This is a genomic window from Arthrobacter sp. MA-N2 (genome assembly GCF_000517125.1).
GTDB classification, from domain to species: Bacteria; Actinomycetota; Actinomycetes; order Actinomycetales; family Micrococcaceae; genus Arthrobacter; species Arthrobacter methylotrophus.
Genome location: NZ_KI912155.1, coordinates 628,625 through 741,611, shown reverse-complemented (window position 1 = coordinate 741,611; position 112,987 = coordinate 628,625). Strand labels below are relative to the sequence as shown.

114 protein-coding genes, 4 tRNA genes and 1 pseudogene (2 of these 119 cut by a window edge) are annotated in these 112,987 nt (G+C 63.7%); 84 read left to right on the top strand and 35 right to left on the bottom strand.

Features of this window, described 5'->3' with window-relative positions; all coding sequences use genetic code 11:
* The 6 genes and pseudogenes from A3M3_RS23675 to A3M3_RS28695 all read left to right on the top strand — a co-directional run.
* On the top strand, positions 1–1,049 hold the final stretch of the coding sequence (locus tag A3M3_RS23675; RefSeq protein WP_051422916.1) for a PhoX family protein. The gene continues 1,102 nt to the left of window position 1, outside the view; 1,049 of the gene's 2,151 nt are visible here — the last part of the coding sequence; its start codon lies off the left edge, out of view; it ends in the stop codon at positions 1,047–1,049.
* Positions 1,050–1,157: 108 nt separating this feature from the next.
* Positions 1,158–1,562, top strand: a complete 405-nt coding sequence (locus A3M3_RS0103900; RefSeq protein ID WP_231497171.1) for a hypothetical protein — start codon at positions 1,158–1,160, stop codon at positions 1,560–1,562.
* Between the two features lie 32 nt (positions 1,563–1,594).
* Entirely contained in the window at positions 1,595–2,593 is a 999-nt protein-coding gene (locus A3M3_RS0103895; RefSeq protein WP_197023106.1) for a DDE-type integrase/transposase/recombinase, read from the top strand.
* Positions 2,594–2,686: 93 nt separating this feature from the next.
* On the top strand, positions 2,687–4,396 hold the full coding sequence (gene menD / locus A3M3_RS0103890; RefSeq protein ID WP_028265242.1) for a 2-succinyl-5-enolpyruvyl-6-hydroxy-3-cyclohexene-1-carboxylic-acid synthase: 1,710 nt from the start codon (positions 2,687–2,689) through the stop codon (positions 4,394–4,396).
* Positions 4,397–4,568: 172 nt separating this feature from the next.
* Positions 4,569–4,643 (top strand): annotated as a pseudogene (locus A3M3_RS29360) (hypothetical protein); the annotation flags it as partial.
* Positions 4,644–4,934: 291 nt separating this feature from the next.
* The gene (locus A3M3_RS28695; protein WP_231497173.1) at positions 4,935–5,570 is read left to right on the top strand and encodes a hypothetical protein; all 636 of its coding nucleotides are present in this window, start codon (positions 4,935–4,937) and stop codon (positions 5,568–5,570) included.
* 51 nt (positions 5,571–5,621) lie between these two features.
* Here the strand turns inward: A3M3_RS28695 and A3M3_RS0103880 are convergent, their stop codons facing one another.
* The 4 genes from A3M3_RS0103880 to A3M3_RS0103855 all read right to left on the bottom strand — a co-directional run bounded on the left by A3M3_RS0103880 (position 5,622) and on the right by A3M3_RS0103855 (position 9,943).
* Positions 5,622–6,398, bottom strand: a complete 777-nt coding sequence (locus A3M3_RS0103880) for an amino acid ABC transporter ATP-binding protein (protein WP_028267535.1) — start codon at positions 6,396–6,398, stop codon at positions 5,622–5,624.
* Complete coding sequence (locus tag A3M3_RS23670) at positions 6,395–7,369, bottom strand: amino acid ABC transporter permease (RefSeq protein ID WP_051422915.1); 975 nt, start codon at positions 7,367–7,369, stop codon at positions 6,395–6,397. The genes A3M3_RS0103880 and A3M3_RS23670 overlap by 4 nt, the downstream gene beginning before the upstream one ends.
* A 35-nt stretch (positions 7,370–7,404) precedes the next feature.
* On the bottom strand, positions 7,405–8,358 hold the full coding sequence (locus tag A3M3_RS0103860) for an ABC transporter substrate-binding protein (RefSeq protein WP_028265240.1): 954 nt from the start codon (positions 8,356–8,358) through the stop codon (positions 7,405–7,407).
* Positions 8,359–8,572: 214 nt separating this feature from the next.
* Positions 8,573–9,943, bottom strand: coding sequence for an isochorismate synthase (locus A3M3_RS0103855; RefSeq protein WP_028265239.1), 1,371 nt, complete (start codon positions 9,941–9,943; stop codon positions 8,573–8,575).
* 147 nt (positions 9,944–10,090) lie between these two features.
* On the opposite strand from A3M3_RS0103855, the gene A3M3_RS0103850 reads away from it, so the two are divergent.
* The 4 genes from A3M3_RS0103850 to A3M3_RS0103835 all read left to right on the top strand — a co-directional run bounded on the left by A3M3_RS0103850 (position 10,091) and on the right by A3M3_RS0103835 (position 14,682).
* A complete protein-coding gene (locus A3M3_RS0103850; protein WP_028265238.1) occupies positions 10,091–10,864 on the top strand; it encodes a demethylmenaquinone methyltransferase in 774 nt (257 codons plus the stop codon).
* A gap of 22 nt (positions 10,865–10,886) precedes the next feature.
* A complete protein-coding gene (locus A3M3_RS0103845) occupies positions 10,887–12,299 on the top strand; it encodes a geranylgeranyl reductase family protein (protein WP_028265237.1) in 1,413 nt (470 codons plus the stop codon).
* 9 nt (positions 12,300–12,308) lie between these two features.
* A complete protein-coding gene (locus A3M3_RS0103840; RefSeq protein ID WP_028265236.1) occupies positions 12,309–13,412 on the top strand; it encodes a polyprenyl synthetase family protein in 1,104 nt (367 codons plus the stop codon).
* A gap of 451 nt (positions 13,413–13,863) precedes the next feature.
* Entirely contained in the window at positions 13,864–14,682 is an 819-nt protein-coding gene (locus A3M3_RS0103835) for an endonuclease domain-containing protein (protein WP_028265235.1), read from the top strand.
* 113 nt (positions 14,683–14,795) lie between these two features.
* Here A3M3_RS0103835 and A3M3_RS0103830 read toward each other — a convergent pair whose 3' ends face one another.
* Both A3M3_RS0103830 and A3M3_RS0103825 read right to left on the bottom strand, forming a co-directional pair.
* The gene (locus tag A3M3_RS0103830) at positions 14,796–15,218 is read right to left on the bottom strand and encodes a hypothetical protein (protein ID WP_028265234.1); all 423 of its coding nucleotides are present in this window, start codon (positions 15,216–15,218) and stop codon (positions 14,796–14,798) included.
* A 13-nt stretch (positions 15,219–15,231) separates the two neighbouring features.
* The gene (locus A3M3_RS0103825; RefSeq protein ID WP_197023296.1) at positions 15,232–15,915 is read right to left on the bottom strand and encodes a trimeric intracellular cation channel family protein; all 684 of its coding nucleotides are present in this window, start codon (positions 15,913–15,915) and stop codon (positions 15,232–15,234) included.
* A 51-nt stretch (positions 15,916–15,966) separates the two neighbouring features.
* Here A3M3_RS0103825 and A3M3_RS0103820 point away from each other — a divergent pair, with 51 nt between their 5' ends.
* The 13 genes from A3M3_RS0103820 (at position 15,967) to A3M3_RS0103760 (ending at position 30,812) form a co-directional block, all read left to right on the top strand.
* Positions 15,967–16,677: a sirohydrochlorin chelatase gene (locus tag A3M3_RS0103820; RefSeq protein ID WP_028265232.1), complete on the top strand. Its 711-nt coding sequence runs from the start codon at positions 15,967–15,969 to the stop codon at positions 16,675–16,677.
* A 98-nt stretch (positions 16,678–16,775) separates the two neighbouring features.
* A complete protein-coding gene (locus A3M3_RS0103815) occupies positions 16,776–18,521 on the top strand; it encodes a nitrite/sulfite reductase (RefSeq protein WP_028265231.1) in 1,746 nt (581 codons plus the stop codon).
* A complete protein-coding gene (locus A3M3_RS0103810; RefSeq protein WP_028265230.1) occupies positions 18,518–19,234 on the top strand; it encodes a phosphoadenylyl-sulfate reductase in 717 nt (238 codons plus the stop codon). Before A3M3_RS0103815 ends, A3M3_RS0103810 begins: the two co-directional genes overlap by 4 nt.
* Positions 19,231–20,217 (top strand): sulfate adenylyltransferase subunit CysD, encoded by a 987-nt coding sequence (gene cysD / locus A3M3_RS0103805; RefSeq protein WP_028265229.1) that lies wholly within the window; start codon positions 19,231–19,233, stop codon positions 20,215–20,217. Before A3M3_RS0103810 ends, cysD begins: the two co-directional genes overlap by 4 nt.
* Entirely contained in the window at positions 20,217–21,683 is a 1,467-nt protein-coding gene (locus tag A3M3_RS0103800; protein ID WP_081736674.1) for a sulfate adenylyltransferase subunit 1, read from the top strand. Before cysD ends, A3M3_RS0103800 begins: the two co-directional genes overlap by 1 nt.
* A gap of 277 nt (positions 21,684–21,960) precedes the next feature.
* Entirely contained in the window at positions 21,961–23,115 is a 1,155-nt protein-coding gene (locus A3M3_RS0103795; RefSeq protein WP_028265227.1) for an ABC transporter substrate-binding protein, read from the top strand.
* A 116-nt stretch (positions 23,116–23,231) separates the two neighbouring features.
* The gene (locus A3M3_RS0103790) at positions 23,232–23,969 is read left to right on the top strand and encodes an ABC transporter ATP-binding protein (RefSeq protein ID WP_028265226.1); all 738 of its coding nucleotides are present in this window, start codon (positions 23,232–23,234) and stop codon (positions 23,967–23,969) included.
* Positions 23,959–24,909, top strand: coding sequence for an ABC transporter permease (locus A3M3_RS0103785; RefSeq protein WP_028265225.1), 951 nt, complete (start codon positions 23,959–23,961; stop codon positions 24,907–24,909). Before A3M3_RS0103790 ends, A3M3_RS0103785 begins: the two co-directional genes overlap by 11 nt.
* 35 nt (positions 24,910–24,944) lie before the next feature.
* Positions 24,945–25,985, top strand: a complete 1,041-nt coding sequence (locus A3M3_RS0103780; protein WP_028265224.1) for an LLM class flavin-dependent oxidoreductase — start codon at positions 24,945–24,947, stop codon at positions 25,983–25,985.
* A gap of 126 nt (positions 25,986–26,111) precedes the next feature.
* Positions 26,112–26,408: a putative quinol monooxygenase gene (locus tag A3M3_RS0103775; RefSeq protein ID WP_028265223.1), complete on the top strand. Its 297-nt coding sequence runs from the start codon at positions 26,112–26,114 to the stop codon at positions 26,406–26,408.
* 100 nt (positions 26,409–26,508) lie between these two features.
* The gene (cobA, locus tag A3M3_RS0103770; protein WP_028265222.1) at positions 26,509–27,765 is read left to right on the top strand and encodes a uroporphyrinogen-III C-methyltransferase; all 1,257 of its coding nucleotides are present in this window, start codon (positions 26,509–26,511) and stop codon (positions 27,763–27,765) included.
* A 99-nt stretch (positions 27,766–27,864) separates the two neighbouring features.
* Positions 27,865–29,331, top strand: a complete 1,467-nt coding sequence (locus A3M3_RS0103765) for an FAD-dependent oxidoreductase (RefSeq protein ID WP_028265221.1) — start codon at positions 27,865–27,867, stop codon at positions 29,329–29,331.
* A 104-nt stretch (positions 29,332–29,435) separates the two neighbouring features.
* Positions 29,436–30,812, top strand: a complete 1,377-nt coding sequence (locus tag A3M3_RS0103760; RefSeq protein ID WP_028265220.1) for an MBL fold metallo-hydrolase — start codon at positions 29,436–29,438, stop codon at positions 30,810–30,812.
* 121 nt (positions 30,813–30,933) lie between these two features.
* Here A3M3_RS0103760 and A3M3_RS0103755 read toward each other — a convergent pair whose 3' ends face one another.
* The 5 genes from A3M3_RS0103755 to A3M3_RS0103735 form a co-directional block, all read right to left on the bottom strand.
* Complete coding sequence (locus A3M3_RS0103755) at positions 30,934–31,932, bottom strand: DDE-type integrase/transposase/recombinase (RefSeq protein ID WP_197023106.1); 999 nt, start codon at positions 31,930–31,932, stop codon at positions 30,934–30,936.
* 32 nt (positions 31,933–31,964) lie between these two features.
* Complete coding sequence (locus A3M3_RS0103750; RefSeq protein ID WP_231497171.1) at positions 31,965–32,369, bottom strand: hypothetical protein; 405 nt, start codon at positions 32,367–32,369, stop codon at positions 31,965–31,967.
* Between the two features lie 126 nt (positions 32,370–32,495).
* Positions 32,496–33,176 (bottom strand): FadR/GntR family transcriptional regulator, encoded by a 681-nt coding sequence (locus tag A3M3_RS0103745; RefSeq protein ID WP_028265219.1) that lies wholly within the window; start codon positions 33,174–33,176, stop codon positions 32,496–32,498.
* On the bottom strand, positions 33,173–34,438 hold the full coding sequence (locus A3M3_RS0103740; RefSeq protein ID WP_028265218.1) for an MFS transporter: 1,266 nt from the start codon (positions 34,436–34,438) through the stop codon (positions 33,173–33,175). Before A3M3_RS0103740 ends, A3M3_RS0103745 begins: the two co-directional genes overlap by 4 nt.
* Positions 34,439–34,557: 119 nt before the next feature.
* Complete coding sequence (locus tag A3M3_RS0103735) at positions 34,558–36,000, bottom strand: PucR family transcriptional regulator (RefSeq protein WP_028265217.1); 1,443 nt, start codon at positions 35,998–36,000, stop codon at positions 34,558–34,560.
* Between the two features lie 143 nt (positions 36,001–36,143).
* Here A3M3_RS0103735 and A3M3_RS0103730 point away from each other — a divergent pair, with 143 nt between their 5' ends.
* Entirely contained in the window at positions 36,144–37,574 is a 1,431-nt protein-coding gene (locus A3M3_RS0103730; RefSeq protein ID WP_028265216.1) for a gamma-aminobutyraldehyde dehydrogenase, read from the top strand.
* A gap of 45 nt (positions 37,575–37,619) precedes the next feature.
* Positions 37,620–38,984: a 4-aminobutyrate--2-oxoglutarate transaminase gene (gene gabT / locus A3M3_RS0103725; RefSeq protein ID WP_028265215.1), complete on the top strand. Its 1,365-nt coding sequence runs from the start codon at positions 37,620–37,622 to the stop codon at positions 38,982–38,984.
* A 131-nt stretch (positions 38,985–39,115) separates the two neighbouring features.
* Here gabT and rarD read toward each other — a convergent pair whose 3' ends face one another.
* Positions 39,116–40,132 carry an EamA family transporter RarD gene (gene rarD / locus A3M3_RS23665; RefSeq protein WP_035741318.1) on the bottom strand — a complete coding sequence of 339 codons (1,017 nt, stop codon included), beginning with the start codon at positions 40,130–40,132 and terminating at the stop codon, positions 39,116–39,118.
* A gap of 186 nt (positions 40,133–40,318) precedes the next feature.
* On the opposite strand from rarD, the gene A3M3_RS0103715 reads away from it, so the two are divergent.
* From A3M3_RS0103715 to A3M3_RS0103685, 7 genes are all read left to right on the top strand, one after another.
* The gene (locus A3M3_RS0103715; RefSeq protein ID WP_028265214.1) at positions 40,319–41,752 is read left to right on the top strand and encodes an FAD-dependent oxidoreductase; all 1,434 of its coding nucleotides are present in this window, start codon (positions 40,319–40,321) and stop codon (positions 41,750–41,752) included.
* Between the two features lie 85 nt (positions 41,753–41,837).
* Positions 41,838–43,202, top strand: coding sequence for a GAF domain-containing protein (locus A3M3_RS0103710; protein WP_028265213.1), 1,365 nt, complete (start codon positions 41,838–41,840; stop codon positions 43,200–43,202).
* Positions 43,203–43,285: 83 nt separating this feature from the next.
* A complete protein-coding gene (locus A3M3_RS23660) occupies positions 43,286–43,894 on the top strand; it encodes a hypothetical protein (protein WP_231497172.1) in 609 nt (202 codons plus the stop codon).
* A gap of 98 nt (positions 43,895–43,992) precedes the next feature.
* The gene (gene exaC, locus A3M3_RS0103700) at positions 43,993–45,516 is read left to right on the top strand and encodes an acetaldehyde dehydrogenase ExaC (protein ID WP_028265212.1); all 1,524 of its coding nucleotides are present in this window, start codon (positions 43,993–43,995) and stop codon (positions 45,514–45,516) included.
* 120 nt (positions 45,517–45,636) lie between these two features.
* Positions 45,637–46,659 carry an alcohol dehydrogenase AdhP gene (gene adhP / locus A3M3_RS0103695; RefSeq protein ID WP_028265211.1) on the top strand — a complete coding sequence of 341 codons (1,023 nt, stop codon included), beginning with the start codon at positions 45,637–45,639 and terminating at the stop codon, positions 46,657–46,659.
* Positions 46,659–47,075 (top strand): DUF779 domain-containing protein, encoded by a 417-nt coding sequence (locus A3M3_RS0103690; RefSeq protein ID WP_028265210.1) that lies wholly within the window; start codon positions 46,659–46,661, stop codon positions 47,073–47,075. Before adhP ends, A3M3_RS0103690 begins: the two co-directional genes overlap by 1 nt.
* A gap of 112 nt (positions 47,076–47,187) precedes the next feature.
* The gene (locus A3M3_RS0103685; protein WP_028265209.1) at positions 47,188–48,786 is read left to right on the top strand and encodes an amino acid permease; all 1,599 of its coding nucleotides are present in this window, start codon (positions 47,188–47,190) and stop codon (positions 48,784–48,786) included.
* Positions 48,787–48,837: 51 nt separating this feature from the next.
* Here A3M3_RS0103685 and A3M3_RS0103680 read toward each other — a convergent pair whose 3' ends face one another.
* The 3 genes from A3M3_RS0103680 to A3M3_RS0103670 form a co-directional block, all read right to left on the bottom strand.
* Complete coding sequence (locus A3M3_RS0103680) at positions 48,838–49,473, bottom strand: DUF2461 domain-containing protein (protein WP_028265208.1); 636 nt, start codon at positions 49,471–49,473, stop codon at positions 48,838–48,840.
* A 125-nt stretch (positions 49,474–49,598) separates the two neighbouring features.
* Positions 49,599–51,095, bottom strand: a complete 1,497-nt coding sequence (locus tag A3M3_RS0103675; RefSeq protein ID WP_028265207.1) for a catalase — start codon at positions 51,093–51,095, stop codon at positions 49,599–49,601.
* Complete coding sequence (locus tag A3M3_RS0103670; RefSeq protein ID WP_028265206.1) at positions 51,092–51,583, bottom strand: Fur family transcriptional regulator; 492 nt, start codon at positions 51,581–51,583, stop codon at positions 51,092–51,094. Before A3M3_RS0103670 ends, A3M3_RS0103675 begins: the two co-directional genes overlap by 4 nt.
* Before the next feature lie 122 nt (positions 51,584–51,705).
* On the opposite strand from A3M3_RS0103670, the gene A3M3_RS0103665 reads away from it, so the two are divergent.
* Both A3M3_RS0103665 and htpX read left to right on the top strand, forming a co-directional pair.
* Positions 51,706–52,977 (top strand): MFS transporter, encoded by a 1,272-nt coding sequence (locus A3M3_RS0103665; protein WP_028265205.1) that lies wholly within the window; start codon positions 51,706–51,708, stop codon positions 52,975–52,977.
* A gap of 201 nt (positions 52,978–53,178) precedes the next feature.
* Positions 53,179–54,048, top strand: a complete 870-nt coding sequence (htpX, locus tag A3M3_RS0103660) for a zinc metalloprotease HtpX (protein WP_028265204.1) — start codon at positions 53,179–53,181, stop codon at positions 54,046–54,048.
* A gap of 60 nt (positions 54,049–54,108) precedes the next feature.
* Here htpX and efeB read toward each other — a convergent pair whose 3' ends face one another.
* The 4 genes from efeB to A3M3_RS0103640 form a co-directional block, all read right to left on the bottom strand.
* A complete protein-coding gene (efeB, locus tag A3M3_RS0103655) occupies positions 54,109–55,536 on the bottom strand; it encodes an iron uptake transporter deferrochelatase/peroxidase subunit (protein ID WP_028265203.1) in 1,428 nt (475 codons plus the stop codon).
* Positions 55,533–56,744: an iron uptake system protein EfeO gene (gene efeO / locus A3M3_RS0103650; RefSeq protein ID WP_197023111.1), complete on the bottom strand. Its 1,212-nt coding sequence runs from the start codon at positions 56,742–56,744 to the stop codon at positions 55,533–55,535. Before efeO ends, efeB begins: the two co-directional genes overlap by 4 nt.
* Positions 56,745–56,778: 34 nt before the next feature.
* Positions 56,779–57,645, bottom strand: a complete 867-nt coding sequence (gene efeU / locus A3M3_RS0103645) for an iron uptake transporter permease EfeU (protein ID WP_028265201.1) — start codon at positions 57,643–57,645, stop codon at positions 56,779–56,781.
* A gap of 312 nt (positions 57,646–57,957) precedes the next feature.
* Entirely contained in the window at positions 57,958–58,449 is a 492-nt protein-coding gene (locus A3M3_RS0103640) for a YajQ family cyclic di-GMP-binding protein (RefSeq protein ID WP_028265200.1), read from the bottom strand.
* 198 nt (positions 58,450–58,647) lie between these two features.
* Between A3M3_RS0103640 and A3M3_RS0103635 the strand changes: the two genes are divergently transcribed.
* Entirely contained in the window at positions 58,648–58,875 is a 228-nt protein-coding gene (locus tag A3M3_RS0103635; RefSeq protein ID WP_028265199.1) for a hypothetical protein, read from the top strand.
* A 134-nt stretch (positions 58,876–59,009) separates the two neighbouring features.
* Positions 59,010–59,091 (top strand) — tRNA-Tyr (locus A3M3_RS0103630).
* A 65-nt stretch (positions 59,092–59,156) separates the two neighbouring features.
* Here the strand turns inward: A3M3_RS0103630 and A3M3_RS0103625 are convergent.
* Positions 59,157–60,425, bottom strand: a complete 1,269-nt coding sequence (locus tag A3M3_RS0103625; protein WP_028265198.1) for a site-specific integrase — start codon at positions 60,423–60,425, stop codon at positions 59,157–59,159.
* An 11-nt stretch (positions 60,426–60,436) separates the two neighbouring features.
* On the bottom strand, positions 60,437–60,892 hold the full coding sequence (locus A3M3_RS0103620; RefSeq protein ID WP_155854272.1) for a helix-turn-helix domain-containing protein: 456 nt from the start codon (positions 60,890–60,892) through the stop codon (positions 60,437–60,439).
* Between the two features lie 138 nt (positions 60,893–61,030).
* On the opposite strand from A3M3_RS0103620, the gene A3M3_RS27825 reads away from it, so the two are divergent.
* From A3M3_RS27825 to A3M3_RS0103555, 13 genes are all read left to right on the top strand, one after another.
* Positions 61,031–61,246, top strand: a complete 216-nt coding sequence (locus A3M3_RS27825; RefSeq protein ID WP_035741314.1) for a helix-turn-helix domain-containing protein — start codon at positions 61,031–61,033, stop codon at positions 61,244–61,246.
* Between the two features lie 98 nt (positions 61,247–61,344).
* The gene (locus A3M3_RS28395; RefSeq protein WP_028265196.1) at positions 61,345–61,638 is read left to right on the top strand and encodes a hypothetical protein; all 294 of its coding nucleotides are present in this window, start codon (positions 61,345–61,347) and stop codon (positions 61,636–61,638) included.
* Complete coding sequence (locus A3M3_RS28390; protein WP_051422914.1) at positions 61,635–62,369, top strand: phage antirepressor; 735 nt, start codon at positions 61,635–61,637, stop codon at positions 62,367–62,369. Before A3M3_RS28395 ends, A3M3_RS28390 begins: the two co-directional genes overlap by 4 nt.
* A 28-nt stretch (positions 62,370–62,397) precedes the next feature.
* Positions 62,398–63,651 carry a hypothetical protein gene (locus A3M3_RS0103600; RefSeq protein WP_028265195.1) on the top strand — a complete coding sequence of 418 codons (1,254 nt, stop codon included), beginning with the start codon at positions 62,398–62,400 and terminating at the stop codon, positions 63,649–63,651.
* Positions 63,648–64,253 carry a hypothetical protein gene (locus A3M3_RS0103595; protein ID WP_028265194.1) on the top strand — a complete coding sequence of 202 codons (606 nt, stop codon included), beginning with the start codon at positions 63,648–63,650 and terminating at the stop codon, positions 64,251–64,253. Before A3M3_RS0103600 ends, A3M3_RS0103595 begins: the two co-directional genes overlap by 4 nt.
* Positions 64,250–64,393, top strand: a complete 144-nt coding sequence (locus A3M3_RS28385; RefSeq protein WP_197023110.1) for a hypothetical protein — start codon at positions 64,250–64,252, stop codon at positions 64,391–64,393. Before A3M3_RS0103595 ends, A3M3_RS28385 begins: the two co-directional genes overlap by 4 nt.
* A gap of 176 nt (positions 64,394–64,569) precedes the next feature.
* Complete coding sequence (locus tag A3M3_RS23645) at positions 64,570–65,163, top strand: helix-turn-helix domain-containing protein (RefSeq protein WP_197023109.1); 594 nt, start codon at positions 64,570–64,572, stop codon at positions 65,161–65,163.
* A gap of 106 nt (positions 65,164–65,269) precedes the next feature.
* On the top strand, positions 65,270–65,698 hold the full coding sequence (locus A3M3_RS0103580; RefSeq protein ID WP_028265193.1) for a hypothetical protein: 429 nt from the start codon (positions 65,270–65,272) through the stop codon (positions 65,696–65,698).
* A complete protein-coding gene (locus tag A3M3_RS0103575) occupies positions 65,695–66,474 on the top strand; it encodes a hypothetical protein (RefSeq protein ID WP_028265192.1) in 780 nt (259 codons plus the stop codon). Before A3M3_RS0103580 ends, A3M3_RS0103575 begins: the two co-directional genes overlap by 4 nt.
* Positions 66,471–66,707, top strand: a complete 237-nt coding sequence (locus A3M3_RS0103570) for a hypothetical protein (protein WP_028265191.1) — start codon at positions 66,471–66,473, stop codon at positions 66,705–66,707. Before A3M3_RS0103575 ends, A3M3_RS0103570 begins: the two co-directional genes overlap by 4 nt.
* A 3-nt stretch (positions 66,708–66,710) precedes the next feature.
* Positions 66,711–67,049 (top strand): HK97 gp10 family phage protein, encoded by a 339-nt coding sequence (locus A3M3_RS0103565; RefSeq protein ID WP_051422913.1) that lies wholly within the window; start codon positions 66,711–66,713, stop codon positions 67,047–67,049.
* Positions 67,046–69,901, top strand: a complete 2,856-nt coding sequence (locus A3M3_RS0103560; RefSeq protein ID WP_028265189.1) for a hypothetical protein — start codon at positions 67,046–67,048, stop codon at positions 69,899–69,901. Before A3M3_RS0103565 ends, A3M3_RS0103560 begins: the two co-directional genes overlap by 4 nt.
* A gap of 174 nt (positions 69,902–70,075) precedes the next feature.
* A tRNA-Val gene (locus A3M3_RS0103555) sits at positions 70,076–70,149 on the top strand.
* A 67-nt stretch (positions 70,150–70,216) separates the two neighbouring features.
* Here the strand turns inward: A3M3_RS0103555 and A3M3_RS27820 are convergent.
* Entirely contained in the window at positions 70,217–70,381 is a 165-nt protein-coding gene (locus tag A3M3_RS27820) for a hypothetical protein (protein WP_155854270.1), read from the bottom strand.
* 73 nt (positions 70,382–70,454) lie between these two features.
* Between A3M3_RS27820 and A3M3_RS0103545 the strand changes: the two genes are divergently transcribed.
* Positions 70,455–71,099, top strand: a complete 645-nt coding sequence (locus tag A3M3_RS0103545; protein WP_028265188.1) for a hypothetical protein — start codon at positions 70,455–70,457, stop codon at positions 71,097–71,099.
* On the opposite strand, the gene A3M3_RS0103540 is transcribed toward A3M3_RS0103545, so the two are convergent.
* Entirely contained in the window at positions 71,089–71,625 is a 537-nt protein-coding gene (locus tag A3M3_RS0103540; RefSeq protein WP_155854269.1) for a hypothetical protein, read from the bottom strand. The two genes, A3M3_RS0103545 and A3M3_RS0103540, sit on opposite strands and share 11 nt — an antisense overlap.
* Positions 71,626–71,797: 172 nt before the next feature.
* Here A3M3_RS0103540 and A3M3_RS0103535 point away from each other — a divergent pair, with 172 nt between their 5' ends.
* From A3M3_RS0103535 to A3M3_RS27810, 3 genes are all read left to right on the top strand, one after another.
* Positions 71,798–72,013 (top strand): helix-turn-helix transcriptional regulator, encoded by a 216-nt coding sequence (locus A3M3_RS0103535; protein ID WP_197023107.1) that lies wholly within the window; start codon positions 71,798–71,800, stop codon positions 72,011–72,013.
* A 74-nt stretch (positions 72,014–72,087) separates the two neighbouring features.
* Complete coding sequence (locus tag A3M3_RS27815; RefSeq protein WP_155854268.1) at positions 72,088–72,330, top strand: hypothetical protein; 243 nt, start codon at positions 72,088–72,090, stop codon at positions 72,328–72,330.
* Positions 72,331–72,377: 47 nt separating this feature from the next.
* On the top strand, positions 72,378–72,632 hold the full coding sequence (locus A3M3_RS27810; protein ID WP_155854267.1) for a hypothetical protein: 255 nt from the start codon (positions 72,378–72,380) through the stop codon (positions 72,630–72,632).
* Between the two features lie 331 nt (positions 72,633–72,963).
* Here the strand turns inward: A3M3_RS27810 and A3M3_RS0103525 are convergent, their stop codons facing one another.
* On the bottom strand, positions 72,964–73,188 hold the full coding sequence (locus tag A3M3_RS0103525; RefSeq protein WP_028265184.1) for a hypothetical protein: 225 nt from the start codon (positions 73,186–73,188) through the stop codon (positions 72,964–72,966).
* Between the two features lie 139 nt (positions 73,189–73,327).
* Between A3M3_RS0103525 and A3M3_RS0103520 the strand changes: the two genes are divergently transcribed.
* Positions 73,328–73,873: an acyl-CoA thioesterase gene (locus tag A3M3_RS0103520; RefSeq protein WP_028265183.1), complete on the top strand. Its 546-nt coding sequence runs from the start codon at positions 73,328–73,330 to the stop codon at positions 73,871–73,873.
* Between the two features lie 111 nt (positions 73,874–73,984).
* Positions 73,985–74,356, top strand: a complete 372-nt coding sequence (locus A3M3_RS0103515) for a thioredoxin family protein (RefSeq protein WP_028265182.1) — start codon at positions 73,985–73,987, stop codon at positions 74,354–74,356.
* Here A3M3_RS0103515 and A3M3_RS0103510 read toward each other — a convergent pair.
* Positions 74,353–74,631 (bottom strand): putative quinol monooxygenase, encoded by a 279-nt coding sequence (locus A3M3_RS0103510; RefSeq protein ID WP_028265181.1) that lies wholly within the window; start codon positions 74,629–74,631, stop codon positions 74,353–74,355. The genes A3M3_RS0103515 and A3M3_RS0103510 overlap by 4 nt on opposite strands.
* 102 nt (positions 74,632–74,733) lie before the next feature.
* Between A3M3_RS0103510 and A3M3_RS0103505 the strand changes: the two genes are divergently transcribed.
* Positions 74,734–76,407 carry an AMP-binding protein gene (locus tag A3M3_RS0103505; protein ID WP_028265180.1) on the top strand — a complete coding sequence of 558 codons (1,674 nt, stop codon included), beginning with the start codon at positions 74,734–74,736 and terminating at the stop codon, positions 76,405–76,407.
* 138 nt (positions 76,408–76,545) lie between these two features.
* Positions 76,546–77,466, top strand: coding sequence for a hypothetical protein (locus tag A3M3_RS0103500; RefSeq protein ID WP_035741307.1), 921 nt, complete (start codon positions 76,546–76,548; stop codon positions 77,464–77,466).
* Between the two features lie 79 nt (positions 77,467–77,545).
* Here the strand turns inward: A3M3_RS0103500 and A3M3_RS0103495 are convergent, their stop codons facing one another.
* The gene (locus A3M3_RS0103495) at positions 77,546–78,526 is read right to left on the bottom strand and encodes a DNA-3-methyladenine glycosylase family protein (protein ID WP_028265178.1); all 981 of its coding nucleotides are present in this window, start codon (positions 78,524–78,526) and stop codon (positions 77,546–77,548) included.
* A gap of 151 nt (positions 78,527–78,677) precedes the next feature.
* On the opposite strand from A3M3_RS0103495, the gene A3M3_RS0103490 reads away from it, so the two are divergent.
* Complete coding sequence (locus A3M3_RS0103490; RefSeq protein WP_028265177.1) at positions 78,678–79,082, top strand: VOC family protein; 405 nt, start codon at positions 78,678–78,680, stop codon at positions 79,080–79,082.
* Between the two features lie 16 nt (positions 79,083–79,098).
* Here the strand turns inward: A3M3_RS0103490 and A3M3_RS0103485 are convergent, their stop codons facing one another.
* Both A3M3_RS0103485 and A3M3_RS0103480 read right to left on the bottom strand, forming a co-directional pair.
* The gene (locus A3M3_RS0103485) at positions 79,099–80,232 is read right to left on the bottom strand and encodes an SLC13 family permease (RefSeq protein ID WP_035741304.1); all 1,134 of its coding nucleotides are present in this window, start codon (positions 80,230–80,232) and stop codon (positions 79,099–79,101) included.
* 77 nt (positions 80,233–80,309) lie between these two features.
* Positions 80,310–80,741, bottom strand: a complete 432-nt coding sequence (locus A3M3_RS0103480; RefSeq protein WP_028265175.1) for a VOC family protein — start codon at positions 80,739–80,741, stop codon at positions 80,310–80,312.
* 135 nt (positions 80,742–80,876) lie between these two features.
* Here A3M3_RS0103480 and A3M3_RS0103475 point away from each other — a divergent pair, with 135 nt between their 5' ends.
* From A3M3_RS0103475 to A3M3_RS0103460, 4 genes are all read left to right on the top strand, one after another.
* Positions 80,877–82,262, top strand: a complete 1,386-nt coding sequence (locus A3M3_RS0103475) for a cystathionine beta-synthase (protein WP_028265174.1) — start codon at positions 80,877–80,879, stop codon at positions 82,260–82,262.
* A 14-nt stretch (positions 82,263–82,276) separates the two neighbouring features.
* Complete coding sequence (locus A3M3_RS0103470) at positions 82,277–83,440, top strand: cystathionine gamma-synthase (protein ID WP_028265173.1); 1,164 nt, start codon at positions 82,277–82,279, stop codon at positions 83,438–83,440.
* Between the two features lie 159 nt (positions 83,441–83,599).
* Positions 83,600–84,127: a winged helix-turn-helix transcriptional regulator gene (locus tag A3M3_RS23640; RefSeq protein WP_051422912.1), complete on the top strand. Its 528-nt coding sequence runs from the start codon at positions 83,600–83,602 to the stop codon at positions 84,125–84,127.
* The gene (locus tag A3M3_RS0103460) at positions 84,124–85,473 is read left to right on the top strand and encodes an MFS transporter (RefSeq protein ID WP_028265172.1); all 1,350 of its coding nucleotides are present in this window, start codon (positions 84,124–84,126) and stop codon (positions 85,471–85,473) included. The genes A3M3_RS23640 and A3M3_RS0103460 overlap by 4 nt, the downstream gene beginning before the upstream one ends.
* 53 nt (positions 85,474–85,526) lie before the next feature.
* Here the strand turns inward: A3M3_RS0103460 and A3M3_RS0103455 are convergent, their stop codons facing one another.
* Positions 85,527–86,711, bottom strand: coding sequence for an acyl-CoA dehydrogenase family protein (locus A3M3_RS0103455; protein WP_028265171.1), 1,185 nt, complete (start codon positions 86,709–86,711; stop codon positions 85,527–85,529).
* Between the two features lie 105 nt (positions 86,712–86,816).
* Here A3M3_RS0103455 and A3M3_RS0103450 point away from each other — a divergent pair, with 105 nt between their 5' ends.
* The 10 genes from A3M3_RS0103450 to A3M3_RS0103405 all read left to right on the top strand — a co-directional run bounded on the left by A3M3_RS0103450 (position 86,817) and on the right by A3M3_RS0103405 (position 94,760).
* Entirely contained in the window at positions 86,817–88,301 is a 1,485-nt protein-coding gene (locus A3M3_RS0103450; RefSeq protein ID WP_028265170.1) for a sensor histidine kinase, read from the top strand.
* Entirely contained in the window at positions 88,298–88,972 is a 675-nt protein-coding gene (locus tag A3M3_RS0103445; RefSeq protein ID WP_028265169.1) for a response regulator, read from the top strand. Before A3M3_RS0103450 ends, A3M3_RS0103445 begins: the two co-directional genes overlap by 4 nt.
* Positions 88,973–88,993: 21 nt before the next feature.
* On the top strand, positions 88,994–89,656 hold the full coding sequence (locus tag A3M3_RS0103440) for an MOSC domain-containing protein (RefSeq protein ID WP_028265168.1): 663 nt from the start codon (positions 88,994–88,996) through the stop codon (positions 89,654–89,656).
* Between the two features lie 451 nt (positions 89,657–90,107).
* Positions 90,108–92,273 carry a DEAD/DEAH box helicase gene (locus A3M3_RS0103435; RefSeq protein WP_028265167.1) on the top strand — a complete coding sequence of 722 codons (2,166 nt, stop codon included), beginning with the start codon at positions 90,108–90,110 and terminating at the stop codon, positions 92,271–92,273.
* A 364-nt stretch (positions 92,274–92,637) separates the two neighbouring features.
* Positions 92,638–92,709, top strand: a tRNA-Thr gene (locus A3M3_RS0103430).
* A gap of 62 nt (positions 92,710–92,771) precedes the next feature.
* Positions 92,772–92,848 (top strand) — tRNA-Met (locus A3M3_RS0103425).
* 218 nt (positions 92,849–93,066) lie between these two features.
* Entirely contained in the window at positions 93,067–93,204 is a 138-nt protein-coding gene (locus tag A3M3_RS0103420) for a hypothetical protein (RefSeq protein WP_155854266.1), read from the top strand.
* Positions 93,205–93,367: 163 nt separating this feature from the next.
* Positions 93,368–93,946 carry a VanZ family protein gene (locus A3M3_RS0103415; protein WP_051422911.1) on the top strand — a complete coding sequence of 193 codons (579 nt, stop codon included), beginning with the start codon at positions 93,368–93,370 and terminating at the stop codon, positions 93,944–93,946.
* Positions 93,947–94,049: 103 nt separating this feature from the next.
* A complete protein-coding gene (locus A3M3_RS0103410) occupies positions 94,050–94,442 on the top strand; it encodes a VOC family protein (protein WP_028265164.1) in 393 nt (130 codons plus the stop codon).
* A gap of 126 nt (positions 94,443–94,568) precedes the next feature.
* Positions 94,569–94,760, top strand: coding sequence for a hypothetical protein (locus A3M3_RS0103405; protein WP_155854265.1), 192 nt, complete (start codon positions 94,569–94,571; stop codon positions 94,758–94,760).
* Here the strand turns inward: A3M3_RS0103405 and A3M3_RS0103400 are convergent.
* Positions 94,757–95,716 carry a LysM peptidoglycan-binding domain-containing protein gene (locus A3M3_RS0103400; protein ID WP_051422910.1) on the bottom strand — a complete coding sequence of 320 codons (960 nt, stop codon included), beginning with the start codon at positions 95,714–95,716 and terminating at the stop codon, positions 94,757–94,759. The genes A3M3_RS0103405 and A3M3_RS0103400 overlap by 4 nt on opposite strands.
* A gap of 514 nt (positions 95,717–96,230) precedes the next feature.
* Here A3M3_RS0103400 and A3M3_RS0103395 point away from each other — a divergent pair.
* Together A3M3_RS0103395 and A3M3_RS0103390 are read left to right on the top strand one after the other, a co-directional pair.
* Positions 96,231–96,887, top strand: coding sequence for an NAD(P)H-binding protein (locus A3M3_RS0103395; RefSeq protein WP_028265161.1), 657 nt, complete (start codon positions 96,231–96,233; stop codon positions 96,885–96,887).
* A gap of 120 nt (positions 96,888–97,007) precedes the next feature.
* Positions 97,008–98,576: a Na+/H+ antiporter gene (locus A3M3_RS0103390; RefSeq protein ID WP_028265160.1), complete on the top strand. Its 1,569-nt coding sequence runs from the start codon at positions 97,008–97,010 to the stop codon at positions 98,574–98,576.
* Here A3M3_RS0103390 and A3M3_RS0103385 read toward each other — a convergent pair.
* Positions 98,573–99,796 (bottom strand): ROK family protein, encoded by a 1,224-nt coding sequence (locus A3M3_RS0103385; protein WP_028265159.1) that lies wholly within the window; start codon positions 99,794–99,796, stop codon positions 98,573–98,575. The two genes, A3M3_RS0103390 and A3M3_RS0103385, sit on opposite strands and share 4 nt — an antisense overlap.
* Positions 99,797–99,915: 119 nt before the next feature.
* Here A3M3_RS0103385 and A3M3_RS0103380 point away from each other — a divergent pair, with 119 nt between their 5' ends.
* Both A3M3_RS0103380 and A3M3_RS0103375 read left to right on the top strand, forming a co-directional pair.
* Positions 99,916–101,625, top strand: coding sequence for a glycoside hydrolase family 13 protein (locus tag A3M3_RS0103380; RefSeq protein WP_028265158.1), 1,710 nt, complete (start codon positions 99,916–99,918; stop codon positions 101,623–101,625).
* 98 nt (positions 101,626–101,723) lie between these two features.
* A complete protein-coding gene (locus A3M3_RS0103375) occupies positions 101,724–102,689 on the top strand; it encodes an aldo/keto reductase (protein ID WP_028265157.1) in 966 nt (321 codons plus the stop codon).
* Positions 102,690–102,776: 87 nt separating this feature from the next.
* On the opposite strand, the gene A3M3_RS0103370 is transcribed toward A3M3_RS0103375, so the two are convergent.
* Genes A3M3_RS0103370 through A3M3_RS0103355 form a run of 4 tightly spaced genes read right to left on the bottom strand, consistent with a single transcriptional unit; the run spans position 102,777 to position 106,738 of the window.
* Positions 102,777–103,700 (bottom strand): TauD/TfdA dioxygenase family protein, encoded by a 924-nt coding sequence (locus tag A3M3_RS0103370; RefSeq protein WP_028265156.1) that lies wholly within the window; start codon positions 103,698–103,700, stop codon positions 102,777–102,779.
* Positions 103,701–103,752: 52 nt separating this feature from the next.
* Positions 103,753–104,661, bottom strand: coding sequence for an ABC transporter permease (locus tag A3M3_RS0103365; protein WP_028265155.1), 909 nt, complete (start codon positions 104,659–104,661; stop codon positions 103,753–103,755).
* On the bottom strand, positions 104,661–105,602 hold the full coding sequence (locus tag A3M3_RS0103360; protein WP_028265154.1) for an ABC transporter ATP-binding protein: 942 nt from the start codon (positions 105,600–105,602) through the stop codon (positions 104,661–104,663). Before A3M3_RS0103360 ends, A3M3_RS0103365 begins: the two co-directional genes overlap by 1 nt.
* A gap of 2 nt (positions 105,603–105,604) precedes the next feature.
* Positions 105,605–106,738 (bottom strand): ABC transporter substrate-binding protein, encoded by a 1,134-nt coding sequence (locus tag A3M3_RS0103355; RefSeq protein WP_331280354.1) that lies wholly within the window; start codon positions 106,736–106,738, stop codon positions 105,605–105,607.
* 312 nt (positions 106,739–107,050) lie between these two features.
* On the opposite strand from A3M3_RS0103355, the gene A3M3_RS0103350 reads away from it, so the two are divergent.
* From A3M3_RS0103350 to A3M3_RS0103315, 8 genes are all read left to right on the top strand, one after another.
* A complete protein-coding gene (locus tag A3M3_RS0103350) occupies positions 107,051–107,914 on the top strand; it encodes an HpcH/HpaI aldolase/citrate lyase family protein (RefSeq protein ID WP_028265152.1) in 864 nt (287 codons plus the stop codon).
* A gap of 192 nt (positions 107,915–108,106) precedes the next feature.
* Positions 108,107–108,511 carry a hypothetical protein gene (locus A3M3_RS0103345; protein ID WP_231497171.1) on the top strand — a complete coding sequence of 135 codons (405 nt, stop codon included), beginning with the start codon at positions 108,107–108,109 and terminating at the stop codon, positions 108,509–108,511.
* 32 nt (positions 108,512–108,543) lie between these two features.
* A complete protein-coding gene (locus A3M3_RS0103340; RefSeq protein WP_197023106.1) occupies positions 108,544–109,542 on the top strand; it encodes a DDE-type integrase/transposase/recombinase in 999 nt (332 codons plus the stop codon).
* Between the two features lie 210 nt (positions 109,543–109,752).
* On the top strand, positions 109,753–109,977 hold the full coding sequence (locus A3M3_RS0103335) for a DUF3188 domain-containing protein (RefSeq protein ID WP_028265149.1): 225 nt from the start codon (positions 109,753–109,755) through the stop codon (positions 109,975–109,977).
* A gap of 4 nt (positions 109,978–109,981) precedes the next feature.
* The gene (locus tag A3M3_RS0103330; RefSeq protein ID WP_028265148.1) at positions 109,982–111,493 is read left to right on the top strand and encodes an FAD-dependent monooxygenase; all 1,512 of its coding nucleotides are present in this window, start codon (positions 109,982–109,984) and stop codon (positions 111,491–111,493) included.
* A 64-nt stretch (positions 111,494–111,557) separates the two neighbouring features.
* Positions 111,558–112,019 carry an FAS1-like dehydratase domain-containing protein gene (locus tag A3M3_RS0103325; protein ID WP_028265147.1) on the top strand — a complete coding sequence of 154 codons (462 nt, stop codon included), beginning with the start codon at positions 111,558–111,560 and terminating at the stop codon, positions 112,017–112,019.
* Between the two features lie 2 nt (positions 112,020–112,021).
* Positions 112,022–112,459 (top strand): MaoC family dehydratase, encoded by a 438-nt coding sequence (locus A3M3_RS0103320; RefSeq protein WP_028265146.1) that lies wholly within the window; start codon positions 112,022–112,024, stop codon positions 112,457–112,459.
* Positions 112,456–112,987, top strand: the 5' portion of a protein-coding gene (locus A3M3_RS0103315) for an MFS transporter (protein ID WP_028265145.1). 791 nt of this gene lie beyond the right edge of the window; 532 of the gene's 1,323 nt are visible here — the first part of the coding sequence; its start codon is at positions 112,456–112,458; its stop codon lies beyond the right edge, outside the window. Before A3M3_RS0103320 ends, A3M3_RS0103315 begins: the two co-directional genes overlap by 4 nt.

The window sequence follows — 112,987 nt, the reverse complement described above, 5'->3', positions numbered from 1 at the left end:
GCGCCAACGTGATTGTCGCGAAGTCCGGCCGCGTGGTGGCCTACATGGGCGACGACGAGCGTTTCGACTACCTCTACAAGTTCGTTTCCAAGGGCAAGTACATGGCCGGCGACTCGGCCGCCGCCCGGCGGAACAACATGAACCTCCTCTCCGAGGGTGACCTCTACGTTGCCAAATTCACGGGAGACTCTCCCGCAGCTGAAATCGACGGCAGTGGCAAGCTTCCGTCCGACGGCGCGTTCGACGGTTCCGGCGAATGGCTTCCGCTGGTGGTCAACGGCGCCTCCGCTGTACCGGACATGTCCGTTCCTGAGGTCCTGATCTACACCCGCCTCGCAGCGGACAAAGTTGGCCCCACCAAGATGGACCGGTGCGAAGACGTCGAGCCGAACCTGGCGAGCGGCAAGGTGTACGTGGTGTGCACCAACAACTCGAACCGCGGCAAGCCGGGCAACGAAGGCGCCACAGAGGTCAACCCGCGCACGCAGAACCGCGACGGCCACATCGTCGAGATCACCGAAACCGGTGACCAGACGTCCACGCGCTTCAACTGGACGCTCCTGATGGTTTGCGGGGATCCCGCGAAGAACTCCTCCACGTACTTCTCCGGCTTCCCGGTCGACAAGGTTTCGCCGATCTCCTGCCCGGACAACGTGGCCTTCGACACGGCAGGCAACATGTGGATCGCAACGGATGGCGCGCCGTCGTCCATCGCTTATGCGGACGGCTTGTTCAAGGTCACCCTCGATGGCAGCGAACGCGGCAAAGTGGAGCAGTTCCTCGCCGTCCCGCGCGACGCCGAGACGTGTGGCCCGATCGTGCACGACGACGAGCGGACCGTTTTCGTCGCTGTGCAGCACCCGGGTGAGGAAGGTTCCTTCGACGCGCCGCACTCGTACTTCCCGGACTATGTAGGCGCCGGCGCCGCCCCGGCCGCCGGCCAGGTCCGCGCGCCGCGGCCGGCTGTGGTCCAGGTGTTCCGCAAGGACGCGCCCGACCCTTCCGGTTCCGTCCCGACCCTTGCCGTCCCGATCCTTCCTCACCTTTAAGCCCTTCTCGGGAAACGCTCGCTCACCTTTGTTTTCATTGGTGAGCGAGCCCCTCTTCGTCAAGCTGGTTGTGAGTCATTCATTAGCTGTTGATTGAAGGAGCCGGCGGTGCCCGTTGATAACAAGGGTTTTACGCGTGAAGAGATCCGTGAGTTCATGCATGAGTATTATTTGCAGCCGCACGGGACGAGGAAGGAGTGGCTTGCCTCGACGCCCATTTCCGACTGGACGTTCCGCAGGTGGCGCAAGATGTTGGTCCAGGGCGATATCGACCGTGGTCTGATTCCGCGGGAGCATGGAGGCATGGCCCCTACAAATCGTGAGCTCTCCGCGTTTGAAAAAGCACGCTCGAAGGAAATGGCTGCCCACCGTGCCGAAGTCGAAAAACTCCAGAAGCGGGTGCAGGAGCTGGAGGATACGAATTCCGCGCTGGGAAAAGCTATCGGGCTCTTGCACGAGTTGAGCGTGCCCGAGCCCGATACAACCCAGACGAGCGCTCAGAAGGATTCGTAGCGGCCGAGAACAGTCTTGTCCTGGCGCTGCATGTGATCACCGGCTCCCAGCGGACAGCGCTCGTGCTTGCGGGCGTGTCGCGCGGGACCTGGCATTACCGGTTCAATCCCCGTCCGGCGGTGCAGGACCCGATCCACCAGGTTGACCGGGCCTACGAATGCCGGATCAGCTCCGCGCATCAGGAGCGGATCCTGGGGTTCATCCTGGCCGGTTGGGGGAAGGGCAACTCTGTTGACCATTCCTTCGCCACAGCCTGGGACGACGGCGTGCTGCTCGCTTCCAACCGCACCTGGTGGCGGATCGCGGCAGGGTACGAGGATCAGCTGGCCCGCCCAACCTTCCCGCGCAAGCGTGGCGGCAAGCGGGGTTCCGCTCAGAAGCCGGTGCTCAAGGCGACCGGACCTTGCCAGGTCTGGTCCTGGGACATCTCCGACGTCTATTCCAAGTGGCAGGGGAAGGTTTTCAAGGTGTACTCCATCATGGACATCTTCTCCCGGGAGATCGTCGGCTGGCGGGTGGAGGAACGCGAGTCCGACCACCTCGCCGCGGACATGTTCGAGACAGCCATCGCCCGGCACGGCGCCCCGGACATCGTGCATGCCGATTCAGGCCCGGCCATGAAATCAAACCTGCTCCGTGAGACCCTCACCGCCCACGGTGTGGAACTGTCCCATAACCGCCCGTACGTCTCCAACGACAATCCCTTCTCGGAGTCAGGGTTTCGCACGATGAAATACCGGCCCGGCTACCCCCGCACCTTTGACGATCTCGAGGCCGCGAGGGAGTACCTCACCGGCTATGTGCACTGGTACAGCACCGATCACAAACACTCCGGCATCGCACTGTTCTCACCCTCACAAGTCCACAACGGCTCGTGGAAAGAACTCTGGGACAAACGAGACAAAGTCCACCAGGACTACTACGAACGACACCCAGAAAGATTCCGCCAACGACCCACCACACCGGCCCCCGCCCAACACGTCGGGATCAACCTGCCCGAGACCAAAACACCCCAAAAACTAGCCCAGTGACTCCACACAGCTTGACAATTTTCGGGCGTCCCGGAAATCGACCTGATAGGTGAGCGAGCGTCCGGGGGAGGCGGCCGCTAATAGACTGGTGCGGTGACTTCGCAAGGCTCCCTGAGCTCCCTCGCCGCTGCCCGGATCGCCGTCAAGGCATTGCTCGACGGCGGTGTGCGGCACGTGGTGGTCTCTCCCGGTTCGCGCTCGGCACCGATGGCGTATGCGTTGGCGGAGGCAGAAGCCGCCGGTAACGTCCGACTCCTGGTGCGGATCGATGAACGCTCTGCCGGGTTCACCGCCCTTGGCCTTGCCCTGTCCACCGGCGCCCCGGCCGCCGTCCTCACCACCTCGGGCACCGCCGTCGGGAATCTCTTGCCGGCTGTCATGGAGGCCAACCACGCGGCCGTTCCCCTCGTGGTCCTCTCGGCTGACCGCCCGGCCGAACTTCACGGCACGGGTGCCAACCAGACCACCATCCAGCTGGACCTTTTCGGCGAGCACGTTCGCTTCGCCGTCGACATCGCCGCTGGCAGCAATCCGAAACGGGCCGTCGAGACTGCCATCTATGCAGCCACCGGCGCTCTTGAGGACACCCCTCCCGGTCCCGTGCAGCTGAACCTTGCTTTCCGCGAGCCGTTGGTTCCCGAACCGGGCGAAAGCCTGCCCGTCACGCAGGGCCGTGGCGTTTTCCACTACGATTCCGGTCCGCAGCCACTGAGCATGTCCCCCGCTCCGGCCGAACTGGCTGAACGGCGGACGGTTGTTTTGGCAGGGCACGACGCCGGTCCGGTGGCCGAGGCGTTCGCTCGCGCCCACGGACTTCCTTTGCTGGCCGAGCCCTCCTCCAACGCGCGTTTCGGGCCGAACGCCGTCGGGCCGTACAGCCTCATGCTGGCGAATTTCGGGCCCGGTTCCGTGCTGCCGATCGAGCGGGTGGTGGTCTTCGGACGGCCGACCCTGTCCCGTCCCGTCGCCGCTTTGCTCGCCCGGGAAGACCTTCCCGCGGCCATGTACGAGCCCGTGCCGGTGGCCTGGTACGAACACGGCCGGCGTCGCGAGGAGCGCTTTGATTCACTGACCGAGTTGGCCGGATTCGCGGGTCGCGGCTCGGCTGAATGGCTCGACGCCTGGCTGCTGGCCGGGGCGGCGGCCCAACACGCTCTCGACGGCGTCCTCGAGGCGGAGCAGGCAGCCAACGGTCCCGCGGTGGGAGCCACAGTCTGGAAACACGCCCGAGGGCAGTTGGTGTTGGGTTCATCCAACGGCATCCGCGACGTCGACCTTGCAGGGCAGCCGGGTCCCGAGCCCCTCGCCACGGTGTTCGCGAACCGAGGGCTCGCCGGCATCGACGGGACCACCTCCACGGCAACGGGAATAGCCCTCGGGGCTGCTCGCGAGACCACCCTCTTGCTGGGTGACGTCACCTTCCTCCACGACGCAGGCGGCCTCCTCCTCGGGGACGGCGAGCCCGGTCCCGACCTGCGCATCGTGGTCCTCAACGACTCCGGCGGCGGGATCTTCGGGCTCCTCGAACACGGAAAGGTGGAGGACGACGGCGGCTACGGCACCGCCGTCGAGCGCCTCTTCGGCACCCCGCACAGCGTGGACATTTCCGCGCTGGCCGCGGCGTACGGCGTCGGGCACACTTCAGTGCGTACGACGGCGGAGCTCGCCACCGCGCTTTCCGCGCCTTTGAAGGGGCGCAGCATTGTGGAGGTGCGCACGGACCGCTCCAGTTTGCGTCCGTTGCACGCACGCATTAAGGCGTCCGTAGGCGCGGCGGTGTCCCAGGTGCTGCTCGGAGCGTAGGCGCCAGCGACACTCAAATGGATTGGCGACACCCATGCCGATCAGCGATACCCGAATACAAGTGTCGCCCGTCTGTTCCTGCGTCCTGGGTCGATATGAGCGTCGTCAGCTGTTGTCCACATACGGCAGAAAGGGCCTCGCCTGGCCCGAGATGGGCTGCGATCGTGGATGAATGAACCCACTTCCGCGGCTGATTTTGGCGAAGGACCTGTCCAGGATCGGTCTGACTACCCGAGCATTGTCCGCGCAGGCCCGTTCAGGGAAACTTGTCCGCATCCGGCATGGTGTGTATGTCGAGGCAGCTCGTTGGAATGACCTAAAGCCTTGGGAACAGTACAGGCTTGGAGTCGAGGCCGCGGCAGAAACGTTCACTTCGCCCACCACGTTTTCGCATCATTCAGCGGCGACAATTCGCGGGATACCGGTCATCCTTCGGAAACAGCCAGTCCACGCACTCACCGCATTTTCCGCCGGCGGTCGGTCGCGTGCAGGAGTCCGTCGGCACTACGTACCTGAACAAGCCCACAACAGTGAACAGTTGGAAGGTTTTCTCATCACGGGCAGGGTCCGCACCGTCCTCGATATCGCGGCGACGGTCCCCTTTGCGGAAGCTGTGGTGCCCATCGACCATGTGTTGAAGCCGGACGTAGTGCGGGGTGTGCCGGCGGTCTCGAAGGGGGAACTGCTGGCTGGCATCGACGGGACGTATTCACAGGCGGCGGCTCGGCGAATCGGGGCGGTGGTCGATTTCGCCGATCCGCAGTCCAGCTCGCCGGGGGAATCCTACAGCCGCGGGCTGATCCACGTTGCCGGGTTTGCCCCACCGGTGCTGCAATACAGGGTCAGGAACGGTGGTGTCACCATCGCCACCACGGATTTCTACTGGGAGGAGACCAGAGTTGTCGGCGAATTCGATGGCCGGGAGAAATACCTCAAACCGGAGTATCTGCGTGGCCGGACGCCGTCGGATGTGGTGTATGAGGAGAAAGTTCGCGAGGACCGGATCCGGGCCACGGGCAGAAACGTGGCTCGGTGGGCCTGGGATGAACTCAACAGTCCAGGCCGGCTGGAACGAATACTGCTCGACGCAGGGGTGCCGCTCCGCCGTCGGGCCTCTGCAGGACACCCAAATGGGTCCGTGACAAGCAAACGGGCCGGTGACACTCGGATATGAGTTTCACCGGCCCGTCTGCGCAGGGATTGTCCGTTCACGCGTCGATGGGGGTTAGAGTACGCGGCTGAGGAATTCCTTGGTGCGTGCGTGTTGGGGGTTGGTGATGATTTCGCGGGGGTCGCCGGTTTCCACGACGATGCCTCCGTCCATGAAGGTCAGGGTGTCGCCGACTTCGCGGGCGAAGCCGATTTCGTGGGTGACCACGATCATGGTCATGCCGGATTTGGCGAGGTCTTTCATGACGTTGAGTACGTCGCCGACGAGTTCGGGGTCCAGGGCTGAGGTGGGTTCGTCGAAGAGCATGAGTTCGGGTTCCATGGCCAAGGCTCGGGCGATCGCGACGCGTTGTTGTTGGCCGCCGGAGAGTTGTCCGGGGTAGTGGTTGGCACGGTCTGCCAGGCCTACCCGGTCCAGGAGTTCGAGGGCGTCTTTCTTGGCGGCGTTCTTGGCTTTGCCCTTGACTTGTATTGGTGCTTCCATGACGTTGTAGAGGGCGGTTTTGTGGGGGAAGAGGTTGAAGCGTTGGAAGACCATGCCGATTTCCCGGCGTTGGGCGGAGATTTCCTTGGTTTTCAGGTCGTGGAGGCGGCCGTTGATTTCGCGGTAGCCGATGAGTTGCTCGCCGACGGAGATGCGTCCTGCGCTGATGGTTTCCAAGAGGTTCACGCAGCGGAGCATGGTGGATTTGCCTGATCCCGAGGGGCCGATGACGACGGAGACTTCGCCTTGGTTGACGGTCAGGTCGATGCCGCGCAGGACGTGGTGGGGGCCGAAGTATTTGTGGAGGCCTTCGATGCGTACCAGTGGTTTCCGGGTGGTGGTTGTCATTTTGTGTCGTCCTCGGGGAAGTCCATCCGTAGGGACGGTTCTGCTTCGGCGCTGGGTGCCACGGCCGCGGCGGCTTTCGCGGCTGCGGGGTTGATGAGGGCCGGGGCGAGGTTGGTGTCCACGCCTTTGCCGTAGTAGGCCTCGATGTAGTGTTGGCCGATCATGAGCAGGCTGGTGATGACCAGGTACCAGATGGCTGCCACGATCAGCAGGGGTACGGGGAGGTAGATCCGGTTGGCCAGGGCGTTGGTGGCGAAGGTCAGGTCCAGGGTGAACGGGACGGCCAGGACCAGGGAGGTGGTTTTGAGCATGCCGATGGTTTCGTTGCCGGTGGGCGGGACGATGATGCGCATGGCTTGGGGCAGGATGATCCGCCACATGATTTTGCCTTTGCCCATGCCCAGGGCTTCGGCTGCTTCGGTTTGTCCTTTGTCCACGGATTTCAGGCCGGCGCGGAAGATTTCGGCCAGGTAGGCGGATTCGTTGAGGCCAAGTCCCAGAATGGCTGCTACCAGTGCGGTGATGACGGTGCTGGTGTCCATGCTGAATAGCTCGGGGCCGAACGGGATTCCTGCGCTGATTTTGGGGTAGAGGACGGCGATCAGGCCCCAGAAGACCAGCTGGGTGTATACCGGGGTGCCGCGGAAGAACCAGACCCAGGCCCAGCTCGTGTAGCGCAGTACCGGGTTGTCGGATTGCCGCATGACGGCCAACAGGATGGCCAGGACGATCGCCAGGACCATCGAGGCTACCGTGAGGAGCAGGGTCCAGCCGACGCCCTGGACGACTTTCACGTCCAGGATGTAGGTCCCCACCACGTCCCAACGGAAGTTGGGGTTGGTGATCACGCTTTGCACCATCAGGACAAGAATGCCAACGATGATGATCGCGCTGATCCACCGGCCGGGATGCCTGACCGGCACCGCATCATTCAATACCGGTGCTACATGGCCGTGCTGATGATGATCCATCTGTGCACCTGATTTATTGTCGATGTCCGGAATACTCAAGATTTAACCGCCGGGTTGACTTCGGATGTGGTGATCGCGCCTTCGGCGTTGCCCCAACCGCTGAGGATCTTCTTGTAGGAGCCGTCAGACATCAGCTTAGTGAGTGTCTTCTGGATGAGATCGGCGAGGGCGGTGTCCGACTTCGCGACGGCGATGCCCTGGGGAGCGGCGTCGTAAACGTCACCGAGCCTCTCGAGCTGGCCATTCGTCTGGGTCAGGGCGTATCCGATGATGGGGGAGTCCGCTGCCATCGCATCGATACTGCCATTGACCAGACGCGTGGTGACGTCGGTCTGGTTCTTCAAGGTGACAACGTTGATGGCTGGCTTACCGTCAGCCGCACACTTCTTGTTGCGGCCGGAGAGGTCCGGATCTTCCTGGACGGTTCCGGTCTGCACGCCGATGGACTTGCCACAGATGTCATCCAGCGAGAACTTCTTCGGGTTGCCCTTCTGCACGGCCCAAGCGGTTCCGGCGTTGAAGTAGCTGACCATGTTGACGGCGCCGAGTCGCTCCGGGTTGATGGTGAAGGAGGAAATGCCGAGATCGTATTTAGGGCCGAGGGCAGGGAGGATGCCCGTGAATTCGGCGGTCTGCACCTGGACTTTCAGGCCAAGGGTGGCTCCGATCGCTTTGGCGATGTCGACGTCGTAACCCACAGGGGTCTGGCCGTCGGTTCCGAGGAACTCCGCCGGCGCGTAGCTAGTGTCCGAGCCGACTGTCAGGGTGCCCTTGGACTTGATGGCCGCGGGAACCAATGCTGCCAGCGTGTCGTCCTTGGTAATGGTGGCGGGGTCGAAGCTCGCATTCGCACTGCCGGAAGGCGAAGCTGCACTCGAGGGTCCTGCCTCTGAGGCGTTGGTGCAGGCGGTGAGGGCCAGTGCGCCGATTGCGATGATGGTTGCAGCTTTGAGCGTCGAACTGACTGGAAGCGAGCGGGATTTCTGCATTTTCTTACCTTTTGTTGCAGTGGATGCGAAACTAATCGGTTCATAGTGTATCGCCGAAGATGAGATGTGCGTCACAGAAAACTAAGTTTTACTATTGGATAACCTAGCAAGTAAAAAATCAAGACCTCCGCTCTTGCTGTTGTCTCGCCCCTCAGACAGTCGGGAGCCAAGCCACGGAGCTGGAGGTGAGGATTGGAACTTCAGACCCGGCTGGCTAGCGGTTGATGCCGAGCGACTCAAGCATCGGCCGGAATTTGGCCCAGGTCTCCGCCAGCTCGGCCTCGGGAACAGAACCCTCAACGATCCCGCAGCCCGCATAGAGGCGCACGGTGGTTGGGCTCTCGATGATCGCGCCGCGCAGGGCGATGCCCCACTCGCCGTTGCCCGTGGCGTCGAGCCACCCGACCGGCCCGGCGTACGGTCCACGGTCCATGTGCTCAAGCTCCCGGATCAGCTCCCCGGCCACCAAAGTGGGCGTCCCACACACGGCGGCCGTGGGGTGGAGGGCGTTGATCAGGGCCAGACACGTAGGGACATGTCCCTCAATATCGGCGAGCTCGGCCTTCACATCCGAGGCCAGGTGCCACACATTGGGCAGTTCCAGGATGAACGGCTCGCTGTGGGCGTTCATGGCTTCGGAAAAGGGCGCCAGCTGCGTAGTCAACGATTGAATGGCGATCTCGTGCTCATGCCGTTGCTTCTCCGAGCCGGCCAGCACGCGTTCGGCGTATTCCATCGGGGAACCGGCCATTCCCTCCGCGTCGCGCCGATCCAACGTTCCGGCCAGGACCCGCGCCTGCGCCGTCCGGCCCTCCACCTGGATGAGCATTTCCGGCGTCGCGCCGACCAAGCCGTCGACGCCGTATGTCCAGCACTCGCGGTATCGGCTGGCCAGCTGGCGGAGCACCTGGGCGGCGTTGACGCCGTCGGGCAGCGTTGCCACGACATCCCGCGCCAGGACCAGCTTCTCCAGCTTTCCCGTCCGGATTTCCGCTACGCCGTCGGCGACGGCCTGCTTCCAGTCAGTCTCGCTCAGGGAACCGCTCTCGAGCGTGACCTTCCCATCACCCAACTGACTCGCAGTTGTTGTCGCTATGAGCCCGCTAAACGACAACAATTGCGAGTCAGTTGGGTGCGCGACGTCGGAGCCTCCTGACGGGCTCAGCCAGACTGCCAGCGCGGCGAGGGCGCCCGCCCCGGTGAGTTCGACGTCGTCGAGCGTCAACTGGGTAAGCCATGACCGCCCGTCCCGGATCCCGACCACAATTTCCGGAAGGATCAGGCGCGATTCAAAAGCCGACGTCTTGGAGAAGGCAAAGGAACCGAAGGCCAGTGGGCCGGTGCCGGGGAGCTCGAGGGGATCTGTGATGGCGGCCTCAAGGACAAGATGGCGCCACCAGATGTCGGCTTCAAGGAAGCGATCAGGACCGGAAGCCGTGAAGCGCGCAAGTTCGCCAAAGCCCACCAGTCCGTTCTCGCGGCGGGACCAGCACAGGACGTCGTCCCGGACCAGAAACGACGGCAGCCCCCCGGAGGATGAATCAACATCGAGGGGGACTGTCAAGGTGCGGAGCGTACTCGTCATGATGGAACAACATTACTCCCGCGGGCAACGCGAACCGCGTCGGCCAGAACGGAAACCCGGGTAGGCCCCGGCCGGAAACGTCCGGAACCGTGCGGCAGGAATGGAGCGCCCGAAGTTCTTCCCGAATTTGTCTGAGACAATTGCAGGGTGAACCGAGCATCCTTGGAAAAGCGTCCGGACGAAGTTGCGACGATGTTTGATGATGTCGCCCCCAAATACGACGTCGTCAACGATGTCCTGTCCATGGGGCAGACCAGGCGTTGGCGCCGAGTGGTCGTGGATGCGATGGATGTCCGGGTTGGCCAAAGGGTCCTGGACCTTGCCGCCGGTACCGGTACTTCCAGCGAACCCTACGCCGACGCCGGCGTAGACGTTGTGGCCTGCGATTTCTCCTTGGGGATGCTGAAGGTGGGCAAGCGCCGCCGCCCGGACATCAACTTCGTTGCCGGAGACGCCACCAAGCTCCCGTTCGCAGACAACTCCTTTGATGCGTGCACCATTTCCTTCGGCCTTCGCAACGTCAACGAACCGCACAAGGCCCTCGCCGAGATGCTCCGCGTCACCAAGCCCGGCGGACGCCTGGTCATCGCAGAATTCTCGGCCCCCGTGGTGCCCCTCTGGCGGACCATGTACACCGAATACCTCATGCGCGCCCTGCCCGCCATCGCCACCAAGGTCTCCTCCAACCCGGACGCGTACGTGTATCTTGCGGAGTCCATTCGCGCTTGGCCAGACCAGGACCACTTGGCCGCGTGGCTGCAGGAAGCCGGCTGGACGAACGTGAACTACCGCAACCTGAGCGGTGGCATCGTGGCGGTACACCGGGCCCAAAAGCCTTCCGAACACCGCGAAAGCGTCCCCGTGGCCAAGCTGCGCCGCCAGATCAAGCCGCGCCGCCAAGCCGGCGAACAGTCCCGTTGACCGGCTTATTAACAAGGACACTGTGAACGTACTGATAGTCGGCGCAGGGCCAGCCGGGTCCACCGCCGCTTACTACCTTGCCCAGGCTGGAATTTCAGTGACGGTGCTGGAAAAGACCAGCTTCCCGCGCGAAAAGGTGTGTGGCGACGGGCTCACGCCCCGTGCGGTCCGCGAAATCCAAAAACTCGGACTCCCGCATGCCGAGAACGAAGGCTGGCGCCGCAACAAAGGACTCCGACTGATCGCCGGCGGCCGGACCATTGAGTTGCCCTGGCCCGAAGTCGCCGACTTTCCCACCTACGGACTTATCCGCACGCGCCTGGGATTCGACGAGGAACTGGCCCGGCACGCCCAGGCGGCGGGCGCCGTCGTGCTCGAACGCCACAGCGTCACCGAAGCTCTGCGCGACGAATCCGGGCGCGTCATCGGCGCCCGGGCCGCGCTGCTCGACGAATCCGGGCGGAAGACGGGCGAAACGCGGGACTTTCACGCCGACGTCGTACTCGCCGCGGACGGTAACTCCACGCGCACTGCCGTTTCACTCGGCATGCACAAGCGCGATGACCGGCCGCTCGGCGTCGCAGTGCGCACCTACTTCACGTCTCCGCGCCACGAAGACGATTGGATGGAAGGCTGGCTCGAGCTCGATTCGCCGACTTCCCACGCCTCGCAAGCTCGGCGCGGGGCCCGCGCCGGCTCTCTTCGCAAGTCCGGCAAGCCGCTGCCCGGCTACGGTTGGGTGTTCGGCGTCGGCGACGGCACGTCCAACGTCGGCCTCGGAATCCTGAACTCGTCCAAGGAATTCGGCAAGCTCGATTACAAGCAGGTCCTGCGCGAATGGACCGCCGGGATGCCGTCCGAATGGGGCTTCACCCCCGAAAACCAGGTGGGCGAGATTCGCGGCGCCGCCCTGCCCATGGGCTTCAACCGGACCCCGCACTACTCGCCTGGGGTCATGCTCCTGGGCGACGCCGGCGGGATGGTGTCCCCCTTCAACGGCGAAGGCATTTCCTACGCCATGGAGTCCGCCCGCTTTGCGGCCGAGTTCATCATCGACGCGTCTTCGCGTTCGCGTTCCGCGGGATGGGGATCCGGCACAGAGACTTCCAGAGCCGCCGATGCGCACCTTTCGCGCTACGCGGACTACGTGCGGGACCAGTGGGGTTCACACTTCACCCTGGGCCGCGTCTTTGCTGCGCTCATCGGCAAGCCCGCCGTGATGAAACTCGCGCTGCGGACGGGCATGCCCATCCCTGTGCTGATGCGCTTTGTGGTGAGAATGCTCGCCAACCTCACGGATTCGTCCGCCAAGGGTTTCGAGGACCGCGTAATCCGCGTCCTTGAGATGCTGGTCCCCGCCACGTCCAACACGATGTCCCACGCCGCTTCCACCCGCGGCGGCACCGAATCAACGCTTTCCACTGCGAAAAGTTAGGGTTAACCCGTGACTCACTCTGCCGAACACAGTTGGACGCACGCAGGCCACGGCCTGCCGGACACTGTCGAACCTGCTCCCACCACCACCGCGATTGCCACTGGCCTGCAGCTTCCTGCAGGTTTTGCCGCTATCGCCAAGGATGTGGAGCTGGGTCCTGCCATCACCACCAACCTTGCCCGCGTGGAAAAGAAGCTCCGTGAAGCCATTGCCAATTCGGATCCCCTGGCTGATGCAACGTCGCGTCACCTGGTGGAAGCCGGTGGAAAGCGCATTCGCCCGCTTCTGACTCTCTTGTGCGCCCACCTCGGTGACGCATCCCGTCCGGAAGTGGTCCAGGCCGCCGTCGTGGTTGAACTAACGCACCTTGCAACTCTCTACCACGACGACGTGATGGACTCTGCCCCCTACCGCCGCGGCGCCCCCACAGCCCACGAAGTCTGGGGCAACTCGGTGGCCATCCTCACCGGCGATTTGATCTTTGCCCGGGCCTCGATCCTGGTGTCCGAGCTGGGCTCGCGTGCCTTGGGAATCCAGGCCCGCACTTTTGAACGCTTGTGCCTGGGCCAACTGCACGAAACCGTCGGCCCTCGTGAAGGCGAAGACGCGGTGGAGCATTACCTGTCCGTCATCGCCGACAAGACGGGCTCCCTGGTTGCCGCGTCCGGCCAGCTCGGGGCTATCTTCGCTGGTGCAGACGAAGCCTTCGAGGACGTATTGGTGGAATACGGCGAGAAAGTGGGCGTGGCCTTCCAGTTGGCTGATGATGTCATCGACGTCACCGGCGTCAAGGTCAAGTCCGGTAAGTCCCCGGGAACGGACCTTCGCGAAGGGGTTCCGACTCTGCCGGTTCTCCTGCTCCGCAAGGCCGCCCACAATGGTGACCACTCCGCCGTCGAACTCTTGAAGCTGGTGGACGGCGACCTCACCTCCGACGAAGCCCTGGCAGAAGCGGTGGCAGGGCTGCGCGAGCACCCCGTCACCGCGGAGTCCTGGGTCATCGCGCGTCAGTGGGCCGCGGAAGCGATCGAGGCGTTGAAGCCGTTGCCCGAAGGCGTAGTCAAGGAGTCGCTGACGAACTTCGCCCACGCCGTTGTGGAGCGCGCCAGCTAGAACCCCAAGTAACCGGCATTTGTTGTCGTTAAAACGCGCCAAAACGACAACAAATGCGAGCTAGTTGGGCGGGGCGGGGGAGGCGTTTAAATGCAATGGCCCCGGTTCTTTGCAACGCTACGAGTCACGCGTTGCAACGAACCGGGACCATAATCTCCGTTCGCATCAGACTCACCGGAGGCATTTAGTGAATCCGGTTACAGCATATGACAGCCTTGTCACGACTGCAACTTTCCTGGTCAAAAGTTTTGGAATATTGGCCAAGGGTCTTGATGTCGTAGATTCCCCACCATTAAGGCTCCGGCAAAAACAAGGGCTTGGATTCTCGGCGTCGGACTCCGGTAACTCGGCCAAAACAGGGGAGTTTCGCGTGGTTTCCTCGTTTGCCCGATATCCACATAGCTAAGCTGCGGTCTTTTCAACGTCATCGCCACACTGCTGAGGTTGATCCATGGACCTGGTTGGCTTCCTGAACTACGCTGGCTCGGCTGCGAGGACTGCCACAGTCAAACGGGCAGGCTATTCGGACCGGGCCATCCGGGCTGCGGTTGTTGGAGGCCTAGTCGTCCGGCGACGCCACGGAGTCCTGGCGTTGCCGATCGCCCAAGAGGATATCGTCGCGGCCCTCACCGCCAATGGGTTGCTGACATGCGCATCCGGGGCCAGGCACAATGGCATCTGGGTGCTGCGCGAACCTCCGGTCCTCCATTTGCTGTGCAGGCACGGCAACGCCAAGGACTTCGTGATGCACCGTGAATCTGTGGTGGAGACGCCGCACATCCGCCCGGTCGCCAGCCTGACGGATACCCTGCTGCACGCCCTCCGTTGCCGGCCTGAAATTGAGGCAGCCATCATGGTGGAAAGCGCCTTGCTCCAGGGACGGACCAATCTTGCTTACCTCCGTGAGAGGCTGCCCGGCAACCGGAACGGCGCGGCCAGAAAGGTGCTTTCACTGGTCGATGGCTCGGCTGATTCTCCCATCGAAGTCGTGGCGCGGATCCTTTTCCGGCAAGCCGGCATCCGTACCGAGACGCAGGTCGAATTGTCAGGAATCGGAATTGTGGACTTTTTGCTGGAGGGAAGGCTGATTGTGGAGATTGACGGCGGGAGCCATTTGCAGCCTCGGCAGGTCAAGAAGGACCGGCGCCGCAACAATGCAGGCACAGTCAAGGGTTATTTGGTTCTGCGGTACGACTATTCCCAGATTGTGTATCAGCGAGAGACCGTCCTGGCCGAGGTCCTTCATGTTCTCCGGCGGACAGGCCGCTGAATCTCCCCGGTTTTGGCCATGGTTTGAGAGGGACAACCCCGGAAACACGGGCCTCGAGAGCTAAACCCAGCCCAAAGGTGGGGAGGAAGCTCCGCACCCCACTGAAAAGACCCTCAGTCTTCGTCGCTGAAAGCCCAGTCGAACATGTCGAACACGAACTCGGAGAACGTGCCTTCTTCGGATTTCCACTGGCCTCGGGCGTTATTACGGCGCCACACGATGGGATCCGGGACGCCGAGATCGCCTACGCGGAAGCCCCAGGTGAATTGTTCTTCCTCGTCCTCCAGGAACATGAGGAAGCCCTCGTCATCCACTTCGAGTTCCTCGGGGTCCCAGAAGTAGTGGTAGGCCTCCATGAGGTCCTCGCAACCACCGATCGCCAGGTAAAACTCGCGCAGGACCATGGGGATGGTGAACGAGTGGGCGGCCAAGGCTTCGTCCAGCTCAGAGGCGGTCAGGCCGTCTTCTTCCTGCCATTCGTCCTCGAGATACTTCGGTACAAGCGCGCGGAACTTCTCGAGGAACATGTCAGTCATGCTCCCATCCTAGCTAATCGCGGCCGAGGGATTCGGCGCCGAACGGGCCCCCGCTGCGGTGCCATCCCCGGACCGCCAACGGGACCCGCCAACCACGCCGCCAGGCCACCACCCTAAAGGCGAAAACCCACGCCGCAATCAAGACCGCGGTGATCCCGTTGAAGGCCCCCACGCTCCAGAGCACTGCCGTCAGGGCCGCTCCAGTGAAGGCCGGAAGAGCGTAGAGATCCCGGGCATTGAAGAGGGTGGGGATTTCGTTGGCAGTGATGTCGCGGAGCAAACCGCCGCCCACGGCCGTGGAGACGCCCAGCAGCATTGCAGCCACCGGATTCATCCCGGCAGCCAGCGCCTTGAGCGTTCCGGTAATGCAAAACAGGGCCAGCCCGCCCGCGTCGAACAGGGTCAGGAGGGAGGTGAAGCGTTGGATGCTCGAAAACAGGAAATACACCAGCCCCGCAGCCAACAGCGGAGGCACAACATAAACAGGGTTGGTGAACGCCGCTGGTGGCCCGGCATTGATGATGATGTCGCGCATGATGCCGCCGCCCAGGGCCACGAGCGAAGCCAGGAGAAGCGAGCCGATGATGTCGAACCGTTTCTTGGCCGCGAGCAACGATCCGGACACCGCAAAAAAGAAGACGCCGGCGAGGTCCAGCCAAACCAGCGCAAGGTCAAAAGTGAACAAATGCAGCTCCATTCTTCGTTCACGCACGGGGGATCCTCTTCGCCCAACGTTACGCTTGCACGCATGAACAACCCCGTCTTGATCGCGTGCGCCCACGGAACCCGGAACGTCGAAGGGCAGGCGGCTATCCGTCAAGTCATGGCCGACATCGAGGCCCTGAGGCCCGGACTGACCGTTGTTGAGGCCTACGTCGACGTCCAGGAACCGGAGTTGTCCGGCGTGGTGGCGAGACTCCCGGAAGGCACGCCGGCCGTCGTCGTTCCCTTGCTGCTCAGCACCGGTTACCACGTCCAGGTGGACATCCCCCAAGCGATCAAGGGCCGCCCGGAAGTGTCCGCGGCGCCTCCACTGGGCCCGGATCCGCGGCTCGCCGAGCTGCTCGCCGCGCGGTTGCGCGATTCAGGCTTGGGCGACGACGACGGCGTCCTGCTCGCCGCCGCGGGCTCGTCCTTGCCGGACGGTTCCGTTGATTCGGAGGAGCAGGCGCGCCAGCTCGCCGAGCTGCTGCCCAACAAAGTCCGGGTCGCCTATGGCGCCAGTGCCGAACCGAACGTGCCCGACGGCGTCGCGGCCCTGCGCGCTGAAGTCACCGAAGACGCCGGGCGCGTCGTCGTATCCTCATACTTGTTGGCCACGGGCTACTTCCACGACCAGCTGTCCAAGGCCGGGGCCGACGTCGTGACTGCCCCGCTGCTGCCGTCTCCGGTGCTCGCGGAGATCGCCCTGGAACGCTACGACGCAGTCCTTGCCGGAATGCACAGCAAGACAAAGTGAACAAGGCCATTCGGCGGTTCGTGACGAAATGTTTCCCTAGGTGACTCTTCGTTTCTGCGTCGTTGTTGGAGAAATCTGGCCAGCCCTACAGTCGATGCATGACTGATACAGCTCTAGCCGGAGCGTCTACGGACGAGGCTGCTCCCAAGCGCCCCGCCCGTGCCGCCCGTCCTGCCGCGAAACCCCACGGCCAGTGGAAAGTTGACGGCACTGCGCCGCTCAACGCCAACGAGACTTGGAAGCAGGAAGACAACGGGCTGAACGTCCGTGAGCGTATCGAGTCTGTCTACGCCAAGCACGGCTTCGACTCGATCGATGCCACGGACTTGCATGGCCGCTTCCGCTGGTGGGGCCTCTACACCCAGCGCAAGCCCGGGATCGACGGCGGCAAGACCGCCACGCTTGAGCCGCACGAGCTTGAAGACAAGTACTTCATGCTCCGCATAAGGATCGACGGCGGTGCGCTCACCACCGAGCAGCTGCGTGTGATCGGCCAGATTTCGGTGGACTTCGCCCGTGGCAGCGCCGATCTCACGGACCGCCAGAACATCCAACTGCACTGGATCCGCGTGGAGGACATGCCGGAGATCTGGCACCGCCTCGAATCCGTTGGCCTGTCCACCACCGAAGCCTGCGGCGACGTCCCCCGTGTCATCATGGGCTCCCCGGTTGCCGGCATCGCCAAGGACGAGATCATCGATCCCACGCCGTTGATCAACGAACTCGCGGAGCGCTTCATCGGCGACCCTGAGCTCGCCAACCTGCCGCGCAAGTACAAGACCGCCATCACCGGCCACCCTTCCCAAGACGTGGTCCACGAGATCAACGACTTCGGCCTGGTGGGCATGGTCCACCCGGAACTCGGCGCCGGCTATGACCTCTGGGTGGGCGGCGCACTCTCCACCAACCCGATGCTGGCCAAGCGGCTCGGCGCGTTCGTGAAGCCTGAGCAAGCCGCCGAAGTGTGGCTCGGCGTCACCAGCATCTTCCGCGACTACGGCTACCGTCGCATGCGCACCAAGGCTCGCCTGAAGTTCCTCCTGGCCGACTGGGGCCCGGAGAAATTCCGCCAGATCCTTGAAGACGAATACCTCGGCTTCAAACTTGCCGACGGCCCCGCTGCGCCCAAGCCTTCGACACCCGGCGACCACGTCGGCATCCACGAACAGAAGGACGGCAAGTTCTTCATCGGCGCCGCCCCGCTGGCCGGGCGGCTGTCCGGAGGCCAGCTCGTGAAACTGGCGGACACCCTCGAAGCCCATGGCTCTTTCCGCCTCCGCACCACGCCGCACCAGAAGGTTGTGCTGCTGGACGTCGCCAAGGAGCAGGTTGAACCGCTCGTGGCCGAGCTGGACTCCCTGGGCCTCTCCGCTCGACCGTCCGTGTTCCGCCGCGGCACCATCGCCTGCACGGGTATCGAGTTCTGCAAGCTTGCCATCGTGGAGACCAAGGTCACCGCAGCCACTGCCGTTGCCGAACTGGAACGCCGCTTGGCGGACCTCACGGAAAGCAAGCAGCTGCCCCAGGCACTGTCCCTGCACATCAACGGCTGCCCCAACTCCTGCGCCCGCATCCAGACCGCGGACATTGGCCTCAAGGGCATGATGCTGCCAACGCCCGACGGCGACCCCACCCCGGGCTTCCAGGTTCACTTGGGCGGCGGGCTCGCTTCGTCCGACCGCGAAGAAGCCGGCCTCGGACGCACTGTGCGTGGCCTCAAGGTCTATGTCGAGGACCTGCCAGATTATGTGGAGCGGGTGGTCCGGAAATTTGTGGCCGACCGTGCCGAGGGCCAAACCTTCGCCGAATGGGCACATGCTGCCGATGAAGGAGATCTCCAGTGACGACAACCGCCCAACAGCGTTCCCACGACGAACTCAAGGCCTTGGCCGAATCCGGTGCCGCTGAGCTCGGCTGGAACGCACCGGCCCGTGACGTCATCGCCTGGGTAGTCCGCAACTTCGAACTGCCCGCCGTCGCCGTCGCCTGCTCCATGGCCGACGCCGTGCTGCCGGCTCTCGTCGCGGACCAGTTTCCCGGCGTCGACGTCTTGTTCCTGGAGACCGGCTACCACTTCCCGGAGACCCATGCCACACGCGACGAGGTCGCTGCTAACCTGCGGGTGAACATCGTGGACGTGCTGCCGGAAAACACCGTGGAGCAGCAGGACCGCCTTCTCGGCAAGGACCTGTTCGCCCGGGACGCCGCCCAGTGCTGCGCACTCCGGAAAGTCCAGCCGCTGCGCCGGACTCTGGCGGGCTACGAAGTCTGGTTTACCGGCGTGCGCCGCGACGAGGCCCCCACCAGGACCAACACCCCACTGATCACCTGGGACGAAGCCAACGGCCTGGTCAAGGTAAACCCGATGGCGGACTGGAGCTTTGACCAGTTGGTCCAGTACTCGGAAGACAACATCCTTCCCGTCAACCCGCTCCTCAGCCAGGGCTACCCGTCCATCGGATGCCAGCCCTGCACCAGGAAAGTAGCCCCGGGAGCAGATCCCCGTTCCGGCCGCTGGGCCGGGACCGACAAGACAGAATGCGGACTACACGTATGAGCACCCAAATCACCAACGAGGACACGGAGCTGTCAGTGCTGGAAGAGGACCTTGTGGAGACGCCGGCCGCCGCCCAGCGCGTGGCAGGGGAGCGGCTGTCCAGCCTAGACACCCTCGAGTCCGAGGCCATCCACATCATCCGCGAGGTTGTCGCCGAGTTCGAGAAGCCGGCGCTGCTGTTCTCCGGCGGCAAGGACTCCGTGGTGATGCTGCACTTGGCCACCAAGGCGTTCTGGCCCGGCAAGGTCCCTTTTCCCGTGCTGCACGTGGACACCGGCCACAACTTCCCCGAGGTCATCGAATTCCGCGACCGCACGGTGGAACGCCTGGGCCTGAAGCTCGTGGTCGGCTCCGTGCAGGAATTCATCGACCGCGGCGAACTCGCCGAGCGTGCCGACGGCACCCGCAACCCGCTGCAGACCGTGCCCCTGCTGGATGCCATTCAGCGCAACAAGTTCGACGCCGTCTTCGGCGGCGGCCGTCGCGACGAGGATAAGGCCCGTGCCAAGGAGCGCATCTTGAGCCTGCGCGACGAGTTCGGCCAGTGGGATCCCCGCAACCAGCGCCCGGAATTGTGGAACCTCTACAACGGCCGCCACACCGTGGGCCAGCACGTCCGGGCGTTCCCCATCAGCAACTGGACCGAGCTGGACGTGTGGCGCTACATCGAGCGCGAAGGCATTGAGCTGCCCGGCTTGTATTACGCCCACGAACGCGAAGTCTACGAGCGCGACGGCATGTGGCGTGCGGTTGGTGAGGTTTCCCTGCCGCTCCCGCACGAGGAAGTTATCACCAAGACGGTGCGTTACCGCACTGTAGGGGACATGTCCTGCACTGGCGCGGTTGTTTCGGACGCGGCCGACGTCGCGGCTGTTGTTCTGGAGGTAGCCGCATCCACCCTCACCGAACGTGGCGCCACCCGGGCAGATGACCGCATCTCCGAGGCAGCCATGGAAGACCGCAAGAAGGACGGCTACTTCTAATGAGCACGATTTCCACAAGCTCAATCACCGAATCCAACGTGGGCCCACACCGGCAGGGTTCCCTGGCCGAGCGAAGCGAGGTTAGGGTGCCGGTGGGGACTCTGTTCCGCTTCGCCACCGCGGGATCGGTCGACGACGGCAAGTCCACCCTCGTGGGCCGCCTCCTGCACGACTCCAAGGCGATCCTCGCCGACCAGCTCGACGCCGTGGCCCGCACCTCGGCGGACCGTGGCTTCGGTGGAGCCGGCGCTACAGGCAGTCAGGCGATCGACCTCGCCCTCCTGACCGACGGCCTGCGTGCCGAGCGCGAACAGGGCATCACCATCGACGTCGCCTACCGCTACTTCGCCACCGACCGCCGCAGCTTCATCCTCGCGGACTGCCCAGGCCACGTGCAGTACACCAAGAACACGGTGACGGGCGCGTCCACTGCGGATGCCGTCGTCGTACTCATTGACGCCCGCAAGGGAGTCCTGGAGCAGACCCGCCGGCACTTGTCCGTGTTGCAGTTGCTGCGCGTGGCGCACGTGATCATCGCCGTGAACAAGATCGACCTCGTGGACTTCAGCGAGTCTGTCTTCCGCGAGATCGAGACGGATGTTCAGAAAGTTGCCCGCGAGCTTGGCTTGGGTTCCGACGGAATAGCCGACGTCGTGGTCATCCCTGTGTCGGCGCTCGAGGGCGACAACGTGGTGGACCGCTCGGACCGCACCCCGTGGTACGGCGGCCCGGCACTACTCGAGGTCCTCGAGACCCTTCCGGCCGCCGACGAGCTGGAAAGCCACCTCGAGAGCTTCCGCTTCCCGGTCCAGCTGGTCATCCGCCCGCAGGGCGCGCTGGCTCCCGACGCCGTCGCCGCAGGGCTCGACGTCGAGGCATACCGAGACTACCGCGCCTACGCCGGCCAGATCACGGAAGGGACCGTGAAGCTCGGCGACGAGGTCACCGTCCTGAGCCCGGGCCACGAGCCCAAGATCACCACCGTCACCGGGATTGACTTCGCCGGCAGCGAGCTGGCGGAGGCCACTGCTCCGCAGTCCGTGGCGATCCGCCTGGCGGATGACATCGACATCGCACGCGGTGACACCATCGCCGCAGCAGGGACCGTGCGCGAAAGCTCGGCCGATCTGTACGCGGCACTGGCCTGGCTCTCGCCGAAGCCGTTGCGTGAAGGTGCCAAGGTGCTCGTGAAGCACGGCACCCGCACTGTCCAGGCGCTCGTGCGCAATGTGACGGGCAAGCTGGATCTGGCCACGTTCAACGTGGAGGCTACGTCCAGCCTTGAGCTGAACGACATCGGTAACGCTCAACTTCGGCTGGCCGCGCCGTTGCCCTTGGAAAACTACCTGCACCACCGTCGTACCGGGGCTTTCCTCGTCATCGATCCGGTCGACGGCAACACCCTCGCCGCCGGTTTGGTGAAGGACCACCCGGGCGACCACGAGGACGAACGTTACGTCATCTGACGTTGTTGGCCACCGGAGCCGCAGCTTGTTTCTGAAACCCGCCTTCAGGGTGCGGGAGGAGAAACAAGCTGCGGTTTTTTGCGTTGGGGCCTCTCGAATTGTGACGTTGCATGAACGTGCGTGACCCAGAGTTTCCGGGTCATTGAACGGCAAATATGACTGTCCCTATGGTGAATCCATGACTTCATCGGATTGGTCCTTGCCCTCCCTCCCGGGGCGATGTCGCAGGGCCTGATACACGCCCTGCCCCTTCCGCAACGCATCCCAAGGATTTCCCATGTCAAAGACTCCAGAACCCACGCCGCCCGCGTCCAACCCGGGCACCACGCGCATCGTCGCCGGCGAAAGCACTAAGCCCAAGCGCCGTCGCACGCTTGAGATCGGCATCGTCGTCGGACTCGTCCTGCTGATCGGCGCCGGCGCCGCGGTGGCATCGGTTGTCGCGAAGAACAACGAAACCCAGGCCGCGGCGGCAACGACGCCCGCGGCCGAACTTCGGCTCGGCTATTTCGGCAACGTCACCCACGCCCCGGCGCTTGTGGGCGTCAGCAAGGGCATTTTCGCCAGCAAGCTGGGCAGCACCAAGCTCACCACCCAGATCTTCAACGCCGGACCGGCCGCCATCGAGGCTCTGAACGCCGGCGCGATCGACGCCGCGTACCTCGGCCCCAACCCGGCCATCAACTCCTTCGTCCAAAGCAAGGGCGCATCCATCAGCATCATCGCCGGTGCAGCCTCCGGCGGGGCCCAACTGGTGGTCAAGCCCGGGATCAACAGCGCCGCGGACCTCAAGGGCAAGACCCTCGCCTCGCCGCAGCTCGGCGGAACCCAGGACGTAGCCTTGCGCGCCTGGCTGGCCAAGCAGGGCCTGAAGACCGACCCGAACGGCGGTGGCGACGTCGCCATCAACCCGACCGACAACGCCCAGACCCTCAAGCTCTTCCAGGACGGAAAGCTCGACGGCGCGTGGTTGCCTGAACCGTGGGCCTCGCGCCTGGTGCTCCAAGCCGGCGGCAAGGTCCTCGTGGACGAGAAGGACCTCTGGGATAAGGGTGCGTTCCCCACCACCATCCTGATCGTCAGCAAGAAGTTCGCCGCCGAGCACCCCCAGACGGTGACCGCTCTGCTCCAGGGCCACGAAGCCTCGGTCAACTGGCTCAACTCCGCCTCCGCTGCCGACAAGGCCACCGCCATCAACGCCGCACTGAAGGCAACGGCAGGCAGTACGCTCCCGGCCGACGTCATCGACCGCTCCCTGAAGAACATCGTCTTCACCGTGGACCCGCTCGCCGGAACCTACAAGAAACTGCTCCAGGACGGGGTGGACGCCGGCATCACCAAACCGGCCGACATCAACGGCATCTTCGACCTCCGCGCCCTCAACAGCGTGACCGGGCAGAAGACCTCGGCCGCGGGACTGGGCCAAGACTGAACCGCCAAGGCCCAACTAACTCGCAGTTGTTGTCGTTTTGAGGGCTCATAACGACAACAACTGCTAGTTAGTTGGGTGCACTTTCACTAACGAAGCAACAAACGAAGGACGGGACCATGCCAGTCGTACTGGAACACTTGGGTAAACGCTTCGGCGACGGCGCCCCGGTGCTGGACGACGTCAACGCCACCATCGAACAAGGCGAGTTCGTCGCCCTGCTCGGTGCGTCCGGCTGCGGCAAATCCACCCTGCTGAACATCCTCGCGGGGCTGGACCAGCCGACGTCGGGCGCCCTGGAAGTGCCCAGCGACGGCGCGGCCTTCATGTTCCAGGATTCCGCGCTGTTCCCGTGGCTCACTGCCCGAGGCAACATCGAACTCGCGCTGAAGCTCGCGGACAGGTCCGGCAGCCTGAGCAAAGCGTCGCGGGCTGCCCGTGCAGGCGAGTTGCTGGACCTCGTCCATTTGGGCGGCGCCGGGGAGAAGCGCCCGCACGAGCTCTCCGGCGGCATGCGCCAACGCGTCGCCCTGGCCCGCGCGTTGGCACAGGACCGGCAGCTGTTGCTCATGGACGAACCGTTCGCCGCCCTCGACGCCATTACCCGGGACCTCCTGCATGACGAGCTTGAACGGATCTGGAAGGAAACCGGCCGAACCATCGTGTTCGTGACGCACAACGTGCGCGAAGCCGTCCGGCTGGGCCAGCGGGTCCTGCTGCTCTCCTCCCGGCCGGGACGGGTTGTTGCCGAGTGGAACGTCACCGAGGAACACCGGACCGACGCCGGCCGTGCCGGGGAGCTGACCGGAACCATTACCCGCCGCCTGCGTGAGGAAATCCGCCGCCATGCCAATTGAACAAGAAACCCTCCGCACAGGGGAAAGCACGCTGCCGGACACCGAGGAGGCCCGGCACATCACCTCGCCGTCCCTGAAGGGAAACCCGGACGAACTCCGGGACCTCGAAGCCGGCCTGGACAAGCTACAGTCGGATGCCCACCGCAAGGCACGTATCGACTGGGCCCGGATCATCCTCCCGATCGCGGCACTCCTGGTGCTGATCCTGGCGTGGCAGTTCTACGTTTCCCTCGGCTTGAAGCGCCGCGACCAGGTCCCCGGCCCGCTTGATGTCCTGGGCCAGTTCGGTTCGCTCTGGGCCGACGGCAAAGCCCAAGAAGCCATCTGGACCTCACTTCAGCGCGGGGTCATCGGCTTCCTCATCAGCGTTGCCGTGGCCACGCCCATGGGCTTGCTCCTCGCGCAGGTGCAGCCGCTGCGCCGTGCTTTCGGGCCGCTCATTTCCGGGCTCCAGGTGCTGCCGTCGGTGGCCTGGGTTCCGGCTGCCATCATCTGGTTCGGACTCTCGGACGGGACCGTGTACTTCGTTGTCCTGATGGGTGCCATCCCGTCCATCATCAACGGCCTGATTTCCGGCGTCGACCAAATCCCGCCGCAATACCGGAGCGTGGGCAAGGTCCTTGGCGCATCCCGGCTCCAGATGGCCTTGCAGATTGTGTTGCCCGCGGCCCTCCCCGGCTACCTCAGCGGACTCAAGCAGGGTTGGGCTTTCTCTTGGCGTTCCCTTATGGCCGCCGAGATCATCGCGGTGGGCGGCACCATCGGATTCGGACTCGGTTCGCTTCTGGACCAGGGACGCACCTTGTCTGACATGGCCACGGTCATGTCCGCGATCCTCGCCATCCTGTTCGTGGGCATCCTGATTGAACTTCTGGTCTTCGCCCCGATCGAACGCCGCCTCCTGCTGCGCCGTGGCCTCCTGGCGGGGAGCACGCGCTAAGGAATTCCCCGGCCCGCCCCGTGGTTGATGCGGGCATGAAACGAATCGGTTTTCTTTCCTTCGGCCATTGGGGACCTGTCCAAGGCTCGCTGACTCGTTCGGCCGGCGACGCCCTGCTACAAGGGATCGACCTCGCAGTCGCGGCCGAAGAGCTTGGCATCAACGGAGCCTTCTTCCGGGTGCACCATTTTGCACGCCAACAGGCCTCGCCATTCCCACTGTTGGCCGCCATCGCTGCCCGGACCAAGCGGATTGAAATGGGCACCGGCGTGATCGACATGCGTTACGAGAACCCCCTGTACATGGCCGAGGAAGCCGCGGCCACGGATCTCATCAGCCAAGGCAGGCTTCAGTTGGGCATCAGCCGTGGTTCACCCGAGCCGGCTCTCCACGGTGCGCGGTACTTCGGATACAAGCCGGCCGAGGGTGAGGACGACACGGCCATGGCCCGCCGCCACACCGCCGTGTTCCGGCACGCCATCGCAGGACATGGCGTAGCCGAAGCCGATCCTTCCTTCATGGGCGGCGGCCGCGGCCTCCTGCCGATCCAGCCGACGTCGCCCGGCCTGCCGCAGCGCATCTGGTGGGGCGCAGGCACCCGCAAGACCGCCGTCTGGGCCGCGGAACAAGGCATGAACCTCATGAGCTCCACCCTCCTGACGGAGGACACCGGAGTTCCCTTCGACCAACTCCAGGCCGAACAGATCAGCATGTTCCGCGAGGCGTGGGCAGCGGCCGGACACGACTTCGAACCGCGCGTGTCAGTCAGCCGCAGCGTCATCCCCGTGGTGGACGCCGAGGACGAACGCTATTTCGGGCTCCGCGGGCAAGCGGAAAGCCGGGACCAAGTGGGCATGCTCGACGGCGCGTTGTCGCGATTCGGCAAGAGCTACGTCGGCGCGCCCGATGCCCTGGCGGAGGAACTCGCGCAGGATGCAGCGGTCCAGGCTGCGGACACCGTGCTGGTGACCGTCCCCAACCAACTCGGGGTGGACTACAACATCAAGCTGCTGGGCAACATTGCCACATACGTGGCTCCGGCGATCGGCTGGGAGGCGCCCGCAGCGCGAGCGTAATGTGACGCAGGCCAGCCCCGGAACTGTTCCTTCCCTGAGACTCCTTGTCCGGCCCCAAGTACGGGCCTACACTCACGGCTATCAGCCGGTATACGGCCGATCATTCCCAATTCCAAGGAGACAGCCGTGGCGCCAAAATTTGGAGTGCTGGCATTGCTCGAAGCCAAAGCGGGGAAGGAGGAGGAGGTCTGGAATTTCCTCAACGGGGGGCGCGAAATTGTGCTCAACGAAGCCGGAACCCGGACGTGGTACGCCTTTCGCGTCAGCGAAAACACCTTCGGCATCTTCGACACTTTCGACACCGAGGAGGACCGGCAGGCCCACCTTAACGGCGCCATCCCCGCCGCACTTGGCGAGCACGGTCCTGCACTGCTCGGGAAGGATCCGGACCTTAAGCTGATCGAACTCATCGCCGTGAAGTAGGCGGCACAGCGTCAGCCACTATGTGACGCAGGGTTACCTAGCGTGAACTGGTGTTTCCGGACCTTTGAAGCATGTTACGGCCCGGCCCTACAGTTTTTTCATGGCAATACAGGACATCTACCCCACGGCCCTGCGGCTGCTTGGCCGCCCGGTGCTCGTGGTGGGCGGCGGACCCGTGGCTGCGCGACGCGCCAAGGGCCTGCTCGACGCCGGTGCCCGGGTGACCGTGGTGGCTCCCGTTGCCTCCGACGCGCTCCGCGAACTCGCGGCCTCCGGACTGCTCACCTGGGAGCCGCGCACTTACCTTTCTTCCGACGTCGACGGCGTCTGGTTCGTCCAGACGGCCACTGGCGTTGCGGCTGTTGACGCCCAAGTAGCCGCCGACGCCGAAGCGCAGCGCATCTGGTGCGTCAACGCCTCGGACCACGAATCCTCGGCTGCATGGACCCCGGCCGTCGCCGTAGTGGACGATGTCAAGATCGCGATCAACGCCGGGGGAGACCCTCGCCGTGCCATGGCGCTGCGCGACGCCGTTGCCACCGCGCTTGAGACGGGTGACCTCCCGCTCCGCCGCCGTCGGGCCTCCGCCGGAAGCGTCGCACTCGTGGGTGGCGGTCCGGGCGATTCCGGGCTCATCACGGTCCGCGGCCGTCGCCTCCTGGGCCAGGCCGACGTCGTGGTGGCGGACCGCCTTGGACCGCGCGACTTGCTGCGGGAACTAGCGCCGGATGTCCGCGTGATTGAGGTCGGCAAGACCCCCGGCCACCACCCCGTGCCGCAACTGGAGATCAACCGGATCCTTGTGGAAGAGGCCCTGACTGGCCACCGCGTGGTGCGGCTCAAGGGCGGCGATCCCTATGTCCTGGGCCGCGGTGGCGAGGAAGCGGAATTCTGCCGGCAGAACGGCGTCGAGGTTGAAGTGGTTCCCGGCGTCACGTCGGCGATTTCCGTGCCCGCGGCGGCAGGGATTCCCGTAACGCACCGCGGACTCGCGAAGGGCTTCAGCGTGGTGACCGGCCACGAAGAGCTGTCGGAGGTCCCGGCCCGTCCGGACCACACTGTGATCCTGCTCATGGGTGTCGCCAAACTTCGGGAATCCGCCGCGGCCCTCGTTGGCTCCGGAATGCCTTTGGACACTCCGGTAGGTATCGTAGAGAACGGCTATATGCCCGAACAGCGCGTCACGATCGGCACTTTGGCAACCATTGCCGAGCAAGCCGAGGCCACCGGCGTCGCGAATCCCGCAGTGATTGTGATTGGCGACGTGGTGCGTGTGAGCCCGTTCGCCCCCGCACATTTCAAGACCGCTGACTACAGCACCCTGACCCCCAACAAGCCCCGCGTCGCCACCCCCTAGCCCCTCACCCAACTAACTCCCAATTGTTGTCGTTATGAGCCGTCTAAACGACAACAAATGCGAGCTAGTTGGGCGGCACCGAAGAAAAGGAACACAGCCGTGTCATCTAGCACCACCGTAGGAACCGCCGCACGTCCGCTGCGCGTCGCCGTCGTCGGCTCCGGCCCGGCCGGCGTCTACGCCGCGGACATCCTGACCAAGAGCGAAGCCGTCAAGAGCGGCGAACTGACCGTCAGGATCGACCTCTTCGACCGCTACCCGGCCCCCTACGGCCTGATCCGCTACGGCGTCGCCCCTGACCACCCACGCATCAAGGGCATCGTCAACGCCCTCCACAAGGTCCTGGACCGCGGCGACATCCGCTTCCTCGGCAACGTCGACTACGGCACTGACATCTCCATCGAAGACCTGCGCACCCACTACGACGCCGTCATCTTCGCCACCGGCGCCATCAAGGATGCGGACCTGAATATCCCCGGCATCGAGCTGGAGGGCTCCTTCGGCGGCGCGGACTTCGTCTCCTGGTACGACGGCCACCCGGACGTTCCCCGCGAATGGCCGCTCGAAGCCACCTCGGTTGCCGTGCTTGGCAACGGAAACGTGGCGCTCGACGTGGCCCGCGTCCTCTCCAAGCACGCCGATGACCTCCTGGTCACCGAAATCCCGGACAACGTCTACGCCGGACTCAAGGCTTCGCCGGTCACGGACGTGCACGTTTTCGGCCGCCGCGGTCCGGCCCAGGTGAAGTTCACCCCGCTGGAACTCCGCGAGCTGTCCCACTCCAAGGACGTTGACATCATCCTCTATGCCGAGGACTTCGAGTTCGACGAAGAGTCGGACCGCCAGATCCAGACGAACAACCAGACCAAGACCATGGTGGGTACCCTCACCAACTGGATCGCCGAGCAGCCCGAGGACATCTCCGAGCTCAAGGCCTCCCGTCGCCTGCACCTGCACTTCCTGCACAGCCCCGTAGAAATCGTGGATTCCGCAGAGACTCCGGGCAAGGTCGCGGCGATCAAGTTCGAGCGCAACGAATTGGACGGCACGGGCAACGCGCGTGGTACCGGCGAGATCGTTGATTACCCGGTCCAGGCCGTCTACCGCGCCATCGGCTACTTCGGTTCTGCCCTGCCGGACGTCGAATTCGACCACCGGCGCGGGGTCGTCGCCAACGACGGCGGACGCGTCCTGGACGCTTCCGGCGAGCATGTTCCCGGCCTCTACGCAACGGGCTGGATCAAGCGCGGACCCATCGGCTTGATCGGCCACACCAAGGGCGACGCCCTGGAGACCGTCACGTACCTGTTGGAAGACCGCGAAAACCTGCCGTTCGCCCCCGCTCCCGAGGCGGACGCCGTCGTCGAGCTCCTGGACGCCCGCGGCGTGAAGTTCACCAGCTGGGAAGGCTGGCTGGCCCTGGATGCCCACGAGCTCGCTTTGGGAGCTGCCGCGTCCGACGCCGGCACCTCCCACGGCGTCGAGGTTCAGCGCGAGCGCATCAAGGTTGTGCCGCGCGAGGACATGGTGGACATCTCCCGCGACGGGGTCGCCGCCCAGGTCTAGGGTTACTGCCTCACGCAACGCGGGGTCACTTAGAGCCCATCCGGAGCATCGGAATGGGCGCTAAGTGACCCCGCGTTGCTTGTTGCCGGGGTTAGACTCGCGTCATGGAAGTTGTCGTCGTCGAAACGACCCAACTGGGGGACCGCAGCTACCTCGTTCATGACGGCACGGTGGCGCTCGCGATCGACCCCCAGCGCGATACCGACCGGGTCGAAACGGCAGCTCGCAGCGCGGGGGTGGCGATCACGCACGTCGCGGAAACCCACCTCCACAACGACTACGTCACGGGCGGGCTTGTCCTCGCGCGGGACCACCACGCCGTGTACCTCGTAAACGCCGCAGACAACGTGGCGTTTGACCGTGAGCCCGTTGTTCCAGGGCAGACGTTCAAGGTGGGCAGGCTTTCCGTGAAAGCAGTGGCTACTCCCGGCCATACCCACACGCATCTGGCCTATGTCGTTTCGGATCCCGACGCAGGCACCGGCATCCGGCAAGCGGTGTTTTCCGGTGGAAGCCTGCTCTACGGTTCGGTGGGACGCACGGACTTGATCGCCCCGGAAAGCACTGCCGGACTGGCTCATGACCAGTACGCGTCCGTTCGGCGGCTGGTGGCTGAAGCAGCGCCGGAAGCGGTCCTGTATCCGACCCATGGCTTTGGTTCGTTCTGCTCCATCGGCCCCGCGAGCAGGATCCCCGCCTCGACCATCGGCGAGCAGGCCGCCACCAACCACGCCCTGACAGACCCTGACGAAGACCACTTCGTCAGGCACCTCCTGGCCAATATCACGGCCTACCCGAGCTACTACGCACACATGAGCCCGCTCAACGCCCTCGGCCCCGGCCCCGCGATGCTTGAGGTGCCGAAATCGGTGGAATCCGCGGAACTGGAGCGCAGGCTCGAGGCCGGAGAATGGGTGGTGGACCTGCGCCGCCGCGTGGCGTTCGCCGCCAGCCACCTGCGGGGGAGCGTGGCTTTTGAATACGGGACAGGATCGAGCTTCACGAGCTATCTCGGCTGGGTCCTGCCATGGAACAGGCCGCTGACCTTGCTGGGAGCCCACGACGACGTCCAAAACGCCGTCCGCGACCTCGCCAGGATCGGAATCGACTCCCCGGATGCCGCCGTCGGTGAAGATCCCGGGGCCCTCGCGCCAGGCACCCCCTTGGTGCATTACCCAGTTGCCGACTGGCCGGGATTGGTACAAAACCGAACCTCGGATGAAACAGTGCTGGATGTGCGCCGTGCCGAGGAATTTGCCGCCTCCCATGTGTCGGGGGCAGTGAACGTTCCGCTTCATGAGCTTTTGCTCCGGCTGGACGAGGTGCCGGATGTGCGGACTTGGGTGCATTGCACCTCTGGCTACCGTGCCGCCGTCGCCGCGAGCCTGCTGCACCGGGTCGGCCGCGACGTGGTGCTTATCGACGGTCACTTCGGCGAGGCGGCAGACGCGGGCGTCGAACTCACAAGCAATCCCGGCTGACCCCCGCCCCTCGCTCAGCTATGGGGTGTTTCCCGCTGACCCTCGCTCACCTGAAGTGAGCGGGCGTCCCCGGTTTTGGGCGTATAAGTGAGCGGGCCGAAAATTGTCAAGCTGTGTGGAGTCACTGGGCTAGTTTTTGGGGTGTTTTGGTCTCGGGCAGGTTGATCCCGACGTGTTGGGCGGGGGCCGGTGTGGTGGGTCGTTGGCGGAATCTTTCTGGGTGTCGTTCGTAGTAGTCCTGGTGGACTTTGTCTCGTTTGTCCCAGAGTTCTTTCCACGAGCCGTTGTGGACTTGTGAGGGTGAGAACAGTGCGATGCCGGAGTGTTTGTGATCGGTGCTGTACCAGTGCACATAGCCGGTGAGGTACTCCCTCGCGGCCTCGAGATCGTCAAAGGTGCGGGGGTAGCCGGGCCGGTATTTCATCGTGCGAAACCCTGACTCCGAGAAGGGATTGTCGTTGGAGACGTACGGGCGGTTATGGGACAGTTCCACACCGTGGGCGGTGAGGGTCTCACGGAGCAGGTTTGATTTCATGGCCGGGCCTGAATCGGCATGCACGATGTCCGGGGCGCCGTGCCGGGCGATGGCTGTCTCGAACATGTCCGCGGCGAGGTGGTCGGACTCGCGTTCCTCCACCCGCCAGCCGACGATCTCCCGGGAGAAGATGTCCATGATGGAGTACACCTTGAAAACCTTCCCCTGCCACTTGGAATAGACGTCGGAGATGTCCCAGGACCAGACCTGGCAAGGTCCGGTCGCCTTGAGCACCGGCTTCTGAGCGGAACCCCGCTTGCCGCCACGCTTGCGCGGGAAGGTTGGGCGGGCCAGCTGATCCTCGTACCCTGCCGCGATCCGCCACCAGGTGCGGTTGGAAGCGAGCAGCACGCCGTCGTCCCAGGCTGTGGCGAAGGAATGGTCAACAGAGTTGCCCTTCCCCCAACCGGCCAGGATGAACCCCAGGATCCGCTCCTGATGCGCGGAGCTGATCCGGCATTCGTAGGCCCGGTCAACCTGGTGGATCGGGTCCTGCACCGCCGGACGGGGATTGAACCGGTAATGCCAGGTCCCGCGCGACACGCCCGCAAGCACGAGCGCTGTCCGCTGGGAGCCGGTGATCACATGCAGCGCCAGGACAAGACTGTTCTCGGCCGCTACGAATCCTTCTGAGCGCTCGTCTGGGTTGTATCGGGCTCGGGCACGCTCAACTCGTGCAAGAGCCCGATAGCTTTTCCCAGCGCGGAATTCGTATCCTCCAGCTCCTGCACCCGCTTCTGGAGTTTTTCGACTTCGGCACGGTGGGCAGCCATTTCCTTCGAGCGTGCTTTTTCAAACGCGGAGAGCTCACGATTTGTAGGGGCCATGCCTCCATGCTCCCGCGGAATCAGACCACGGTCGATATCGCCCTGGACCAACATCTTGCGCCACCTGCGGAACGTCCAGTCGGAAATGGGCGTCGAGGCAAGCCACTCCTTCCTCGTCCCGTGCGGCTGCAAATAATACTCATGCATGAACTCACGGATCTCTTCACGCGTAAAACCCTTGTTATCAACGGGCACCGCCGGCTCCTTCAATCAACAGCTAATGAATGACTCACAACCAGCTTGACGAAGAGGGGGCGTCCGGAAGAAGGCGGACATAGCTGAGCGAGCGTCCCCGGTTTTGGGCGTATAGCTGAGGGAGCGTTAGTTGGTGAGCCAGTCCGCTGCGAAGTCCAGGTTTCGGTAGACGCTCGCGACGGCGGCAGCCTCGTCGCGCGCCTCGATGGCGTCGGCGAGCTCGCCGTGGCCTTCGTGGGGGATGCCGTTGAAGCCGGACCTGCGCTGCTGGCGGAGGAGATCGTCATGGAATACCCCGCCGAAGGACACGTACAACTCGTGCAGCAATGGGTTGCCCGACGCCAGCGCCACCCGTTCGTGGAAGTCCCAGTCCGCTCGGGCCCACGCGGGGTAGTCGCCCGCGAGCCATGCGTCGTTGCGTTCTTGGAGAAGGGCCCGCATGGCGGCGATATCGTCGGCCGTAGCGTGCTTCGTGGCCAGCCGGGCGGCCTGGGTGTCGAGCCCCACGCGGACCTCGACCACGTGCTCCTGCGTGTGTTCCTTGTACATCCGCTGAGCCGCGCCGAAGATCTCGCTGGTGGCCCGGACATACGTGCCATCACCGCGGCGGACCTCGAGCATTCCGCTGTGTGCCAGGGCCTTGATGGCTTCGCGCAGGGTGCCTCGCGAGACGCCGAGCGAGGCCATGAGCTCCGGCTCGGCCGGAATCTTCTCCTGCAGCGGCCACTCTCCGGACTGGATCATGCCCCGCAGTTGCCCGGTGACTTCCTCGGCCAGGGCGGGACGGTGCGAAGGCGTCAGGCTCATGCGACGGCCCTCGGTCCTGCCTTGAGCGGCGTGCGTTTGCTGGTCAACAGGTGGCACGTCACGATGAGGGCGACGGCTACGGCCGCCAAGAGAGTCAGCGGGAGGGTCCAAGCGCCGGTAGCACTGTGGAGCAGGCCCATCCCGAAAGGCCCCAAGGCCGCAATCAAGTAGCCCACGGACTGGGCGACGGTGGACATGGCGGTGGTCTCCGCCGTCGTGCGCCCGCTGCGGCTGATGATCACCAGCACCAGCGGAAAGATGCCCAGTCCGAAACCGAACAGCACGGCGGGAACCGCAGCGAACGACGTCGGCAGCAACAGCATTGCGGGTATGCCCACCAGAGTGGTCCCGCTGCCTAGGTACAGGGCAGGCCGCATCATGCGAGGCCGCGAGCCGATGACCAGCAGAATCATGCCGCCAGCCACGGAGACCAGCTGCATCAGTCCGAACTGCAGGCCACTCTCGGAAGCGCTGAGCCCTTGGCTGGTCAGAATGTAGGCAAACCAGCTCATCACGGCATAAGCAAGGAAGGCCTGCAGCGTGAAGATGGCGGTGATCAGGAATCCCAGCCGGGTGCGCAGGAGCGGCCACATGGAGATGTGCTCTTGCTTGGCAGCGCGGGAAGTGCGATGGGTGTGGAGGACCATCGGCAGGAAGCCAAGAAGCGCGGCGACGCCAAGGATGCCCCAAGCGGCCAGGCCCATCGACGGCGAGCCCAGTTGCTCGGCAAGGGGCACGCTGACTGCGGCGGCGAAGGTCGCACCACCGGACATCGTGAAGGTGTACAGCCCGGTCATCATGGACGTCTTTGCCGCGTAGTGTTCACGGATGTACGACGGCATGGCCACGTTGCACACCGCCAGGCCGGACATCGCCAGCACTGTTCCGGCGAGGAGGGCGCCGGTTGCGGGGATGCTGCGGACCAGAAGCCCGGCAGCCAACATCGCCAGCGCCACGAAGATCGACTTTTCGACGCCGATCCGGCGCGACAACCAGGAAGTGCCCAGACCCGCGACGGCGAAACACAGCAGGGGGATGGACGGAAGAATGGACGCCACGAGCGCCCCGTAACCGAGGAAGGCTTGCAGATCATGGAACAATGCCGCCGCGCTGGTGATGCCGGCGCGGAGGTTCAGGCCGATCAGGGTGACGGCGATGATCCCGACGACGGCGACCATGCGGGATTTGGGTGCTACCGTTCCGCCGCTGACCGGCAGAGGGGTTGCTTCCAGGGCGTGGGGTACCGGGTGAGTTGAAGCCATATCTAAAGGTTAGACGTTTGATGTTTGGTGCCGGAAGTTTTGTGGCGAAAATCTCCGGGCCTGAGTTCAGGCGCTGGCAGTCTCACGACAGTCAGGAACATGGTTCTGGGCAGCCTATGTCAGCGCAGGGTGCGCGATCCGAGTCGCTGCACCGCCAAGGCAAGCCACAACTGCACCCGGTCCGCAGTCTGGGCCGGGTCGTAGCCGGTCAGGTCCGTGATTTGAGCCAGACGGTACCGCACCGTGTTGCGGTGCAAGGTCAGGTCTTCGGCGACGGCGGCCACGGAACCATTGTGGTTGAGGTAGCTTTCCAGGGTCGAAACGAGTTCGGAGCCGTGGGCGGCGTCGAACTTGCGCAGGGGAGTGAGGGCTTCACTGGCCATGTCGGCGAGCGGCACGTCTTCGCTTGCTAGCAACAGCGATGTCAGGCTGAGCCTTTCGGGCTCGTTGACCGGCAGCCCGTGGGCTACGGCGTCGCGCGCTTCAAAGTAGCTCCAGCGCACGCCGTTCGGCTTGGTGTAGGCGCCGCCGATACCGATCATCGCGTGGATCCCGGCTTCCAAAAGATGATCGCTGAGGTCTTTGGCGAGCGCGCTCGCGGAACTGCCGTCGTCGGGCACCACCGTCACCAGATCCTTCCCGACGACGGCGGTCACCCCGGCGTCGAGGGACTGCGGTAGCGAGGTGCTGCTGAGTTGTTTGTGATGGGCCGCGGAAACCACCAGCAGCACCACGTTCTTGCGGGTGCTGTTGATTCCGACGCCGGCCAGGCGGCGGGCGGCCTCGACCGTGTCCAGCGTTCCGTGGATGACGTCGTCCAGCACCTGGCCGGCGAGTGCCCGCTGGCTCTGGCGTTGCTTGACCATGTTGTTGAGCTCCACGCTGATCAGGTTCTGCGCATAACCGACAATCCCGGTGTCACCGAAGGGTTCCTTGATCCACAGGGTGCAGGCGTCGCGGCGGCCGGTCGGGATAGGGAAGGAGGCCCAATCGTCGGCCGTCGGCGCGGGGTTGCCGGCCACGCTGTTGTAGAGCTGGGCGCTGAACTGCGTAAGCGCGATGTCGGTCCGGAGCATGCTGCCCAACTGCTTGAGCAACTCTCCCAGACCGCCACCGGTCAACAGGGCCCGGGCCAGGATCTGGTGCCCGGCGATGAGGCGCTCCAACTTGGAGTAGTGGTCGGCGGACTGTGAATCCGCGACGAGTTTACCGATGGCGATGAAGGGGGTCTCGTACGGGACTTCCACCAAGGGCAGGCCCCAGCGGTTCGCCTCGGCAACCAGGGCCGAAGGCACGGAATCATGGGTCAGGCCTGTGCCGAAGCCGATGCCAACGGCCCCGGCGCGCTGGACCTGGCGCACAAAGCGACGTTGTTCCGCTGCGCCGTTCAGCCGGAGTCCCGTAGTCAGGATCAGTTCGCCGCCATTGAGGAACCGTTGCGGATCTTCCTGCTCGGTCACGGCCACCCAGCGGATATCTTCGTTCCAGGTGGTTTCCGCGAGGCCGGCTTTGCGTAACCGAAGAGAGGGGACACCGACGAGCGCGGCGAGAGACATTGCCATCCAGAAAGGATATCCCGGCACTGGTCATTCGCACGAAGCTGGCGTGTGCAGGGTGTGCATCTGCCTATTCCGCCCCACGGGGTGCTGGCATAGGCTCGGAGCAGCTGCAACCAATACCTAGACACTGAAAGAGGTTGTACACCGTGGTCCAAACCTTGCAGAACTTCATCAACGGCGAGTTCGTCACGCCGGCAGGAACCGAACTGCTCGACATCGTGAACCCCACCAACGGGGAGATTGTCGCTCATGCGCCGATCTCTACGGCAGCCGACGTAGATGCTGCCATGAACGCTGCGAAAGAAGCCTTCAAGTCTTGGAAGCATGTCACGCCTGGCCAGCGCCAGCTCATGCTGCTCAAGCTCGCCGATGCCATCGAAGCCAATAGCGACGAGCTCGTTGAGGCACAGCACCGCAACACCGGCCAGGTCCGCGCCCTCATCGCATCCGAGGAAGTTGCCGCCGGTGCAGACCAGCTCCGCTTCTTCGCCGGCGCCGCGCGCATCATGGAAGGCAAGTCCGCAGGCGAGTACTTCGAGGGCCACACCTCGTACGTCCGCCGCGAACCGATCGGCGTCGTCGCCCAGGTTGCACCATGGAACTACCCGTTCCTCATGGGCATCTGGAAGATCGGTCCCGCCCTTGCCGCGGGCAACACCGTGGTGCTCAAGCCTTCTGACACCACTCCGGAATCCACCTTGGTCCTGGCCCGGCTGGCAGGGGAAATCTTCCCGGCCGGCGTGCTCAATGTTGTCCTCGGCAACGCGGGCACCGGCGCCATGATGGTTGAGCACAAGGTGCCGGGCCTCGTCTCCATCACCGGCTCCGTCCGCGCCGGCATCGCCGTGGCCACTGGCGCGGCCAAAGGCCTCAAGCGTGCCCACCTGGAACTCGGCGGCAAGGCCCCGGCCATCGTCTTCAAGGACGCCGACATCAAGAAGAGCGCAGCGGCAATCGCCGAATTCGCGTTCTTCAACGCCGGCCAGGACTGCACGGCCATCACCCGCGTGCTGATCGAAGATTCCATCCATGACGACATGGTTTCCGCCATGGTGGAGCACACCAAGACGCTGCACACAGGTTCGCAGAACGACGACGAAAACTACTTCGGCCCGCTCAACAACGTGAACCACTTCAACGCCGTGAACTCGGTAGTGGAGCACCTGCCGGCCAACTGCAAGATCGAAACCGGCGGCCACCGCGCAGGTGACAAGGGCTTCTTCTTCGAGCCCACTATCATCACCGGCGCCAAGCAGACAGACGACGTCGTCCAGAAGGAAACCTTCGGCCCCGTCATTACCGTCCAGAAGTTCACCACCGAGGCCGAGGCACTCGAGCTGGCCAACGACGTCGAATACGCCCTCGCATCCAGCGTCTGGACCACGGACCACGGCACCGCCATGCGGATGAGCCGCGACCTGGACTTCGGCGCGGTCTGGATCAACACCCACATCCTGCTGACCGCTGAGATGCCGCACGGCGGCTTCAAACAGTCCGGCTACGGCAAGGACCTGTCCATGTACGGCGTCGAGGACTACACGCGCATCAAGCACGTCATGTCCGCACTTGATGCCTGACTCCTGGACCCACCTGCACGCATTCGCTAGAAAGAAAGAACTATCATGACCGCAACAGCACATGAAATCACCTACCGCCTGGACCAGAAGCGCAACATCACCGGAGTCTTCCCCGGCCCCAAGTCCCAGGCCCTGAACGAGCGCCGCTCAGCCGTCGTCGCCGCCGGAGTCTCCTCGGGCGTCCCGGTCTACGTTGAGGACGCCGACGGCGGCATCATCCGCGACGTTGACGGCAACTCCTTCATCGACCTCGGCTCGGGCATCGCCGTGACGAGCGTCGGCGCCTCGGACCCCGCCGTCGTCGCCGCCGTCCAGGACGCTGCAGCGCACTTCACCCACACGTGCTTCATGGTCACCCCTTACGAGGGCTACGTTGCCGTGGCCGAGCAGCTGAACCGACTCACCCCAGGCGACCACGAGAAGCGCACCGTGCTGTTCAACTCGGGTGCCGAAGCCGTGGAGAACGCCGTCAAGGTGGCACGCCTGGCAACCGGCCGTGACGCCGTCGTCGCTTTCGACCACGCCTACCACGGCCGCACCAACCTGACCATGGCGCTCACCGCCAAGGCCATGCCGTACAAGACCAATTTCGGCCCGTTCGCGCCCGAGGTCTACCGCATGCCGATGAGCTACCCGTTCCGCGAGGAAAACCCCGAGATCACGGGCGCCGAAGCCGCCAAGCGCGCCATCACCATGATCGAGAAGCAGATCGGTGGCGAGCAGGTTGCCGCGATCATCATCGAACCGATCCAGGGCGAGGGCGGCTTCATTGTCCCAGCCGTTGGTTTCCTGCCGGCACTGTCCGCCTGGGCCAAGGAAAAGGGCATTGTCTTCATTGCAGACGAGGTCCAGTCCGGTTTCTGCCGGACCGGCGAATGGTTCGCCGTCAACCACGAAGGTGTTGTCCCCGACATCATCACCATGGCAAAAGGCATTGCCGGCGGCCTCCCGCTGTCCGCCATCACAGGCCGCGCAGAGCTGCTCGACGCCGTCCACCCGGGCGGCCTCGGCGGCACCTACGGTGGCAACCCGGTTGCTTGTGCCGCAGCTCTGGCTGCCATCGGCACCATGGAACAGCACGACCTCAACGCCCGAGCTCGCCACATCGAGGAAATCGCACTCGGTCGCTTGCGTGAACTCGCGGTTGATCCTTCCGCAGGTGCGGTCATCGGCGACGTCCGTGGGCGCGGTGCCATGCTGGCGATCGAACTGGTGCAGGCCGGTTCCAAGGAACCGAACGCGGAATTGACCAAGGCAGTTGCGGCTGCGTGTCTTCAGGAAGGCGTCATCATCCTGACCTGCGGTACCTACGGCAACGTGATCCGCTTGCTGCCGCCGCTGGTCATCAGCGACGAACTGCTCCTTGACGGCCTCGAGGTCCTGGCAACGGCCATCAAGGCCAACTCCTAGCCACCACCACAGGTGGACATGCCCACCTCTGCGTACCAAGGATGGACATAGTGCTGCTATGTCCATCCTTGGCGTTTAACGAGGGGCATGTCCATGGGGGAAGCGCGGGCTAGCTGGTTCGCGGGCGCGGGCTAGCTGGCCGAGGCGGCGCTGAGCTTTGCCCTTTTCCTGATGACCGAGTTCTTGCGTGCGGTGCGGAGCATGTCGAGGGTCAGGAGCAGCAGAGCCAACCACACGATGCCGAAGCCCACCCAGCGGTCGGGGGTCATGGCTTCGTGGAAGACGGCGAGGGCCACGATGAACTGGAGGATCGGTGCGAAGTATTGCAGCAAGCCGATGGTGGTCATGGGCAGGCGGCGGGCAGAAGCGCCGAAGAACAGGAGCGGCACGGCCGTGATGATGCCCGAAGCCGCAAGTAGCCAGAAGTGGCCGGGGCCGTTGCTTCCCAAGGTCCCGGCTCCCGTAAGGCCCAGGGCAATCATTGTGGCACCGGCGATCGGGGCGAGAATCACGGTCTCCACCGTAAGACTCGTGACGGCAGTGACCTTCGGTCCCACGCGCTTCTTCACGAAACCGTACAGCCCGAACGTGAAGGCCAGGACCAAAGCGATCCACGGCAGCTTGCCATAGGAAACAGTCAGTACGCCGACGGCGATGAAGCCGATCCCGACGGCGGCCCACTGGAGCGGGCGGAGCGTTTCCTTCAGAACGAACACGCCGAGGAGCACAGAGACGAGGGGGTTGATGAAGTATCCGAGCGAGGCTTCGACGGCATGCCCGGTGGTGACCCCGAAGGTGTAGGTCAGCCAGTTGATAGCGATCAGCCCGGCGGCTATGGTGAGCGGCCCAAGGACAGCCCGGTCCCTGAAAGCATTGCCCAGAAGACGCCACGTCCGGGTGACGGTGATGAGCAGGGCACAGAAGATCAGCGACCAGATCACTCGGTTGGCGACAATTTCCACCGCTCCGGCGGGCTGCAGCACCACGAAGTAGAGCGGAAGCAGCCCCCACAGCCCGTATGCTCCGATGCCGAACACCACTCCCGCCGTCGTCTCCTTCTTTGCCTTTGCCGTTGCGGCGGAGGCGGCTGCAGCATTCGAAGCGGTGGTGGCGGACTGGGCAGAGGCGGTTTGCTCGGGCGTAGACACAGTGTCAAGAACACCATATTTTGCGAAGGTATTCCTGACCGTACGGCCGGAAAGTTACTGTGATCTTCCTTGTCTGCTCGTGTCACCTCCCGCCATGGACTGACACTCCGCAGGCAAGTGAGAACTAGAATTGAAAACTGCGCGCCCCACCACGCGGGGCGGATTCCTGTCTCAGAAGGGTTCACGGTGTCCAACTCGGCCGAAACCACGTCAACACGTCCACTGCGCGTCGCTATTGTCGGCGCAGGACCGGCCGGCGTATATGCCGCGGACATCCTGACCAAATCCAGCGAGGTCAAGGATGGCGATGTCGAGGTCAGCATCGACCTTTTCGAGGCATACCCGGCGCCCTACGGCCTGATCCGCTACGGGGTGGCACCCGACCATCCCCGCATCAAGGGCATCGTCAACGCGCTTCACAAGGTCCTGGATCGCGGAGACATCCGCTTCCTCGGCAACGTGACATACGGCCGCGACCTCACGCTGCATGACTTCCGGTCCTTCTACGACGCCGTGATCTTCTCCACGGGCGCCATCAAGGACGCGGAGCTGAACATCCCCGGAATCGAGCTGGAAGGCTCCTTCGGTGGGGCCGACTTCGTCTCCTGGTATGACGGTCACCCTGATGTGCCGCGCGAATGGCCGCTGGATGCCAAGGAAGTAGCAGTCATCGGCAACGGCAACGTGGCGCTGGACGTGGCCCGCATGCTCTCCAAGCACGCCGACGACCTCCTGGTGACTGAAATCCCGGACAACGTCTACGCCGGGCTCAAGAACTCGCCCGTGACGGACGTGCACGTCTTCGGCCGCCGCGGCCCTGCCCAGATCAAGTTCACCCCGTTGGAACTGCGCGAGCTCTCGCACTCCAACGACGTGGACATTGTGCTGTACCCGGAGGATTTCGAGTTTGACGAAGCCTCTGACGAGGCTATCCGCAGCAACAACCAGATCAAGACCATGGTCAATACGCTGACCAACTGGCTCGTCGAGGAACATGCCGAAGCCGAGCAGCCCTCTTCCCGCCGCTTGCACCTGCATTTCCTGCACAGCCCGGTAGAGATCGTTTCCGAAGACGGCTCCGGGAAAGTCTCCGGCATCAAGTTCGAGCGCATGCAACTGGACGGCACAGGAAACGTCAAGGGCACCGGCGAGTTCGTGGACTATCCGATCCAGGCCGTCTACCGCGCCATCGGCTACCACGGTTCCCCGTTGGACGAGCTCGAGTACGATGCGCGCCGTGGTGTCATTCCCAACGACGGCGGGCGGGTGCTGGACGCCGACGGCAAGCCGGTGCCGGGCATCTACGCGACGGGTTGGATCAAGCGTGGACCCGTCGGCCTGATCGGTCACACCAAGGGCGACGCCCTGGAGACCATCGGTTGCCTCCTGGAGGACCGGCTCACGCTGCCCCCGGCCGAGAATCCGGACCCACAGGCCATCATCAACCTCCTGGAAGAGCGGGGCATCCAATACACCACCTGGGAAGGCTGGAACAAGCTCGATGCGCACGAAGCAGCCCTCGGTGCCGCTTGGACGGCAGAAAACCCGGACGCCGGCGTCGTACGCGAACGCGTCAAGGTAGTCCCGCGCGAGGAAATGATCGAGATCTCGCGCGCCTAGCGGCCCTCGCCGACCACCCATAGGCAAAGCTTCGCGACGCAACTAGACTGGCCGGTACTGTGCTGCGACCGGTTTTGGGAGTTCGATGAAGAATCCGATCCATCCGGCAGCCTCGGTCAACGACGTCGCCGAGCTGCTGCAGCACCATGCACGCGCCGGACACGAGCACCTCGATTCGTGGCGCTATGGGCTTCCTGATGCCCCGGAGCTTCCCGGCTTACGCCGCCTGATCAAGGAATCCTGGCAGCGGTCCGCGCAGCTTAAGGCGAATCCGGACCAACCCGAAGCTCCAGTGGCCATGGACCTCGACGAGCTTGAGGATTACCGCCGTCTACACCCGCTGGCCACCATCATGCCCGTCATCCGGAAGCTCCTCATCCAGCCCAGCTACGACAGCGGACTGCTGGTCGCCGTCGGGGACGAGCTCGGCCGGCTGCTGTGGGTGGACGGGAACCCCGTGATGCGCAACCGGGCCGAAGGCATGATGTTCGTCGCGGGCGCGGACTGGTCCGAAGCCGCTGTCGGCACGAGCGCGCCGGGCACCGCGCTCGCCTTGGGGCGCGGCATCCAGATCTCGGGCGCGGAGCACTACAAGCGCGCCGTCCATCCGTGGAGCTGCACCGCCGTGCCGTTCCATGACCCTGACTCCGGAGCGCTCCTCGGCGTGGTCGACATCACCGGCACGGAAGCCGCCGTCGCACCCCACACGCTGTCTCTCGTCGAAGCAACGGTGGCCGCCGCGCAGGCCCAATTGCGGGTGGAAAGGCTGCAGCTCGCAGCCACCAAACGAACGGTGACTGCCCGACGCCGGAACTCGCCTTCCGCCGCCGGCTCGCCGCAGGACCCGGGGCTGTACCGGAACAGCCTCCAGCTACTCGGCCGGGACCAAGCGCTATTGAGCATCGGAGGCCGCAGCATCCCGCTTTCCGCCAGGCACAGCGAGATCCTGGCATTGCTGGGCACCTGTCCAGAGGGGCTCAGCGCCGAAGAGCTCGCCCTGGCCTTGTACCCGGGAGATGGTTCCCCCGTCACGCTTCGGGCCGAAATGGTGCGCCTTCGCAAGGTACTCCATGAGCTTGACCCCGCTGCAGTCCCGGAATCCCGACCGTACCGGCTCCCGATCGACCTCGGCCAGGATGCCGCCCAGGTTCTCTCATGCCTGCAGCGGGGCGCCCACCGCATCGCTTTGGAGATCTACAAAGGCGCCGTCCTTCCGCATTCAGAAGCCCCGGGCATTGTGGAGCTCCGCCAGAAGGTCTCGGCGCTCTTGCGCGAGGCGGTCCTCAACGACGGCAGCGCCGAGGCGCTGCTCAAGTATGCCGGTCTGCCCGAGGCGAAGAACGACGTCGACGTCCGGCTTGCCGCCCTAAAGCTCCTGCCGCCGCGCTCGCCCAAGCGGGCCGCCGTCGTCGCCGAGCTTGAACGCTTGGAAAGCGAACTGTCAGCCTGACGCAGGTGTGTCGTGCGGCTCTTGGGAAACACGGAGTTTTCGCCCGTATTGTAGAACCGAGCCAAACGAAAGAAGCCTCCTCCGTGTTGAACCAACGCCTCGCCGTCGCCCTGACCGTGTCCGGACTCCTTATCGGCGTCACCGCTTGCGGGGCACCCGCCTCATCAGCGCCGTCATCACCGGCGACTTCCGATTCGGCAACCACAGCGCCGGCCGGCTGGGAACTCGATCCCGCTGCGGGGGCCCAAAGGATCAAGGCCGCCGGCTTGGATATCCTGAGCGCTGAAGGCACCGCCGAGCACTACCATGCCCATCTGGACGTCCTCGTCGACGGCAAGCCCGTCACCGTCCCGGCTGACATCGGCTTCAGTTTCGGAGCCGACGGTCAGGCAAACGGAATCTCGGCACTGCACACCCACGACACATCCGGCATCATCCACATCGAAGCCCCCACGGCCGGCCTGAAGTACACCCTGGGCCAAGTGCTCAGTGAATGGGGAGTCCTGGACGGCAAGGACGCCACCGGAGCACCGCATGGCGGAACGGTCGGATGGACAGCCTACGTGAACGGTTCGAAGCAGGCCGTGCCTGTCGCCGACGTCGTCCTCAAGGCCCACGACGAGGTAGTGCTCTCCTACGGTGCGGTTCCCTCACCGCTTCCGAGTTCGTACGCGTTCCCCGCAGGCCTCTAAGTGATCTGAACCACAAGGTTGCAACCTGCTTGCAACCTCCCCGCTCCTACGCTGATGGCACAGCAAAGCCACCATCATGCGCAGCAAAGGAGCTACAGATGACTGTTTATGCACAGCCAGGTGCCGAGGGTTCGAAGGTCACGTTCAAGGACCGCTACGAGAACTGGATCGGCGGCGAATGGGTTGCCCCGGTCAAGGGGCAGTACTTCGAGAACATCACCCCCGTGACCGGCAAGGCTTTCTGCGAGGTGGCGCGTGGCACGGCCGAGGACATCGAACTCGCTCTCGACGCCGCGCACAAAGTGGCTCCATCCTGGGGCAAGACCTCCGCTGCGGAACGCGCCGCGGTCCTGAACAAGATCGCGGACCGGATCGATGAGAACACCGAGCTGCTGGCCGTGGCCGAGACCTGGGACAACGGCAAGCCCGTCAGGGAAACCCTGAACGCGGACATCCCCTTGGCGGCGGACCACTTCCGCTACTTCGCCTCCGCGATCCGGGCCCAGGAAGGCCACCTGTCCCAGCTGGACGAAGACACGACGGCGTACCACTTCCGTGAGCCGCTGGGCGTGGTGGGCCAGATCATTCCGTGGAACTTCCCGATCCTGATGGCCGTGTGGAAGCTCGCCCCGGCCCTGGCCGCTGGCAACGCCGTCGTCCTCAAGCCTGCCGAGCAGACTCCGTCCTCGATCCTGGTGCTGATGGAACTGATCAGCGACCTGCTGCCCGCCGGGGTGGTCAACGTGGTCAACGGTTTCGGCGTCGAGGCCGGTAAGCCCCTCGCGTCCAGTTCGCGGATCCGCAAGATCGCCTTCACCGGTGAAACCACCACGGGCCGGCTGATCAGCCAGTACGCATCCCAGAACCTGATCCCGGTGACCCTTGAACTGGGCGGCAAGAGCCCGAACATTTTCTTCGACGACGTCGCCGCACAGAACGATGCGTTCTACGACAAGGCCCAGGAAGGCTTCACGCTCTTCGCTTTCAACCAAGGCGAAGTGTGCACGTGCCCCTCCCGGGCTTTGGTCCAGGAAGGCATCTACGACTCCTTCATGGCCGACGCCGTGGCACGCACCAACAAGATCATTCAAGGCAACCCGCTGGACACGGACACGCAGCTGGGTGCGCAGGCCTCCAACGACCAGCTGGAGAAGATCCTTTCCTACATCGACATCGGAAAGCAGGAAGGCGCCAAGGTCCTCACCGGCGGCGCGCGCGCCCAGCTCGACGGCGACCTGGCCGGCGGTTACTACGTCCAGCCGACCATTTTCGAAGGCCACAACCGGATGCGGATCTTCCAGGAGGAAATCTTCGGCCCCGTGGTGTCCGTGACAAGATTCAGCGACTACAACGACGCCATCGGCATCGCCAACGACACCCTGTACGGGCTCGGCGCCGGCGTCTGGTCCCGCAACGGCAACGTCGCCTACCGGGCAGGCCGGGAAATTCAGGCCGGCCGTGTCTGGGTCAACAACTACCACGCCTACCCGGCCGGTGCCGCGTTCGGCGGGTACAAGTCCTCCGGCATCGGACGTGAAAACCACGCCATGATGCTGGACCACTACCAGCAGACCAAGAACCTCCTGGTCAGCTACAACGAAAACAAGCTCGGCTTCTTCTAGACCGTACTTAGCCCGGCGGGGAGGGTTCAGTACAGATCCCTCCCCGCCCAACCACCCCTCAAAAAAACAGCATCGCTCCAACCGGCACCACCTAGCTTTAACGACGCAAGGATTTCGCCAATGACGACGACAATGCAAGCAGCCGTAGTAACTGAATTCGGAAAAGACCTTCAGGTGAAGTCCCTTCCCATACCCGTTCCGGGCCGAGGGGAAGCACTGGTCAAGGTAATCACCACCGGCGTCTGCCACACCGATCTGCACGCTGCGGAAGGGGACTGGCCGGTCAAGCCCTCACCGCCGTTCATTCCGGGCCACGAAGGCGTGGGCGAAGTGGTGGCCCTCGGCGAGGGCGTCACCGAGCTCGCCGTCGGGGACCTTGTGGGCAACGCCTGGCTTTGGTCCGCCTGTGGCGACTGCCAGTACTGCCGAACCGGCTGGGAAACGCTGTGCGAAGCCCAGAAGAACGCGGGCTACAGCGTGGACGGCTCGTTCGGGGAGTACATGCTGGTGGACAGCCGGTTTGCCGCGAGGATTCCGGCAGGTTCGGACCCCGTGGAGGTTGCCCCGGTGCTGTGCGCCGGCGTCACCGTCTACAAGGGACTGAAGATGACCGAGGCCAGGCCCGGACAATGGGTCACTGTTTCAGGCATCGGCGGACTGGGACACATCGCAGTCCAGTATGCAGTGGCCATGGGCCTCCGGGTGGCGGCAGTGGACATCGCCGATGACAAGCTCGCCCTGGCCAAGAAGCACGGCGCGGAGCTCACCGTCAATGCGATGCACGAGGACCCTGCCGAAGTCATCCAGCGCGAAACCGGAGGATGCCATGGCGTTTTAGTCACCGCAGTGCACCCGTCGGCATTCGGACAAGCAATCGGCATGGCTCGACGCGGAGGAACCATCGTCTTCAACGGGCTTCCTCCGGGCGACTTCCCTGCACCGATCTTCGAGATTGTGCTCAAGGGCCTGACCGTCCGCGGTTCAATTGTGGGCACCCGGCAGGACCTGGAAGAAGCGCTGGACTTCTACGCGCAGGGCAAGATCCATCCGACCGTGTCCACTCGGGAACTTTCCGAGGTCAACGCCGTCTTTGACGAGATGAAGCACGCCAAGATCGATGGCCGTGTGGTGCTGACGTTCTAATGTCACACAATAGGCTTGACGCCGCAGCGACGCTGCCCGGGGAAGACTTTTCCCGGGTGGCGCTCACCGCCGTTTCCATCGAACTCCTCCAGAAGCTGTGGAAGCAACACGGCCCGCTGATGTTCCACCAGTCAGGTGGGTGCTGCGACGGTTCCTCACCTATGTGTTACCCGGCCGGCGAGTTCATTACGGGAGACTCGGACGTTCTGCTCGGACTCTTCGACATCGGCGACCGCGAACGGCCGCAGCCTTTGGAGTTCTGGATGTCCCGGGAACAATTCAATTACTGGTCCCACACCCATCTGACGGTTGACGTGGTGAACGGCCGGGGGAGTGGCTTCTCCGTGGAATCGCCGGAGGGCAAGCGTTTCCTCATCCGCTCCACTTTGATGGATTGGAACGTCTCCACGGTGTGAGGCCAGCCCGCTATGCGTCTCACCATCCGGGACAAATATGATTTGTCCACAAGTCGGACACTAACCTTGATAAGTCTGTTTCTACCAGCTCATCAAGATTGTGGACTCTCCTATGAACCTCTTCCGGACCAAATCAATCGAGCAGTCCATCGCGGACGCCGATGAACCCGGACGCAAGCTGAAGCGTTCCCTCAGCACCTGGGATCTGATGATCATGGGCGTCGCGGTCGCCGTCGGGGCCGGGATCTTCTCTGTTGGCGCCAAAGCTGCCGCGAACTTTGCGGGGCCCGCCGTGACGGTCTCCTTCGCTGTCGCCGCCGTGACGTGTGCCCTGGCCATAATGTGCTACGCCGAATTTGCCACTGCTATCCCGGTCGCAGGGTCCGCCTACGTCTTCACCTATGCCACCATGGGCGAAGTCCTCGCCTGGATCATCGGCTGGAACCTCATTCTTGAACTCTTCACGGCTGCTGCGGTCATCGCCAAGTACTGGGGCATCTACCTGAGCAAGGTGTTCGCGCTCATGGGCGTGGACATGCCACCGGCGCTGAATATTGCGGGGGTGGACCTGTACTGGGGCGCCTTCCTGATTGTTGCCATCTTCACGGTGCTCCTTGTGCTCGGCACCAAGCTCTCCGCCCGCGTGGGCAACATCTTCACGCTGATCAAGATCGCCGTGGTGCTGTTCGTGATTGTGGTCGGCTTCAGCTATGTGAAGTTCTCCAACTTCACCCCCTTCGTCCCGGCATCGCAGCCAACCGGCGGCACGGACGGCGCGGACGTCATGAAACAATCCTTCTTCGGCTTCCTCACCGGCGCGGTTCCGGCGCAGTACGGAACCCTGGGCATCTTCGCCGGTGCGGCCTTGGTCTTCTTTGCCTTCATCGGTTTCGACGTGGTGGCGACCTCCGCTGAAGAGGTCAAGAACCCGCAGAAGACCCTGCCCCGTGGCATCTTCGGCGGCCTGGCGCTCGTAACACTGCTCTACATCCTCGTGTCCTTGGCACTGACAGGCATGGTGTCCTACACGCAGCTGGCCCAAGCCAAGAACCCCACCCTCACCACGGCCTTCGAAGCGGTTGGAAACACCGACGCGGCCAAGGTCATCGCCTTTGGCTCCTTGATCGGTTTGACCACCGTCATCATGGTGCTGCTTATGGGCCTGGCCCGGGTTGTCCTGGCCATGAGCCGCGATGGTTTGCTTCCGCGTGCGCTGTCCAAGACGAGCGAGAAACGTTCGACGCCGATCCGCCTCCAGATCATCTGTGGTGCAGCTGTGGCAATCGTTGCCGGGCTGACCAATGTGGATCTTCTGGAAGAAATGATCAATATCGGTACGCTCTCGGCCTTCGTCATGGTGAGCTTGGGAATCCTGGTCCTCCGGAAGAAGCGTCCGGACCTGAAACCGGCTTTTCGGGTTCCGTTCGGCAAGGTGCTTCCGGTGGTTTCCGCTGTGCTGTGCATCTACCTGATGACCAACTTGGCCGTGGAGACCTGGATCTTCTTCGCTATCTGGCTGGTAATCGGACTCGCCATCTACTTTGCCTACGGGCAGCGCCACTCCCGCCTCAACGAGAAGTTCGCCGCGGCGAAGGCAGCTGTCTCAGGAATGTCGTCGACACCCGGCAGGAACAGCGACTTCGGCAACGCAAGCGACTCCAGCGACTCCAATGACTCCAGCGACGACGAGGACAGCCTCAGCAGGGTTTGACCTCGGGACTGGATCCCACGTCTCCTCTAGCTTCGGCCGCTGCTCCGTGGCCTACGCCGCCGCGTATTCGGTGACCCACTCCACGAGCGGGCGCAGTACCTCCCAACGCTTGGCGATTTCCTCCTTGGCCGAGGGCTGAGACATCCATTCCGGTTCACCCAGGCTCATCCCGGCAGACAAGGACTTGTGCTTCAAGAGCTCGGCGCGCGGATGGTCTTTGACGAAACCACGCGGTACGGTCTTGAGCCTCTCGCCTTCCACCGCGAAGCCTGCCGCGGTGATGGCATCGACGATCTTCTGGAGTTCTTCCCCGCTGGCCGGCGAATCCGCGGCAGCGCGGAACCGGGCAATCTGCTCCGGGGTTCGCGAGTGGCATCCGCCGCCGAGCAGCAGACCGTCCGCGCTGAGCTGCAGGTAGAACCCCACGCCTTCTTTGTCGGCAGCGAACGCTCCCTGTGCGGTCTTATAGGGAGACTTGTCCTGGGAAAACCGAATATCCCTATTGGGGCGGAAGATCTTCCCCGGTCCGAACCTCGGTGCAAGCTCCTCCAGTAGGAACGTCAGTGGTTCTTTTACTGCGGAGTCGTAGATGTCCTTGTGTGCCAGCCACCATTCGCGGTTGTTGTTCTCTTCAAGCTCGGCATAGAAAGCGATGGCGGCGGCAGGGATTCCGGTAAATGTGCTCATAAAGGGATCCTATGGATGCCTCGGCAGCCGTGGCCATGGCCGGAATCCCGTATGTGGATAGTTCTTAAAAGAGGCAACCCCGCCGCGGAGAATCCGTAGCGGGGTTGCCTCTTTTGTGGATGTTGTTACAGCTTGTTGGCTGCTTCTGCAGCCGATTCGCCTTCGCCTGCGCCGAGGTTGGCGCGCAGCTTGGCACCGAGTTCAGCATCGACGTTGGTCCAGTACTGGATGGCGCGTTCCTTGATGCCGGGGCTCTTGACGCCGCCCACGGCGCCCGTGATGGTCTCCAGCAGGCGGGCCTTGGCGCCGTCGTCGTAGACCTCGCGGTACAGCGCGCCGGCCTGGACGAAGTCGCCGTCCTCTGCGTGCAGGGAGTGGGCGGAGATCGTCAGTTCGCCGTCGTTCTCCCAGCCGCCGGCCGGGTTCTGCGGCTCAACGGCAGCGGGGCCGCCCAGGGAGTTCGGCGCGTAGACCGGAACCGAAGGGGCGTTGAACAGGTAGCGTCCCGCGCCGTCCTGGCTGTAGTTGTTGACCTGGTTCTTCGGCTGGTTCACCGGGATCTGGGCGTGGTTGGTGCCCACGCGGTAGCGGTGCGCATCGGCGTAGGAGAAGATGCGGGCCTGCAGCATTTTGTCCGGCGAAGCGGCAATACCCGGAACGAAGTTCGACGGCGCGAAGGTGGCCTGCTCGATCTGCGCGAAGTAGTTCTCCGGGTTCTTGTTGAGCTCCATGGTACCCACGTGGATCAGCGGGTAGTCCGAGTGCGGCCACACCTTGGTGAGGTCGAACGGGTTGAAGCGGTACGTCTTGGCGTCCTCGTAGGGCATGACCTGGACGTGCAGTTCCCAGGACGGGAAGTTGCCGTCGGCAATGTTCTCCTGGAGGTCGCGGATGTAGAAGTCGGCATCCGAGCCGGCCAGCTCTTCGGCCTGGTCGCCGGTCAGGCTCTTGACGCCCTGGTTGGACTTGAAGTGGTACTTGACCCAGAAGCGCTCGCCCTCGGCGTTGATCCACTGGTAGGTGTGCGAGCCGTAGCCCTGCATTTCACGCCAGGAAGCCGGCAGACCGCGGTCGCCCATGAGCCAGGTGACCTGGTGTGCGGACTCGGGGGAGAGGGTCCAGAAGTCCCACTGCATGTCGGCGTCGCGCAGGTGGGTACCCGGGAGGCGCTTCTGGGAGTGGATGAAGTCCGGGAACTTGATGCCGTCGCGGATGAAGAACACCGGGGTGTTGTTGCCCACGAGGTCGTAGTTGCCCTCGGAAGTGTAGAACTTGACGGCGAAGCCGCGGGGGTCACGCCAGGTATCAGGAGAGCCGCTCTCGCCTGCCACGGAGGAGAAACGGATGAGCATGTCCGTTTCGACGCCGGGCTGGAACAGGGCTGCCTTGGTGTACTTGGAAACGTCCGAGGACGTCTTGAAGGTACCGAAAGCGCCGCCACCCTTGGCGTGGACTACACGCTCCGGGACCCGCTCGCGGTTGAACTGGGCGAGCTTTTCCACAAGGTAGTGGTCGGTCAGGATGATGGCACCGTCGGCACCAACGGACTGGGAATGGGCGTCGGATGTAACAGGCGCTCCCGACTGGGTGGTCGAAAGGGGCGCAGAGATGTTCGCGGTCATCGTTCTCCTATTTCGTGGGTTACTTGCGTTTGAGTAGGAAGTTGTTGTTTGGCCTGGCAGTCCTGGCAGATGCCTTGGTACAGGACGTCTGCGATCTGGATGGTCATAGGTTTGGAGTGCTCATCCCAATGCGGGGTGAGACAAGGCGCATGGCCTACGGCGCAGTCAACATCCTCCACACGGCCGCAACTGCTGCAGACGGCGTGGTGGTGGTTATCCCCCACCCTAGTCTCGTACAGTGCCGGCGAATGAGGCGGTTCGAAGCGTCGCAGCATTTGTAAGTCGGTGAGGTCGCTCAGCACCACATAAACAGACTGCGCTGTCAGTTCGGGAAGATCCTTGCGTGCGGCAGCCAGGATGCCTTCGGCAGGTGAATGCGGGTTGTGCTCAACGGCAGCGAGCACTGCAAGACGCTGCTTGGTCACGCGGCGTCCGTGGGAATGCAGGGCGGAAGCCCACGCTTCCTGGTCTGCCGAATGATCTGCCATACCCTCATTGAAGCACTTATTATGAGTACTTCACAATAAGGCGAGGCTAACCTCGGATACCTGAAGCTTGCCACACGCCGGAGTCCCCGAGGGGCGGGCGGCCTGGTAGGTAGGGTTGGACGGTGGCAAAACTCCTGGCTGACATGACCCCGCTCCGCGAAAGCCCTGCCTTCCGCCGCTTATGGCTAGGGTCTTCGGTGTCCATGGTCGGATCCCAGTTGACACTCGTCGCCGTGAGCCTTGAGGTCTACAGCATCACTCAACAGAGCGTCTATGTTGGCCTGCTCAGCATTTTTGCCTTGGTTCCTCTGGTGATTGCGGGCCTGTTCGGCGGCGCGATTTCCGATGCCTATGACCGGCGGAAAGTTGCGATCGCCTCTTCCCTCGTCTTGTGGGCCTGCAGCGTGGCGCTGGCGTTCCAAGCCTGGTTCCAACTGAACAATGTCTGGATCCTTTTCGTGATCGTCGCCATCCAGAGCGGCGCGCAGGGCATCAACGGGCCGGCACGCAGTGCCATTATTCCCTTGCTGGTCCGGAAGGAGCTGCTTCCGGCGGCCAACGCCTTGAGCATGCTCAATATGGGCATTTCCATGACAGCGGGTCCATTGCTTGCGGGGGTGCTGGTTGCCTCGAGCGGCTTTGGCTGGACCTACACGATCGATGCCATCAGCTTCGCTTTCGCGCTGTGGAGCCTTATGAGGCTCCCGTCCCTTCCCGCAGCCGAGAACGCCTCGGCACCCGGCCTGCGCTCCGTCGTCGAAGGCTTCCGCTTCCTCGGCACGCGGCCCAACCTCCGTATGACCTTCATCATCGACCTCATCGCGATGATCTGCGCCCAGCCGCGAGCCTTGATGCCCGCGATCGGCGCCACCTTGATCGGCGGCGGCGACACCACCGTGGGCGTTTTGCTCGCCTCGGTCGCCGTCGGCGCTTTCCTGGCGGGCCTTTTCTCCGGACCCCTGGGGAGGGTGCGGAGCCAAGGCCGCGCTGTGGTGTGGTCCGTGGCAGGATGGGGATTCTCCATCGCCGCTTTCGGCTTGGTGGTGGTGCTGGCCGGCGATTCCGGACGCGGTGGTGTGACCCCTTGGATCATCCCGGCTGCCCTATGTTGTGCCTTCGCCGGAATCTCGGACTCCATCAGCGCGGTCTTCCGCACCACCATCCTGCAATCGGCCACTCCGGACCACATGCGGGGGCGGCTCCAAGGCGTGTTCATCGTGGTGGTTGCCGGTGGTCCGCGAGTGGGGGACATGCTCGCTGGTGGAGTCACGAAAGTGCTGAGCGAAGGTTGGGTGCTGCTCGTGGGCGGCGTCCTATGCGCGGTGCTGGCGTGGCTCGTGGCCCGTTGGCAGCGAGGATTCCTCGAGTACGATTCCGCCCACCCGGTTCCGTAGCCGACCTCCACTTCGCGTCCCCATCTAACTCGCAGTTGTTGTCGTTAAATGGGCTCATAACGACCACAAGTGCGAGTCAGTTGGGCCGGGGGTGTGCATCCCGGACAGGGCTGGAACGTCCGGGCCGCCGTCGGCGTTAATCGGAACAGAACCAGCATGCGATGCAAAACAACAGCGAGCGAACTCGAAGAAAGTAGTGAAGTGCATAATCATCACAATGGCCTGAAGACCACAGCGCTCTTCGGTGTGCTCTGGGCAGTGCTGCTGGGACTCGGCGCCTTGATCGCCGCGAGCACCCGCAGCGCAGGGCCCATCTGGATCATGGCCCTGATCGGCGTCGCCACTACGGCCTACGGATACTGGAACAGCGACAAGATCGCCATCCGTTCCATGGCCGCCTACCCGGTCTCGGAAGCGCAGGCCCCCCAGCTGTATCAGATCGTACGGGAACTCTCCGCACGGGCAAACCAGCCAATGCCGCGGATCTACCTTTCCCCGACCATGAACCCAAATGCCTTCGCCACGGGACGCAATCCGAAGAACGCCGCCGTGTGCTGCACTGAAGGCATCCTGCGCCTGCTCGACGCCCGCGAACTCCGCGGCGTCCTCGGCCATGAACTCATGCACGTCTACAACCGCGACATCCTCACTTCGTCCATCGCGGCCGCCGTCGCCGGCGTCATCACCTCGGTGGGCCAGATGCTGCTGTTCTTCGGCGGCGGGGACCGGCGGAACGCCAATCCGATCGCCATGATCGCCATGGCGCTCCTGGCGCCGTTTGCCGCCTCGCTGATCCAGCTCGCCATTTCCCGCACCAGGGAGTTCGACGCCGATCAGGACGGTGCCGAGCTCACCGGCGACCCACTGGCGCTCGCCTCAGCCCTCCGCAGGATCGAAACGGGCGTGAATCAAGTGCCGCTGCCCCAAGACCAGCGCCTCGTGAACACTTCGCACCTCATGATTGCCAACCCGTTCCGCGGCGGCGGCATGACCAAGCTGTTCGCCACTCACCCGCCGATGCGGGAGCGCATTGAACGGCTCGAACGGATGGCAGGACGCCCACTTTCCTAGCTAGCGGTCCCGTATGTCACCGTATCGCCGGGGCAACGCCGCGTTCGACGACGGGCGGCTTCACGCGAACAAGCCCTCACCAATGAAGCCGCCCGCCTTAATCCCCGGGGGAACCGCGAACAGGCCGGAACCGGTGTGCTTGAGGTATTCCAAGGCCAGTTGGTCGCTCTTGGCCATGGCCATCTGCATCGGTACATAGTGTGTCCGCGGGTCCGTGACGAAGGCGATGAAGAACAGGCCGGCGTCGAGGTGGCCAAGTCCGTCCGAGCCGTCGGTGTAGTTGTATCCGCGGCGGAGCATTTTCACTCCGTTGTTCTGGTTGGCGTGGGCCAAGCGGACGTGGGAATCCAGGGCGATCAGCGGTTCGCCGTCGCGGCCTTTCAGAGCAAAGTCCGGCGCGGTGAATTCTTCCCCTCCGGACAACGGCGCTCCCGTCCCCTTGGTGCGCCCGATCAGCCCTTCCTGTTCCCGGAGTGACGTCCGGTCCCAGATCTCGATGAGCATCCTGATGCGCCGGGCAACGAGGTAGCTGCCCCCGGCCATCCAGGCTTCCCCTGGACGGCTTCCGGCGGTGGCCCAGACATGCTCGTTCAGCAATGCGGCGTCCTCGGCCTTCAGGTTGGCCGTGCCGTCCTTGAAACCGAAAAGGTTGCGCGGTGTCGCCTGGACCCGTGACGTGGAAGAGGTGCGGCCGAAGCCCATCTGGGACCAACGTACGCGCACCTTGCCGAAGCCGATGCGGGCAAGGTTGCGGATCGCGTGCACGGCAACCTGGGGATCGTCGGCGCACGCCTGGACCACGATGTCGCCACCGGTACGCGCGGTTTCCAGGGCGTCGCCGGGGAAATGCGGCAGGGCGATCAGCGCGTCGGGTCGGCGTCCAACAAGTCGGAAGCGCGGCTTGCCATCCCTTTCGAAGAGACCCGAGCCGAAGCCGAAGGTCAACGTCAGCTTGCCCGGCGCAAGGTCAAGGGCCTCGCCGGTGTCTTCCGGTGGCGCATCATATGGGCCGTCGACGGCGCCGGTCCCGCCCGTCGTTCGGCCGGCGGTCATTGCTTCGGCCGCGGCAGTCCAGTCCTTCAGGAGCTGGATTACTGCGGCCCGGTCTTCAACGGTGACGTCGAAGGCAGCCATGTGAAGGCGGTCCTGCGCGGGAGTAACAATGCCTGCCTGACGTTCGCCGTAGAACGGAACCACCCCGTTTGCCGGGGCGGGCACAGCGGCTACGGCATCATGGCCCAGCAACCCTGCGGCGAGGCCTGCCACCGCCCCCGTGCCGCCCACGCCAGCCAAGGAGAACAGTCTCCGGCGGGACATGCCCCGCTCGGCGGACGCGGCAACGGCGGGCGCGGCAACGGCGGGCGCGGCAACCGCGGCGGCGGCAACCCCGACGGGGGTGGACTCGACGGGGGTGGACTCGCCGGCGTCAGGCGCGGTGCCGGCGTCGGGCGTTGCAGCAGGCTCGTGGTTGAACGGGCAGCCGCTCACAACACGACTGCCGAGGTGAGCTTGGACAACGGCTCTCCCAAAGCATCCACCAGCGTGGCAAGCTGCTGGACCTGGGCCGGGCTGAGCTCGTTGTAGTAGGCGAAGCCGTCTCCCTTGGCGTGCTTCTTCAGTTCGGCTTGCAGGGCTGTAAATTTGTCGTCGAGGCTCGTGGCCAAGGCTGCGTCCTTCTGCGTGAGCGCGGGCTTGAGGTTTTCGAAGGCGATCCGGGCGCCGTCAACGTTGGCCTGAAAGTCCCAGAGGTCCGTATGGGACCAGACTTCTTCTTCGCCGGTAACCTTGCCCCGGGCAACTTCGTCGAGGAGTTCCTTGGCGCCATTGCCGAGTTTGTCCGCGGAGAGTGCGACCGTGCGGGTGCGCTTGCCGAGTTCCTCGGTATCGGCCACGAGCTGCGCGGCGATCTTGGCACGTTCGGCCGCGGTCAGTGCCGTGTAGCCAGTGGGCGGGAACAGGTCCTTCTCCGCGCGGTGCCAACCGGTCCATTCCTGGCCGGGCTCGAGGTCTGCTTCGCGGGCGTCGAGCTTGGGATCAAGATCGCCGAAGGATTCCGCGACGGGTTCTATCCGCTCCCAGTGCATGCGGGTTGCCGCGTAGAGCTCGCGTGCCTTGGTGGTATCGCCCGAGGCGTAGGCGTCGGCGAAAGCCTTGGTGCCGGTGACGAGCTGCTCTGTCTGGTCTTTGACGTAGGCGGTGTATTGCTGGACGCCGGTGTCCACGAGCTTCTGGAAATCGGCGTCGACGGCGGTTTTGTTTCCGGAATCCGTGACCTCGAAGGCGGATCGGATGCCGTCGCCCTGCATGCCGGGCTTGCACGCGGTGGTGTATTTGCCGGCGGGAGCGGTCACTACCAGGTTGCGGGTCAGGCCGGGACCGATGTTCTCCACTTCGCCGACGATTCGCAGGCCGTCCTCGGCCAAAAGATAGAACTCCGTGACTTCCGTGCCCTCGTTCTTGACCGCGAAGCTCAGGTTGCCGCTCGGGACGCTTCCGGTGGAAACTTTGCACTCGGCGGTGGTGCTGGTGACCTGGATCGGTCCGGCGGAGGCGCTCGGGCCGGAAGTCTGTGCGTTGTCGGTGCAGCCCGCGAGGACCAGAGGAACGGCCGCGGCCGCGGCTGCCAGGGAGAAACATTTCCGACGGCGGGACGTCATTTTGGGCAAGGTCATTTTGGGCAGGGGGGTGCCAGGCATGCGGTTTCCTTCTGTCTTTGGTGTGGGGGGAAGGCTAGGCGGCTTCGGCGGCCTGGGAAGTGCGGGCGCTGTCCTTGCCGGCACCGGAGGACGTTCCCGGAGCTGAACTGTTGGCGCGGATGTATACGATGAGCACCGGCACCACGTACAGGAGCCAGGCTCCTGCTTCGAGCCAAGTGGTGGCCGGAGACAGGTTGAGGGTGCCCTTTAGCAGGGTGCCGTACCAGGACGACGGCGGGATGGCGGCGGAGACGTCGAACGCGAGGCTGTGGAGGCCGGGCAGGATCCCGGCTTCCTGGAGGTCGTGGATGCCATAGGCAAGCACGCCGCCGGCGATCACGATGAGTCCGACGCCGGTCCAGGTGAAGAACCGCGAGAGGTTGACCTTGAGGACTCCGCGGTGGAGGAGGTACCCGATCCCGGCGGCAACGGCCAAGCCCAGCAACGCGCCGATCAGTGGCTGCGTTGACTGGCCGGCTGCCTGCGCCGCGGCCCAGAGGAACAGCGCTGTCTCAAGTCCTTCGCGGCCTACAGCGAGCGCTGCCACGACAACGAGGCCCCACGCGGCGCCTCCGGCCATCTTGTCCACCTGGGACCTGAGCTCGCCGCCCAGGCTGCGGGCAGTGCGCGCCATCCAGAAGACCATCCAGGTGACGAGTGCGACGGCGGCGATCGAGAGTCCGCCTCCGATCGCCTCTTGCGCCGCGAAGGTCAGTCCCCGAGGGCCGAAGGTGAGCAGTGCGCCGAAAGCGATGGACACTGCGACGGCGATGCCGACTCCGGCCCACATCCGGGGGAGCAGGGAGCGGCGTCCGGTCTTGACCAGATAGGCCATGAGCAGGACGACAACGAGTGTGGCTTCAAGGCCTTCGCGCAGGCCGATCAGGAAGTTCGCGGTCATGTGGAATCTTTCGTTAGGGGAGCCACACTTAGGCTCGCCTAAGAAGACAGTACCTGCTTCTTGGTATTGCGCAAAAGAAACGTGTCGTAATTATTTTGAGATGGCGCAGGGGTGGTTGTCACGCGCGGCAGTCTTTTGACCTCCGCGGATCGGGCCAGTTGCGGAATCCCGGGGTCTTCGCCAGATCTCGACCCCAAAAAGTTGCCTGGCGTGACGCGCCTAACCCTATTTACGACGACGGCGCGTTGCCCGCTCAGGGGGCAACGCGCCGTCGTCGCACTTCAGGATCGCAGCCTGGGCCGCAGCAAAACCTTAGCTGCGGAAGTTCACGAACTGGAGATCGGCCTCTTCGAACTTCTTCAGGATGTTCATGGTTTCCTGCAGGTCATCGCGGGACTTCGAAGAGACGCGGAGTTCGTCGCCCTGGATCTGCGACTTGACGGACTTCGGGGCCTCGTCGCGGATGATCTTGTTGATCTTCTTCGCGATATCCTGGGCAATGCCCTCCTTGATGGAGCATTCCAGTCGGAACTCCTTGCCGGAGGGATAGGGCTCGCCCTGGTCGAGGGACTTCAGGGAGATTCCGCGCTTGATGAGCTTGGACTGGAACACGTCCAGGACAGCGAGGATGCGGTCCTCAGAGTTGGCCTTCATGAGGATCTTCTCGCCGCTGAAGTCGATCTCCGCCCCAACGCCCTTGAAATCGTAGCGCTGGGCAATTTCCTTCTGGGACTGGTGCAGCGCGTTGGCGACTTCCTGCTTGTCTACCTTGCTGACGACGTCGAACGTGGATTCGCCTGCCATGACTCTCCTTCTGATTGGTGGGTTGGCCCGGTGGGTTGGCCCGGAAACGGGCGGTTTTGTCTGCCATCCAGCCTAGTACGGAAGCGCCCGGCGTGTGCCGTGTGTTCACAGTTCGCTCACAGCACACACATGGCCGGAACCGAGGCGGCACGTTCAGAGTTGTACCAGTTGCAAACGTTCATCCTGAAGGGGAGTGCCATGAGCCACCAGGCCGTCCGATACGTCACCAAGTCAGCCGCCACCGCCGCAAGCGCGGTTGCGGCCGCCGCGCTGGCGGCCTCCGTGGTCCTGAGCCCGGTCCCGGACGCGGCGTCCAGGCTGGATGGCGTTCACGCGGACTTGTTGCGGGCTGTGCAGCTCAACCAAATCACGCTCGAGCAGGCCGCCAGTTTCGAGGCGAAGCTGGCGGGTCGAATCCTCGGGTAGCCTCAGCTTTCGGCTGATTTTGAGGCTTCGGGGCCTCGATTCGATTCTTCGGCGGAAGTTCTGTAAGGTTGTCTTGCTCGCGCTTACCGGATCGGAAACGAAACGATGATCGGGAGTGACTTCTTTTGAAGTTCGGCAGATTACCCGAGCGGCCAAAGGGGGCTGACTGTAAATCAGCTGGCAACGCCTACGGGGGTTCGAATCCCTCATCTGCCACATCCCCGGAATTCCGGGAAACTTAGACCCGCTGGGATCTCTTCGGAGGTTCCGGTGGGTCTTTTTTATTGCTCGGTGATCACAGTTGTGAGCACACTCCTGCGTGCTGGTAGCAAAGACGCCGCACCTTCGACTGCGTTGCGGGCCGCGTCGCCCACCAAGTGGGCGTAGAGATCCCGGGTGATCTGGCTGTTCGAGTGGCCCATGGACTTGGACACGATGGCCAGATCCTGGCCGCTGGCGAGCATCAGCGACGCGTGCAGGTGCCGCAGATCGTGCAGCCTCATCATCGGCAGTCCGGCTTTGGTCACCATGAGCTCGAGCAGCTTGGACACGTAACCCGGACGTAGCTGGCGGCCGTCCTCGTACGTGAACACCCTGCCTGATTCCGTGTACGCGTCGGCCCATGTCTGGCGTTCCTGCTGTTGCTGGAACTGCCACGCGATCAGCGCAGCTACGGCGCGATCGGAGAGTGCGACCACGCGGTCTTGCCCGGCGTCGGTCTTGATGGTGCCCTCAACGACGACCTTGCCGACCTGGACCAGCTGGACCCGGACGACCAGCCTCCGGCCGGGCAGGTCCAGATCCTGCCAGCGCAGCCCGCACAGCTCGCCGCGGCGCATGCCTGACAAAATGGCCACCTCGAACAGCGCGGCGAGGCGATGCCCGACCTTGCCGTTGGGACGGCCGTGGCTGTCCACGTTCTCATAGCCTGCGATGAAGTCAAGGAACTTTCCAGCGTCTCCCGGCTCCCACACCTTGACCTTGCTCTTTTCGACCTTGGGCAGGCGAGCGCCGGCGGCCACGTTCTCGGCAATCAGCCCGTCCTGCACAGCGTCAGTCAGGGCGCTGGAGAGGGTCGCATGAATGCGCTTGATGGTCACGGCGCCGCGTCCGGAATCCTGTAGGGCCTTGATCAGACCGGCCACGTGCGCACGCCGCAGATCCCGCAGGAGCAGCTTGGCACCGAAGGCGGGGACGATGTCCTTGGCTACGTAGCTTTTGTACATGCGCAGCGTGGACGGTTTGAGTTGCTCGTGCACCTCCTGGGCGTCGAGCCATTCCGTGATGTAGGCGGCCGCCGTCGTCTTTTTGAAGTCGTAGACCTGCCCGCGGAGTTCTTTCTCAGCCTCCCGCATCGCCTCCTCCGCGTCACCGGACGAGGTGTAGCTGTAGTCGCTCACATAGCGTCGTTTGCCGTTGACGGGGTCGAAGCCGGCCGAGAGGCGGAAACCCCAGGTGCCGTGCCGGTAGTTCTTGAGCTTGGGGCAGTTGGCCCCATACTGCTTGCCCGTCTCGTCGCGGCAACCACACCGCCTAGTTACTTTCGCCATTGCTCCACCTCTCAAATCCTGCTGAGTGTTTCGGTAATACGTTTGTCCATGTCCTCCAGCGGCAGCCTGACGCTGTTCTCCAGCTGACGCTGGGCGATCCCAACTGCCGCATAGGCGTCCCGCACCTCATCCATGAGTTGCAGTAGCAGGCCGGCGAATTCGCCCTCCATCGAGCCCGACATAAGGGCGCGTGGTTCGAGTTTGAGGCTTCCAACTTGGATGTCGTCGGCCTCCAGTGGGGGAACCAGCAGCATTGCGGGTGTCTTCTCCAGAACGTGCGCGATGGCCACAAGGTCATTGGCTGTCATGGCTCTATCCCCGTTCTCCATGGCGGAGACGGTCTGACGCTTCCACGGCTTTTCCAGGACCTCCTCCATCCTGGCGCCGAACGTAGGGACGTCCATCCCAAGTTCCAAGCGTCGGGCCCTTGCATTGTGGCCCACGATCCTCGACATATCCCAGCTCATTGCACTCCCAACATTGGCGTCTCGTCAAGAATTATCTTGCCACACAAGAAAGCACTTGCAAAGACTGGAAAGCATGTGTAATGTCGATTTTGCAAGGAAAAGCTTGCTAGGTAACTAAATGCTAGACAGGGGGCAGATGTGGAAGCTCAGTACTCGAAAGAGGTTCAGGCGATCCTCGCCAAGCCGACGGCATCCGTCGATGAGTTCAGGCTCGTCATGGGGTGCGGCCGCAGCCAGGCCTACCAATTCGTCCGGGAAGGCGGGATCAAGACGCTGCGAATCGGCAGCCGGATCTTCATCCCCACGAGCGCGATCCGCTCAATGCTCGACGGTGCGCCTCAGGATGCGGCTTAGCTGGGCCGGTACGGCCGGCCGCACCGTTTCAAGGCAAAGAAAAGGGAGCCAGCACCACCTGGCTCCCAAAAATCCAACCACCCTCAAGGAAGTAGATTATGTCTCTCACCATAGCACTCAGCCGCACAAGCGAGATTCGGGAGACGATCCCCGCAACTTCGGCGGATCCGTACGCTGGAATCGCCCGGCACGTGTGGCAGTCACTCTTCATTCTCATCTCGATGATGCGTCCAGGATGGAACATGGACGAGATCGCCGACGCGATCTTCACGTACCGGTCCAAGCTGTCCTTTCAGGACCTCTCAGCGGTTGCAATCAGGGTTGCCCAAGACTCGCGCAACAAGACCACGCTGGCGCTGCGTATAGCCGTACGAGAAGCGGCCGACCGATGAGCGCCGCGCTACAGCAATTCACCTATGCCGGCCAGGCAATCCGAACTGAGGACATCGACGGTTCCCCCTGGTTCGTAGCCGCCGACGTTGCTACGGTCCTCGGCTACTCGGCGACCGCGGCACTCACCCGCCGCCTTGATGACGACGACAAGGGCGTGCGAGATCTGCACACCCCCGGAGGACGCCAGTCCATGGCCGTCATCTCCGAACCCGGACTGTTCGCCGCGATCCTCGGCAGCCAGGTCCCCGGAGCGAAAGCCTTCAAGCGATGGGTGACCCACGAGGTCTTGCCGGTGCTCCGGAAGACAGGCGCGTATGGACATTCTCCGGCGCACCAGCTTCCGCAAAGCTTCGCCGATGCGCTCCGCCAGCTCGCAGACACTTGCGAACAGCTTGAGGTCCTTGCACCCAAGGCCGAGGCCTATGACGAGCTCATGGACGCCGATGGCCTGTACTCCATGCAGGCTGCCGCAAAGGCTCTCGGCTACGGGCCGAACATCCTGTACCGGGACTTGCGGCGCCTGGGCATCTTGCAGGGCAACAACCTGCCGTATCAGCGCCACATGCACCACTTCGACGTGAAGCTCGGCAGCTACAGGAACCGGGCCGGCGAGACGGTCCCGACGACTACCACCATGGTCCGCCCGGCGGGTCTGGACTTCCTGCGCAAGAAGCTTGCACAAGCCAAGCAAGACGCCGCAGGGGCAGATGCTCCACAATTCGCCAACTGACTGACTACCGAGATTGGAGGTGCACCCATTGGACCAGGACCGCGAGTTCACCCGCGAGCCCATCGGGCGTTTTGAGTGGGAACGCATCCTGCGCCGGATCCAGGTCAGTGCCCCGAGCGTGAAGCTTGTTGGATTCACGATGGCTACCTACGCCAGTGCTGATGGGGGAAACGTTCGCCCGGGGCAAGCGAGGCTCGCCGCGGTCATGGGAGCCAGCATCAGCACCGTGCGCCGTGGGCAAGCGGAACTCGAAGGCATCGGGATGCTCGACATGGTGACTAAGGGCCGTTCCTTCGGGCGAGGCCATATCGGCTCGTTCGCCAGCGAGTACCGGCTGACCGTGCCTTCCGACTTGCTGGAACGCATCCCGATGCTCGACCCGGATGAACAGAACAACCAACCACCCGCGCACGGTACTTCCGAGAACAACCGTGCACCAGTGACGCCTAGTTCCGAAGAACTACCGGTCATATCAGAAGAACTACCGGTCACCGGTGAAGAACTACCGGTCATATCAGCGAAAGAACCGGTCACCCATGAACGCCCACCACAACATTCCCACCACAACAAAGACCAGATCAAAGAACATCAATCACTCTCCGTCGCCCAAGCTGACGCGCATACGCGAGAGCCGAAACAGGGAGAGATGGAAATTGATCTCCCTGAGGTCGAAAAGCCGATGTCCAAGGCTGCTCTCAAAAAGCAGATAACCGAGGACTTCGACGCTTGGTACGCCGTCTACCCCAAGCACGTGGCGAGGATAGCGGCCGAGACGGCCTATGCCAAGGCACGCAAGAGCGGTGTCACCGCCGAGGATCTGCTCTCAGGGGCACGCCGGTACGCGGCTGAGCGTAAAGGCCAAGATCCGCATTTCACCGCTGGGCCTGCGCCATGGTTGAACCAAGAACGCTGGACCGACGACCCCACGCACACCGGCGAGATTGACGTCGATGCCATCCTCGGCAAGGACTACTGGACACCCGGGACACCTCCCGAAGGCCTCGACGTCGCCGAAGAGATCGCCTGGAAGAAGCAGCAACGGGAACTACGCAAGGCGGAACGTCTCGCTGAGGCCAAAGCGAAGTTAGCCGCCAAGCCTATGTCCCCATGGGATCCCGCCCACCACCAAAACGGGAAGCTCACGACATCCCAGAAAATGCAAAACACCATCGCCGCCGGCATCCGTCTGCAAGCACTGGCAGACGCAAGAAACGTCCCCCGCCACTATGCATGGTGCAACGCCCCCGAAATAGAAGCCCCGGAAGAGGAGCAAAGCGCATGACCATCGAACCCGTCACCGCACCACTGACACTGCACGCCCAGCCGGAACTCATTGGCCTCCCATCCCGCGACGGCGGTTATGGCCTGTTCGTCGCCGCCCACACAGCGGGACCCTTGACGCTGGCCCTGGATGCCGCATTCTCGGCAATGATCCTGGAAGACCGCCGGAACTGGCCCGAAGGATCATTTCCCGGTTCGGCGATCCTCGCCGTCCGGTGGGGCGCTCCGGAGTCCTGGACAGTTCCTTGCGACCCGGGGGAGTGGCACCACCCCGCAAACCTTCCGCCCGCACCCGTCCCATACCCAAACTACGACGTCCACCGCATCGGCTTCATCGAAAACCCGGCAGAAGCCGGACTGCCCGCCGAGTTCCTGGGCATGGGCATGTTCATGGTCACCCAGCAAGGCTCTGACCAGAGGGGCACAGTGCTCGTAGATCACGACTACGCCGTCACAGTCCTCACCGCCCGCAAAGAGCTGGACGGATTCATTGGGCTATCCGCCACGGCAGCCCGGTGGCTACGCCTCGGCTGGCCCGAAGACTGGGGCACTGGCCTTCTCCCCACATGGGCGCCCCTCTACCTCGAAGGGAGCCAAGCATGAGCACCTATGTCTTCCCCAGTGAATGTGACCTGTGCGTCACCGTCGAAACACTCACCAACGACTCCGGACTCACATGGAGCATCGAAACAGCCCACGAACCCACCTGCCCCAACAACCTCCGGAAAGGCCAGCACCCATGAGCAACGACCATTCGAACGCGGACGGTACGAACCTTGCGCGTGTGTACGCGCACGTTGGGCCGCAAGACGAATGCACACCGTGTGCACCGGACGGTCCGGACACGAACCGGAACGGTTCCGACCTTGCGCGTGCGCGTACGGGCGTTGGGCCGCAGAGCGTATCGAGCCGGGGGAGCGTGCCGGATCATGAGCGGGAGGCGCTCGCTTCTGGATTCGGTGCGGAGTTGGCGAGGCTCAGGGCGGCAACGAGCTTTTCGCAAGCCAGGTTAGGTGACCTTGCTGGGCTCCGCGGAGACCATATCGGCAGGCTTGAACGTGGCCAGCGCCGGCCGACCGTGGCGGCGATCATTGCCATCACGCGGATCTTGGTGCCCGAAGCCCAGAGGGAAGCTACACAGCGGCGGCTGGCGGCGCTTGCCGGCACCTCGCTGCGAGAGGGCAAGGCCCGGAAGAAGCAGGCGAAAGAGAACAAGCATCGTCGGGCGGCGATCCAGTCATCACAGCGCGTCGTTCAGCGGATGCAGGAGAACATCCGGATGAAGGAAGCCCGCGGTGAGCTCGTTGCTGGCAACTTCCGCAGTCTCGCGGAGCGTCTGGCGGAGCAAACCGAAAGGCTCAAGGCGGAGATGGTGCCCGAGGTTCCCGGCATCAAGGGCCACGAGCCACGGATGTCCAGGCCCAGGAGCCGCCGCAAGGCAGACATCCTCGCCTATGGGCGGCAGTTCCTGCGGCTTAATGATCCGGAGGACGACGATGACGACGAGCTTTAGTGCCCTCGTCCGAACCGTTCGGAAAGGACGGGTGAGCTGATTGGGGAACAGTTCGCCTATCCGGATTCCTTCTGAACAAAGGGGACTTTCGGTCCGTGAGCACAGGGTGAGCACGGCATGCCAGCCCGGGAACAGCAAAGAGACACCACGGGCGGCATCCCTGGATGAACTGCTCCGGGGTCCGATCGCACTCGGTGTGCTGCGGTCCCTGATGCGCGACCAGGAGCGGCAGATGAGGGAGAACGGCGCCGGTGTTGCCGTGTGGGCACTCCCCGTCTACAAGGCATTACAGGAGGCGTCAGGGGCAGATCTCGACCGCGCCGCCGTCGCGTCCGTTATCGGCCCCCGTCTTGCCAAGGTGGAGTCAACCAATTGGGTTGGTGTCATGGATGCGGCGACCCGGACCGGACGAAGCGAAAGGCAGGTACGTCGCCTTGCCTCGTCCGGCCGGGTCATCGCGAAACGCATAGGCCACCGCAGCTGGTTGGTTGACATCGAATCATTGGAAAACGTCCTAAGGAATCAGGCAGCATGAGCACCCCAGCCACCGACCCCGATCGGATCATCGCCGACGCGGAGCAGGAAGCGAAAGAGGCCGAAAACCTCGTCCACACTCTCGAAGAGAAGGTCCGATCGGGCGATGATTCGGTTACCTTCGAGGAAGTTGAGAAGGCCCGGGGCCTGCTGAGTTTTGTACGTCTCCGTAAGGAGGCGGCTAAGCGGAAGGCTGCCGCCGCCACGGAAGCCGCACGGCTCGCCGCCTGCGAGGCACTGAATGCTGAGATCACCGCTCTGGTCAAGGGCGACGGGCAGCGCTTCAGCGACCAACTCAAGAGCGCTGTGGAGGCGTTCCGGGCGTTCCGTGACAGCGTGGACGAACGCAACGAGAAGGTCCGTGAGCTTCGGAAGCGCGCCGAGGATCTCGGCATCCCGGAGCACAAACACACGGGCCCTGTCCCGGCTACACACGGCGGCGTACGGCTCGCAACCGGCGGCGGTCCTGGGGTGTTGGCCGGCGTAGTTGTTGGCCGTTCACGAGTGGACACCGTGGACGCAGACGCGTTCCTGAACCGGGCTCTTGACCTCCTCGTGCGGGAAGGAAAGCTCAAGCTCATGGACTTCATCGGCGCCGGTGAAGACCTCTTCGGTGATCTGGCCGCCATCGACGCGGAAGCTCCGGAGTCAGCGGCCAAGCACTTCTACCGTGGCCCCGACGGCGGCGTGTTCCGCAAAGATGAGCCGTTCACCGCGGAGGAGATTCAGCGCGCGAACTTGACCGTGATCACCAAGGCCGAGGCGGACGCGGAATGAGCGCCCCGCAGAAAACCCAGGCTGAGCTCCAGTCCATGAGCGCGGAGCAGATCGTGGAAGCCTACAACGCGGGCGCCCTGGGCGACCTCCTGCGGGGAGGCACCCCGGAGGCGGTTGCTGCCCGGAAAGAGCAGGAGCGTGCCCGTCAGGCCGAAGCCATCAGCGACGCCGAAGCGGCCCGGATTGACGGCGCCAACGAACCAGGCGCCCGCAACTACCACGGGAAGGTCTGACCCATGGGAAGCGCCGGTTTCGAGGCACTGATCGACGACGTCGTGGCCCGTGTTGAGGAAGCAGTCCCGGCAGCCGCTTTCAAAGCCATGGAACACGTCCGAGAGGTAGCGGTGAGCCGGACCCCCATCGAGACCGGGAACCTGCGCGGCAGCGCCGAGACCAAACCGGAACCGAACGGCGCCCGCGTCTACTTCCCGGGACCTTACGCCAGATATCAAGAATTCGAGCTGGGCCTCAGGCATGAACAGGGCCAAGCCCTTTACCTGACGTCCACGATCATCTCCGAGGAACAGAAGGTCCTGGAGATCGTTGACGAAGAGTTGCGGAAGGCCATGGAATGACGGACACAACGACCACGGGGTCTATTGACGCGAAACTTGGCATCGACCTTAGTGCGTTCAAGCGAGGTGCGGACGAGGTAAAGGCCGACGCCAGAGAGCTAGGGGCCCTTGATCCAACGATCAAGGTTGACGCGAATGTCGCAAGCGCCGTGGCGAAGCTGGACTCCGTCCGTGTGGCGGAGGACCGGGTCGAGACGGCAACCCGGCAGGCCGCCAACACTGCCTCCACGGCGTACATCGCCAATGAGCGGCTCGCGGCCATCATGGAAAAACGTGGCCGCACCGACCTGCAAGTGGCTGCGGCCACGGAAGCGGCAGCCCGGGCGGACCGCAACGCCGAAGCATCCGAAGTCCGCCTCTTGCGTGCCACGGAAGCCTTGAACCTAGCCAAGGCCGAAGCTGTCCGGAAGTCCCTCGAAGAGGCGTCCGCGAACGAGGTCGAAGCCAAGTCCGCTGAGAAATCCTTCCAGGCTAACAACCAGCGCGTCTCCGGGCTCCAGGTCCTCATCGCGCTCGCCCCGGCACTCCTCGGTCCCGCCACCGCTATCGCTGCCTCAGCGGTGGGCCTGGGTGTGGCCTTCGGTGTGATGGGCGGCGCCGGCGTCGCCGCGATCTTGGGCATCAAGAGGGAAATGGCGGACGGTACCGCAGTCGGTAACCAGTACTCTGCCGGGCTTGGCACCTTGAAGGGTGACTTCTCCGAACTCGGCTCAACCTCAGCCACCGCCATGCTCTCCGCGTTCAACAACGCAGTGGGCGACACCAACGTCAAGATGCCCTTCCTGAACCAGGCGCTGCACGACGGATCCGCGGCGCTGGGGAACATGGGCGGCACCGCCCTGCGCGGCGTGCTGGACGGTCTTGAGCAGATGAACCCGCTCATCCAGGACGGGACTGTCGAACTGTCCAAGTTCGTCACCTGGCTGTTTTCCTTCAATGGAACGAACGGGTTCACCGAGTTCATCCAGTACGCAAGGGACAACCTCCCCGGAACCATGACCCTTATTGAGAACCTTGTGACGTTGGCCGGACGCATCCTCGCCGCCTACGCCCCGCTCGGCCCGGTAGTGCTCGGCTTCCTGGACGGACTCACCGGCGGGCTGAACAGCCTGCCTCTGCCCGTGCTGGCCGGTCTTGTCACCACGGCAACCACGATCGCCCCCGCATTCAACATCGGCAAGATGGCCGTCTCCAACTTCGGTGACACCGCCATCCTCTCCGCGCTCAAAGTAGACGCGCTCGGGGTGTCCATGAACCTCGCCGTCCCGGTGGTCGGCATCCTCACCGCGATCCTCGCAGGCGCAGCCATGGCCATGGCGACCAGCGCAGCGTCCACGCAGCAAGCCACTTCGGCTACGCAGGACTACACCCAGGCATTAAAGGACGACAACGAGCAACTTGGCATCCATGTCCGGGCACAGGCCGCCAAGGCGCTCTCTGACGCCGGAGCCTTCGACGCCGCCCGCACTCTCGGGATATCCCAGACGGTCCTGACGGATGCCCTCATGGGTGTAGCCGGCGCGCAGGACATCGTCACCGCAGCCACGGATAAAGCATCCCAAATGGCGGTGGGTTCCGGAGAAAGATACCGGGGCGCAGCTAAAGACAACGTGGATGCGCAGAACAAGCAGATCAACGCCGCAAAAACGGTCACCGATGCGCTGAATACCCAGTCCGGGGCGATCGAAAGGAACAAGCAGGGGATCATCGACCAAAAAGCTGCGATGGACACCACCACAGGGGCGCTGACGGCGCAGCAGATCGCCTTACAGGGGCAGGCGTCCCAGTATGGTTCGTCAGTTCCGGTGTATCAGGCAGCGGTCAAGTCACAGCAGGACCTCGCCGACCAGGCAGCCCAGACCACGGCGAACATGATCCAGCAGAACGACGCAGCCGGGCTCTTGAAAATGACCTTGGACGGGCTGAACGGCAAGGCGATCTCGGCCGCACAGGCGCAGAACGCTTTCGATTCCCAGCTTGCCAACATGGGCACCCACGTGGACAAGGTCGGCAAGACCGTCCAGTTCACGACCGCGAACATCGGAGACATGTCCGCCGCGTCGGTGGCGTTGCGGGGGCAGCTCAACTCGCAGGTGTCCGGCCTCATGGCCGTGGTGGAAGCAAATGGTGGTCTCAACGATTCCACCGGCCAGGCCAAGGCCGAGATGGAGAAGATGCGGCAGCAGATCATCGATAACGCTGTGGCCCACGGTGTGGACAAGGATGCTGTCACCGCCTACATCGACAAACTGTTGGCGATCCCCAAGACGGTCCCGCCCACGAAACTCGAAATTGACAAGGCCAAGGCCGAGGCCGACATTGCCGAGTTCCAGCGGCAGGTGGACGCAGTTCACGGGAAAACCATTGACCTGATCACCCGGGAGTCCACGCAGAAAACGGCGGACACTCTGGGGACCCGCACCGACCCGGTGACCGGTGAACAGTCAACGTACGTTTCCACGCCCGGCGGGGCGGAGACGCCGGGTTCCGGGACGGGTACGGCCACGAAGGGCACGTTCCTTGGGTACGCGCACGGCGGCCCGGTGGCTTACCTTGCCTCCGGTGGCCACCCGGGCGGGCCAAGAGGCTCGGACACGGTCCCGGCGTGGCTGACACCGAAGGAGTTCGTGATGAAACGGGCCTCAGCTGACTCCATCGGACTCCCGGCCCTGAACTACATGAACCAGACCGGGCAGCTACCGCCGCAAGCCTCATCAGGGGCTCCGGTCACGGTGAATCTTGTGCTTGATGGCCAGATCATCGATTCGCGCATCGTGGACGTCTCCCGGCTCCAAGTCCAAGCGGGCATCGGGGCGGCAAATCAGGACGCCGCACGGCGCCCGTCCCGATAAGTGTGCTCACGCTGTGATCACCGGCAAAAAGTGCCCAGCAATAGCAAGGAATCCAGGCCTGTGAGTTGATACGGAATCAGCTCACAGGCCAGGGCAACAATTTGAGCTACTCCATTTTGTTAGCTGAGACTTTGCACGGTAGCCTGAAGCCTCATTCATTCGCTTGAATGACATGGCCTTGTAGCTCAGTGGATAGAGCGGCTCTCTAACTAAGGGCTGGTCGCGGGTTCGATCCCCGCCAAGGATTAGAAGAGGGACGTTGTGTGGCATTAGCCCGGCGTCCCACTTTCTTTGACCCGCTGGGCGTCCCCGTTGTCAGACTTCCAACCAGTCGCCGTTTGTCTGCCGGATCCACAAGCCGTAAATAGTCCCGTTGGCGTACTCCTTGCCGATGATTTCCGCTTCGGATTGGTCAACGGCTTGAAACTCGGCAATCGTGGTTTCCAGCTTGTTCTTATGAGTAACTCTGAAGGTCATCATGGTCATGATCATAGGCCTCACCTGCGGTCTTATACCGGGTGGAACGGGCGCCTCCTCCCGGTAGTATCGGTCAATGCAGATTCAGTGGGGGGACATCGCTACTTGGACGGCGTCGATAGCTGCTCTGATATTCGGGGTACTCGGATTCCGGCGCGCCGGAAAGGCGAACCAAACAGCGGCAGATGCGCTCATCGCGGCCAAACGCCAGGCAGCCAGCGCGGAGAAGGCGAACCAGACAGCAGATGAGGCTCTTGCCGTCGCCCGGAGGGCTACGAAGGCGGCCGAGGAATCGGCGGCCGAGGCAAAGCGAACGGCTGATCTTGCCGAGCTCAGCAATGCCCGCTCCGGGGAGCGTAACGACGTTGTATGGATCGTGGAAGATGGTAGCGAGGGCGGCATCTGGAGGGCGACAAACACGGGTGCGGACCCCGGCTACAAGGCGCGTCTGATGCTCAAAGGCGATGGTGTGGACATCCATACGGATCCCCAGGATATTTCTCACGGGATGTCGATTGAGGTCGATCTCAAAGAACGCTGGGCGGCAGCCAATGTGGCTGCGGTGAGGATGCGGGAAGAGTTTTCGGCTAAAGCGATCTTTTACATGCCGTCACCGACTCTCCGGCTGACTTATCGCATTCTGTGGGAGACCCGCACTGGGGCTGAATGCGTCTGGACAACCGAGGATGCCAAGCGGAAGGCGCTGGAGGCTAAGAAGTAGGTTGGTACTGGTTCACCTGTCCGCCCAAGGCGTCGGCGATCTTCTTCGATACCTCGAGCTCTCCGGGAAGATCCGGAGCTGTAGCACTGGCATGGTTCCAGGCGGCTGCTAGAAGCTTGTCTGCCTGGTTGGTGAGCTGCCACTGAAAAGTCATATCGCGCCGAACGAATGCTGACCACCCGGTGCCGCTGGCGTAGGTTACGGCCTCCTTGTTGGCCCGCAAGAGGGTCCCCATACTTACTTCGGCACTGCGGTCGGCCCAACTATAAACATCCACCGTGCGGCCACCGAGGACGCACGAGCCTATCGAAACGAGGCCAGGGCCGCCCTTGGCCACGTCGCCCGCCTTGACGTCCGTGCAATCCGGGATGAGCGCGGCGATCGCGGTTGCTGTTTCCCCGTAATAGGTTGTCGGCTTTGGCGTCGCGGTCGGCGAGCTCGGAGACGTTGCCGCCGCCGTGGAGCCGCACGATGCCAATGAAATTGCCAGCAGGACGGCGCTGGCTACCCCCAATATTGATTTCATGGACTGATGGTAGGTGGCGGCTTGGGCAATTAATAGATCGACGTCAATGTGATCGCATTTATGTCGGATATTTCGGGCGGATCTGGGTAGTTCTGGGGAACTCTAGGTAAGTCCTAAGGGGCACTAGGTAACTACCCGACGCGGGCCGATGGATTGCTGTAGGTTGCTGCGCATGACTGAGAAACCAGCACCCATGACAGGCGACGCGAAGGTCAAGGAAGTCGCCGAACACCTCGGCCTGCACCCCGACACGGTGCGCATGATGGCCCGTTCCGGGGACTTCCCCAACGCCTACAAGACCGGGTCCGGCAGGCACTCCTCCCCGATCCGGATCCCCTGGTCGGATGTGGAGAGGTTCCGCAAGCAGCAGCCGAAAGCAAGTCGGTGATCGCATCAGCTAGGCTTCTTGCGAATGTCTGAGAGGCATAGAGAATTTACAGCTAACCGGGGTAGGGTCAATGCATGAGCAAGATTTGGAGCCAAATGCTGGACGGGGCAGCGATGGCGATGGGATCTACGAGGAGCCTCGAACAGCTCTACAACGAAACCATGGACCGCAGCTTCGTGGCCGAATCATGGGCAACGGTGGGTCAGTCGCTGGAGAAATCGATGACGACACTGAGCCCATCTCCGGGCAGGGCGAACTCTTCTCCGTCCAACAGACGACGTTCCACAGCGGACCGCTCCCGGACGGCCCAACGCTAAAGGCGTACGGCGAAGTTCATCCAAGCTTTCCCGGCAGGGTTTTTGCGATGACTGAACGGGAACTAGAAACGAAGTTGACCGTTACCAAGCGTCTCGCGTTCACCCAGATGTTCGCTACGGTCGCTGGTATGACCGGAGTTATCTTGATCGGACTGCTTGGACTCTTCTTGGGATACCTGACAATCAGCGCCGGTCATCCAGAGGGTGCTGTTTTCTTGGCCGCACCAGTTGTCGCTGGTGCGCCGAGAATTATTGAGGCGATTAACGGTCGCCCTTCGAAGAACGATGACAAAGACTCCTGAATCGTCGCCCTGCCGTGAGCACCCCGTGAGCACACACTCCTGAGCATGGCCGGACATCACATGCCATCTAGGCAGCCCTGCAGCCGTGAAAATAGCCTAGATTCCGGACTGAACGCCATGGGCGATACCAGCCGATCACGGCGGTGAAATCACTGTAAATCAGCTGGCAACGCCTACGGGGGTTCGAATCCCTCATCTGCCACAAAATTAAATCCCCGGAACCACACATGGTTCCGGGGATTTTTTGTGGGGAAAATGGCCTGCGACGCGCAGCTGGTCTCTTGACACCCATATCCGGGTGTCGTCAGGGATTTGGCGTATCGGAGTTGGGTTAGCTGGCGCTGCCCGGCTCCAGCCAGTAGCCATCCAGGTGGTGGACCAGTTGCCGTCCCAGTCCGCCGGACAGCTGGATCCAAAGCGTGCTGCGGTCCTCGGTCATGCCGTCCAGGGTGCCCACGATCCTGTTGCCGCGGGCGTCCTGCAGGACCAGCTCTTGGTGAAGGGGTAGTTCCGGCCACGCGCCTGCGTGCGGCCTGGTAGTAGTGGTGATGCGCACTGAATCTCCTTGATACCTTCTTCATTTTGTTTCCAGACATTTTGCCCGCGGTACGTGAACCGGCGGTAAACGTCAAGCTATCCAGCGACGCACAAAACAAAGCTTCCGCGCAATATTACTGCGAAGTAACATTGCGATTATGCATTTGCTTCTCCGAACCCTTTTGATCTTGTTCACCTCGTCCAGGCGGAGCCGGCTCAGCGTTTGGGGTACGTCCTCGCTGCCCATGCGGGTGCTGCCCACAGACATCGACATTGCCATGCACGTCAACAACGGCATGTACTTCTCACTGATGGACCTCGGACGCTTCGACCTCATGGTGCGCGCAGGGATCTGGCAGAAGATGCGCCGCCGGGGCTGGAGCCCCGTAGCTGCGGGGGAGACCATCGCGTTCCGGAAGTCGTTGCAGCTTTGGCAGCGGTACACTATCGAGTCAAAGATCACCGGACTCGACTCTAAAGCGATCTACTTCGAACAGCGCATGGTGGTCGACGGCGAGATCTACGCCCGTGCGCACATTGCCACGCGGCTTGTCGCGAAGGGCATGCCCGTGAGCCAGGAGGAAATCCTGGCCGAGTTCGGGGAGCCGCCCGCGGACCTTGAGCTTCCCGAATGGATCCACGAATGGCGGGAGAACAATGCGCTTCCCGGTGCACGCCGGGCCGCACCGCACCTCTGGCACTAGGCGAAGGTACCCGGCGGCCCCAAGCCGGCCGCCCGCCGTCGTGCTTTATTCCCGGTTTGCCGGGTAGCGAACAAGGGCGACTTCGATCGCGTCGTCGCGTACCGTGGATGCATGGCTACTGTAGACATCACCGGCGAGCAGTTCGCAACGACCATTGAGGGCAATGACATTGTCCTAGTGGATTTCTGGGCTGCGTGGTGCGGCCCGTGCAGGCAGTTTGCCCCCACATATCAGGCCGCTTCCGAGAAGCACGACGATGTCTTCTTCGCTAAAGTGGACACCGAGGCCGAGCAGCAGCTCGCCGCCGAGGCCGGTATCTCCTCTATCCCCACGCTCATGGCCTTCCGCGAGAAGGTCCTCGTGTTCTCCCAGCCGGGCGCACTGAACGGCCCTCAACTGGAGCAGGTCATCGAGGCTGTCAAGGGATTGGACATGACCGAGGTCCACGCGCATATCGCGAAGCAGCGCGCCGAAAACTCCTAGAGGCGCTCGAGCTTGACCGGCTCAGCGAGCAGCGCGCTGAGGGATTCGTTGAGGTCTTGGACGGCGATGCCCTTGGAGTGCATGTCGAGGTGTTCTTCGGAGGCCCACTGCTCGGTCAGCACCAGCTTGTCCTCGTTGGCTTCGGTGAGTTCGTAACGGATGCAACCGGGCTCGTTCACTACCTCGTCGATCGCGATTTCCAGGGCGAGCTTAACGCGGAAGAATTCGCCGTCGTTAGGAATGAACGTGGCTTGCAGGTCAATGGGTGCACTCATGGGATTCACATTACCGGCTGCTGCGGCTAGCGCCTGAAATATTTTGTAGGACTTCCAAGCAAAAGCCTTCTCTTGGACCTGCGTAGTTGGTAGCGTGCGTTCATGCTTTCCTACACAGCCGGGGACACTGACGTCCCGCTGCTTGAAGAGACCATCGGCGCCAATTTTGAACGCGTCGCGGTGCGGTTCCCGCTACGGGATGCGCTCATCGAAGCGGCCCCTGTTCCGGGCGCTGAGGCCCGGCGCTGGAGCTACGAAAAACTGAACGATGACGTCGACCGCCTCGCCCGTGCCCTGCTCGCCATGGGTGTCGCCAAAGGTGACCGGGTAGGTATCTGGAGCCCGAACTGCGCCGAATGGACCATCCTGCAGTACGCCACGGCGAAGATCGGCGCGATCCTGGTCAACGTCAACCCGGCCTACCGCAGCCACGAACTCGAATTCGTGGTCCGGCAGAACGGCATGCGGATGCTGGTGGCCGCTCCGTCGGACAAGAACAGCGACTATGTGGGCATGGCCCGGGAGGCCTTGGCCAGGTGCCCGGAGCTTCGGGAGCTGGTGTTCCTTCCCGATCTAGGACTGGACATGCTCAACGCAGGTGAACCGCAAATGGACGCCGAGCTGACGTTTGCGGAGCTGCTGAAGCGGGCAGACGACGTCGCGCCCTTAGCGCTCACGGCGCGGATGGCGGAACTGGACGCGCACGATCCCATCAACCTGCAGTACACCTCCGGGACCACGGGGTTCCCCAAGGGTGCCACGTTGACGCACCACAATATCCTCAACAACGGCAACCAGATCGGCAGGCTGCTGGGCTATACGGAACGCGACCGGGTGGTCCTTCCGGTGCCGTTCTACCACTGTTTTGGCATGGTCATCGGGAACCTCAACGCCCTGAGCTTCGGGGCAGCCACCATCATTCCCGGGCGCGGATTCACCCCGGCCGCTACCCTGGAGGCGGTGCAGGACTTCGGCGGAACCGCGCTGTACGGGGTGCCCACTATGTTCATCGCCGAGTTGGCTTTGCCGGATTTCGCCTCCTACGACCTCTCCACGCTGCGCACCGGCGTCATGGCCGGCTCACTGTGCCCTATCGAGGTCATGGAGCGCGTCATCTCCGAGATGAACATGCGGGACGTGGCCATTTGCTACGGCATGACCGAGACCTCGCCGGTGTCCACCATGACCCTCGCGGCGGACACCCTGCAGCAGCGGACCACCACGGTGGGGCGCACCATGCCGCGGCTCGAGTCCAAGATCGTGGATCCTGGCACGGGCGAAACCATGGAACGGGGCGGGATCGGCGAGCTCTGCACACGCGGCTACTCCGTCATGGCAGGGTACTGGGGCCAGCCGGACAAAACGGCCGAGGCCATCGACGACGAAGGCTGGATGCACACCGGCGACCTCGCCCGGATGGATCCGGAGGGTTTCATCGTGATCGAAGGCCGCATGAAGGACATGGTCATCCGTGGCGGCGAGAACGTCTATCCCCGCGAGATCGAGGAGTTCCTGTACCGGCATCCCGCCATCCAGGATGTCCAAGTGATCGGGGTCCCGGATGCCAAGTTCGGGGAGGAACTGATGGCCTGCATCATCCTGAAACCGGGATCAGCTTTGGACCTGGCCGGAGTGCAGGAATTCTGTCGCGGCAAGCTGGCCCACTACAAAATTCCGCGCTACGTGGACATCCGGGAGAGCTTCCCCATGACCGTGTCGGGGAAGGTCCGCAAGGTCGACATGCGGGAGCAAGCGATCGCCCGCCTCGGACTCTGACCTCAGATTCAACGCGGGGTCACTTACGGCCCATGCCGGGCAACAACATGGGCCGTAAGTGACCCCGCGTTGGCGTGGTTGGAAGTCTACCTGTGGATAACTCCGTACCGGCCTCCGTTTGCGGACAAACTGGATCGCATGGTCCGCATCATTCCGCTGCCGGAGGAACTCAGTGACCGTCCTTTCACGGTCTATGAATCCCGTGCACTTGGCGTCACTCCGAAGCGACTCCGGGCCAGGGACGTGTCCGACGGCGGCCGGCTGATTCATCTGCCTGCGGGTCGTGAGTTTGGGCTTGCCGAACGGGCGCGGGTCCTTGCCGCGGCAACACCGGGTGCATGGGTGTCCCATGAGAGCGCCGCGATACTGACCCGGCTCGGCCTTCCTCCGTGGCTGGGCGGCGGTGAGACGGTCCACCTCAGCAAGCCCCATGAGCTTCCCCGGGTCCGCCGGAATGGAGTGACGGGGCACAGAGTGCGCGTCCTCCCTGGCGAAGTCGGCGAAATGGGCGGTATACCGGTGTCCTCCCCGTCCCGGACGTGGCTTGATCTGGCGCATCAGTTGCCGCTGGCGTACGTGATTGCGATGGGTGACCAGTTGATCCGCATGCCCCGCCCGGGCCTTGAAGGAAGGAGGGAGCCCTACGCAGACAAGGAGGGGCTGCGTCTTCTCGTCCGGCAACATCCGAACATGAAGGGTGTGGGGAAGGCCCGGCTCGCCCTTGAGGACATGCGGGTTGGAGCGGACTCGCTTCCAGAGACATTCCTGCGACTGGCCATGGTGGATGCGCGGTTGCCTGAACCGGAATTGCAGCTCCGCCTCGATACGGACGATCGGTGGTCGCCGTCCGCGGACCTCGGGTACCGGCGGTTCCGGATCGCCGTGCAATACGACGGCGCCCCGCATCTCACGCGGGAACAGCAGTCAAGGGACAACCGGAGGGACGAGGCTTTCACCAATGCCGGCTGGTTCTACTTCAAGGCCAACGCCCACGATCTGGCCGAAGGGTTCAGGGGCCTCATTGCCCGGGTCAAGCGGGCGACACTTCGCTCCATCTGAGCCAACGCGGGGTCACTTACGGCCGATGCCGGGCAACAACATGGGCCGTAAGTGACCCCGCGTTGGGGTGGTGGGAAGTCTAGTGCCAGCGGTGGTCCTGAATGGTCATGCGGGGTCCAAAAGTAGGCTTGCGGAAGCCGCTGAGTCCGATCATCCGGACCACCCGCTGCCGGTGCCCACGCCACGGTTCCAGGAGGGTGATCATTCCGGCGTCGTCCGTCTTCCGGCCGGTCAGCGCATAGCCGACATACGAGGCCAGATGGTAGTCGCCCACCGCGATCGAGTCCGGGCAGCCGTGGGTCCGCTGGACAACCTCGGCGGCGGTCCAGACGCCGATGCCCGGAATCGTCTGCATCTTGGCTCCCGCCTCGGCCGCGCTGAGTGAGGCGAGCCGTTCAAGCGCGACGGCGGATCGCAGCGTGCGCATGACCGTGGCCGAACGTTGGGGGCCCACTCCTGCCTTGTGCCACTCCCATGAAGGAACGGTCAACCATCGGCTGGCAGATGGCGGGACAAGCAGGCCCGACGGCGAGTGTCTGCCAGCGCTGGGGGCCGCGGTTCCGTAGCGGTACATCAGGTAGCGGTAGCCCCGCCGGGCTTCGACAGTGGTGACTTTTTGCTCAAGAATCGTGGGCACGAGGGAGTCCACCACGCGGCCGGTGGTAGGTAAACGGACGGCGAGGTTCCGGCGTCGGGCTTCCCTGACTATTCGCGGAAGGGTTGCATGGAAGGCTTCTTCGTCGAAGCCGGACCAGTCGTCTCCGCTTCCCAACAGGGCAGGTACGGAGGCGATGGCGGAATCTGCACCGGCGCCCCAAGCCTGGGCATCGACGTGCGTGTCCTGCCCGGATCCCGCGGCGGTGAGTCGCAGAGTGGCCGGACCGTCCGGCGTCGTGAAGGCCATCCACACGCCGTCCTGCCACGCGGCGAAGGACGGATCGCCGTTGCCGCGCATGATGATTCCCACGGTTTGGAGGAGATCGAAGGAACCGCCGGGATGCCATCGCACCGATGCGTCGGCCGCAGCCGCTGCGGCGGGTGGAGCGTCGACGATCGTCATGCATTCATGGTCGCACGATCGTCTGACACGACCGGACATGTCCGGAAACGCGTAGTCCCGGTTCCCCCTTACGCCGCGAATCCCGCGGGGTTAAACTCCACCTGAGGCGCGGGGCATCCGCGTCTTCGCCAAGCTAACCCAGGAGAACACAATGGCCGCAATCGTGCACTTTGAGATCCCCGCGGATGACCAAGAGCGGGCCAGTAACTTCTACAAATCGGCGTTCGATTGGCAGATCAATCCGATGCCGCAGATGGATTACAGCATGGTCGTCACCACCCCGAGCGACGAGAAAACAGGCATGCCCAGCCAGCCCGGAGCCATCAACGGCGGGATGATGGCAAGGGCGGGCGAACTCACCTCGCCAGTGATCACGGTGGATGTGGAAAGTATCGACACGGCCTTGGCGGAGATCGAACGCCTGGGCGGCTCGGTGGTGAAAGCGAAGGATGCCATTCCGGGAATGGGTTACTACGCCTATTTCAAGGACACCGAGGGCAACGTCCTGGGCCTATGGGAGAACCTTCCGCCGGAGGAGCGAGCCTCAGCAGAGTAGGGCTGGAAACAAGGCGTCAGGCTGCTCCCGACGACAGCCAGAGGACCAGGACGGAGAGTGGCAGGAGCAGCACCACGGCGACAAGTCCTGCCGCGGCAAACCCGCCCCAGCGTATTTGGACGTTGAGGGCCTGCAGCCGTTCGTGCCACAGCAGCGTGGCCAGTGAAGCCCACGGCGAGATGAGCGGACCCATGTTGACGCCGATGAGCAAAGCCGCCAACCGGACAGGAGAGCCGGCCACGGGCTCGAGGGCCAGGTAGGCCGGAAGGTTGTTGGCGCCGTTGGCTGCCGCGACGCCAAGTCCAGCGAGGCGCAGAAGCGAAGGAAAGCCATCCCCGGTGCCGGCAACGCCTGCGAGCAAAGGTGTCAGGCCGATCCCGTGCAGCGTCTCCACCACCATGAAAAGACCGATCGTCAGCATGAGCGGCCGCCACGGAACCATGGACCAACGCAAGGAGCCCGGACGCCGTCGCAGGAAAACACCGAGGAGCACGAGCGCAGCGGCCATGGCCGGGAACTGTACGGGAACCCCGGAAACCAGTGCGGGCAGAAGGACCACCAGGGTCGCCGCGCACATGAGCAGCAAGGGCCTGTCCCGCACGTTGTGGGTCGGTTGGGGGCCATACCGGCCGGCCAGCTGCTTCCGGAAAGCCACGCCCAACATGGTCACCGGGACTACGATCCCGGCGATAGCGGGCGCCCAAACGAGTCCGGCAAAGGAGACCGGGGACATTCCGAGGCGACTTTGGGCTAGCAGGTTGGTCAGATTGGATACCGGCAGCAGCATGGACGCCGTATTGGCGAGCCAGACGGCGGTGAGGGCGAAAGGCAAAGCGGGGATCCGCGCGTGCACGGCCAGGAGCACGACCACTGGGGTTACCAGAACCGCAGTGGTGTCCAGGGACAAGAACACGGTGGAAACAGTCGCGAGCGCAATGACCAGAAGCCAAAGGACCCAGACGCGCCCCCGGCCAAACACGGCGATTTTGTCGGTCAGCACTTGGAACAGGCCCGCGTCCGCCACCAGTTCGGTCACCACGGTCATTGCCAGCACGAAGGCGAGTATGGGGACTGTCCGCGCCGTCAGCTCCTCGAAAGCAGGAAGGCGAAGGAACCCGAACGCCAGGCAGAGGACACCTGCCACCAGCATCCCGACGGGAAGGAAATAGCTGCGATGCCTTCTCCACCCTTTCCTCGTCCCCACGGCGAGCGCTCCCCGGGGCCGCTCTATTCTGCCCCGAAGCGCCCGCGGGCCTCGGCCGGGATCAGAGGCTTCTCGGCACGGACCTTGAGCTCCTGCACGGCCCACGTGTTACCGTCCGGATCGCTGAAGCCAAAGAACGTGCCGCCGTCGCGCTCGTCGAAGACGGTTACTTCGCTGGCCTCCACGCCGCGGCTGATCAATTCCTCCCGTGCGGCCCGCGCGTCCGCGACCACAAGCTGCAATCCCCGCATGGATCCCGGTGCCATCTCCTTCTGCGCAGGGAGGTCACCGATGACGATCGAACAACCGGAGCCCCGGGGAGTCAGCTGGGCTACATGCATGTGCTCGTTGGTGGTGTTGTGGTCAAGGGCGAAGCCCACCTTGTCGCGGTAGAAATCGATCGCACGGTCAATGTCGCTCACCGGGAGCACAACTACTTCGAGGGTCCAATCCATGGTGCATGTCCTTTCCTTGGAGAGCGTCACGGTTAGCTTGCCCCCGGGGCCGTTCTTTGGCTAGACGACGCTCCGGTGTGGTGCCGATTCCTTGCTGCGCCGGGGCAGACCGAACCAAGCGGTAACTTGGTACCTATGAAGTACGCCCAGTCCGTCCTGGACCTCATTGGCAATACCCCGCTCATCAAGCTCAACCACGTGACCGGGGACATCAAAGCGACCATTCTGGTAAAGCTCGAATATGTGAACCCGGGCGGTTCCATCAAGGACCGCATCGCGGTGAAGATGATCGAGCAGGCTGAGCGGGACGGGAAGCTCAAGCCGGGTGGAACCATCGTGGAACCAACCTCGGGCAACACCGGCGTGGGGCTGGCCTTGGTGGCCCAGCAAAAAGGTTACAAATGCATTTTTGTGGTCCCGGACAAAGTGGGCGAGGACAAGCGTGCCGTGCTCCAGGCCTATGGTGCCGAAGTGGTCGTCACTCCCACCGCAGTGGCCCCGGACAGCCCGCAAAGCTACTACAGCGTTTCTGACCGCATTGTGTCGGAAATCCCGGGAGCTTACAAACCGGACCAGTTCTCCAATCCCGCAGCTCCCGGCAGCCACTACGAAACCACGGGGCCGGAGATCTGGCGGGATACCGACGGCAAGATCACGCATGTGGTCATCGGCGCCGGGACGGGCGGCACCATTACCGGTACCGGCAGGTACCTCAAGGACGTGTCTGCCGATCGGCCGGAGTCCGACGGCGGCCGGGTCAAGGTCATCGGCGCAGATCCCGCGGGTTCGGTCTACTCGGGCGGTACCGGGCGTCCCTACTTCGTGGAAGGCGTCGGCGAGGACATGTGGCCGGTCAACTACGACAAGACCGTTCCCGACGACGTCATTGCGGTCAGCGACGCCGACTCCTTCGAGATGACCCGGCGCCTGGCCCGCGAGGAAGGGCTCCTCGTGGGCGGTTCATCCGGTATGGCTGTGGTGGCGGCGCTCCAGGTGGCCAAAGACCTGGGCGAGGAAGCCGTCGTCGTGGTGATCTTGCCGGACTCCGGCCGCGGCTATCTGGCGAAGATCTTCAACGACAAATGGATGCGTTCCTACGGTTTCCTGTCCGGCGGCGAGGAAGCCTCCGTTGGCGAGGTTTTGAAGTCCAAGACCGGCCAGATGCCCGAGCTTGTCCACATCCATCCCAATGAGACTGTCCGCGATGTCATCAACATCATGAACGAGTTCGGGGTATCGCACATCCCGGTCCTCTCGCAGGAGCCGCCGGTGGTCATGGGCGAAGTGCTGGGCGCCGTCGATGAGCGCACGCTGACCACCAAGCTGTTCCGTGGCGAGGCGAAATTGACCGACAAGATCTCCGAGCACATGGGAGAGCGCCTGCCGGTGATCGGCTCACTCGAGACCATCTCGGCCGCACGGGAGCTGCTGTCCGACGTCGACACCGTCATGGTGACGTTTGTTGGAGCGCCCGTGGGCATCCTGACCCGCCACGACCTTCTCGCTTACCTGAGCAACTGACCCTAGGAGTTCATATGTCTGCAAACGAAGCAGGATTCAACACGCGCGCCGTCCACGCCGGCCAGGCCTTCGAACCGCGCACCGGCGCCGTGGTTCCGCCAGTGCACTTCAGCTCGACATATGCCCAGGACGGCATAGGCGGTTTGCGCGACGGTTACGAATATGGCCGCGGCACCAACCCCACCCGGGATGCGTTGCAGGAGCAGCTCGCCGCACTCGAGGGCGGAACCCACGCATACAGCTTCAGCTCGGGACTTGCTGCGGAGGACTCCCTGATCCGCGCCGTTGCCCGGCCCGGCGACCACATCGTCCTCGGCAACGACGCCTACGGTGGAACCTACCGGCTCATCAACCGTGTGCTCGGTGAGTGGGGCATCGGCAATACGCCAGTGGACATGTCCAACCTTGACGCCGTCGCGGCGGCCGTTGCGGCGCACAAGACGCGCATCGTCTGGGTGGAGACCCCTTCCAACCCGATGATGAAGATCACTGATATCGAAGCGCTCGCCAAAGTAGCGCACGACGCCGGTGCCCTCCTGGTCGTCGACAACACCTTTGCGTCGCCCTACTTGCAGACCCCGCTCGCCCTGGGTGCCGACGTCGTGGTCCACTCGACCACAAAGTACATCGGCGGCCACTCGGATGTTGTGGGCGGGGCGATCGTGGTCAAGGATGCTGAGCTGGCTGAGAAGATCGGCTTTGTGCAGTTCGCTGTCGGCGCCGTGTCCGGACCCATGGATGCGTTCCTGACAACCCGCGGCCTCAAGACCCTCGGCGTGCGCATGGACCGCCACAGCGAGAACGCCCAGGCCGTGGCTGAATGGTTGCTGGAGCGCCCGGAGGTTGAAGCCGTGCTCTACCCGGGCCTACCGTCCCACCCGGGGCACGAACTGGCCGCGAAGCAGATGAAGAAGTTCGGTGGCATGATTTCCGTGCAGTTCAAGGGCGGCGAAGCGGCGGCCCGCAAGGTGGCAGAGTCCACCCAGGTCTTCACCTTGGCCGAATCCCTGGGCGGCATCGAGTCGCTCATGAACTACCCCTCGGAGATGACGCACGCTTCGGTCAAGGGCACCGAGTTGGCCGTGCCGGTCAACCTGATCCGGCTTTCCTGCGGCATCGAGGACATCGAAGACCTGATCGCGGACCTGGAGCAGGCGATCGGCAACATCGCGGACTGAGTGCCCCTCCACTTCTGACCTTTTTTGATTGTTGATCCGGCCGGGACACGCCATCACCACGGCGTGTCCCGGCCGCTCCTCTTTCAAACCTGGTCGCAAGTGGAGAGCCGTCCCCGTCAAAACCTAGCTTTCTTTAGAAAAGCCAGCTAATCTCGGACCATGCCCTTACGATCCGATTGGTCCGAGCGGACGTGCAGCCTAGCGCGCGGCCTCGATATCCTCGGCGACCCTTGGGGAAGCCTGGTGCTGCGGGAGGTCTTCTTCGGCAACGGCCGGTTCGATGCCATCAAAACCCGTCTCCACATAGCAGACAACGTCCTCAGCAAAAGGCTGGCTTGGCTGCTTGATTCGGGCCTGCTCGCCCAACGGCCCTACCAGGATGGCGCCCGCACCCGGCAGGAATACGTCCTCACGGCCAAAGGGGAAGATGCCTTGCCCGTCTTGAACGCCATCATTCTCTGGTCCGAGAAACATCTCGATGCGCCTGCGGACAACGCCCACATGCGCGTGATCCACACCGGTTGCGGACTGCCGACGGCGTCGGCTGATACATGCTCCCACTGCGGTTCCCGCCTGACCGCGGCCAACACCAGCTGGCATAGCCTCACGCGATCGGAACACCCCATGGCCTTGGCCACTGCCCCTGCCAGACGTGACCTCCTGGACGAATCGGAGCCTTCCGCATGACCGCACCCAATCCCACCAAACTTTCCGCTGGCAAGACTCCGCGGAAGCGTCGACTCCACCCCGCTTGGATGGTCGCCGCCGTCGCGTTCCTGGCACTCGTCGGCGCGGCCGGTTTCCGGGCGGCACCCGGCGTGCTCATGGTGCCGCTGCAGCAGGAATTCGGCTGGTCAACAACCGTCCTGTCGCTCGCGGTCAGCATCAACCTGGTGTTGTTCGGCCTCACGGCGCCCTTCGCTGCCGCGCTCATGGAACGCTTCGGCATCCGCACCGTCACCTCGATTGCCCTCTGCCTGATCGGCCTCGGCTCCGCGCTGACGGTGTTCGTCAGCCAGTCCTGGCAGATCCTGCTGACGTGGGGCGTGCTGATCGGGCTAGGCACCGGATCCATGGCCCTGGTTTTCGCGGCCACCATCGCCAACACGTGGTTCTCGAAGAACCGCGGACTCGTGATCGGCATCCTGACCGCGGGGAGCGCCGCCGGGCAGCTTGTGTTCCTGCCCTTCATCGCCGTGCTTGCGCAGAGCCCGGGCTGGCGCGGCGCCTCGCTGCTGATCGCAGCCGGAGCGCTCGCGGTAGTGCCGCTCGTGCTGCGCTGGCTCAAGAACTCACCCGCCGACGTCGGGGTCCAGCCTTACGGTGCCGAAGAAGAGCAGCCGACGACGGCGGACCCCGCCCTGGCCGCAGACGCCGCCAAAGCCGAAGGCGCCAGGACGCCCAACGCTGCCGTGCGGGCACTGCAGGTGCTCAAACGCGCCAGCAAAGTGCGCACGTTCTGGGCCTTGGTTGCCGGTTTTGCCATCTGCGGGGCCACCACCAACGGCCTGATCGGCACCCACTTCATTCCCTCGGCGCACGACCACGGCATGCCGGAAACCACCGCGGCCGGCTTGCTGGCCGTCGTCGGGATCTTCGACATCGTGGGCACCATCGCTTCCGGTTGGTTGACGGACCGCTTCAATCCCAAGGTGCTCCTTGCCGTGTACTACCAGTTCCGCGGGGTCGGGCTGCTGGTGCTGCCCGTGCTTCTGAGCTCCACCGTGCAACCGAGCATGATCCTGTTTGTTGTGGTGTACGGCCTGGACTGGGTGGCCACGGTGCCGCCGACGGCGGCCATTTGCCGCAAGGTGTTCGGGGCGGACGGATCAGTGGTGTTCGGCTGGGTCTTCGCCGCGCACCAGCTTGGAGCCGCGGCTGCAGCTTTCCTCGCGGGTTACATCCGGGACGCCACGGGCCACTACACCTATGCATGGATCGGTGCTGCCGCGATGTGCACCGTGGCTGCCGTCATCAGCGCCACCATGCGTAAAGACGCGGCCAGGAAGGAACCGGTCCCGGTCGGAGCCTAGGCCCGGTCGGCTAGGTCGGGCGCGGGACCCGCGCTTGGCCTGCGCCAGTGAAGTCAGCGGAAAGCCGGGATGCCCGTGATGTGCTGGCCGAGGATGAGCGTGTGGACCTCGTCCGTCCCTTCGTAGGTACGCACCGATTCCAGGTTGTTGGCATGGCGTAGTGGCGAGTAGTCCAGCGTGATGCCGTTGCCACCCAGAATGGTGCGGGCCTCGCGGGCGATCTTAATGGCCTCACGTACATTATTGAGCTTGCCCACCGAGATCTGTTCCGGCCGCAGCTTGCCAGCATCCTTGAGTCGCCCCAGATGCAGCGCCAGCAGGGAGCCCTTTTGGATTTCCACGAGCATGTTCACGAGTTTTTCCTGGGTCAGCTGGTAGCCGGCCAAGGGCTTGCCGAATTGTATGCGGCTTGCGGCATATTCGAGTGCGGCCTCGTAGGAGTCACGGGCCGCGCCCATGGCACCCCAGGAAATGCCGTAGCGCGCTTCGTTGAGGCAAGAGAACGGGCCGCGGAGGCCCTGGGCGCCCGGGAGGAGGGCCTCCGGACCCAGCCGGACGCCGTCGAACATTACATCGCACTGGATCGAGGCACGCATGGAGAGCTTCACGTCGATGGGAGTCACTGTGACTCCTGGAGTTCCGGCCGGGACCAGGAAGCCTCGGATGCCGTCGCCAGTGTTTGCCCACACCACCATGACGTCGGCGATCGACGCCATGCCGATCCAGCGCTTCGAACCATCCAGCACCCAGCCGGCGTCGTTGCCTGAGCCGTCCCTGCGCGCAAAGCTGGCCATCGACGACGGGTCCGAACCCGCCGTCGGCTCCGTCAACGCGAAACAGCCGATCAGTTCGCCGGCGGCCATGCGGGGGAGCCACTGCTCCTTCTGTTCTTCGCTGCCCCAGCGATGGATCGCGGTCATGGCCAGTGAACCCTGGACCGACACGAAAGTACGGATACCGGAATCGCCCGCCTCAAGCTCCATGGCGGCAAGACCGTATTCGACGGCGGTGCGTCCCGGGCAGCCATAGCCCTCCAGGTGCATGCCCAGGACACCGAGTTCGCCCAGTTCCGCGGGCAGCTCCCTTGGGAAGACCGCGTCCTCGTACCAACGGGCGATGTTCGGCCGAATGCGCTGATCGGTAAAGTCACGCACCTTCTCGCGAAGCTCCAGTTCCTCGGTGCTCAAGAGGGAATCGAGGGCGAGAACATCGGAGGTATCCGTCATTGAATGGCTCATGCCAGCATCCTAAAGCCGGACATGTTCCACCGCCTGGGCTGAGCCGGCGATTGCGCGGCGCCGACGCCTTCACGGTAGGCCCGGCCGCCGTGCCAGAATTGAGCCATGGCAGCGGCGGAAGTGAACGCAACGGGACTGCCGCTACGGGCAGTCGAGGGGATCGGGCGACGCCGCATACTGGCTGGCCTGATCCTGGCACTGGTGCTTCCGGTGGCCATCGAAGCCCTGGTGTCCGGGCTGCACTACCGGAACTTCGCGATGATCATGCTCTTTCAGCTGGCTGCCGCTGCCGCCGTGGCCGCGATCGGGGGACTGTGGCCGGCAGTGGTGTCCGCCGTTTTGGGCAGCCTTCTCTTGAACTACTTTTCGACCGAGCCCGTGGGCTCCCTCTCCATCGCGGATCCCACCACGCTGTTCACCATGGTCATCTTCCTTGCCGTGGCGTGCGGTGTGGCACTCGCGGTCGGGCTGGCAACGCGTCGAGCCCAGGAAGCCGCGCATTCCGACGCCGAGGCAAGGGCCCTGAGCGAACTGGCCCTTCGCATCCTGAGCTCGGACGGTAGCCTTGAGTCCTTCCTGGACAAGATCCGGGTCAACCTCGGCATGGATGCGGTGACACTCCTGTCCACCTTTGATTCGCCGGCGGCACCTGGCCCGGCGTGGCAGGTTCTTGCAAGCTCGGGGCATCAACCGCCGGTGACCCATGCGGCCGCGGACCACGCCGCCGTCGTCGATCCCCATTACACGCTCCTGCTCCGCGGCGGCCCGCTCTCCGAACAACACCGCCGCATGCTCGCGGCATTCGGCGCCTTCGTCGTGGCAGTGCGGGAGCGCCAGCAGTTGGCCAAGAGCAGGCAGGACAACTTGCGCCTGGCGGAAGGCAACAAGATGCGGACCTCCATCCTGCGCGCCGTCTCCCATGATCTCCGCACTCCGCTGGCGGGCATCAAGCTTGCCGTCAGCAGCCTGCGCCAAGAGGAAGTGTCATTCGCACCGGAAGACGAGCGGGAATTGCTCGCCACTATCGAGGACTACGCCGATCGCCTCGATCATTTGGTGGACAACTTGCTGGACATGTCCCGCATCACAGCCGATGCTGTAAACCCGCTGCTGCGTGGGCTGGGCTGGCACCAAATCCTGCCGGAGGCGCTACGCGGCGTACCTGGGGACCGCATCCGCAATGAGCTGCCGGCCAACCTCCCGTATATAGAGGCCGACGCCGGAATGCTCGAACGCGTCGTGGCGAACCTCGTGGAGAACGCCGTGAAATACGCGCCGGACTCGGACGTGGTGCTGGTCGCACGCACCGGCGCGGGCATAGCCCTCGACGGACTGCCAGCCAGCGAACTTCGGGTCACGGACCACGGCCGGGGGATCGCGCCCGCGGCCGTGTTGGACTTGTTCCGCCCCTTCCAGCGGCTCGACGACTCAGCCTCCAGCCGGGACGGGCGCAGCGGAATCGGCCTGGGACTCGCCGTCGCCAAAGGATTCACCGAAGCCATGGGCGGTACGCTCATGGCTGAGGCGACGCCGGGAGGCGGGCTGACCATGGTGGTCACACTCCCTCTGTGGACAGGGGAGCGGCCATGAACCTAGTGCTGATCGTGGAAGATGAGGCCCAGATCGCCCGGGCCATGCAAATCAACCTCCACGCCCACGGCTACCGGGCCATCACCGTCGGCAACGGCACCGATGCCCTCAAGGCCGCGGCGCAGCAGCCCGTGGACATCGTGGTGCTCGATCTTGGCCTCCCGGATATGGACGGCGTGGATGTCATCAAGGGCATCCGTGGCTGGAGCACCATGCCCATCATCGTGCTGTCCGCCCGGCACGGCTCCGAAGATAAAGTGGAAGCCCTCGACGCCGGCGCGGACGACTATGTGACCAAACCTTTCGGCCTTGACGAACTCCTCGCCAGGCTCCGTGCCGCTTCGCGGCGGGCGGCGCCCCGGCATGAAGTGCCGACGCTGCAGACCGCAGACTTCCTCGTTGACCTGGCGGGAAAGAAGATCACCAAGGACGGCGCCGAAGTGCGGCTGACGCCCACCGAATGGAACATCCTGGAATTGCTGGTGCGCAACGCGGGCCGGCTGGTCAGCCAGCAGCAGATCCTCACCCAGGTCTGGGGGCAGGCCTACGCCAAGGAGACCCAGTACTTGCGCGTCTATATTGCCCAGCTCCGCCGCAAGCTCGAACGCGACCCGGCACAGCCCCGGCACCTGCACACCGAGGCCGGCATGGGCTATCGCTTCGATCCGTAGTGGCGTACGTAGACTGTAACCATGGATACCGCATCGTTGCTTGCTGTTTGCCGGGTGCACCAACTCCTGCCTGACGTTGAAGGGTCGGTGGGAGTGACGGCCATTGACAAGCGCCCCGTTGACGGTCCGGTGAAGGTCCACAAGCTGGGGCTCCACGGAGACATCCAGGCGAGCCGGATCCACCACGGCGGCGAAGACCAAGCGCTCTACGCCTACTCCCAGGCGGACGCCGACTACTGGGCGAATGAACTCCAAAGGGACATGCCCGCCGGGATCTTCGGGGAAAACCTCCGCGTCACTGGAATCGAGACCACCGGTGCCGTGATTGGAGAACGTTGGAAAATCGGACTGGACGTCGAAGTTGAAGTCACTTCACCGCGAGTGCCGTGCGCAACCTTCCAGCGCCGCATGAACGAACCGATGTGGGTCAAACGCTTCACTGACGCTGGGCGGGTCGGCACCTACTTGCGAGTAGTAAAGACTGGCAGCATTTCGGCCGGCGACTACATCCACCAGCTGTTCGTGCCGAAACATGGCATCACGGTAGGGCAGTGGTTCAGTAACCCCAACCTCGAGGACATGCAATTGCTGCTCGACGCCGAAGCGGACGGAGAGATTCTGCTGCAGTCCGACTACCACGACAGCTTCGAAAAACTCATGCGCCGAAACGGGGTGGACGTCTGAAAACCGTTCCCCCAGGCATCTTCGGGATGCCGTCCTGAGGGCCGGGGAGGGGCCGTCCCGAGGGGTGTGCAAGGCGCCTATGTGCTCAAGCTCACGGTCGTCGTCGACAGTTATGTCACCAGGGGACTAGTCTGTGCCCTACAATTGAAATATCCCCCACTCCGGAAATCCCTTTTTCCTGCCCAATTCTTGAGGCAGGACTGGTCAGTGTTGGGGCCCGCAAAATGTGTGCGGGCATTTTCATAGGGAGAGCCGGGCGAAGAAAACGCTGTACAGACTGCTGAGATAGCAGCCAAGAGATGCAGCGGGAAGTCCTGCCATGGGATTGCGACAGCGCCGGACTTCTTGCGAGCACCAGAGCCTCCTGGTTCTTTTGCACGCAACGTGTACTGCGGCCAAGCCCAACCGGGCCGCGCCGACTGGCCCCCTATGGATGAGGAAACTTTCCCCTATGCCCGAAAACCTGAACGACCCCTTCATCGCCGAGTCTGCCGACATCGCTGAGACCGCTGAAACTGCGGAGACCGCCGAAACTGTGGAGACCGCCGTCGAAACGGCCCCCGCCGCCGAGTTCATTGAGCCTGCTGCGCCCGCTCAAGTGGAGGCACACGCTGCCGAAGTTCCGGCTGAGGCTCCGGCCAAGGCCGAGTCCCCCGCCGAGGAAGATGAAGAGGGCATCCGCTTCGTCGACCTGGGAATCGACCCCCGCGTTCTGGCCGCCCTGCAGGATGTCGGCTATGAAAAGCCTTCTCCGATCCAGGCGGCGACCATTCCGCTGCTGCTCGAAGGCCGCGACGTCGTGGGCCTCGCCCAGACCGGCACCGGTAAGACTGCAGCATTCGCAGTACCGGCGCTGTCCCGACTGGCCGAACTCCACGACCTCAACGGTCCGTCCCGCAAGACCCAGGCACTGGTCCTCGCGCCGACCCGTGAGCTTGCGCTCCAGGTTGCCGAGGCCTTCACCTCATACGCCAAGCACATTGATGACTTCACCGTCCTCCCCGTTTACGGTGGCTCCGCCTACGGCCCGCAGCTTGCAGGCCTGCGCCGCGGTGCCCAGGTGGTTGTCGGTACCCCCGGCCGTGTGATCGACCACATCTCCAAGGGTTCCCTGGACCTGTCCGAACTGCAGTACCTCGTCCTGGACGAAGCCGACGAAATGCTCCGCATGGGCTTTGCCGACGACGTCGAGCAGATCTTCCAGGAGACCCCGGAAGGCCGTCAGGTAGCGCTGTTCTCTGCCACCATGCCGGGCCAGATCCGCCGCATGTCCAAGCAGTACCTGAATAACCCGGCCGAGATCTCGGTCAAGTCCAAGACCACCACCGGCGCCAACACCCGCCAGCGGTACCTGCAGGTCATGGGCCCGCACAAGCTCGATGCCCTTACCCGCATCCTCGAGGTTGAAGAGTTCGACGGCGTTATCGCGTTCGTGCGCACCAAGATGGCCACCGAGGACCTCGCAGACAAGTTGAAGTCCCGCGGCTTCCAGGCCGCCGCCATCAACGGTGACATCCCGCAGCAGCAGCGTGAGCGGACCGTCGATGCGCTGAAGGAAGGCCGCATCGACATCCTGGTGGCCACCGACGTCGCGGCCCGCGGCCTTGACGTCGAGCGCATCAGCCACGTGGTCAACTACGACATCCCGCACGACACCGAGTCCTACGTGCACCGCATCGGCCGTACCGGCCGTGCAGGCCGGAGCGGCGACGCCATCCTGTTCATGACGCCGCGGGAGAAGTACCTGCTGCGTTCCATCGAGAAGGCCACGCGCCAGCCGGTGGAGCAGATGCACCTGCCCACCGCCGAGACGGTCAACACCTTGCGCCTGGGCAAGTTTGCGGACAAGATCACCGAGACCCTCGAGTCCGAGGACGTGGCAGCGTTCCGCGACCTGATCGCCTCGTACGAGGAAGAGCACAACGTTCCGGCTTCGGAGATCGCTGCCGCACTTGCCGTGATGGCACAGGGCGGCCAGCCGCTCCTGGTCAAGGAGCTGCCCGCCGCACCTGAATTCCAGAAGCGCGAGCGCGCCAAGGACGGCTTCGGTTCCCGCGGCCCCACCCGCGCCCTGACCGAGGGCAACGCCACCTACCGGATCGCCGTCGGACGCCGTCAGCGCGTCATGCCGGGTTCGATCGTTGGCGCCATTGCCAACGAAGGCGGCATTTCCTCGGCACAGATCGGTGGCATCGATATCCGTTCGGACCACTCCCTGGTGGAGCTCCCGGCGGACCTGAGCCCTGAGCAATTGCGTGCCCTGTCCCGCACCCGGATCGGCGGCGAACTGATTCACCTCGAGTTGGACAACGGTCGCAAGCCGGCCTCTGACCGTGGCGGTTACTCCGGTGGTGGCCGTGGCGGCTACTCCGGGGGCGACCGCGGCGGAAACTTCAAAGGCAACGGTGGCTTCAAGAAGGAGTTCCGTAAGACTGAAGGCGACCGTGGCAGCTACGCCGGTGGCGAGCGTTCATCCGCTGACCGCGGCGGCCGTTCCTACAGCGAGCGCAGCAGCGCCGGTGCCGGAACGGGCAGCTACGGCGACCGCGGCGCACGCAAGCCGCGCACCGGCGGCGACGCTGGCCACCGCGATTTCAACCGCAAGGGCAAGTGGTAAACAGGGTTAGTTCCTGGTTTTCTGGTCAGAGGCCGGCTTTCGAGCCGGCCTCTGGCGGTTTAACGATGCCTGTCCCATGCGCTCCGGCTAAGAGAGACGACTCGCCAGAAGGCCGATGAGAGGGCATCGGCGGCCCCAAGGGGCGCTCGCGAGCCTTCCGGGCAGGAATCGGACGAGGGCGCCGATCCGGACGCTCCAGTCGCCGCTGACCACATGCACCCTGCTTAGGTGCTTCGACTGCTCTGGTTTCAGCGCGGCTCTGGACCATAGTCCGGACCCTGATGCAGATTGTGTCGACGCCGTTTTCCCTGTCCTGCAGCCGATTTGTGGCCTGAGAAATCGTCCGGTAGAGTATTTACTCGTTGCCCCCCTAGCTCAGTGGTAGAGCGCGTTCTTGGTAAGAACGAGGTCACCGGATCGATTCCGGTGGGGGGCTCTGAATGAGGGCCTGTGTCAAGGCGGTTTTTGACCGGCTTGACACAGGTTTTTCTCATTCGTGGCGGTGTAGCTCAGTTGGTTAGAGCGCACGACTCATAATCGTGAGGTCGGGAGATCGAGCCTCCCCACCGCTACCATTTCAGCAGGCCAGAGGCGTTTCGCTTCCGGCCTGCTGCTGTTTTAAGTACCTGATCCAACGCCAAGGACGGGTTATAGGACAAAACGTGTGTAAATCCCGGGAGCGTCATGTGCGCCTTGGGATCGTCTTCGCTCGGATGTCGGATTCTGCTCAATGATTCGAATGGACAAATTCCGGGACCACAGAATCACGGGACCGGCAACTTCGGCGAGGAGAATGATCCAGCAGAATCCGACGGTGTCCATAGATCCCGTCGATCTGGATCTGGTCATGGATCTCGCCGGCACCGGGATCCGCGGGGCAATGTTTCCGCTGGGCAATGTTTCAGAACAAGGCCGTGCGGTGGCGGAATGACCGGGTGGCGCCGAACAAGGTGAGCGAAGACTGATTGGAGGTACCCATCAGCCAGCCAAGGAACGCACATCGGCCACTTCCGTATGGACGGATTTGTGGCCCATGTAGACATCTTGAGTCATGCACAGGAGGACGACAGCTTCCCTCTGTAACGTCCTAATGTATGGATGTACGATCGCAACCCACCGCAGCCACGGATGATGGGCCGAGCTGGCGATTCACCACGAAACGGGCGAAAGCAGAGACCGTGGCCATCTTCGCCGTCTTCGCTCTCTACGCGGCGTTCCTCCTAAGGCTGCTTCTCCTCTCTCGCGCACCGGGTTCGGAGAGATCGATCAATCTCATCCCGTTCGCGAGTATTGCGGAATATGTGTCCAGCCACCCTTCGGGGACCGGGAAGGTGGCCTTCGCCAACGTCGTCGGGAACATCCTGATCTTCATCCCGCTTGGAGTCTACGTATCGTGGCTCCGACCTCGGTGGGCCGCGTGGCTGACCGTGGTCACGGTCGCCTCGGTCAGCGTCGCGGTAGAGATCATCCAGGGCGTGTTTGCGGTCGGAGCATCGGACATCGACGACGTGATCCTGAACTGCGTCGGGGGAATCATCGGAATCCTTACATTCAGGCTGCTTTCCGCGATCCTGCGCAAGCAATCCCTAGTGCGGACCGCGATTGCCGTGTTGTCGCTGCTTTCGCTGCCCGTCTGGTGCTACTTCCTCTTCGTCGTCCGGCTACGCATGTGAGCACATCCACAGCCAGGCGCCGGTGCACCGGTAGTCGCGGGCGCCCCCGTACGACGGGCAGAACCGCTTTCGGCGGTGATACGTGTGGAGCTAATATGCGTTCATGGATGCCGGGCTATATGCCTATCTCAGTTACCGCGACGCACCAGCGGCACTCTCCTGGATGGAGGAAGTCGGGTTTTCCATCGTCCTACGCCAGGACGGAAGCGCCGGGGAAGTCGTGCATGCCGAGGCCCGTATGGGTGATGCTGTCCTCATGGTCTCAAGCGCAGACGCGGACTATCAGCAGCCGGCACTGATTGGCCGATCAACGGGCGGGGGTCTCTACCTCTTGGTCGACGATGTTGATGGCTTCTACCGGCGGGCGCTGGCAGCCGGCGGAATTGCGGTGATCGCGCCTGAGGATACGGCGTGGGGCACGCGCCGGGCAAGGATACTTGACCCGGAAGGACACGAATGGAGCGCCGGGACGTATCAGCCCGGCTCGGGCTGGTAACGAGCTATCTCGTGGAGCACCTCAACTCTGTTCTTGCCCCTTCCCTGGTGGGTCCGTCCAGACTGAGGCCCTCCCATCCAGGCCCTGTGGGAAGGTTCTGTCAGAAGGCGGATGCAAGGGGAACGCGTGATTCTGCTGGATCATCGGCGTTCCCGGGTCCCGGTGCCCCGGAATGACGAGGCGGCCACCGTTGACGTGGGGAATGATCCAGCAGAATCGAGCCTCTTGGCACCCGACCCCCGGTTCCGGGACGATGGCACCCGCCCCCGAATCGGCTCGGCAACACTGACCTTCTTCGAAACCGGTGCCCGGTCCTAATTGAGTGCGATCACCAGCATCTGGTTGGTGCCCGGGATGCAGGTCTGCAGTACAGCACGCGGGAATCCCCCGAATACGGCTGCGACGTCATTGGTGGTGCCGCCTTGGGGCACCTGGCCGCGGGCAGCCACGGTGTACGTTCCGTAACCGGGGATGCTCACCGTCTCGCCGACGCCGATGCCCGAGAACCGTGCCCACCCGCCGCAGAAATCATGTTCAGTGATAAACAGCGAGTAGGCGTCCGTCGGTGTGAAGTGGATAGGGCCAATGCAACTGTTTACCGCGGCCTGCCCGCCGGAACCCGCAACATAGATGGTCCGTACCGCCGGAGCTGGAGCCGGAGCCGGAGCCGGGGCCGGGATGGGAGCCGGGGCCAGGGCGGGAGCAGGAGCCGCTGGCGCCACAGGGGCCACCGGGTTTGGGGCGGTGGCAAGCGGCGGTCCTGTCAGCTTCAATACTTGGCCCGGCAAGATGACGGAATATGCGCTGAGCCCGTTGGCAGCCAGCATGGCGTTCACGTCGACTCCGAACCTGGCAGCTATCGAGCCGACGGTGTCGCCACTGACCACCGTGTAGGCGTTCGTGTCAGGCACCGGAGCGGCTGCCGGTGCCGCCGCAGGCGCTGAGGGCACGACGGCGGCCGACGTCTTTGCCTGTACCGGCGCCGGGGGAGGGGCCGGGGAGGAACTTTCGCTCGGCGCTGACTCTGCGGCTGATGTAGGGGCTGCAATCGCGGCTCCCGGACCGACGGCCGGGACGCTGGCAGCGCTCGTGCTTGCTGGCGCGAGTACCTGGGCGTAGTTCTGCGTCATGATGGCCGCCAGGGCGATCGCCAGCACAACTGCCCACGTGGCTATGGATGCCTTGTACCTGGTGAGCGTTCTTACTCCGTTGGATATCAGTGCGGAGACGTTGCCTCCGCCGATCCCGCTGTGCATGTACTCCTGCTGATGCATTTCAGATCCCCGTGCTTCGTCGTTTCTTGGGCCAGCCGGTTGGTTTGGCCCGGGAAGTGATACGCACGCGCAGGGGATGGCGCTTGTTGAGACCCTTTTGCTTAATTGCGCAGCACAGAGGAAGCCCTCAAATCCGCTCATTGATGAATAAATCCATCAATGAGATTTATAAAAGGGGTATTCCTATTCCTGCTGCAGGGTGATTTGAGTTTAGAAATTGGTCATTAACTACACACGAGTGGCTGCCACTCGCTTTTGCTTCGCACGCGCCGAAAGTCACTCGTATTGGCGTTTCAGTAAAGTGAGTGCCGCGGGTTATGGCCGCTCTTCCGTCCAGTCGGTGCTGGGGAGTTACCGCAGAGCAAGGACAACTGGAATTGTAAGCAGGCTTAGTTATTTCTGGAGAATTGACGTGAATTTGAAGCGTTCGGAAAAGGCTAATTCCGGAGTTTATCCATCGTCTTTGAATAAACATGACCGCGCCGATGTTTGACCTCTACGACAGAATGGATCCATGAGTCGAATCGCAATCATCGGCGGCCACGGCAAAGTGGCCTTGCAGCTGTCCCGCATTCTGAGCAATGAGGGTCACGAGGTAACTTCGTTCGTCCGCAATCCGGAACACGCGCCGGAAGTCGCGGCGACGGGCGCCGCTCCGGTCATTCTGGACGTCGAGCAATCGACGACGGCGGAGATCGCCTCAGCCCTCAACGGCCACGACGCCGTGGTGTGGTCCGCCGGAGCCGGAGGAGGTGACCCGGACCGGACGTACGCGGTGGATAGGGATGCCGCCATCCGCTCGATGGATGCCGCGGCGCAGCAGGGCGTGGCGCGGTATGTCATGGTGTCTTACCTCGGCGCCGGACCCGGCCACGGCGTCCCCGAAGACAACAGCTTCTACGCGTACGCGGAAGCCAAGGCTGCGGCGGACGAGTACCTGCGTGGAACCGATCTGGACTGGACGATTCTGGGACCCGGGGCGCTGACCAGCAATCCGGGCACGGCGCTCATTGAGGTGGATCCCTTGGATCCGGGTACTGGGACCGCAACCTCCCGGGCCAATGTCGCCTTGGTGGCTGCCGCCGTCTTGGAACTACCCGAAACCATAGGACGCACCATCGAGTTCAGGGATGGGAACGTGGCAGTGGTGGAGGCCCTCACCGCGTCCTAGCTGACTCATAAGGTCCTAGCTGCTTGCGCCGGGCCGGCAGGGCGTCCGGCCGCGATAAGTTGGTATGGCCCCCCGGCACGAGGGGGCGCTGCCACGACGACGTCTGGGGATATCAGGAACATGGACCAGTTGGCACTCATTGTTGGATTGCTGCTTGCGACGGTCGTGGCCGTGGGCCTGGGGGATCGATTGCGGCTCCCGTATCCAGTGTTGATGCTGCTTCTGGCGGCGGCGCTGACCTTCATCCCAGGATTTCCGGACTTTGAGCTTGCTCCCGAACTGATCCTGCCGATCTTCCTCCCGCCGCTGCTCTTCGCGACTGCACAGAAAAGTTCCTGGGCGGTGTTCCGGGTCCGTTGGCGGACCTTGCTGCTCATGGCTGTCGCACTTGTAGTGGTTTCGACGGCGGCCGTCGCCGGCGCCGCGTGGCTCATGATTCCGGGTATCGGCATCCCTGCGGCAATCGCACTGGGCGCCATGGTGGCTCCGCCGGACCCGGTGGCTGTTGATTCGGTCGCCGGCCGCGTCCATATGCCGCGCAGGCTCATTACCGTGCTGCAAAGTGAAGGGTTGTTCAACGACGCCGCAGCTATCGTGATCTTCCAGGCAGCAGTGGCAGCAACGGTCTCCGGAACGAAGGTGGGGGCCGGCGTCGTGCTCCAGTTCGTCATCGGCGCGGGCCTGGCCGTTATTGTCGGCATCGCGATGGGCTGGTTGACCAGGCTGATCACCAAGCTGGTCACCTCCATGGTGGCCCGGAGCGCCGTCACTTTGGTGGTTCCCTTCGCTGCATACATCCTCGCGGAAGAACTCCACGCCTCGGGGGTGATCGCCGTCGTCGTCACCGCCCTTGAGACGCAGCGGCACGCGCGGTCCCAGGACGCTGCCGAGCGCGTCACCCGCAACGCTTTCTGGGATGTGGTGGAACTCCTCGCCACGGGGCTGGCCTTCGGTTTGGTGGGGCTGGAAATCCGGACTGTGATCCGGGATGAAGGTGCGGCCGTTTTCGGCATGATTGGTCCGGCCGTGGCGGTGTGCGTGCTGGTATTCGTCGTCCGCTTCGCGTGGCTCGGCCTCTTGGCGATCGCGGCCCGCAAACGGAAGAACCTGCTGCCGACGTCCCCCAAGGAAGTCTTGATCCTCACGTGGTGCGGTATGCGCGGCCTCGCGACCCTGGCACTGGCACTGGCCCTTCCGTTGACGATTGCCGACGGCAGCGACTTCCCGGCCCGGCACGAGACCCTGGTTATCGCATGCGCGGTGTTGCTGGCCACTTTGGTGCTGCCCGGGCTGACCCTTCCGTGGCTCATGCGCGTGCTCAAGGCCTCCGAGGACGGCTCGCACGAAAAGGACGCCGCGCGCCTCCTGGCCAAGCGTGCGCAGGCTGCCGCCATCTCGGCCCTCAAGGAACACGATCTGATGAAGGAACTGCCGGCTGACAAGGTGGCACTCGTCAAGGAAAAGATGACCCGCCTCCACGCCGAACTGCTGGACGGGACGTTGAAGAACGAGTCGGCAACGGAGAAGCGCGAACGCGGCAGGGAACTGGCTATTGCGGTCCAGACCATCGCCCTCGATGCGGCACGGCAGGAAGTGGTGGCTGCTCGGGGCGAGCCCGGCATGGATCCCGAGGTTGCCGATCGGGTGCTGCGCCAACTGGACCTCCGCACCATGGCGATGCCGGACTAGCGGGTGTCCTTGGCAGGCAACTGCACGCGCCGTAGCTCAAGGTCCAGGGAGTTCTTCTCCACATGGTCCAGCGCATGGCGCACCGCGCCGATGCCCACAATCGCGTCGCCCAGGGGGGACGCTGCCAGGCGCGGGGGAGTGGCGGTGTAGTTTGCCAGCTTCCGCGCGGCCGTCTCCAGGAGGGCCGACGCCGAATCTGCTACTGCGCCGCCGATCACCACGAGTTCCGGGTTGAGCAGGATGGCCACCGTGGAAACCACTCGGGCCAACCGGTCCGAGAGCCGGTCCAGGATTGCCATCGCCACTTTGTCACCCTGGGCAGCTGCGGCGAAGACGTGCTGCGCCGTCACCTCGTGGCCCGGTGCGGCAGCCGTCCGGAGGGTAGACTTCGACGTTCCTGCCAAGGCTTCAGCCGCCCACAATCTGGCGAGGGCGGCGAGGCCATCGGGGGAACCCACTCCCTCCACCATGTTCAAGTAGGCCATTTCGCCCGCACCGCCCGCGGTCCCGTGCAGCAGCCTGCCGGATTCCATTACGCCTGAGCCGAAACGCTCGCCCGACAGCAGAACCACCAGATCATCGACCCCGACGGCGGACCCACGCCAGCGCTCGCCGAGCGCGGCCAGGTTGGCGTCGTTCTCGAGCACAACGGCCCACCCGTGCAGATCGTGCAGGGCTTTCTTCAGCCCGACGTCGAACAGGCTCCAGAACGGTTGGCTGACCAGAATGTTTCCGTCGCGGCCCACGGGGGCGGCAAGCCCCACCGTGACCGCAAGGACCTTGTCCGCCGCCACGCCGGCAGCGTCAAGCGCCAGCAGGGCCGTCTCGCTGATCACGCGGATCCGTTCCTCCGCTTCGATCTCCCTGCCGCGAAAAGGCTCGCTGGCCCGTCCTACGGTCCGGCCCCGCAGATCGGCCACCACCACGGTGGTCTTGAGGACGCCGACGTCGATCCCCAGAACGCAGCCGGCACTTTCGTCGAGTTCGAAGCGCCGCGCGGGGCGGCCTTTCTGGTAGGAATCGGAAGCCTTCTCCAGTTCGCGGATCCAGCCGCGGGCCATGAGGTCTTCGCACACCGAAATGGTGGTGGCGCGCGTCAGGCCGGTGACGTCCATCAGCTCCGAGACGGTTACTGCGTTGGAGGAGCGGATGGCGCCGAGCACGGTGGCCGCGTTGACCCGCCGCATCATCTGCGGAGTGGCAGTCGCGATGTCAGGCATGCCTGTTGACCTCCTGTAGGTGTGCGTCACATAATACTTGAGGTACTAAATTTAGATTCTAAATAAACAGCCCTATTCGCTGCATACACCGTTGCGTCGACACAGAAAAGGAACCCCCCTTGTCCTCCACCGTCACCTTGGCAACTCACTTCGACCCCGAGCGCTCCGAGCGCATGGCCGACCCCAACTGGTGGCGCCAAGCAGCCGTCTACCAGATCTATCCGCGCAGTTTCTACGACGCGAACGGCGATGGCTTGGGCGACATCAAAGGCATCACCGCCAAGGTTCCGTACCTCAAGTCCCTCGGCATTGATGCCGTCTGGCTGAGCCCCTTCTACCCGTCGGCGCTCGCGGATGGCGGCTACGACGTCGACGACTACCGCAACGTGGACCCGAAGCTGGGCACGCTGGCGGACTTCGATGAGATGGCGGCTGCCCTGCACGCTGCAGGAATCAAGCTGATTGCGGACATCGTTCCGAACCACTCCTCGGACCGGCACGAATGGTTCAAGGAAGCGCTGGCTTCCCCGAAGGGCTCGGCAGCCCGTGAACGCTACATCTTCCGTGACGGCCGGGGCGAGAACGGCGAACTGCCCCCGGCGGACTGGGACTCGGTCTTCGGCGGCCCGGCCTGGGAACGCATCACTGAACCCGGTCCAGAACAGACGCCGGGACAGTGGTACATGCACATCTTCACGAAGGAGCAGCCGGACTTCAACTGGGACAACCCGGAGGTTCGCGAGGACTTCCTGAAGACCCTGCGCTTCTGGTCCGATCGTGGCGTGGACGGCTTCCGCATCGACGTCGCCCATGCGCTGACGAAGGACCTCCCGGAGGTGCTCCCATCGAAGAGCGAACTGCCCAAGGAAGGTGACAACGCCCTTGGCGCCCACCCCTTCTGGGACCGCGACGAGGTGCACGAGATCTATGCCGAGTGGCGCAAGCTCTTCAACGAGTACAACCCGCCCCGGACCGCCGTCGCCGAAGCCTGGGTCCACGCGGACCGCCGCGCCCGCTACGCCAGCCCGGACGGACTCGGCCAGGCCTTCAACTTCGACCTCCTCAAGGCCGATTTCGACGCCGCCCAGTTCCGCACCATCATCACCAAGAACCTGGCCGAGGCTGCAGCATCCGGTGCCTCGTCCACGTGGGTCTTCTCCAACCACGATGTGGTCCGCCACGCTACGCGCTACGGCTTGCCCCAGACCGGCGGCCTCGACGGCGCCGGCCAGGACGGCAAGGCGTGGCTGCTCGACGGCGGTTTGGCCTCCGACGTCGATGCCGAGCTCGGCTTGCGCCGGGCCCGCGCCGCGTCGCTGCTGATGTTCGCCCTGCCAGGTTCCGCGTACCTGTACCAGGGCGAAGAACTCGGCTTGCAGGAAGTGGGCGACATCGCGGACGGCCAGCGCCAGGACCCGGCGTTTTTCCGCAACCCGGGTGTCGACGTCGGGCGCGACGGCTGTCGAGTCCCGCTGCCGTGGACGAGCGAAGGTACCTCGTTCGGCTTCGGTGAGGGACATGCCCACTTGCCGCAGCCTGAGTGGTTCGCCGGTTATGCAGTGGATGCGCAGGACAACGTTCCAGGCTCCACGCTGGAGCTGTACCGCAAGGCCCTGGAACTGCGCTCGGAGCTGCGGGCGGCCGAGGACCTTGAATGGATCCCCTCCAGCAACGAGTCCGTGCTGCACTTCGCCCGGCCCAACGGCTGGCAGTCGGTGACGAACTTCGGCAGCGAGCCGGTGGCTCTTCCGGAGGGCACCGTCGTCGTGAGCAGCGCCCCGCTCGACGGCGGCAAGCTCCCGGCGAACACGACCGCCTGGCTCGTCTAGTCCCTCCATGCAACGCGGGGTCACTTACGGCCCATAATGTCCTTCGGGATGGGCCGTAAGTGACCCCGCGTTGCTGTGCGTTGTGAAAGAGTTTGAAAATGACAGAAGAGAGTGAAACCGCGTCCGGCCGGCTCATCTATGGCTGCATGGGACTTGGTGGTCCCTGGGAGGGCAGCGAATACGGGGCTGCCGAAATCGAGCAGGCCGCGGCCGCGATCGAAGCTGCCATGGGCATTGGAATCTCCTTGTTCGACCACGCCGACATCTACCGCAACGGTAAGTCCGAGGCCGCCTTCGGTGAAGTCATGTCCCGGACGGCCGGGTTGCGCGAAAAAATCCAGCTCCAGACCAAGTGCGGGATCCGGCTCGGCAAGCCCGGAGTCGAAGGCCACTACGACCTGAGCAAGAACGCCATCCTGGAACGGGTCAACGGAAGCCTGGAACGGCTCAAGACTGACTATGTGGACGTGTTGCTCCTGCACCGCCCGGACCCCCTCATGGAACCCGCGGAGGTGGCGTCCGCCGTCGGGCAGCTCATGGCGGAAGGCAAAGTGCGGCAATTGGGCGTGTCCAACATGTCCGGCGCGCAAATCGCTTTCCTGCAGGACCAACTGGAGGTGCCGGTCGTAGCCAACCAGTTGGAGATGAGTCTTCACCGTCGGGCCTGGCTGGAGAGCACCGTCTTGGTCAACCACGATGACTCCCTCGGCTACAGTTTCCCGCACGGCACCGTGGAACACTGCGTCAGCCGGGAAATCGAGCTACAGGCCTACGGTTCCCTCGCCCAGGGCAGGTACACGGGCTCGACGGCGGATGCCCCGACTGCCGCTGATAGCGCGACTACCGCGCTGGTGGCGCAATTGGCGGGGGAGAAGGGCGTCACTCCCGAGTCCGTGTTGTTGGGGTGGCTCATGAAGCATCCGGCACGCATTTCCCCGGTGCTCGGCAGCTCCAATCCTGGGCGGATCGCCGCCTGTGCCGATGCCGCTGCTGTTGCCGCGGCCATGACGCGCACTGAGTGGTATGGCCTGTGGGTGGCAGCGCGGGGCAGCAGGCTCCCCTAAGGCGGGTTAAGCCCAACTAACTCGCAGTTGTTGTCGTTCTGACGCGCGAAAACGACTACAAATGCGAGTTAGTTGGGCTGCGACGGCCTAGTTGAGCGGCGCGACGACTGAATAGGCGGAGGAGTCACCCTGGATCGACTGGCTGGCCTTGCCATCAACGCCAAGCGGGATGTCCCCGGCAATAGTCACGCGGTTGAGCTTGCGCGGCTTGCCGTCATAGTTGTCCGGCGCGTAGTGCTGGGTGATGCGGTTGTCGAAGAGCACCAACTGGTTCGGCTCCCAGTTCACGCGCACCACGTTTTCCGGACGCGTCACGTAGGCCTGCAGCAAACGGATGATGTCCTTCGACTCCGTGTTGGACAGCCCCACGATCCGAAGGCGCTGCGCGAAGCCCCCAATGAACAATCCGCGCTCGCCGGTCAAGGGATGGACACGCACCACGGGGTGGGCGGTTTCGAACTTGATGCGGGTGAATTCCTTGCGGCGCTCGTCGGCATTCTCGTGTTCCAGGTTCTTCGGCACCGAGTAGTCGTAGTCGTTCGTGTGGATCGCCCAGAGGGTGTCGGCGAAATTGCGGAGCTCCTCCGGCAAATCCGCATATGCCCCGGCCGAGGAAGCAATCAGCGTCTCGCCACCATAGGACGGGAGATCGATGCTGCGAAGAGTGGAAGCCTGGGGCGGGTTGACCACGAACGTGACGTCGGTGTGCCAATTGTTTGCGGAGCCGTTCTCGCTGTCTACGGGCAATACGTTCTCTTCGCCCTTCACGGAAGCCACCGTCGGGTGTGCCGTGGTGAGTGGCCCGAAATGGCTGGCGAATTTCACCTGGGTCTCGTCGCTGAGAATGTTGGCCTCCCGGAAAACGAGGGCCTTGTGTTCGTTGAGCGCGGCCCGGATGTCGGCCACGGTTTCATCGGACAGATCGCCGCTGAGGTCGAAGCCCCGGATTTCGGCTCCGATGCGGGATCCGAGCTTGGCGAATTCCAACTTTGTTTCGGTAATGACGGACATTTTGTTCCTTTTCTGTTGTGACTCGGTTGGGTCCAGATCGATGGATTGACGGTCAGGCCCCGGATCCGACGGCGGTCCGCCAGCGGGAGAAATGCCGTTCCAGGGCCACGAGGAGGAAATTCACGGCCAAGCCCAAAAGGGACACCGTGAGAATGCCGGCGTACATGTCCGGGATGAGGAAACTGCTCTGGGCATTCACGATGAGGTAGCCGAGCCCGGCCTTTGCCCCCACCATTTCGGCAGCAATCAACACCAAAATGGAGGCCGTGCCTGCCATGCGGATACCCGTAAAAACAGTGGGTACCGCGGAGGGCAGGATCACCTTCCGGAACAGCGCGAGGCTCGAGAGGCCGAGCGACTTCGCGGCCCGGATCAGGAGCGGGTCCACGGTCTTCACACCCGCGATCGTGTTCAGCAAGACGGGAAAGAACGCCGCGTAGGCCACGATGCTGATTTTGGACTCCTCGCCAATCCCGAGCAGCAGGGTAAACACAGGCAGGAGGGCGAGCGCGGCAGTGTTACGGAACAATTCCAGCAGCGGACTCAGGACGGAGTTGAGGCGTCCGTACCAGGCGATCAGCAAACCGAGCGAGACGCCAGCCACCAAGGCAGCACCGAATCCAAACACCGAACGGGTGAGGCTCGCCGCCAGATGCACCTGGATGATGCCGGATTCGAACAATTTGCCCCACGCAGCCAGAACCTCGTGCAATGGCGGGAGGAATACCCGGGTCGAGGGGCTTGCGAGGTACGTCGGCCCGAGTTCCCAGAGAGCCAGGAACGCGAGAATCCCTGCGGCCTTCCACAGACCGGAACCGGCGTAGGCGGCTGCGGTCCGCAAGAAGGCGAGTACCGCCGTCGTTCTCCGACGCCCCGCCACCACCGAATCGGAGTGCCCGACGGCGGAAACCGGCTGGGATGCGGCGCTCGCCGTGGGTTGTTTCGTCAGTGTTGTGGTCATCAGGCTGCGCTCCTTTCGAGAGTTGTTCCCGGGACTTCGTCCGGGGCGGTGCCGTCCGGCAGGATCTTGCGGTGACCGGCGTCCTGGGCTACGCGGACCTCGTCGTGCAACAGGGTCCAGACCTTATGCCGTTGTTCGACGAAGGCCGGATGTGAACGGATGTCTTCGCCGCCGTTACGGTCCGGGATGACCACGTCCACGATTTCCTTGAGGCGTCCGGGCCGGGCGCTCAAGACGGCGACGCGTTGGCCCAGGTACACGGCTTCGTCGATGCCATGGGTGATGAAGACGATCGTCTTGCCCGTGGCCCGCCAGATCCGGAGGAGTTCGTCCTGGAGCTGTTCACGGGTCTGGGCGTCCAAAGCGGCGAAGGGCTCATCCATGAGCAGGACATCGGGCTCATACGCGAGACTTCTGGCTATGGCCACGCGCTGTTTCATGCCGCCCGAGAGTTCATGCGGGTAGCGGTCTTCAAAGCCGGCCAAACCCACGAGCTTCAGGTATTCGCTCGCCTTGGCGGCACGTTCCCGGCGATTGAGCTTGCGCCCATCTGAGCCCTTGCCTTCGAGCCCGATCGACACATTGGCCGACGCGGTGCGCCAAGGGAACAGTGCGTACTGCTGGAAGACCACTGCGCGGTCCTTGCCGGGCCCCGTTACCGGCCGCCCGTCCACCAAGACCTCGCCGGAGGTGGGCGTGGACAGGCCGGCCAGGAGGTCCAACAAAGTGGTTTTGCCGGAACCGCTTGGCCCCACCAGGGTCAGGAATTCGCCGGCGCGCACGTCGAGGCTCAGGGCGTCGATGGCGGTCAGTGTGGCGGGCTCTTTCGCACCGGACTTGCCGGCTGCCCCAGCCGTGGAGCCCTTGGAGCCTGTGGAGGCCTTGCCGGCGCGGACCGTGAATTGCTTCGTGACGTTTCGGAGGCTGATCTTGGCGGTCATAGCTATCCCTTCTTCGCTGTGCTCGCGGTTGCGCTCGTTGCTAGCTCGTTGAACTTGTTGGTGTAGTACTTCGACGGCGTCAAATCGTTCTTGACGATCCCCGAGCTCTTGAGCCATCCGGCCCAGCGGGTGAAATCCTCGTCCTTGATGACGCCGTTGTCCGGAACCCCGGGGCTCTTCCAGTACTGCAGATTCGCGGTGCTCTCATTGCGCCCGCGGGCGTCGATGATTTTCTTGAAGCGGGCAATCACTTCGTCGCGCGGCGTTTCGGTCTCCCATTTGATGGCCTTGGCCACCCCTGTGGTGAAGATCCGCGCGGTGTTGGGGTTCTTTTCGATGAAGTCATTGCGGAGCACGTACTGTCCGCCGGCGAAGGTGCCGAAGAGTTCGTAGTCGTTGAAGAGCGAACGCAGCCCGCCGGCCGCAATGGCGTGGTCCTGCAGGACACCGCCCAGGGTTCCAACATCCACTTGACCGCGGCGAATCGCTTCCTCGGTGTCGTTGGGCGCCAGCGGCACGAGTTGTACCTGCTTGATTTCGTCTTGACTGAGGCCGTTCTGGCTGAGATACGTGTTGATGACGGCTTCGTAGTGGGCGCCCAGGGTGTTGACAGCGATCTTCTTCCCGATGAGGTCCCTGGCGGATTTGATGGAGCTGTCTGCCTTGACGTAGAAACCGTTGAAGGTCTTCGCGTCTTCGCCGTAGTAGTTCACGACGGCGGTCACCGGAGCCCCCGCCTCAATCAGCTTCACCACGGCCCCCGAGAACGCACCGCCGAAGTCGGTCTGGTTGGTGGCCGCTGACTGGATGTCCTGTGGGCCGCTGGTGGTGTTGCCTACCCAGTTGAGCTTGATGTCACCCAAATAGCCGAGGTCTGCGGCCAGCTCGGGGAGGCCGACGCTGTTCGCCGAACCCTGGTAACGGAGTTCCTTGACTTCCGTTTGGCCTCCGGATTGGTCTCCCGCTTGGGCATTGCCGCCGCAGCCGGTCACCGTCAGGGCAAGGACGACGGCGGCCGCGACGCCTAGAAGGGGCTGGTGCAGTTTCATGGGAGCTACTTTCTTGGGACGGATGTAGTCGGGCCGGCCTTGGTCTGGGTAGAGCGAATTACCGGTGGGAACGATGTAAGCGCACATCCAGGAGAGTTGGAAGCTCGGCGGTAATGCTCGGAAACGGCGCGAAACCGGGGGAAATCCAGCGAAATCCTCGGCAACTCCGGGCAACCCAAGGACACAATTCGCCCAGCGTCGCCGCGTTGAGATGTTGACCCTCCAAAGCGCGCCAAACCCAACTAGCTCGCAGTTGCTGTCGTTTTGGGGGCGCATAACGACAAGAACTGCGAGCTAGTTGGGGCGGGGCGGCCTGTCACAATCGTTTTGTTCGTATTGATGCTCACACCTTCGCCCGATTCTTAGCGTTCCTGGCGGATGGCCGGATACGGTAGGTACATGACGTCTAGCACCGCCGCCGAGTCCATTCGGTCCACCCGCAACATTCCCGCAGATATCGCCCGCTCCTGGCTCCTCGTGAACGCCATGAAGACGGAGGTTTTTGACCAGTCGGCCTCATCTCGCGCGGACGCCATCATCCTTGATATCGAGGACGCCGTTGACCCGTCCCAGAAGGACCAGGCACGGAACAACGTCATTGACTGGCTCACCGCGGGCGGTCAGGCCTGGGTCCGCATCAACGATGCGACGAGCCCCTTTTGGGCTGACGACCTCGCCGGACTCCGTGGCACGCCCGGCTTGTTGGGCGTCATGCTGGCCAAGACGGAATCCGCGGACCAGGTGACGGAATCCTTCCACCGCATGGACGGCAAGATTCCCGTGATCCCGCTGGTTGAATCTGCGCTGGGCATCGAGGAAGCCAACCACATCGCCCGTGCCCAGGGCGCCTTTCGCTTAGCCTTCGGTTCGGGCGACTTCCGCCGGGACACCGGCATGGCTGCGACGCCGGAAGCGATGGCCTACCCACGTGCCAAGCTTGTTGTCGCCAGCCGCGTGGGTAACCTGCCCGGTCCCATCGACGGCCCTACCGTCGGCACCAACCACCCGATCCTGCGCGAGCAGACCGGCATCACGGTGACCATGGGCATGACCGGCAAGCTCTGCCTGGCCATCGACCAGACCACGGTCATCAACGAAGTCATCAGCCCCACCCCCTCCGACGTCGCTTGGGCCACCGACTTCATGAACGACTTCGAAGCCAACGGCAGGGTCATTCGCGATGGTTCCGACCTGCCCCGCCTTGGCCGTGCCGAAAAGATCATGAAACTCGCCGTGGCGTTCGGGGTCCAGCCCTCCCTATAGGTCCAGCCACCGGCGCTCGCTCACTTATGTCCGGCTTTTCAGGACGCTCGCTCACTTATGGTGGCAATTCCCGGATCCCTCCTGCACAACGTGTGCGGGAGGGATCCGTCCCACACGCGCATAAGTGATGGAGCCCCTCTTCGTCAAGCTGGTTGTGAGTCATTCATTAGCTGTTGATTGAAGGAGCCGGCGGTGCCCGTTGATAACAAGGGTTTTACGCGTGAAGAGATCCGTGAGTTCATGCATGAGTATTATTTGCAGCCGCACGGGACGAGGAAGGAGTGGCTTGCCTCGACGCCCATTTCCGACTGGACGTTCCGCAGGTGGCGCAAGATGTTGGTCCAGGGCGATATCGACCGTGGTCTGATTCCGCGGGAGCATGGAGGCATGGCCCCTACAAATCGTGAGCTCTCCGCGTTTGAAAAAGCACGCTCGAAGGAAATGGCTGCCCACCGTGCCGAAGTCGAAAAACTCCAGAAGCGGGTGCAGGAGCTGGAGGATACGAATTCCGCGCTGGGAAAAGCTATCGGGCTCTTGCACGAGTTGAGCGTGCCCGAGCCCGATACAACCCAGACGAGCGCTCAGAAGGATTCGTAGCGGCCGAGAACAGTCTTGTCCTGGCGCTGCATGTGATCACCGGCTCCCAGCGGACAGCGCTCGTGCTTGCGGGCGTGTCGCGCGGGACCTGGCATTACCGGTTCAATCCCCGTCCGGCGGTGCAGGACCCGATCCACCAGGTTGACCGGGCCTACGAATGCCGGATCAGCTCCGCGCATCAGGAGCGGATCCTGGGGTTCATCCTGGCCGGTTGGGGGAAGGGCAACTCTGTTGACCATTCCTTCGCCACAGCCTGGGACGACGGCGTGCTGCTCGCTTCCAACCGCACCTGGTGGCGGATCGCGGCAGGGTACGAGGATCAGCTGGCCCGCCCAACCTTCCCGCGCAAGCGTGGCGGCAAGCGGGGTTCCGCTCAGAAGCCGGTGCTCAAGGCGACCGGACCTTGCCAGGTCTGGTCCTGGGACATCTCCGACGTCTATTCCAAGTGGCAGGGGAAGGTTTTCAAGGTGTACTCCATCATGGACATCTTCTCCCGGGAGATCGTCGGCTGGCGGGTGGAGGAACGCGAGTCCGACCACCTCGCCGCGGACATGTTCGAGACAGCCATCGCCCGGCACGGCGCCCCGGACATCGTGCATGCCGATTCAGGCCCGGCCATGAAATCAAACCTGCTCCGTGAGACCCTCACCGCCCACGGTGTGGAACTGTCCCATAACCGCCCGTACGTCTCCAACGACAATCCCTTCTCGGAGTCAGGGTTTCGCACGATGAAATACCGGCCCGGCTACCCCCGCACCTTTGACGATCTCGAGGCCGCGAGGGAGTACCTCACCGGCTATGTGCACTGGTACAGCACCGATCACAAACACTCCGGCATCGCACTGTTCTCACCCTCACAAGTCCACAACGGCTCGTGGAAAGAACTCTGGGACAAACGAGACAAAGTCCACCAGGACTACTACGAACGACACCCAGAAAGATTCCGCCAACGACCCACCACACCGGCCCCCGCCCAACACGTCGGGATCAACCTGCCCGAGACCAAAACACCCCAAAAACTAGCCCAGTGACTCCACACAGCTTGACAATTTTCGAGCGTCCCGGGAATGGACTCTAAAGGTGAGTGAGCGTCCGTCGGAGTTGAGGGCGGATCGACGGCGCTCTCCTCCACCCGACGCTCGCGCAGGTATGTTGGGTCCTGACCGGACGCTCGCGCACGTATGCGGTCAATTCCTGACCCGGAGGACTCGTTGGGCTGACGAGTGCCCTAAACTTGGGTGGTGCTGAACGAATTCTGGGCTACTGCCTCCGCCACCTACAAGACGCTGGTTTTCGGCGCGATGGGGCTTATCGCCGTCGGGATCATCCTTACGATCATCGGCAATACCTCACATAACCAAAGTCTCGCGGTGACGTCGCTGTTCGTCATCGGCCTCGGGCTCGTCCTGCATGTCGTGGCTAGGGTGGTCCGTGGGCAGCAGGTCCGCAAGAGCTTGAAGAAGTAGCGCCTTGACTCCGGAGGTGGTGATCGCCGGAGGTGGTCCTACGGGACTGATGCTGGCGGCTGAGCTGGCGCTGGCGGGGGTTGACGCCGTCATCGTCGAGCGGCGTGCCAGCCAGGGCCTCGCTGGTTCGCGCGCAGGCGGCCTGCACGCACGCACCATTGAGGTCCTCGACCAGCGTGGAATCGCTGACCGGTTCCTCGCGGAAGGAAAGACCGCGCAGGTCGCGGGATTCGCCAAGGTCTCTTTGGACATCAGCGACTTTCCCACCCGGCACAACTACGGACTTGGGCTGTGGCAGAACCACATCGAGCGCATTCTTGCCGACTGGGTCCGCGAGTTGGGGGTAACGATCCACTATGGACACGAGGTGACGGGGTTTGTGCAGGACGCGACCGGCGTCGACGTCGAACTCGCAGCCGGCCAGCGGCTGCGGGCACAGTATCTCGTGGGGTGCGACGGCGGCCGGAGCCTGATCCGCAAGGCGGCCGGAATCGAGTTCCCGGGGTGGGATCCGACCACCAGCGCCCTGATCGCCCAGGTCGAGATGGCCGAGGAGCCGCCATTGGGTATCCACCGCGATGCGTTTGGCATCCATTCCTTCGGCAGGTTGGAGTACGAGATCCGCGACGGCCAGGTGGTCTACAAGGATCATGGGCCGGTAGGGGTCATGGTGACCGAAGAGCATATCGGCCCCCTGCGCGATCCGACCCTGCGCGATCCGACCCTGAGCGATCTCAGCAAAGCGCTCATCGCCGTGTGCGGGACCGATTACGGGGTCCATAATCCCACCTGGATTTCCAGATTCACCGATATGACGCGGCAAGCGGCGGCCTATAGGGACAAGCGGGTCCTCCTGGCCGGCGACGCCGCACACGTGCATGCCCCGGACGGAGGGCAGGGCCTCAACACCGGCGTGCAGGATGCGGTGAACCTGGGATGGAAGCTGGCCCAGGTGGTCAAGCGGACATCGCCGGAAAGCCTCCTGGACACTTACCATGCAGAGCGTCATCCGGTGGCCGCCCGCGTGCTGCGCAACACCATGGCGAGTGTGGCGCTTCGCCGCCCGGACCAACGCACGAAGGCCGTGGGCGAGCTCATGGCCGAGCTCCTGAGCATGGAGGAGCCGCGCAGGCATTTCGCCGCGATGATGTCCGGCCTCGACATCCACTACGACCTCGGCGAAGGACACCCGCAGATCGGGCGCCGCATGCCCGATCTCGACGTCGTCACCGCCGACGGTCCGCGGCGGGTCTTCACCCTCCTGCACGATGCCCGGCCGGTGCTGCTCAACCTCGGCGAGCCCGGTAGCGTCGACATTACTCGCTGGTCAGATCGGGTTGATTTGATCGACGCCACATACGCTGGGACATGGGAGCTCCCCGTGCTCGGGGCGGTCACTGTTCCCACCGCCGTGTTGATCCGGCCCGACGGATATGTGGCCTGGGTGGAAGACCCGGCCCGGCAGGGCCTCGCAGATGCGCTCACCACGTGGTTCGGGCCGCCCACCGTGGCGTAGCGCACCGGCTTCCACCATCATTCCGTGCATGAGAGGACCGGTCGCAGGCCGATAGGGTTGGAGCATGACTATTAACCCCGACTTGCAGGGCCGCAGCTACCCTGCCGCAGAGGTGTACGACGTCGGCCGCGAAAAGATCCGGGAGTTCGCCCGGGCCGTGAAGGCAACCCACCCGGCCCATTTCGACGTCGATGCCGCCAAGGCCCTTGGCCACAGCGATCTCGTCGCCCCACCCACCTTCGCCATCATCGTTGCCCAGAGGGCGGATGCCCGGCTGATCGAGGATCCCGATTCGGGGATTGATTTCAGCCGCGTCGTACACGCCGAGCAGCGCTTCACGCACCACCGGCCGATCGTTGCCGGGGACCAGCTGCGCGCCGAACTGCATGTCGACGGCGTCCGGGCCATGGGCGGCGGGGCCATGATCACCACGCGTTCGGAAATCTTCGCGGTCCGCCAGGACAACCAGCGCGAAAGGGTCGCCACCACCACCTCGTCCATCCTGGTCCGCGGAGAGGGACAGTAACCATGAGCTTGAAACTTGAAGAACTCACCGTCGGGCAGGAAATCGGAAGCAGCATCATCGAGGTCACCCGCCAGGACCTCGTCAGGTACGCGGGCGCATCGGGCGACTTCAACCCGATCCACTGGAACGAAGCCTTCGCCACCGGCGTCGAACTTCCCGGAGTGATCGCCCACGGTATGTTCACCATGGGCGCCGCCGTGCAAGTGGTGAGTAACTGGGCCGGCGACCCTGCCGCCGTCGTCGACTACCAGACGCGCTTCACCAAACCGGTGCTGGTTGCCGACACCACCGGTACCGGCGAGCCTGGCGCCGTGATCGAGGTTGCCGGTGTGGTGGGAGCGCTCGACGCCGAGGCACGCACCGCGCGTATCGACCTGACGGTCACCTGTGCCGGCCAGAAGGTCCTTATGAAGTCCCAGGCCGTTGTGAAGCTGGCTTGAACCGGCGGCAACAGCCGGCACTTCGCGCCACCGCGGCGGACTTGTCGCGGTGGCGCAATGCTGTGGTGGCCGCTTACGGCGCCAGCGGCCTGGCCTTCGCTTCCTGGGTGTCGCGGTTGCCCGCGATCCGCAGCGAGCTGAACCTGACGCCCGGCACGGTTGGCCTCCTACTGATGTGCATGACCGTTGCCTCGTTCCTCTCGGTGTCCGCATCCGGGGTGATCGTCATCCGGCTGGGATCACGGCTGACCACGCGGATCGGCGGTGCCATGGTGGGCCTCGGCCTGGCCGTCGCAGGTTTTGGCACGTCCGTGCTAGCAAATCCAGTGGTTGTGGCGGTCGGATTCATGGTGATCGGCCTTGGCACGGCCAGTTGGAACACCGCGTCCAATGTCGAGGGAGCATCGCTGGAACGCGCCCTCGAGCGGCACATCATGCCCCGCCTCCACGGATCCTTCAGCCTTGGCACCGTTGCCGGCGCAGGGCTCGGTGCTTGGGCGGCTTCCGCGGGACTGCCGGTTTTCTGGC

Bases quoted from the DNA above. Each gene is read 5' to 3' on its own strand.
- A3M3_RS0103540 (WP_155854269.1), bottom strand. From the start codon at position 71,625: ATGAAATCAATATTGGGGGTAGCCAGCGCCGTCCTGCTGGCAATTTCA.
- A3M3_RS28390 (WP_051422914.1), top strand. From the start codon at position 61,635: ATGAGCGCCGCGCTACAGCAATTCACCTATGCCGGCCAGGCAATCCGA.
- adhP (WP_028265211.1), top strand. From the start codon at position 45,637: ATGACGACGACAATGCAAGCAGCCGTAGTAACTGAATTCGGAAAAGAC.
- A3M3_RS0103520 (WP_028265183.1), top strand. From the start codon at position 73,328: ATGCATTTGCTTCTCCGAACCCTTTTGATCTTGTTCACCTCGTCCAGG.
- A3M3_RS0103360 (WP_028265154.1), bottom strand. From the start codon at position 105,602: ATGACCGCCAAGATCAGCCTCCGAAACGTCACGAAGCAATTCACGGTC.
- A3M3_RS0103390 (WP_028265160.1), top strand. From the start codon at position 97,008: ATGGACCAGTTGGCACTCATTGTTGGATTGCTGCTTGCGACGGTCGTG.
- A3M3_RS0103825 (WP_197023296.1), bottom strand. From the start codon at position 15,915: ATGGAGCTGCATTTGTTCACTTTTGACCTTGCGCTGGTTTGGCTGGAC.
- A3M3_RS0103470 (WP_028265173.1), top strand. From the start codon at position 82,277: ATGTCTGCAAACGAAGCAGGATTCAACACGCGCGCCGTCCACGCCGGC.
- A3M3_RS0103745 (WP_028265219.1), bottom strand. From the start codon at position 33,176: ATGAGCCTGACGCCTTCGCACCGTCCCGCCCTGGCCGAGGAAGTCACC.
- A3M3_RS0103735 (WP_028265217.1), bottom strand. From the start codon at position 36,000: ATGGCAATGTCTCTCGCCGCGCTCGTCGGTGTCCCCTCTCTTCGGTTA.
- A3M3_RS0103675 (WP_028265207.1), bottom strand. From the start codon at position 51,095: ATGACCGCGAACATCTCTGCGCCCCTTTCGACCACCCAGTCGGGAGCG.
- A3M3_RS0103535 (WP_197023107.1), top strand. From the start codon at position 71,798: ATGACTGAGAAACCAGCACCCATGACAGGCGACGCGAAGGTCAAGGAA.
- A3M3_RS0103325 (WP_028265147.1), top strand. From the start codon at position 111,558: ATGACTATTAACCCCGACTTGCAGGGCCGCAGCTACCCTGCCGCAGAG.
- A3M3_RS0103510 (WP_028265181.1), bottom strand. From the start codon at position 74,631: ATGAGTGCACCCATTGACCTGCAAGCCACGTTCATTCCTAACGACGGC.
- A3M3_RS0103670 (WP_028265206.1), bottom strand. From the start codon at position 51,583: ATGGCAGATCATTCGGCAGACCAGGAAGCGTGGGCTTCCGCCCTGCAT.
- A3M3_RS0103570 (WP_028265191.1), top strand. From the start codon at position 66,471: ATGAGCGCCCCGCAGAAAACCCAGGCTGAGCTCCAGTCCATGAGCGCG.
- A3M3_RS0103780 (WP_028265224.1), top strand. From the start codon at position 24,945: ATGAAACGAATCGGTTTTCTTTCCTTCGGCCATTGGGGACCTGTCCAA.
- A3M3_RS0103415 (WP_051422911.1), top strand. From the start codon at position 93,368: ATGGATGTACGATCGCAACCCACCGCAGCCACGGATGATGGGCCGAGC.
- A3M3_RS0103575 (WP_028265192.1), top strand. From the start codon at position 65,695: ATGAGCACCCCAGCCACCGACCCCGATCGGATCATCGCCGACGCGGAG.
- A3M3_RS0103835 (WP_028265235.1), top strand. From the start codon at position 13,864: ATGGACCTGGTTGGCTTCCTGAACTACGCTGGCTCGGCTGCGAGGACT.
- A3M3_RS0103595 (WP_028265194.1), top strand. From the start codon at position 63,648: ATGACCATCGAACCCGTCACCGCACCACTGACACTGCACGCCCAGCCG.
- gabT (WP_028265215.1), top strand. From the start codon at position 37,620: ATGACCGCAACAGCACATGAAATCACCTACCGCCTGGACCAGAAGCGC.
- A3M3_RS0103500 (WP_035741307.1), top strand. From the start codon at position 76,546: ATGGTCCGCATCATTCCGCTGCCGGAGGAACTCAGTGACCGTCCTTTC.
- A3M3_RS0103460 (WP_028265172.1), top strand. From the start codon at position 84,124: ATGACCGCACCCAATCCCACCAAACTTTCCGCTGGCAAGACTCCGCGG.
- A3M3_RS0103545 (WP_028265188.1), top strand. From the start codon at position 70,455: ATGCAGATTCAGTGGGGGGACATCGCTACTTGGACGGCGTCGATAGCT.
- A3M3_RS0103740 (WP_028265218.1), bottom strand. From the start codon at position 34,438: ATGGCTTCAACTCACCCGGTACCCCACGCCCTGGAAGCAACCCCTCTG.
- A3M3_RS0103640 (WP_028265200.1), bottom strand. From the start codon at position 58,449: ATGGCAGGCGAATCCACGTTCGACGTCGTCAGCAAGGTAGACAAGCAG.
- cobA (WP_028265222.1), top strand. From the start codon at position 26,509: ATGGCAATACAGGACATCTACCCCACGGCCCTGCGGCTGCTTGGCCGC.
- A3M3_RS0103385 (WP_028265159.1), bottom strand. From the start codon at position 99,796: ATGCCTGACATCGCGACTGCCACTCCGCAGATGATGCGGCGGGTCAAC.
- A3M3_RS0103635 (WP_028265199.1), top strand. From the start codon at position 58,648: ATGAGCCACCAGGCCGTCCGATACGTCACCAAGTCAGCCGCCACCGCC.
- A3M3_RS0103445 (WP_028265169.1), top strand. From the start codon at position 88,298: ATGAACCTAGTGCTGATCGTGGAAGATGAGGCCCAGATCGCCCGGGCC.
- A3M3_RS0103475 (WP_028265174.1), top strand. From the start codon at position 80,877: ATGAAGTACGCCCAGTCCGTCCTGGACCTCATTGGCAATACCCCGCTC.
- A3M3_RS0103795 (WP_028265227.1), top strand. From the start codon at position 21,961: ATGTCAAAGACTCCAGAACCCACGCCGCCCGCGTCCAACCCGGGCACC.
- A3M3_RS0103560 (WP_028265189.1), top strand. From the start codon at position 67,046: ATGACGGACACAACGACCACGGGGTCTATTGACGCGAAACTTGGCATC.
- A3M3_RS0103320 (WP_028265146.1), top strand. From the start codon at position 112,022: ATGAGCTTGAAACTTGAAGAACTCACCGTCGGGCAGGAAATCGGAAGC.
- A3M3_RS0103350 (WP_028265152.1), top strand. From the start codon at position 107,051: ATGACGTCTAGCACCGCCGCCGAGTCCATTCGGTCCACCCGCAACATT.
- A3M3_RS0103480 (WP_028265175.1), bottom strand. From the start codon at position 80,741: ATGGATTGGACCCTCGAAGTAGTTGTGCTCCCGGTGAGCGACATTGAC.
- A3M3_RS0103490 (WP_028265177.1), top strand. From the start codon at position 78,678: ATGGCCGCAATCGTGCACTTTGAGATCCCCGCGGATGACCAAGAGCGG.
- A3M3_RS28385 (WP_197023110.1), top strand. From the start codon at position 64,250: ATGAGCACCTATGTCTTCCCCAGTGAATGTGACCTGTGCGTCACCGTC.
- A3M3_RS0103370 (WP_028265156.1), bottom strand. From the start codon at position 103,700: ATGTCCGTCATTACCGAAACAAAGTTGGAATTCGCCAAGCTCGGATCC.
- A3M3_RS0103420 (WP_155854266.1), top strand. From the start codon at position 93,067: ATGATCCAGCAGAATCCGACGGTGTCCATAGATCCCGTCGATCTGGAT.
- A3M3_RS0103375 (WP_028265157.1), top strand. From the start codon at position 101,724: ATGACAGAAGAGAGTGAAACCGCGTCCGGCCGGCTCATCTATGGCTGC.
- A3M3_RS0103365 (WP_028265155.1), bottom strand. From the start codon at position 104,661: ATGACCACAACACTGACGAAACAACCCACGGCGAGCGCCGCATCCCAG.
- A3M3_RS27820 (WP_155854270.1), bottom strand. From the start codon at position 70,381: ATGATGACCTTCAGAGTTACTCATAAGAACAAGCTGGAAACCACGATT.
- A3M3_RS0103495 (WP_028265178.1), bottom strand. From the start codon at position 78,526: ATGACGATCGTCGACGCTCCACCCGCCGCAGCGGCTGCGGCCGACGCA.
- A3M3_RS27815 (WP_155854268.1), top strand. From the start codon at position 72,088: ATGAGCAAGATTTGGAGCCAAATGCTGGACGGGGCAGCGATGGCGATG.
- A3M3_RS0103830 (WP_028265234.1), bottom strand. From the start codon at position 15,218: ATGACTGACATGTTCCTCGAGAAGTTCCGCGCGCTTGTACCGAAGTAT.
- A3M3_RS0103565 (WP_051422913.1), top strand. From the start codon at position 66,711: ATGGGAAGCGCCGGTTTCGAGGCACTGATCGACGACGTCGTGGCCCGT.
- A3M3_RS0103860 (WP_028265240.1), bottom strand. From the start codon at position 8,358: ATGCAGAAATCCCGCTCGCTTCCAGTCAGTTCGACGCTCAAAGCTGCA.
- cysD (WP_028265229.1), top strand. From the start codon at position 19,231: ATGAGCACCCAAATCACCAACGAGGACACGGAGCTGTCAGTGCTGGAA.
- efeU (WP_028265201.1), bottom strand. From the start codon at position 57,645: ATGACCGCGAACTTCCTGATCGGCCTGCGCGAAGGCCTTGAAGCCACA.
- A3M3_RS0103410 (WP_028265164.1), top strand. From the start codon at position 94,050: ATGGATGCCGGGCTATATGCCTATCTCAGTTACCGCGACGCACCAGCG.
- exaC (WP_028265212.1), top strand. From the start codon at position 43,993: ATGACTGTTTATGCACAGCCAGGTGCCGAGGGTTCGAAGGTCACGTTC.
- A3M3_RS0103855 (WP_028265239.1), bottom strand. From the start codon at position 9,943: ATGACGAGTACGCTCCGCACCTTGACAGTCCCCCTCGATGTTGATTCA.
- A3M3_RS0103800 (WP_081736674.1), top strand. From the start codon at position 20,217: ATGAGCACGATTTCCACAAGCTCAATCACCGAATCCAACGTGGGCCCA.
- A3M3_RS0103620 (WP_155854272.1), bottom strand. From the start codon at position 60,892: ATGAGCTGGGATATGTCGAGGATCGTGGGCCACAATGCAAGGGCCCGA.
- A3M3_RS0103450 (WP_028265170.1), top strand. From the start codon at position 86,817: ATGGCAGCGGCGGAAGTGAACGCAACGGGACTGCCGCTACGGGCAGTC.
- A3M3_RS0103880 (WP_028267535.1), bottom strand. From the start codon at position 6,398: ATGACAACCACCACCCGGAAACCACTGGTACGCATCGAAGGCCTCCAC.
- A3M3_RS0103485 (WP_035741304.1), bottom strand. From the start codon at position 80,232: ATGCTGGTGGCAGGTGTCCTCTGCCTGGCGTTCGGGTTCCTTCGCCTT.
- A3M3_RS0103680 (WP_028265208.1), bottom strand. From the start codon at position 49,473: ATGAGCACATTTACCGGAATCCCTGCCGCCGCCATCGCTTTCTATGCC.
- A3M3_RS0103400 (WP_051422910.1), bottom strand. From the start codon at position 95,716: ATGCATCAGCAGGAGTACATGCACAGCGGGATCGGCGGAGGCAACGTC.
- A3M3_RS0103690 (WP_028265210.1), top strand. From the start codon at position 46,659: ATGTCACACAATAGGCTTGACGCCGCAGCGACGCTGCCCGGGGAAGAC.
- efeO (WP_197023111.1), bottom strand. From the start codon at position 56,744: ATGCCTGGCACCCCCCTGCCCAAAATGACCTTGCCCAAAATGACGTCC.
- A3M3_RS0103760 (WP_028265220.1), top strand. From the start codon at position 29,436: ATGGAAGTTGTCGTCGTCGAAACGACCCAACTGGGGGACCGCAGCTAC.
- A3M3_RS0103505 (WP_028265180.1), top strand. From the start codon at position 74,734: ATGCTTTCCTACACAGCCGGGGACACTGACGTCCCGCTGCTTGAAGAG.
- A3M3_RS0103685 (WP_028265209.1), top strand. From the start codon at position 47,188: ATGAACCTCTTCCGGACCAAATCAATCGAGCAGTCCATCGCGGACGCC.
- A3M3_RS27810 (WP_155854267.1), top strand. From the start codon at position 72,378: ATGACTGAACGGGAACTAGAAACGAAGTTGACCGTTACCAAGCGTCTC.
- A3M3_RS0103440 (WP_028265168.1), top strand. From the start codon at position 88,994: ATGGATACCGCATCGTTGCTTGCTGTTTGCCGGGTGCACCAACTCCTG.
- A3M3_RS0103785 (WP_028265225.1), top strand. From the start codon at position 23,959: ATGCCAATTGAACAAGAAACCCTCCGCACAGGGGAAAGCACGCTGCCG.
- A3M3_RS28395 (WP_028265196.1), top strand. From the start codon at position 61,345: ATGTCTCTCACCATAGCACTCAGCCGCACAAGCGAGATTCGGGAGACG.
- A3M3_RS0103625 (WP_028265198.1), bottom strand. From the start codon at position 60,425: ATGGCGAAAGTAACTAGGCGGTGTGGTTGCCGCGACGAGACGGGCAAG.
- A3M3_RS23640 (WP_051422912.1), top strand. From the start codon at position 83,600: ATGCCCTTACGATCCGATTGGTCCGAGCGGACGTGCAGCCTAGCGCGC.
- A3M3_RS0103455 (WP_028265171.1), bottom strand. From the start codon at position 86,711: ATGAGCCATTCAATGACGGATACCTCCGATGTTCTCGCCCTCGATTCC.
- A3M3_RS0103815 (WP_028265231.1), top strand. From the start codon at position 16,776: ATGACTGATACAGCTCTAGCCGGAGCGTCTACGGACGAGGCTGCTCCC.
- A3M3_RS0103820 (WP_028265232.1), top strand. From the start codon at position 15,967: ATGAACAACCCCGTCTTGATCGCGTGCGCCCACGGAACCCGGAACGTC.
- A3M3_RS0103395 (WP_028265161.1), top strand. From the start codon at position 96,231: ATGAGTCGAATCGCAATCATCGGCGGCCACGGCAAAGTGGCCTTGCAG.
- A3M3_RS23670 (WP_051422915.1), bottom strand. From the start codon at position 7,369: ATGGATCATCATCAGCACGGCCATGTAGCACCGGTATTGAATGATGCG.
- A3M3_RS0103515 (WP_028265182.1), top strand. From the start codon at position 73,985: ATGGCTACTGTAGACATCACCGGCGAGCAGTTCGCAACGACCATTGAG.
- A3M3_RS0103790 (WP_028265226.1), top strand. From the start codon at position 23,232: ATGCCAGTCGTACTGGAACACTTGGGTAAACGCTTCGGCGACGGCGCC.
- A3M3_RS0103355 (WP_331280354.1), bottom strand. From the start codon at position 106,738: ATGTGCGCTTACATCGTTCCCACCGGTAATTCGCTCTACCCAGACCAA.
- A3M3_RS0103435 (WP_028265167.1), top strand. From the start codon at position 90,108: ATGCCCGAAAACCTGAACGACCCCTTCATCGCCGAGTCTGCCGACATC.
- A3M3_RS0103710 (WP_028265213.1), top strand. From the start codon at position 41,838: ATGAAGAATCCGATCCATCCGGCAGCCTCGGTCAACGACGTCGCCGAG.